General features: G+C 67.5%; 106 protein-coding genes, 3 tRNA genes, 3 rRNA genes and 1 pseudogene (2 of these 113 running past the window's edge). 64 read left to right on the top strand and 49 right to left on the bottom strand.

What is annotated here, in order from left to right:
* Positions 1-451, bottom strand: partial view of a transcription elongation factor GreA gene (gene greA, locus JSQ98_RS07410; RefSeq protein ID WP_090151660.1) — the 5' portion only. 35 nt of this gene lie to the left of the window's left edge; 451 of the gene's 486 nt are visible here — the first part of the coding sequence; it begins with the start codon at positions 449-451; its stop codon lies off the left edge, out of view.
* Positions 452-616: 165 nt separating this feature from the next.
* Positions 617-1,108: a DUF4307 domain-containing protein gene (locus JSQ98_RS07405; RefSeq protein ID WP_346728741.1), complete on the bottom strand. Its 492-nt coding sequence runs from the start codon at positions 1,106-1,108 to the stop codon at positions 617-619.
* An 85-nt stretch (positions 1,109-1,193) separates the two neighbouring features.
* On the opposite strand from JSQ98_RS07405, the gene mca reads away from it, so the two are divergent.
* The 4 genes from mca (at position 1,194) to JSQ98_RS07385 (ending at position 5,152) form a co-directional block, all read left to right on the top strand.
* A complete protein-coding gene (mca, locus tag JSQ98_RS07400; RefSeq protein ID WP_090151658.1) occupies positions 1,194-2,060 on the top strand; it encodes a mycothiol conjugate amidase Mca in 867 nt (288 codons plus the stop codon).
* Positions 2,057-2,395: a hypothetical protein gene (locus JSQ98_RS07395; protein WP_211649028.1), complete on the top strand. Its 339-nt coding sequence runs from the start codon at positions 2,057-2,059 to the stop codon at positions 2,393-2,395. Before mca ends, JSQ98_RS07395 begins: the two co-directional genes overlap by 4 nt.
* Positions 2,396-2,399: 4 nt before the next feature.
* Complete coding sequence (gene recQ / locus JSQ98_RS07390) at positions 2,400-4,427, top strand: DNA helicase RecQ (protein WP_211649027.1); 2,028 nt, start codon at positions 2,400-2,402, stop codon at positions 4,425-4,427.
* Positions 4,428-4,603: 176 nt separating this feature from the next.
* A complete protein-coding gene (locus JSQ98_RS07385; protein WP_249290773.1) occupies positions 4,604-5,152 on the top strand; it encodes a gluconokinase in 549 nt (182 codons plus the stop codon).
* Positions 5,153-5,185: 33 nt separating this feature from the next.
* Here the strand turns inward: JSQ98_RS07385 and trhA are convergent, their stop codons facing one another.
* Positions 5,186-5,932 carry a PAQR family membrane homeostasis protein TrhA gene (gene trhA / locus JSQ98_RS07380; RefSeq protein ID WP_211649025.1) on the bottom strand — a complete coding sequence of 249 codons (747 nt, stop codon included), beginning with the start codon at positions 5,930-5,932 and terminating at the stop codon, positions 5,186-5,188.
* A 72-nt stretch (positions 5,933-6,004) separates the two neighbouring features.
* On the opposite strand from trhA, the gene JSQ98_RS07375 reads away from it, so the two are divergent.
* Genes JSQ98_RS07375 through JSQ98_RS07355 form a run of 5 tightly spaced genes read left to right on the top strand, consistent with a single transcriptional unit; the run spans position 6,005 to position 10,474 of the window.
* Positions 6,005-6,790, top strand: coding sequence for an isoprenyl transferase (locus JSQ98_RS07375; RefSeq protein ID WP_211649024.1), 786 nt, complete (start codon positions 6,005-6,007; stop codon positions 6,788-6,790).
* Between the two features lie 4 nt (positions 6,791-6,794).
* Complete coding sequence (locus tag JSQ98_RS07370) at positions 6,795-7,586, top strand: SDR family NAD(P)-dependent oxidoreductase (protein ID WP_211649023.1); 792 nt, start codon at positions 6,795-6,797, stop codon at positions 7,584-7,586.
* A 38-nt stretch (positions 7,587-7,624) separates the two neighbouring features.
* Positions 7,625-8,959 (top strand): amidohydrolase, encoded by a 1,335-nt coding sequence (locus JSQ98_RS07365; RefSeq protein ID WP_211649022.1) that lies wholly within the window; start codon positions 7,625-7,627, stop codon positions 8,957-8,959.
* 52 nt (positions 8,960-9,011) lie between these two features.
* A complete protein-coding gene (locus JSQ98_RS07360) occupies positions 9,012-9,764 on the top strand; it encodes a nucleoside phosphorylase (protein WP_090151641.1) in 753 nt (250 codons plus the stop codon).
* Positions 9,761-10,474 carry an HAD family hydrolase gene (locus JSQ98_RS07355; protein ID WP_211649021.1) on the top strand — a complete coding sequence of 238 codons (714 nt, stop codon included), beginning with the start codon at positions 9,761-9,763 and terminating at the stop codon, positions 10,472-10,474. The genes JSQ98_RS07360 and JSQ98_RS07355 overlap by 4 nt, the downstream gene beginning before the upstream one ends.
* A 57-nt stretch (positions 10,475-10,531) precedes the next feature.
* On the opposite strand, the gene JSQ98_RS07350 is transcribed toward JSQ98_RS07355, so the two are convergent.
* Together JSQ98_RS07350 and JSQ98_RS07345 are read right to left on the bottom strand one after the other, a co-directional pair.
* Entirely contained in the window at positions 10,532-11,023 is a 492-nt protein-coding gene (locus JSQ98_RS07350; RefSeq protein WP_211649020.1) for an S-ribosylhomocysteine lyase, read from the bottom strand.
* A 150-nt stretch (positions 11,024-11,173) separates the two neighbouring features.
* Positions 11,174-11,479: a hypothetical protein gene (locus JSQ98_RS07345; RefSeq protein ID WP_211649019.1), complete on the bottom strand. Its 306-nt coding sequence runs from the start codon at positions 11,477-11,479 to the stop codon at positions 11,174-11,176.
* Positions 11,480-11,847: 368 nt separating this feature from the next.
* On the opposite strand from JSQ98_RS07345, the gene JSQ98_RS07340 reads away from it, so the two are divergent.
* The 3 genes from JSQ98_RS07340 to JSQ98_RS07330 all read left to right on the top strand — a co-directional run bounded on the left by JSQ98_RS07340 (position 11,848) and on the right by JSQ98_RS07330 (position 13,393).
* The gene (locus tag JSQ98_RS07340; protein WP_211649017.1) at positions 11,848-12,408 is read left to right on the top strand and encodes a phosphorylase family protein; all 561 of its coding nucleotides are present in this window, start codon (positions 11,848-11,850) and stop codon (positions 12,406-12,408) included.
* An 81-nt stretch (positions 12,409-12,489) separates the two neighbouring features.
* Positions 12,490-13,233, top strand: a complete 744-nt coding sequence (locus JSQ98_RS07335) for a DUF981 family protein (RefSeq protein WP_090151832.1) — start codon at positions 12,490-12,492, stop codon at positions 13,231-13,233.
* 69 nt (positions 13,234-13,302) lie between these two features.
* A tRNA-Ser gene (locus JSQ98_RS07330) sits at positions 13,303-13,393 on the top strand.
* An 83-nt stretch (positions 13,394-13,476) separates the two neighbouring features.
* Here JSQ98_RS07330 and JSQ98_RS07325 read toward each other — a convergent pair.
* From JSQ98_RS07325 to JSQ98_RS07290, 8 genes are all read right to left on the bottom strand, one after another.
* On the bottom strand, positions 13,477-14,184 hold the full coding sequence (locus JSQ98_RS07325; protein ID WP_211649015.1) for a response regulator transcription factor: 708 nt from the start codon (positions 14,182-14,184) through the stop codon (positions 13,477-13,479).
* Complete coding sequence (locus tag JSQ98_RS07320) at positions 14,181-15,374, bottom strand: sensor histidine kinase (protein ID WP_211649013.1); 1,194 nt, start codon at positions 15,372-15,374, stop codon at positions 14,181-14,183. Before JSQ98_RS07320 ends, JSQ98_RS07325 begins: the two co-directional genes overlap by 4 nt.
* The gene (locus tag JSQ98_RS07315; protein WP_211649012.1) at positions 15,371-16,213 is read right to left on the bottom strand and encodes an ABC transporter permease; all 843 of its coding nucleotides are present in this window, start codon (positions 16,211-16,213) and stop codon (positions 15,371-15,373) included. Before JSQ98_RS07315 ends, JSQ98_RS07320 begins: the two co-directional genes overlap by 4 nt.
* Complete coding sequence (locus JSQ98_RS07310; protein ID WP_211649011.1) at positions 16,210-17,136, bottom strand: ABC transporter ATP-binding protein; 927 nt, start codon at positions 17,134-17,136, stop codon at positions 16,210-16,212. The genes JSQ98_RS07315 and JSQ98_RS07310 overlap by 4 nt, the downstream gene beginning before the upstream one ends.
* A gap of 112 nt (positions 17,137-17,248) precedes the next feature.
* Positions 17,249-18,652 carry an MFS transporter gene (locus tag JSQ98_RS07305; protein ID WP_211649010.1) on the bottom strand — a complete coding sequence of 468 codons (1,404 nt, stop codon included), beginning with the start codon at positions 18,650-18,652 and terminating at the stop codon, positions 17,249-17,251.
* A 37-nt stretch (positions 18,653-18,689) separates the two neighbouring features.
* The gene (locus JSQ98_RS07300; RefSeq protein WP_211649009.1) at positions 18,690-19,700 is read right to left on the bottom strand and encodes an SRPBCC family protein; all 1,011 of its coding nucleotides are present in this window, start codon (positions 19,698-19,700) and stop codon (positions 18,690-18,692) included.
* Entirely contained in the window at positions 19,697-19,942 is a 246-nt protein-coding gene (locus JSQ98_RS07295) for a hypothetical protein (protein WP_090151554.1), read from the bottom strand. Before JSQ98_RS07295 ends, JSQ98_RS07300 begins: the two co-directional genes overlap by 4 nt.
* Positions 19,943-20,003: 61 nt before the next feature.
* Positions 20,004-20,870, bottom strand: coding sequence for a cation-transporting ATPase (locus JSQ98_RS07290; protein ID WP_211649008.1), 867 nt, complete (start codon positions 20,868-20,870; stop codon positions 20,004-20,006).
* Between the two features lie 450 nt (positions 20,871-21,320).
* Between JSQ98_RS07290 and JSQ98_RS07285 the strand changes: the two genes are divergently transcribed.
* Positions 21,321-21,803, top strand: a complete 483-nt coding sequence (locus JSQ98_RS07285) for a DUF3817 domain-containing protein (protein ID WP_090151549.1) — start codon at positions 21,321-21,323, stop codon at positions 21,801-21,803.
* Positions 21,804-21,887: 84 nt separating this feature from the next.
* Here JSQ98_RS07285 and JSQ98_RS07280 read toward each other — a convergent pair.
* Positions 21,888-21,978: transfer RNA gene (locus JSQ98_RS07280), tRNA-Ser, on the bottom strand.
* 10 nt (positions 21,979-21,988) lie between these two features.
* Positions 21,989-24,493: a helix-turn-helix transcriptional regulator gene (locus JSQ98_RS07275; RefSeq protein ID WP_249290772.1), complete on the bottom strand. Its 2,505-nt coding sequence runs from the start codon at positions 24,491-24,493 to the stop codon at positions 21,989-21,991.
* Between the two features lie 442 nt (positions 24,494-24,935).
* Between JSQ98_RS07275 and JSQ98_RS07270 the strand changes: the two genes are divergently transcribed.
* From JSQ98_RS07270 to JSQ98_RS07260, 3 genes are all read left to right on the top strand, one after another.
* Entirely contained in the window at positions 24,936-28,877 is a 3,942-nt protein-coding gene (locus JSQ98_RS07270; RefSeq protein WP_211649006.1) for a choice-of-anchor G family protein, read from the top strand.
* Positions 28,878-29,024: 147 nt separating this feature from the next.
* Positions 29,025-29,843 (top strand): DUF5819 family protein, encoded by an 819-nt coding sequence (locus tag JSQ98_RS07265; RefSeq protein WP_346728740.1) that lies wholly within the window; start codon positions 29,025-29,027, stop codon positions 29,841-29,843.
* Positions 29,840-31,003 (top strand): HTTM domain-containing protein, encoded by a 1,164-nt coding sequence (locus tag JSQ98_RS07260; RefSeq protein WP_249290771.1) that lies wholly within the window; start codon positions 29,840-29,842, stop codon positions 31,001-31,003. Before JSQ98_RS07265 ends, JSQ98_RS07260 begins: the two co-directional genes overlap by 4 nt.
* A gap of 42 nt (positions 31,004-31,045) precedes the next feature.
* Here JSQ98_RS07260 and JSQ98_RS07255 read toward each other — a convergent pair whose 3' ends face one another.
* A complete protein-coding gene (locus JSQ98_RS07255; protein ID WP_346728739.1) occupies positions 31,046-32,824 on the bottom strand; it encodes a bifunctional 3'-5' exonuclease/DNA polymerase in 1,779 nt (592 codons plus the stop codon).
* Positions 32,825-32,941: 117 nt separating this feature from the next.
* Here JSQ98_RS07255 and radA point away from each other — a divergent pair, with 117 nt between their 5' ends.
* Together radA and mqo are read left to right on the top strand one after the other, a co-directional pair.
* The gene (radA, locus tag JSQ98_RS07250) at positions 32,942-34,264 is read left to right on the top strand and encodes a DNA repair protein RadA (RefSeq protein WP_211649004.1); all 1,323 of its coding nucleotides are present in this window, start codon (positions 32,942-32,944) and stop codon (positions 34,262-34,264) included.
* Between the two features lie 30 nt (positions 34,265-34,294).
* Entirely contained in the window at positions 34,295-35,839 is a 1,545-nt protein-coding gene (gene mqo / locus JSQ98_RS07245; RefSeq protein ID WP_346728738.1) for a malate dehydrogenase (quinone), read from the top strand.
* Positions 35,840-35,933: 94 nt separating this feature from the next.
* Here the strand turns inward: mqo and JSQ98_RS07240 are convergent, their stop codons facing one another.
* The 3 genes from JSQ98_RS07240 to JSQ98_RS07230 form a co-directional block, all read right to left on the bottom strand.
* Positions 35,934-36,698, bottom strand: a complete 765-nt coding sequence (locus JSQ98_RS07240) for an HAD-IIB family hydrolase (protein ID WP_211649002.1) — start codon at positions 36,696-36,698, stop codon at positions 35,934-35,936.
* A 64-nt stretch (positions 36,699-36,762) separates the two neighbouring features.
* Entirely contained in the window at positions 36,763-37,185 is a 423-nt protein-coding gene (locus tag JSQ98_RS07235; RefSeq protein ID WP_090151524.1) for a DUF6941 family protein, read from the bottom strand.
* Between the two features lie 76 nt (positions 37,186-37,261).
* Positions 37,262-37,399 (bottom strand): hypothetical protein, encoded by a 138-nt coding sequence (locus JSQ98_RS07230; RefSeq protein ID WP_176698382.1) that lies wholly within the window; start codon positions 37,397-37,399, stop codon positions 37,262-37,264.
* Positions 37,400-37,534: 135 nt separating this feature from the next.
* On the opposite strand from JSQ98_RS07230, the gene argF reads away from it, so the two are divergent.
* The 5 genes from argF (at position 37,535) to JSQ98_RS07205 (ending at position 42,695) form a co-directional block, all read left to right on the top strand.
* A complete protein-coding gene (gene argF / locus JSQ98_RS07225) occupies positions 37,535-38,458 on the top strand; it encodes an ornithine carbamoyltransferase (protein WP_200332558.1) in 924 nt (307 codons plus the stop codon).
* 17 nt (positions 38,459-38,475) lie between these two features.
* Complete coding sequence (argH, locus tag JSQ98_RS07220; RefSeq protein ID WP_090151515.1) at positions 38,476-39,924, top strand: argininosuccinate lyase; 1,449 nt, start codon at positions 38,476-38,478, stop codon at positions 39,922-39,924.
* Positions 39,925-39,931: 7 nt separating this feature from the next.
* On the top strand, positions 39,932-40,381 hold the full coding sequence (locus JSQ98_RS07215; RefSeq protein ID WP_211649000.1) for a hypothetical protein: 450 nt from the start codon (positions 39,932-39,934) through the stop codon (positions 40,379-40,381).
* A gap of 195 nt (positions 40,382-40,576) precedes the next feature.
* A complete protein-coding gene (tyrS, locus tag JSQ98_RS07210; RefSeq protein WP_346728737.1) occupies positions 40,577-41,893 on the top strand; it encodes a tyrosine--tRNA ligase in 1,317 nt (438 codons plus the stop codon).
* A gap of 7 nt (positions 41,894-41,900) precedes the next feature.
* On the top strand, positions 41,901-42,695 hold the full coding sequence (locus JSQ98_RS07205) for a nitrilase-related carbon-nitrogen hydrolase (RefSeq protein ID WP_211648998.1): 795 nt from the start codon (positions 41,901-41,903) through the stop codon (positions 42,693-42,695).
* Here JSQ98_RS07205 and JSQ98_RS07200 read toward each other — a convergent pair.
* Positions 42,583-43,632: an Lrp/AsnC family transcriptional regulator gene (locus tag JSQ98_RS07200; RefSeq protein ID WP_211648996.1), complete on the bottom strand. Its 1,050-nt coding sequence runs from the start codon at positions 43,630-43,632 to the stop codon at positions 42,583-42,585. The two genes, JSQ98_RS07205 and JSQ98_RS07200, sit on opposite strands and share 113 nt — an antisense overlap.
* 212 nt (positions 43,633-43,844) lie before the next feature.
* On the opposite strand from JSQ98_RS07200, the gene JSQ98_RS07195 reads away from it, so the two are divergent.
* Genes JSQ98_RS07195 through JSQ98_RS07185 form a run of 3 tightly spaced genes read left to right on the top strand, consistent with a single transcriptional unit; the run spans position 43,845 to position 46,641 of the window.
* Positions 43,845-44,015 (top strand): hypothetical protein, encoded by a 171-nt coding sequence (locus tag JSQ98_RS07195; protein WP_211648994.1) that lies wholly within the window; start codon positions 43,845-43,847, stop codon positions 44,013-44,015.
* Positions 44,012-45,520: a purine-cytosine permease family protein gene (locus JSQ98_RS07190; RefSeq protein ID WP_211648992.1), complete on the top strand. Its 1,509-nt coding sequence runs from the start codon at positions 44,012-44,014 to the stop codon at positions 45,518-45,520. The genes JSQ98_RS07195 and JSQ98_RS07190 overlap by 4 nt, the downstream gene beginning before the upstream one ends.
* 2 nt (positions 45,521-45,522) lie before the next feature.
* Positions 45,523-46,641 (top strand): zinc-binding dehydrogenase, encoded by a 1,119-nt coding sequence (locus JSQ98_RS07185; RefSeq protein WP_211648990.1) that lies wholly within the window; start codon positions 45,523-45,525, stop codon positions 46,639-46,641.
* A gap of 219 nt (positions 46,642-46,860) precedes the next feature.
* On the opposite strand, the gene JSQ98_RS07180 is transcribed toward JSQ98_RS07185, so the two are convergent.
* The gene (locus tag JSQ98_RS07180) at positions 46,861-47,442 is read right to left on the bottom strand and encodes a helix-turn-helix domain-containing protein (protein WP_090151495.1); all 582 of its coding nucleotides are present in this window, start codon (positions 47,440-47,442) and stop codon (positions 46,861-46,863) included.
* A gap of 114 nt (positions 47,443-47,556) precedes the next feature.
* Between JSQ98_RS07180 and speB the strand changes: the two genes are divergently transcribed.
* The 7 genes from speB (at position 47,557) to rrf (ending at position 57,037) form a co-directional block, all read left to right on the top strand.
* Positions 47,557-48,504: an agmatinase gene (gene speB, locus JSQ98_RS07175; protein WP_090151492.1), complete on the top strand. Its 948-nt coding sequence runs from the start codon at positions 47,557-47,559 to the stop codon at positions 48,502-48,504.
* 88 nt (positions 48,505-48,592) lie between these two features.
* Positions 48,593-49,051, top strand: coding sequence for a nuclear transport factor 2 family protein (locus tag JSQ98_RS07170; protein ID WP_200332570.1), 459 nt, complete (start codon positions 48,593-48,595; stop codon positions 49,049-49,051).
* A 2-nt stretch (positions 49,052-49,053) separates the two neighbouring features.
* Positions 49,054-50,478 (top strand): purine-cytosine permease family protein, encoded by a 1,425-nt coding sequence (locus JSQ98_RS07165; RefSeq protein WP_211648988.1) that lies wholly within the window; start codon positions 49,054-49,056, stop codon positions 50,476-50,478.
* Between the two features lies 1 nt (position 50,479).
* Positions 50,480-51,130 carry a cyclase family protein gene (locus JSQ98_RS07160; RefSeq protein WP_211648986.1) on the top strand — a complete coding sequence of 217 codons (651 nt, stop codon included), beginning with the start codon at positions 50,480-50,482 and terminating at the stop codon, positions 51,128-51,130.
* A gap of 531 nt (positions 51,131-51,661) precedes the next feature.
* Positions 51,662-53,189, top strand: a 16S ribosomal RNA gene (locus JSQ98_RS07155).
* A 490-nt stretch (positions 53,190-53,679) separates the two neighbouring features.
* Positions 53,680-56,788 (top strand): 23S ribosomal RNA (locus tag JSQ98_RS07150).
* 132 nt (positions 56,789-56,920) lie between these two features.
* Positions 56,921-57,037: ribosomal RNA gene (gene rrf, locus JSQ98_RS07145) — 5S ribosomal RNA — on the top strand.
* The 16S, 23S and 5S rRNA genes sit together here, the layout of an rRNA operon.
* A gap of 5 nt (positions 57,038-57,042) precedes the next feature.
* On the opposite strand, the gene JSQ98_RS07140 is transcribed toward rrf, so the two are convergent.
* The gene (locus tag JSQ98_RS07140; RefSeq protein ID WP_211648985.1) at positions 57,043-58,461 is read right to left on the bottom strand and encodes a hypothetical protein; all 1,419 of its coding nucleotides are present in this window, start codon (positions 58,459-58,461) and stop codon (positions 57,043-57,045) included.
* On the opposite strand from JSQ98_RS07140, the gene JSQ98_RS07135 reads away from it, so the two are divergent.
* The 6 genes from JSQ98_RS07135 to recN are packed head-to-tail and all read left to right on the top strand — an operon-like array spanning position 58,432 to position 64,521.
* Positions 58,432-59,664, top strand: a complete 1,233-nt coding sequence (locus JSQ98_RS07135) for a tetratricopeptide repeat protein (protein WP_346728736.1) — start codon at positions 58,432-58,434, stop codon at positions 59,662-59,664. The two genes, JSQ98_RS07140 and JSQ98_RS07135, sit on opposite strands and share 30 nt — an antisense overlap.
* The gene (locus JSQ98_RS07130) at positions 59,664-60,704 is read left to right on the top strand and encodes an HAD-IIA family hydrolase (RefSeq protein WP_211648984.1); all 1,041 of its coding nucleotides are present in this window, start codon (positions 59,664-59,666) and stop codon (positions 60,702-60,704) included. Before JSQ98_RS07135 ends, JSQ98_RS07130 begins: the two co-directional genes overlap by 1 nt.
* 41 nt (positions 60,705-60,745) lie before the next feature.
* A complete protein-coding gene (locus JSQ98_RS07125; RefSeq protein ID WP_211650564.1) occupies positions 60,746-60,985 on the top strand; it encodes a hypothetical protein in 240 nt (79 codons plus the stop codon).
* A complete protein-coding gene (locus tag JSQ98_RS07120) occupies positions 60,972-61,910 on the top strand; it encodes a TlyA family RNA methyltransferase (protein ID WP_211648983.1) in 939 nt (312 codons plus the stop codon). The genes JSQ98_RS07125 and JSQ98_RS07120 overlap by 14 nt, the downstream gene beginning before the upstream one ends.
* Positions 61,907-62,833 carry an NAD kinase gene (locus JSQ98_RS07115; protein ID WP_211648982.1) on the top strand — a complete coding sequence of 309 codons (927 nt, stop codon included), beginning with the start codon at positions 61,907-61,909 and terminating at the stop codon, positions 62,831-62,833. Before JSQ98_RS07120 ends, JSQ98_RS07115 begins: the two co-directional genes overlap by 4 nt.
* Positions 62,830-64,521 carry a DNA repair protein RecN gene (recN, locus tag JSQ98_RS07110; RefSeq protein WP_211648981.1) on the top strand — a complete coding sequence of 564 codons (1,692 nt, stop codon included), beginning with the start codon at positions 62,830-62,832 and terminating at the stop codon, positions 64,519-64,521. Before JSQ98_RS07115 ends, recN begins: the two co-directional genes overlap by 4 nt.
* Here the strand turns inward: recN and JSQ98_RS07105 are convergent.
* Positions 64,513-65,175, bottom strand: a complete 663-nt coding sequence (locus tag JSQ98_RS07105; protein WP_211648980.1) for a cation efflux transmembrane domain-containing protein — start codon at positions 65,173-65,175, stop codon at positions 64,513-64,515. The two genes, recN and JSQ98_RS07105, sit on opposite strands and share 9 nt — an antisense overlap.
* Positions 65,172-65,540 (bottom strand): Cd(II)/Pb(II)-sensing metalloregulatory transcriptional regulator CmtR, encoded by a 369-nt coding sequence (gene cmtR / locus JSQ98_RS07100; protein WP_090151299.1) that lies wholly within the window; start codon positions 65,538-65,540, stop codon positions 65,172-65,174. Before cmtR ends, JSQ98_RS07105 begins: the two co-directional genes overlap by 4 nt.
* Before the next feature lie 145 nt (positions 65,541-65,685).
* Between cmtR and JSQ98_RS07095 the strand changes: the two genes are divergently transcribed.
* From JSQ98_RS07095 to JSQ98_RS07070, 6 genes are all read left to right on the top strand, one after another.
* Complete coding sequence (locus JSQ98_RS07095) at positions 65,686-66,948, top strand: AI-2E family transporter (protein ID WP_211648979.1); 1,263 nt, start codon at positions 65,686-65,688, stop codon at positions 66,946-66,948.
* Positions 66,949-66,992: 44 nt separating this feature from the next.
* The gene (gene pyrG / locus JSQ98_RS07090; RefSeq protein ID WP_090151293.1) at positions 66,993-68,687 is read left to right on the top strand and encodes a CTP synthase; all 1,695 of its coding nucleotides are present in this window, start codon (positions 66,993-66,995) and stop codon (positions 68,685-68,687) included.
* On the top strand, positions 68,680-69,363 hold the full coding sequence (locus tag JSQ98_RS07085; RefSeq protein ID WP_090151290.1) for an NUDIX domain-containing protein: 684 nt from the start codon (positions 68,680-68,682) through the stop codon (positions 69,361-69,363). The genes pyrG and JSQ98_RS07085 overlap by 8 nt, the downstream gene beginning before the upstream one ends.
* Positions 69,363-70,346, top strand: coding sequence for a site-specific tyrosine recombinase XerD (locus JSQ98_RS07080; RefSeq protein ID WP_090151286.1), 984 nt, complete (start codon positions 69,363-69,365; stop codon positions 70,344-70,346). Before JSQ98_RS07085 ends, JSQ98_RS07080 begins: the two co-directional genes overlap by 1 nt.
* A gap of 153 nt (positions 70,347-70,499) precedes the next feature.
* Complete coding sequence (locus tag JSQ98_RS07075) at positions 70,500-74,381, top strand: Pls/PosA family non-ribosomal peptide synthetase (RefSeq protein ID WP_211648978.1); 3,882 nt, start codon at positions 70,500-70,502, stop codon at positions 74,379-74,381.
* Positions 74,382-74,401: 20 nt separating this feature from the next.
* Positions 74,402-75,694 (top strand): M1 family metallopeptidase, encoded by a 1,293-nt coding sequence (locus JSQ98_RS07070; RefSeq protein WP_211648976.1) that lies wholly within the window; start codon positions 74,402-74,404, stop codon positions 75,692-75,694.
* A gap of 773 nt (positions 75,695-76,467) precedes the next feature.
* On the opposite strand, the gene JSQ98_RS07065 is transcribed toward JSQ98_RS07070, so the two are convergent.
* From JSQ98_RS07065 to JSQ98_RS07055, 3 genes are read right to left on the bottom strand one after another with little or no spacing between them, the layout of a single operon-like run.
* Positions 76,468-77,004 (bottom strand): YbhB/YbcL family Raf kinase inhibitor-like protein, encoded by a 537-nt coding sequence (locus JSQ98_RS07065; protein WP_211650446.1) that lies wholly within the window; start codon positions 77,002-77,004, stop codon positions 76,468-76,470.
* A 47-nt stretch (positions 77,005-77,051) separates the two neighbouring features.
* The gene (locus JSQ98_RS07060) at positions 77,052-77,786 is read right to left on the bottom strand and encodes an SDR family NAD(P)-dependent oxidoreductase (RefSeq protein ID WP_211648975.1); all 735 of its coding nucleotides are present in this window, start codon (positions 77,784-77,786) and stop codon (positions 77,052-77,054) included.
* A complete protein-coding gene (locus JSQ98_RS07055; protein ID WP_211648974.1) occupies positions 77,779-79,206 on the bottom strand; it encodes a sodium:solute symporter family protein in 1,428 nt (475 codons plus the stop codon). Before JSQ98_RS07055 ends, JSQ98_RS07060 begins: the two co-directional genes overlap by 8 nt.
* A gap of 183 nt (positions 79,207-79,389) precedes the next feature.
* On the opposite strand from JSQ98_RS07055, the gene JSQ98_RS15240 reads away from it, so the two are divergent.
* Positions 79,390-79,872 (top strand): Lrp/AsnC family transcriptional regulator, encoded by a 483-nt coding sequence (locus tag JSQ98_RS15240; protein ID WP_211648973.1) that lies wholly within the window; start codon positions 79,390-79,392, stop codon positions 79,870-79,872.
* A gap of 21 nt (positions 79,873-79,893) precedes the next feature.
* Here JSQ98_RS15240 and zapE read toward each other — a convergent pair whose 3' ends face one another.
* Positions 79,894-81,009, bottom strand: coding sequence for an AFG1/ZapE family ATPase (zapE, locus tag JSQ98_RS07045; protein ID WP_211648972.1), 1,116 nt, complete (start codon positions 81,007-81,009; stop codon positions 79,894-79,896).
* A 68-nt stretch (positions 81,010-81,077) separates the two neighbouring features.
* On the opposite strand from zapE, the gene JSQ98_RS07040 reads away from it, so the two are divergent.
* The 8 genes from JSQ98_RS07040 (at position 81,078) to JSQ98_RS07005 (ending at position 89,388) form a co-directional block, all read left to right on the top strand.
* Complete coding sequence (locus JSQ98_RS07040) at positions 81,078-81,929, top strand: ParA family protein (protein WP_176698371.1); 852 nt, start codon at positions 81,078-81,080, stop codon at positions 81,927-81,929.
* Positions 81,930-81,933: 4 nt separating this feature from the next.
* Entirely contained in the window at positions 81,934-82,809 is an 876-nt protein-coding gene (locus JSQ98_RS07035) for a segregation and condensation protein A (RefSeq protein WP_211648971.1), read from the top strand.
* Positions 82,802-83,539, top strand: coding sequence for an SMC-Scp complex subunit ScpB (gene scpB, locus JSQ98_RS07030; RefSeq protein ID WP_211648970.1), 738 nt, complete (start codon positions 82,802-82,804; stop codon positions 83,537-83,539). Before JSQ98_RS07035 ends, scpB begins: the two co-directional genes overlap by 8 nt.
* On the top strand, positions 83,536-84,558 hold the full coding sequence (locus JSQ98_RS07025; protein ID WP_200331177.1) for a pseudouridine synthase: 1,023 nt from the start codon (positions 83,536-83,538) through the stop codon (positions 84,556-84,558). The genes scpB and JSQ98_RS07025 overlap by 4 nt, the downstream gene beginning before the upstream one ends.
* Positions 84,555-85,697, top strand: coding sequence for a prephenate dehydrogenase (locus JSQ98_RS07020; RefSeq protein ID WP_211648969.1), 1,143 nt, complete (start codon positions 84,555-84,557; stop codon positions 85,695-85,697). The genes JSQ98_RS07025 and JSQ98_RS07020 overlap by 4 nt, the downstream gene beginning before the upstream one ends.
* On the top strand, positions 85,694-86,479 hold the full coding sequence (gene cmk, locus JSQ98_RS07015) for a (d)CMP kinase (protein WP_346728735.1): 786 nt from the start codon (positions 85,694-85,696) through the stop codon (positions 86,477-86,479). Before JSQ98_RS07020 ends, cmk begins: the two co-directional genes overlap by 4 nt.
* On the top strand, positions 86,479-88,161 hold the full coding sequence (gene der / locus JSQ98_RS07010; protein ID WP_283242020.1) for a ribosome biogenesis GTPase Der: 1,683 nt from the start codon (positions 86,479-86,481) through the stop codon (positions 88,159-88,161). The genes cmk and der overlap by 1 nt, the downstream gene beginning before the upstream one ends.
* A gap of 324 nt (positions 88,162-88,485) precedes the next feature.
* Positions 88,486-89,388, top strand: a complete 903-nt coding sequence (locus JSQ98_RS07005; protein WP_211648967.1) for a DUF817 domain-containing protein — start codon at positions 88,486-88,488, stop codon at positions 89,386-89,388.
* Positions 89,389-89,478: 90 nt separating this feature from the next.
* Here the strand turns inward: JSQ98_RS07005 and JSQ98_RS07000 are convergent, their stop codons facing one another.
* The 3 genes from JSQ98_RS07000 to JSQ98_RS06990 form a co-directional block, all read right to left on the bottom strand.
* The gene (locus tag JSQ98_RS07000) at positions 89,479-89,886 is read right to left on the bottom strand and encodes a DUF4190 domain-containing protein (RefSeq protein ID WP_249290770.1); all 408 of its coding nucleotides are present in this window, start codon (positions 89,884-89,886) and stop codon (positions 89,479-89,481) included.
* A 218-nt stretch (positions 89,887-90,104) separates the two neighbouring features.
* Positions 90,105-91,649, bottom strand: coding sequence for an MFS transporter (locus JSQ98_RS06995; protein ID WP_200331877.1), 1,545 nt, complete (start codon positions 91,647-91,649; stop codon positions 90,105-90,107).
* Positions 91,650-91,722: 73 nt separating this feature from the next.
* Entirely contained in the window at positions 91,723-92,331 is a 609-nt protein-coding gene (locus JSQ98_RS06990) for a TetR/AcrR family transcriptional regulator (RefSeq protein ID WP_211648966.1), read from the bottom strand.
* Between the two features lie 221 nt (positions 92,332-92,552).
* On the opposite strand from JSQ98_RS06990, the gene rraA reads away from it, so the two are divergent.
* Together rraA and JSQ98_RS06980 are read left to right on the top strand one after the other, a co-directional pair.
* Positions 92,553-93,023, top strand: a complete 471-nt coding sequence (rraA, locus tag JSQ98_RS06985; protein ID WP_090151234.1) for a ribonuclease E activity regulator RraA — start codon at positions 92,553-92,555, stop codon at positions 93,021-93,023.
* A gap of 83 nt (positions 93,024-93,106) precedes the next feature.
* Positions 93,107-93,844 carry a lysoplasmalogenase family protein gene (locus JSQ98_RS06980; RefSeq protein ID WP_211648965.1) on the top strand — a complete coding sequence of 246 codons (738 nt, stop codon included), beginning with the start codon at positions 93,107-93,109 and terminating at the stop codon, positions 93,842-93,844.
* On the opposite strand, the gene JSQ98_RS06975 is transcribed toward JSQ98_RS06980, so the two are convergent.
* Positions 93,810-94,706, bottom strand: a complete 897-nt coding sequence (locus JSQ98_RS06975; protein ID WP_211648964.1) for an NUDIX domain-containing protein — start codon at positions 94,704-94,706, stop codon at positions 93,810-93,812. The genes JSQ98_RS06980 and JSQ98_RS06975 overlap by 35 nt on opposite strands.
* Positions 94,707-94,882: 176 nt before the next feature.
* Between JSQ98_RS06975 and JSQ98_RS06970 the strand changes: the two genes are divergently transcribed.
* Positions 94,883-95,338 carry an aminoacyl-tRNA deacylase gene (locus JSQ98_RS06970; protein WP_211648963.1) on the top strand — a complete coding sequence of 152 codons (456 nt, stop codon included), beginning with the start codon at positions 94,883-94,885 and terminating at the stop codon, positions 95,336-95,338.
* 171 nt (positions 95,339-95,509) lie between these two features.
* Positions 95,510-95,586, top strand: a tRNA-Pro gene (locus tag JSQ98_RS06965).
* Here the strand turns inward: JSQ98_RS06965 and JSQ98_RS06960 are convergent.
* From JSQ98_RS06960 to JSQ98_RS06940, 5 genes are all read right to left on the bottom strand, one after another.
* A complete protein-coding gene (locus JSQ98_RS06960) occupies positions 95,549-96,670 on the bottom strand; it encodes a DDE-type integrase/transposase/recombinase (protein ID WP_211648961.1) in 1,122 nt (373 codons plus the stop codon). The two genes, JSQ98_RS06965 and JSQ98_RS06960, sit on opposite strands and share 38 nt — an antisense overlap.
* A gap of 124 nt (positions 96,671-96,794) precedes the next feature.
* On the bottom strand, positions 96,795-97,019 hold the full coding sequence (locus tag JSQ98_RS06955) for a hypothetical protein (RefSeq protein WP_211648959.1): 225 nt from the start codon (positions 97,017-97,019) through the stop codon (positions 96,795-96,797).
* Between the two features lie 18 nt (positions 97,020-97,037).
* Positions 97,038-97,223 (bottom strand): integrase core domain-containing protein, encoded by a 186-nt coding sequence (locus JSQ98_RS06950; RefSeq protein WP_211648957.1) that lies wholly within the window; start codon positions 97,221-97,223, stop codon positions 97,038-97,040.
* Positions 97,224-97,367: 144 nt separating this feature from the next.
* Complete coding sequence (locus JSQ98_RS06945; RefSeq protein ID WP_211648956.1) at positions 97,368-98,420, bottom strand: hypothetical protein; 1,053 nt, start codon at positions 98,418-98,420, stop codon at positions 97,368-97,370.
* A 243-nt stretch (positions 98,421-98,663) separates the two neighbouring features.
* Positions 98,664-99,557: a hypothetical protein gene (locus JSQ98_RS06940; RefSeq protein WP_211648955.1), complete on the bottom strand. Its 894-nt coding sequence runs from the start codon at positions 99,555-99,557 to the stop codon at positions 98,664-98,666.
* A 667-nt stretch (positions 99,558-100,224) separates the two neighbouring features.
* On the opposite strand from JSQ98_RS06940, the gene JSQ98_RS06935 reads away from it, so the two are divergent.
* Together JSQ98_RS06935 and JSQ98_RS06930 are read left to right on the top strand one after the other, a co-directional pair.
* Entirely contained in the window at positions 100,225-100,572 is a 348-nt protein-coding gene (locus tag JSQ98_RS06935) for a DDE-type integrase/transposase/recombinase (protein ID WP_211648954.1), read from the top strand.
* Positions 100,520-100,855 carry an IS3 family transposase gene (locus tag JSQ98_RS06930; RefSeq protein WP_211648953.1) on the top strand — a complete coding sequence of 112 codons (336 nt, stop codon included), beginning with the start codon at positions 100,520-100,522 and terminating at the stop codon, positions 100,853-100,855. Before JSQ98_RS06935 ends, JSQ98_RS06930 begins: the two co-directional genes overlap by 53 nt.
* A 314-nt stretch (positions 100,856-101,169) precedes the next feature.
* Here JSQ98_RS06930 and JSQ98_RS15370 read toward each other — a convergent pair whose 3' ends face one another.
* Positions 101,170-101,346 (bottom strand): hypothetical protein, encoded by a 177-nt coding sequence (locus JSQ98_RS15370; protein ID WP_346728734.1) that lies wholly within the window; start codon positions 101,344-101,346, stop codon positions 101,170-101,172.
* A gap of 490 nt (positions 101,347-101,836) precedes the next feature.
* On the opposite strand from JSQ98_RS15370, the pseudogene JSQ98_RS06920 reads away from it, so the two are divergent.
* A pseudogene (locus JSQ98_RS06920) lies at positions 101,837-102,145 on the top strand (leucine zipper domain-containing protein); the annotation flags it as partial.
* The gene (locus JSQ98_RS06915) at positions 102,088-103,209 is read left to right on the top strand and encodes an AMP-binding protein (RefSeq protein WP_346728733.1); all 1,122 of its coding nucleotides are present in this window, start codon (positions 102,088-102,090) and stop codon (positions 103,207-103,209) included. The pseudogene JSQ98_RS06920 and the gene JSQ98_RS06915, both read left to right, overlap by 58 nt.
* A gap of 53 nt (positions 103,210-103,262) precedes the next feature.
* Here JSQ98_RS06915 and JSQ98_RS06910 read toward each other — a convergent pair whose 3' ends face one another.
* The 7 genes from JSQ98_RS06910 to JSQ98_RS06880 form a co-directional block, all read right to left on the bottom strand.
* Entirely contained in the window at positions 103,263-104,075 is an 813-nt protein-coding gene (locus JSQ98_RS06910; protein WP_211648951.1) for a DUF2705 family protein, read from the bottom strand.
* Complete coding sequence (locus JSQ98_RS06905; protein ID WP_211648950.1) at positions 104,072-105,037, bottom strand: ABC transporter ATP-binding protein; 966 nt, start codon at positions 105,035-105,037, stop codon at positions 104,072-104,074. Before JSQ98_RS06905 ends, JSQ98_RS06910 begins: the two co-directional genes overlap by 4 nt.
* Positions 105,034-105,354: a PLD nuclease N-terminal domain-containing protein gene (locus JSQ98_RS06900; RefSeq protein ID WP_211648948.1), complete on the bottom strand. Its 321-nt coding sequence runs from the start codon at positions 105,352-105,354 to the stop codon at positions 105,034-105,036. Before JSQ98_RS06900 ends, JSQ98_RS06905 begins: the two co-directional genes overlap by 4 nt.
* Before the next feature lie 290 nt (positions 105,355-105,644).
* The gene (locus tag JSQ98_RS06895; RefSeq protein ID WP_211648947.1) at positions 105,645-106,556 is read right to left on the bottom strand and encodes an ABC transporter substrate-binding protein; all 912 of its coding nucleotides are present in this window, start codon (positions 106,554-106,556) and stop codon (positions 105,645-105,647) included.
* Between the two features lie 46 nt (positions 106,557-106,602).
* Complete coding sequence (locus JSQ98_RS06890; RefSeq protein ID WP_211648946.1) at positions 106,603-107,346, bottom strand: ABC transporter permease; 744 nt, start codon at positions 107,344-107,346, stop codon at positions 106,603-106,605.
* Entirely contained in the window at positions 107,346-107,993 is a 648-nt protein-coding gene (locus tag JSQ98_RS06885) for an ABC transporter permease (RefSeq protein WP_211648945.1), read from the bottom strand. The genes JSQ98_RS06890 and JSQ98_RS06885 overlap by 1 nt, the downstream gene beginning before the upstream one ends.
* Positions 107,990-109,075: an ABC transporter ATP-binding protein gene (locus JSQ98_RS06880; protein WP_211648944.1), complete on the bottom strand. Its 1,086-nt coding sequence runs from the start codon at positions 109,073-109,075 to the stop codon at positions 107,990-107,992. Before JSQ98_RS06880 ends, JSQ98_RS06885 begins: the two co-directional genes overlap by 4 nt.
* Positions 109,076-109,359: 284 nt before the next feature.
* Here JSQ98_RS06880 and JSQ98_RS06875 point away from each other — a divergent pair, with 284 nt between their 5' ends.
* Positions 109,360-110,802 carry an aromatic amino acid lyase gene (locus JSQ98_RS06875; RefSeq protein WP_211648943.1) on the top strand — a complete coding sequence of 481 codons (1,443 nt, stop codon included), beginning with the start codon at positions 109,360-109,362 and terminating at the stop codon, positions 110,800-110,802.
* A 68-nt stretch (positions 110,803-110,870) separates the two neighbouring features.
* Positions 110,871-111,578: an IclR family transcriptional regulator gene (locus tag JSQ98_RS06870; protein WP_283242019.1), complete on the top strand. Its 708-nt coding sequence runs from the start codon at positions 110,871-110,873 to the stop codon at positions 111,576-111,578.
* A gap of 75 nt (positions 111,579-111,653) precedes the next feature.
* Here the strand turns inward: JSQ98_RS06870 and JSQ98_RS06865 are convergent, their stop codons facing one another.
* The 4 genes from JSQ98_RS06865 to JSQ98_RS06850 all read right to left on the bottom strand — a co-directional run.
* A complete protein-coding gene (locus JSQ98_RS06865; protein WP_211648941.1) occupies positions 111,654-112,517 on the bottom strand; it encodes a DUF5808 domain-containing protein in 864 nt (287 codons plus the stop codon).
* Positions 112,514-112,855: a PadR family transcriptional regulator gene (locus JSQ98_RS06860; RefSeq protein ID WP_211648940.1), complete on the bottom strand. Its 342-nt coding sequence runs from the start codon at positions 112,853-112,855 to the stop codon at positions 112,514-112,516. Before JSQ98_RS06860 ends, JSQ98_RS06865 begins: the two co-directional genes overlap by 4 nt.
* A gap of 237 nt (positions 112,856-113,092) precedes the next feature.
* Positions 113,093-113,608, bottom strand: a complete 516-nt coding sequence (locus JSQ98_RS06855; protein ID WP_211648939.1) for a hypothetical protein — start codon at positions 113,606-113,608, stop codon at positions 113,093-113,095.
* A gap of 36 nt (positions 113,609-113,644) precedes the next feature.
* Positions 113,645-113,828: the 3' portion of a hypothetical protein gene (locus JSQ98_RS06850; protein WP_211648937.1), read on the bottom strand. The gene runs 638 nt beyond the window's last position; only the last 184 of its 822 coding nucleotides appear in the window; the start codon falls outside the window, past its right edge; the stop codon is at positions 113,645-113,647.

Raw genomic sequence — 113,828 nt, 5'->3', positions numbered from 1 at the left:
CGGCGATCTCTTTGCCGGAGGGAGCCGAGTAGCTGACCTCTTCGCCGACCTTGCGGCCGAGAATCGCAGCGCCGAGGGGGCTCTCGGCGCTGTACACGTCGAGGTCGGAGCCATTGGCGAGCTCGCGATTGCCGAGCAGGAAGCGCTCTTCATCTCCGAAGATCGTCGCGGTCACGACCGTGCCGACCTCGACGACGCCGCTCGCCTCAGGAGCCTCCCCGACGACGACGTGCTTGAGCAACTCCTCGAGGTCGCGAATCCGGGCCTCCATCTTGCCCTGCTCGTCCTTCGCTGCGTGATAGCCGCCGTTCTCCTTGAGGTCGCCCTCCTCGCGCGCCGCCTCGATGCGCGCGGCGATCTCCTTGCGGCCGGCCACGGAGAGCTGCTCCAGCTCACCCTTGAGCCGGTCGTAAGCTTCCTGGGTCAGCCAGGTCTGGGTGGGCTCGGCCATGACGATCCTCGTTTCAGAATTAATGCGCAAACGCGCCCGAGATACAAGAGAGCGCCCTGAACCATGCAGGGCGCGAACCCCCAGGCTACCAGGGCGCGGTCCGGGTGTCAGATCGGCGCCCAGGGGTTGACTGGGACAGCGATGCACCGCGTTGAGCGCGCGGACTCAGCTCGCCGCCGACTCCTCGATCACCCAGCAGTCGCGCACTGAAGCGGCCGTCGCGGGGTTCGTGACGACGACCCTCGCCGTCACGGTGTGCGACTGCTGGTCCGTCACCGGCAGCTCCACGATCTTCCAGCCGACGGTCGCCTTCGAGGTGTTCAGCGCCTCGACGGCGCAGGCCACCGGCGTGTTCGGTTCAGTCGTCACCTGAAACTTCATATCGAGGCTGGTGTCGCCGTTCTTCGTGTACCCGATGTCTTGGAACGCCACGCGGTTCGGCTGCTGCCAACCGCTGAACACGAGGAAGGCGATGCCGGCGGCGACGAGGAGGGCCGCGGCCGTCCAGGCGAAGCGGCGGTCGAAGCTGGCCCTGCGTCCGGTGCCGTAACGATCCTCGAGCGACTGCCGCGCGTCGGTCGGTCGGGCGAGCGCAGCGGCCGGCGTCGCGACGGGGGCGCCCGAGGTGCCTCCGGAGGAGATATCGGCCTGCGGCACGGCAAGCTCCGATCTGCGCTGGGTAAACTGAATCTTCGTTGCCAGAGTACCGGGAAGCTCCCGGGAAGCATGTGAGAGGACCCTCATGACGCTCAGGTTGATCGCGGTGCACGCGCACCCCGACGACGAGTCCAGCAAGGGCGCCGCAACCTACGCGCATTACGTGGACGCCGGTGCCGAAGTGCTGATCGTGAGCTGCACCGGGGGAGAGCGGGGCGACCTGCTCAACGAACTCGTCTCGCGCGACCCGAAGAGCCGGCGAGACCTGCCCGGCCTGCGCCGTGATGAGATGGCGCGAGCGCGCGAGATCATCGGGTTCGAGCACCGGTGGCTGGGGTATCAGGACTCCGGTCTTCCCGATGAGGGGGAGATCGTGCCGGAGACCTCGTTCGCCGGGATCCCGGCCGATGTCTCGGCGGAAGCGCTCGTGCGCATCGTGCGCGAGTTCCGCCCCCACGTCATGATCACGTACAACGAGCAGGGCGGCTATCCGCACCCCGACCACATCCGCTGCCACGACATCAGCCGCATCGCCTGGGAGCTCTCCGGAGACCCCGACGCGTACCCGGAGGCGGGCGAACCGTGGGAGATGTCGAAGCTCTACTACGAAGAGATCTTCAACGCGAAGCGCGTCGAGACGATCTACCAGTGGCTCACCGACAACGACCCGTCGTCGCCCATGATCGAGCAGTTCACCGAGATCCGCGAGTGGATGACGCGTCGCCCCTACGTCGGCACTGCGAGCGTCGACGTCGGGCGTTTCTTCGAGCGTCGCGACGAGGCCCTGCGCGCCCACGCGAGCCAGGTGCCGCCCGACAGCACCTTCTTCTTCTGGCCCAACGAACTGCAGCGCCAGGCCTGGCCGTTCGAGGACTACCGCCTCGCCGCCTCCCGCGTCGCCACGAGCGAGTTCGAAGCCGACCTGTTCCAGGGAATCGAGGAGGGCGCATGAGCCTGTTGACCACCGCCGTGCGCATTGCCGAGGAGACCGAGTTCGATCCCGACACGGTGAGTCCGGGTGTGGCCGGCTTCATCGCGTTCGCGGCGCTCGGCATCGGCATCATCGCGCTCGGCTTCAACATGGTGCGGCGTCTGCGTCGCAACAGCTACCGGGCCGAGGTGCGGGAGCAGATCGAGCAGGAGCTCGCCGAGCAGAACGGGACGGTCGGCAGCGCGGGCACGGACCAGCAGGGATCGTCCCGGCCGGTCGTCGACCCAGGCGCAGATCCGAGCTCCGAACCCGGCGGCGGCCCCCGTGCCGAGCCGGGCGCCGAGCCGCGAGGCTGAACGCGTGACGGGCGGTTGGGCGTCGGTACCGGACGAGCAGAGCGCCGATTTCGACTTCGGCGACGACGAGCGCTGGCCCGGCGAAGCATGGGGCGCGCCGGCACCTGACGATCTGCGTGCGCCCGCGCCCGGAAGCAGTCGTGTCGGTGCGACCGCTCAATCCGGTGACCAAGCGGCGGGTCCGCAGGTCGGGCGAGATCCGCGCGAGGTCCTCGCCGAGGTGTTCGGGTACGACGCGTTCCGCGGCGAGCAGGAAGACATCATCCGGCAGGTCATCGGCGGCGGTGACGCGGTGGTGCTCATGCCCACCGGCGGCGGCAAGTCGATCTGCTACCAGATTCCGTCGCTCGTGCGCGAGGGCACCGGCATCGTGCTGTCGCCGCTCGTCGCGCTGATGCACGATCAGGTCGCCGCACTGCAGCTCGTCGGCGTGCGCGCGGCCGCACTGAACGCGGCGATGTCGATCGAGGATCGCCGCGCCGTCGAGCAGGCGTATCGCGACGGGCAGCTCGACGTGCTCTACCTCGCACCCGAGCGACTGTCGGCACCCGGAACGGTCGAGCTGCTGGCGCAGGGTCGCATCGCGCTCTTCGCGATCGACGAGGCCCATTGCGTCTCCCAGTGGGGGCACGACTTCAGGCCCGACTACCTGCGGCTCGGAGCGCTCGCCGAGCGCTGGCCGGATGTGCCGCGCATCGCGCTGACCGCCACGGCGACGCCCGAGACGCACCGTGAGATCACCGAACGCCTCCACCTGCAGCGTGCGCGGCACTTCGTGTCGAGCTTCGATCGGCCCAACATCCGCTACCGCATCGAATCGAAGCAGAACGCGCGCGCCCAGCTCATCAACTTCGTGCGCGGGGAGCATGCCGGGGAAGCCGGCATCGTGTACGCCCTCAGCCGCAAGCGCGTCGAGCAGACCGCGGCTGCGCTGCGCGACGCGGGAGTCGACGCCGTCGCGTACCACGCGGGGCTCCCGGCGCACGTGAGACTCGATGCGCAGACGCGCTTTCTCCGGGAGGACGGGGTCGTGGTCGTGGCGACGATCGCGTTCGGCATGGGCATCGACAAGCCCGATGTGCGCTTCGTCGCGCACATCGATCTGCCGAAATCCGTGGAGGGCTACTACCAGGAGACGGGCCGCGCCGGTCGCGATGGTCTCCCGTCAGACACCTGGCTCGCGTACGGGCTCCAGGACGTGGTGCAGCAGCGGCAGATGATCGAGTCCGGCGACGGCGATCAGGCGACGCGGGCGAGCCAGACCCGGCACCTCAACGCGATGCTCGCGCTCTGCGAAGGCGTGCAGTGCCGCCGCGTGTTCCTGCTGCGGTACTTCGGTGAAGAGCGCACGGAGCCGTGCGGCAATTGCGACGTCTGCCTGACGCCGCCCAAGCTCTGGGACGCGACGATCCCCGCGCAGATGCTGCTGTCGACGGTCATCCGCACGCAGAAGGAGCGCAATCGCACCTACGCCGCCGGTCAGCACATCGACGTCTTGCGCGGTGTCACATCGGAGCGAGCCGCGCAGATGCGGCTCGACGAACTCTCGACGTGGGGCATCGGCACCGAGTGGTCGGTGGCGCAGTGGCGCGGTGTCGTGCGCCACCTGCTCGCAGCCGGCTTGCTCGAAGCGCAGGGCGAGTGGGGTGTGCTCGCTCCGACCGAAGCGGCGAAGCCGGTGCTGCGCGGCGAAGAAGCGGTGATGATGCGCGAGGAGGTCGTCACCCGCGCCTCCTCCGGCGGCCGTGGGCGCGCCTCCCGGAGCGGCGGCGGCGAGAAGCGCTCGGCAGCCGCGGCCGACCTGACGCCGGATCAGGCCGAGATCTTCGAACGCCTCCGCGCCTGGCGGGCCGGCGAAGCGCGCACCCAGGGCGTGCCGGGATACGTCGTCTTCGGCGACGCCACCCTCGCCGCCCTGGCCGTGCACGAGCCGAAGACCGACGAAGAACTGCTCGCGATCTCCGGCATCGGGCAGGTCAAGCTCGAGCGGTACGGGGCCGCCGTGCTTGAGACGCTCGCGGCTGGGGGATAGCGGGGCATTCGGGGTGCCGAAGCGGCTCCGGCGGCTACGGTAAGGGATTCAGCGACCGTGAGACCGGATTGGCGATATCCGCCTCACCGAAGCCCCGCTGCTCACCGAAGCCGAGGTCTGTGCCGTTCCGAAACCCCGCACAGAGGTGCAGCACATCGCGTGGCACACTGAAGCGCATGGAACGCACCTCCGCCGACATGGCCGCCGGCCCGCAGCTCGCCGGGCGGGCGCTCGTCGTGATGGGGGTCTCCGGCGCGGGCAAGAGCACCGTCGCCGCCGCGCTCGCCGCCGCACGCGGCGGCCTCTGCATCGACGCCGACGACCTGCACTCGGCGAAAGCGGTCGATCAGATGCGGCGCGGCACACCGCTGACCGACGCGGATCGCTGGCCCTGGCTCGACCGCGTCGGCGCGAGCATCACGCGTGCGGCGGGCGAAGGCCATCCGGTGACCGTGGCATGCTCGGCCCTGCGACGCACGTATCGCGATCGACTGCGCGCCGCGACGGCGGTACCGCTGTGGTTCGTGCAGCTCGATGTGCCCCGTGACCAACTGCTCGCCCGCCTGGAGGTGCGCGTCAGCCACTTCATGCCGGCCGGATTGCTCGATTCGCAGCTCGAGACCCTCGAGCCGCTCGCTCAGGATGAGCCGGGCATCACCGTCGACGCGGCGCTGCCGGTGGAACGGATCGTCGCCGTGGTCGCGGCGCCCCCGCCTCGCCAGTGAAGGGGTGGGGCGGCGGCACTCCGACCGCGAGCGCTACCGCAGGAAGAACGGGTCGAGCGCGAGCAGGAGCGCCGCCGTCCAGTGGCAGAGGAAGGCGACCACGGTGAGCGCGTGGAAGATCTCGTGGAACCCGAAGACGCCGGGAATCGGGTTCGGGCGCTTCGTGCCGTAGATCACGGAGCCGAGCGTGTAGAGCAGACCGCCGACCACCACGAGCACCATCGCCGCGAAGTTCGCGTGCGCGATATCGACGATGTACATCATGGCGGCCCAGCCGAGCAGCACGTACAGGGGCACGTACAGCCATCGCGGCGCGCCGAGCCAGAACACCCGGAATCCGATGCCGAGCAGGGCGCCCACCCAGACCAGCACGAGCAGCAGCACGCCCTTGTCGAGCGGCAGCGCGAGGAGCGCGATCGGCGTGTACGTTCCGGCGATCAGCACGAAGATGTTGGCGTGGTCGAGACGCCGGAACACCTGCCGCGTGCTCGGCTTCCAGTTGCCGCGATGGTAGAGCGCCGAGACCCCGAAGAGGAGCATGCTCGAGAGCGTGTAGACGAGCGACGCCCACTTCGCCAGCGGCCCGTCGGCGACGCTGATGAGCACGATCCCCGCCACGATCGTGAGCGGGAAGGTCCCCGCGTGGATCCAGCCCCGCCACGTCGGCTTCGCCTCGAGCGTGGCACCCGGCTGCTCCTGCGGGTGATCGATGGCGTCTTCGAGGAGCGGGATCGAGAGGCGATCGGGTTCGGGCAGCGGTCGTTCCTCCTGCGACGTCATGACCTCGAGTGTATGGTCCCGGCCTCCTCCTCGCGACGGGCGCGCATCAGGTCGAGCCGGTACACTCGGAACGTGAGTGCCCAGCCGTCGAATCCGCGGGCCGGTCTGCTCTACCGGCTGTACCAGCGGCGCCTGCGCCGCGAGATCGATCGGCGCCAGGTTCCCCAGCACATCGCCGTGATCGTCGACGGGAATCGTCGGTGGGCGAAACAGCGTCTCCAGGAGCGCGCCGCCTTCGGGCATCGCGCCGGAGCCCGCAAGATCCCCGAGTTCCTCGGCTGGTGCGAAGAGGTCGGAGTCGGCACCGTCACGCTGTACCTGCTCTCCGCGGACAACCTGGGCGCGCGGGATCGCCAGGAACTCGACGACCTCTTCGGCATCATCGCGGAACTCGCTGAACTCCTCGCCGAGCACCAGGGGTGGCGCGTGAAGCACGTCGGCACGTGCGACGGGCTGTCGTCGGAACTGACCGACGCCCTGCGTGCGGCCGAGCAGTCGACCGCCGATCGTGACGGCCTGCACATCAACCTCGCCGTCGGCTACGGCGGCCGCAGCGAGATCACCGCGGCGATGCACAGCGTCATCGCCGAGCATCAGGCGGCCGGCGGCACCATCGACACGCTCGCCGAGCGATTGACGCCCGAGCTCATCGGCGAGCATCTCTGGACCCGGGGGCAGGCGGATCCCGATCTCGTGATTCGCACCTCGGGTGAGCAGCGGCTCTCAGACTTCATGATCTGGCAGTCGGCGCACTCCGAGTTCTACTTCGTGGAAGCGCTGTACCCGGACCTGCGCGAGGTGGACCTGCTGCGCGCGCTGCGCGACTACTCGTCTCGGCAACGACGGATGGGGGGCTGAACGGATGACGGGACACGGATTGCCGGATCTCGCAGGTCAGCGGGTGCTGATCACGGGCGCCTCCGGCGGTATCGGGGGCGGCATCGCACGCGCATTCGCGGCTGCCGGCGCGCGCCTCGCCGTGCACTACCGCGGCGCGACCCGGGAATCGAGCGATGCCGTGGGCTCGCTCGTGCGGGAGCTGCGTGAAGCCGGCGCTGAGGTCGAGCCCGTGCGCGCCGACCTCGCCCTCGCGGGTGCCGCATCGTCGCTGGTCGATGACGCCGTGGCGGCCCTCGGCGGTCTCGACGGACTCGTCAACAACGCCGGAGTGCAGCCGCTTGCGATGCTCGCCGATACGACGAGGAGCGAGTGGGACGAGGTGCTCGGCACGAACCTCGGAGCGGTCTTCGAGCTCTCGCAGGCCGCGGCCGCGGTGATGGAGCGCGCGACCGGCGGCGACCGGTGGATCACGCACATCGCCTCGATCGAGGCATCCCGGCCGAGCCCGGCGCACGCGCACTACGCCGCGGCGAAGGCGGGGCTCGTGATGCACGCCCGCGCGGCGGCGCTGGAACTCGGTCCGCTCGGCATCCGCGTCAACTCCGTGTCGCCCGGTCTCGTCGACCGACCCGGTCTCGCGGACGCCTGGCCGGAGGGGGTCGCGAGCTGGACGAGCCGAGCCCCGCTCGGCCGACTCGCCACTGCGGCCGACATCGGCGGCGCGTGCGTGCTGCTCGCGTCACCGGCTGCCGGGTTCATCACCGGGCAGGATCTGGCCGTCGACGGCGGCATGCTGGCCACGCCGGGCTGGTGACCGATGGCCCTCTTCCCGAATCGAGAACGGAGTTGCGGATGAGCGATTACGAGACGGTGCTGCGCGCCGACGCGATGCTGACGCCCGCGGGTGTGGTCGCCGACGCCGAACTCGCCTTCGACGGCTCGGGACGGATCACGTACGCCGGATCCGCGCGCCCGGATGCGGCGTCGGCGAGCGACCGCGTGGTGCACGAACTCGCGGGGCAGGTGCTCATGCCCGGACTCGTGAACGGGCACACGCATTCCGCGATGACGCTCCTGCGCGGCGTCTCCGACGATGAGGGCTTCATGCCGTGGCTGGCGGCGGTGCAAGCGCTCGAGCAGCATCTCACGCACGACGATGTCGCAGTCGGATTGCAGCTCGCGATGGTCGAGATGATCGAGACCGGCACGACCGCGTTCGCCGACATGTACCACTGGGATGCCGAACTCATCGAGCTGGTGCGCACCGCGGGCATGCGCGCCCTCGTCGCGCTCGCATCCTTCGCTCCGGATGCGGTCGGGTTTCCCGGCGTCTCGCCCTGGAACGGCACCGATGCGACCGAGCAGACCGAGACGCTGGCGGCCCAGTACTCCGGCGATGCGCAGGTGCGGATCGCCTACGGCCCCCACGCTCCGTACACGTGCCCGCCCGAGTTCTTGAGCGACATCGCACGGCGGGCCGTCGCCCACGGGATCCCGATTCACACCCACATCTCCGAGTCGGCAGCCGAGGTCGCGCAGATCGAGGAGCGCTACGGGGCGACGCCAGCGGCGCATCTCGCCGCGCTCGGACTCTTCGAGGCCGAGGTGCTCGCCGCGCACTGCGTGCACCTGACCGAAGACGAGATCGCACTGCTCGCGCGCACCGGCACCGCGGTCAGCCACAACCCGGTCTCGAACCTGAAGCTCGGCAACGGCATCGCTCCGCTTCCGGAGTGGCAGACCGCCGGGCTGCGCATCTCGCTCGGCACCGACTCCGTCGCGAGCAACAACACGCTCGACCTCTTCGAGGAGATCAAGATGGGCACCATCCTGCACCGCGGGGCGCGCCAGGACGCCGCGATCGTGCGCGCATCGGACGTGCTCGACATCGCCACGCGGCGCGGCGCTGAAGCGATCGGCTTCCCGGAGACCGGCGCGCTCGAAGCCGGGCGCCTCGCCGACGTGATCGCGCTCGACATCACGGGATCCGCCGCTATTCCGTTCGAGCCGGCAGCGCTCGTCTCGCACCTCGGCTTCTCCGCGACGGGCGGTGACGTGCGTCACGTCTTCATCGGCGGACGGCATGTGTACGCGGAGGGCGAGCACCTGACGCTCGATGCCGACGCGATCCGCCTGCGGGCCGCCGAGGCGCGCGCGCGACTGAGTGCTGCAGCGCGTACCGACTGAGCGCACGCGCGCCCTCAACGCATTCCATCCCCCGACACATCGAAAGGTCCTCATGCCCGTCCGACTCCCCGCCGACGCCGAACTTCCCCTGCTGCGCGCCCGCGTATCCGACCTCGCCGACCGAGCACTCGTGGTCGGCGACCCCGGGCGCGCGGCCCGCGTCGCCGAACGGCTCGACGACATGCGGCAGCTCGCCGTGAACCGCGAGTATCACGTCTACGCAGGCACCTGGAAGGGTGTGCCCGTGACCGTGGCTTCGCACGGCGTCGGGGGAGCCGGAGCCGCGGTGTGCTTCGAAGAGCTCGCACGAGGCGGCGTCACCCGCATCATCCGCTCGGGAACCGCGGGCGGCATGCAGCCGGAGATCGTCGACGGCGCCATTGTCGTGGCGACCGGGGCGGTGCGCGCGGACGGCGTGAGCCACCAGCTGGTGCCGACCGAGTTTCCCGCCATCGCGACCCCGGAACTGACGGTCGCCCTGAAAGCCGGTGCTGCCAGTTCCGGGCTCGACGTGCACAGCGGCGTCGTGCTGACGGGCGACATGTTCTACCCGAGCGACGTGATCACCGGAGTCGACCTGCCGCTGTGGCAGCGCGCCGGCGTCGTCGCCGTCGAGATGGAGGCGGCCACGCTGTTCGTCATCGCCGCACTCCACGGCATCGAGACGGGCGGCGTCTTCGCCATCGACGGGAACCCCCTCGCCGCGGCCGACGTCGCGATGGGGGACTACGACCCGTATCGCGAGATCGTCGTGCAGGCGGTCGACGCCGCGCTCACCGCCGCGCTCGACGTGCTGGTGTCGTGAGCGCATCGGCAGGCAGCGCGCACTCGCCGTTCTCCGCGGTGCTCTTCGACTGCGACGGCGTGCTCGTCGACTCAGAGACGATCACCATCCAGCTGCTCGCCGAAATGCTGCGCGAGCTGGGATGGGAGATCTCGTACGAAGAGACCGTGCGCACCTTCATCGGGCGGGCCCTGGTGGACGAGTGGGAAGTGATTCTCGCGCATACCGGCTTCAGGATCACGGACGCCTGGATCCACGAATTTCATGTACGCCGGGATGACGCCCTGCGCGTCAGCGTGCAACCCGTAGCCGGAGTGGAGGCGATGATCGCGGCGGTCGCCGAGCGCTTCGGCGACCGCATCGCGCTCGCCTCCGGCGCCGATCGCGTCAAGATCGAGATGCAGCTCGACGTCACCGGGCTCGGGCGCTGGTTCGGCGACCGGGTGTTCAGCGGCATGGAGCAGCCCCGCAGCAAGCCGGCTCCCGACGTCTACCTCGCCGCCGCTGCGGCACTCGGCGTCGACCCCGCTTCGGCGCTCGTCGTCGAAGACACGCTCGCCGGTGTGACGGCCGGTATCGCAGCGGGCGCGACGGTGTTCGGATTCTCCCCGGACAGCCCGGTGCGCACCGACCCAGGGATGCTGCGCGGAGCAGGCGCGTCGATCGTGTTCTCAGACATGAGCGAACTGCCCGGTCTGATCAACGAGTGGGCGCCGCGTCCCGCGGCGTAACCCGCCGCGACACGCAGCGTCAGTTGCGGCTCGACGACGAGGGCTCCGACGCACTCCCTACGCGATGCGGGAGCGGTCGAACGCGTCGAGGCTGATGCCCTCGGCGAGCACGATCTTCGCCCACTCACGCGCAGCATGCAGGCTGTGATCGCGGTAATTGCCGCAGCTCACTGCTTCCGTTCCCGGCACGTCGTCCCAGGTGACGCGCTCCGCCAGATCGGTGAGCGAACTCTTGATCGCCTCGGCGACCGTCTCAACGCTCGGCTCGCCCCAGGCGATGAGATGGAATCCGGTGCGGCAGCCGAACGGCGAGATGTCGATGAGCCCGTCGAATCGGGTGCGCAGCAGCGCGGCGAGCGTGTGCTCGATGGTGTGCAGGCCCGCCGTGGGAATCTCCGCCTCATTCGGCTGCACCAGGCGGATGTCGAAGTTCGAGATCGCGTCGCCCTTCGGGCCGCGCTCGACCCCGATGAGGCGCACGTACGGTGCCAGCACTTTCGTGTGATCCAGTGAAAAGCTCTCTACTTCGGCAAGTTCGACGTCGCTCATGCGACCCAGTTTCTCATGGGCACCAGAGTATCGAGCATGGGCACGGCATCTCCGGGCATGACGAAACGTGACTCCTGAACGGCGTCGGGGCCCGGGTACGAGAACGGGCCCGCACCCGGAGGTGCAGGCCCGTTCTTCGTACGCGAGCGTTTACGCTGCGCGCGCGAGCTCCTTGCGGGTCAGCGCGATCTGCGTGCGGTCGCCGGCGAGGCGCTCTGACACGCTTACGTTCCAGCCGGCGCGATCGAGACGCTTGAGGTCGCCGCGCGCCTCGTCGAGACGATCGGTCTCGACGACGTAGAGCGTGCGGCCAGAGCTGCGGTAGACCGAGCGGCGCTGGGCCCAGTCGGGCACGAGCATGTCTTCGGCTCCGCTGAGCGAGTGGTAGGGCGTGCGCAGGGGAGCGGCCGCCGGCCGCACGTCTGCGATATTGGGCATACGAGTATGCGAAGTCATGGTGTTCCTTTCGTGGCGCACCGTCACGGTGCGCGATCCCCGAGCAGTTCTCGGGGGTGGGCTCGCTGGGAGCCTGCGCTGCTTCGCCGGGGCTGCGTCGGTACAGCCCGTTCGATCTCTTGCGATCGATAGCGGAGCGCAACTGCACCGGTCTCATCGGGGGACCAGCCTCGTCTGAAGGCCTTCGGTGCTCGGTGGGTGTCGCGGCTGGTGACGCAGAGTTGAGGTGATCTCGACGTGCCGTTCAACGGCGATCATGCGTACGGCTCGCGAACCCGACTCCTCATATTAGAACACATTTTCGAAAAGCGCTAGTGTGGGTTCGAAGATGTGGATCAATAGGCGCGTGAGCGCCGCTGGGAGCGCCGATGACTGAACCGACCACCCTGCTCGTGTTCGCACACCGCGACGAGGCTTCGGCCTTCTCCGATGTGGCTCACCTCGTGACCGGAGTGGGCAAGGTCAACGCTGCGGTAGCACTCGCCGCGGAGCTCTCCGAGCGTCCCGTCGATCGCGTGGTGGTGCTCGGAACGGCAGGCGTCGTGAGCGACGGCCCCGAGCGCCCATCGCTCGACGCGGTCTACCAGATCACCGGAGTGGTGCAGCACGACTTCTCGCTGCCGTCGCCGGAGCTGCGACCCGCCGGCGACGCGATCCTGACCCGAGAGGCGACCGCCACCATCGCGACCGGCGACGTGTTCGTGCAAGACGATGCCCAGCGCGCGACCATCGCAGGCCTCGGTGCGAGCCTCGTCGACATGGAGGCCTACGCGTACGCCAGCGTGTGCGCGCGCTTCGGGGCCGCGCTGCAGATGTTCAAGATCCCCTCCGACTTCGCCGACTCGACCACCACCGACGAGGAGTGGGACACGATCGTGTTCCGCAAGAGCGAGCAGCTCAGGGAGTTCTGGGACGCCAGGCTGAGGTAGTTCGCGCTGCCGCCGCGTCAAGGCGGTGGCAGGGCTCCTGCTCCTTCGGTACACCTGAAGGCATCGGTGCGTTCGGTGCCGATGGAAAGGGGAGAACCGGTGCTCATGGAAGCCGACGGGCTCATCGTCGATTGGACGCTGATGCCCACGTACAACACCATCATGTCGCTCGCAGCGGGTGCGGGGCTGCTCTGGATACTCGGGCTGGTGCGCGCGCTTCGCAAACCAGGGGAGTTCGCTCCCGAGGGGTGGGCGCTGACCGCCGCCGTGCTCGGAAGCATCCTGACGCTCACCGGCGCGCATATGACCTTGACCTGGCCGCTCGCCGCCTACTTCCCGTTCGACAACATCATCTTCGGAGAGCCGAGTCTCGGATTCGGCGTCCTGCTGCTGGCAGCAGCCTTCCTGCTGTGGCGCCGCTCCGCCGCCATCACGGCGGCTCCAGACCCGGGGGCGCACCTCGCGCGCACCGCCAGACCACTCGGGATCTTCGTCTTCGGACTGGGTCTCGCGATGTTCGGGATCGCCGCCGCTGGAATGGTGTTCCAGCTCTTCGCCGCGCCGCCGGAAGAGCCCATCTCGGGTGCATTCGCCGAGTACCCGTGGGTGGAGGCGACCTTCATGTCGGGGCTCTTCGCGCTCGTCGGAGTGGGCGCCGTGCTCTTCCCCTTCGCCCTCAGGGGCTTCGATTCAGCCGGACCGAAGCTGCGGCCCGTCGCTCTCGTCGCGGGCATCGCCTGGGGGCTCGCCGGGCTGGCGTTCCTGCTCTTCGGGGCACTCAACTACTTCACCCACATCGGCCTGATCATCAATACGACCGCGTAACGGCTCGCGGGCGGGGCCGCACCACGGCCCGATTCGCGCGAGCCGTTCGCATCCCGTAGGATTTTCCGCGGTGACGTGTCCGAGCGGCCGAAGGTGCAACTCTCGAAAAGTTGTGTAGGGTAACCCCCTACCGTGGGTTCAAATCCCACCGTCACCGCCAGATGAGAAGCCCCGGGTCCTTGCAAAAGCGAGGACCCGGGGCTTCGTGTTCACGGCGGCATCGGTTGCATCAGCGACACCGAGCTACGGCTCGACGCGAACCACGCCGAGTTCGTACGCCCGGATCACCGCGAGAACGCGATTCGGCACCTCGAGCTTCATCAGAATGCGCCCGAAGTGAGCTTTCACCGTCGATTCGGTGACGTGGAGGGCCGCCGCGATCTCTCGGTTGGTCAATCCTCGACCGACGAGTGCGAAGACGTCCCGTTCTCGGTCCGAGAGCGCGTCGAGCTCGCGGGCGCGGGCCGGCGCCTCGTCTCTCGCCAGGTGGGGCACCGCGATCTCGATGAGTTTCGCCGTGACGCGCGGGGAAACGACCGCGTCCCCGGTGACGACCGCGCGCACCGCGGCGATCAACTCGTCCGGGCGCGTGTTCTTCAAGAGGAACCCTGCGGCTCCGGCCTGCAGCGCGCCGAAGGCGTACTCGTCCACGTCGTAGGTCGTGAGCATGAGCACGCGCACCCCGGGATGCGTGGCCGTGATCTCGCGGGTCGCCTCGATGCCGTCGGTCCCCGGCATGCGCACATCCATCAGCACGACGTCGGGGGCGAGCCGCCCGGCCGCCCGAACGGCCTCGGCGCCATCTGCGGCCTCGCCGACGACCTCGATGCCGGGGTGCGCGTCCAAGACGAGTCGGAGCCCGTATCTGACGAGATCCTGGTCGTCGGCGATCAGGAGTCGGATGACGTCGGAGTCTGCCCCCGCGTTCGTGCCCGTGTGCGCTTCGCTCATTGCTCCTCCAGCGAGAGACGAACAGAAACCTGCCAGCCGCCGCCGGCCAGCGCGCCGGAGCGCACCGCGCCGTCGTAGAACATCGCGCGCTCCTGAATGCCGACGAGGCCTCGCCCGTGTCCCACAGCGGCCGGAGCTTCTGCGGAGCGGTCGGTCACCACGATGCGCGCCTCGTGCTCGGTGAACTCGAGGCGAACGCGCACGTCGCGCACGTCTCGCGCGTGGCGCAGCACGTTCGTGAGCGATTCCTGCACGATCCGGTAGACCGTCAGCCCGACAGCCGAGTCCGCTTCGGGCGCCCCCGCCTGCTCGAGTCGCAGGGGAAGGCCGGCGGCGCGAAACTCTTCGATGAGTGCCGGAAGGTGGCGCATGGTGGGCGGCTCCGGCAGCGGCTGCCCTGCTCCTGAGTCGTCGCGAACGGCGGTGAGGAGGCGTTTCACCTCGGACAGGGTGCGTCGGCCGGTCTCCGCGACCCGGCCCATCACACGCCTCGATTCGTCGGGACGCGCGGCCGCGGTGGCTTCGGCTCCGTCGGCGAGCGCGATCATCACCGCCAGACTGTGCGCGATGACATCGTGCATCTCCCGGGCGATGCGCTCCCGTTCGCCGGCCGCTGCGATACTGACGTCCTGCTCCGCCCGTTCCATGATCGCGCGAACCTGCCGATTCCGATGCCCGGCATTGATGCCGAGCAGCGAAGCGATGAGCATTGCGGCGGTGAGGACGATGGCGACACTGAGCCAGTCCGTCGGCCAGCTCTCCCAGTCGACCCGAAGCGCGAGTCCGTGCACCGGCGGGCCGAGGCGCACGCGGAATGCGGTGATCAGCGCACCTGCGCAGGCGACGAGCGCTCCGACACCCAGCGCGGCCCAACCACGACGGCTGCCGAGTTCCGCCCCCGCGCGGTACAGCGCGATCAACGCGAGCGCGATCTCCGCTCCGGATCCCGCGGCACAGGTGAGGAGCAGGAGACACAGGACGACAGCGAATGCGACGATCGGTCGGCGGCGCCAGAGGCAGAGCGTCGCGGTGCCGGCCGCGCACAGCAGCACCAGCGGCCCCGCCGGCGATCTCAGCTCGGACTCGAGCGAGAGGTAGCCGAGTACGGCGGAGATACTCAGGTAGACCACCAGGGCGAGCACGTCGCCGCGGGTGAAGACGCGTGGGGGCCGGTTTCGCTGCGCGCTCATGCGTCCCGTCTGCGCAATGCGATCGCCCCCGCAGTCAGGGCGAGCCCGGCGGAGACGGCGGCGATCACCCACCCTGCTGCTGTGCTGATGTGACCCGACCACAGGTCGAGGAATGGACCGGAGCCATCGCTCACCCGGCTCATCGCGTCACCGGCATTGCCGAGCAGCGCGATGCGGATGAGGCGAGAGAGCAGGCCGTATGGGAGCACCGAGCTCAGCACCGGGATGAGCAGCGTGGCCGCGAACACGATGATGGCGCCAGCGGTGGTGGACCGTACGAGAGCTCCGACGCCGAGCCCGAACAGGCTGCAGAAGCCGAGGTACGCGGCCGAACCGACCAGCGCCGGCGTCACCCCGGGGCCCGTGAGGGGAGCGGCGAGCCCGTGCTCGGCGTAGAACGGGTACGTGGCGGCCCACGTGCCGAGCACGGTGATGAATGCGACTCCGGTGACCGCGGAGCCTGCGACGATCGCCTTCGCCCAGAGCACGCGCAGGCGATCGGGAACCGCGACGAGGGTGAGCTGAATCGTGCCGGAGGAGTACTCGGCGCCGATCATCATGACACCGAGGATACCGGCGATGATCTGCCCGCTGATCACCATGGGCATGGTGACGTCGCCCATCGTCCGTTCGAGTGAAGGGACCGACGGCACGCCCGAGGATTCGAGCGTGGCGGCGAGGAAGAGACTGCCGGTCATCCCAATGAAGAAGATGCCCCCGAGGGTGATCAGGGAGGCGGGGATGCTGAGGAGTTTGATCCATTCCGAGCGGAGGACGCAGGCGAATCCGGGGCGGCGGGTGCGCGCATCCGACCGGTGCGCGGGTGCGGTCAATGTCATGAGTTCGCTCCTGAAGGGCTCGTGGTCGCTCGGTACTCGGTCGCCGCGGCGGTGAGCGCCAGGTACGCATCTTCGAGGGACCCCTCGACGGAGGTCACTTCGTGCAGCACGATGCCCGCCGCAGCAGCAGTGCTGGCGACCTGTTCCGCCGACAGGTGCTCGACATCGATCGCACCGTCGGCGCGAATCGACACGGTGACGCCGGGCGCTGTCAGTGCCGCCATGAGACGTTCGACCTCGTGCGTGCGCACGCGCACGGACGACGGGGTCGCGCCGGTGATGACGTCGCGCATCGAGCCGTCGGCAAGGATCGCGCCGCGGCCGATCACGATGAGATGATCCGCCGTCTGCGCCATCTCGCTCATGAGATGCGACGACAGCAGCACGGTCTTCCCCGCTGCGGCGAGCTGCCTCAGCAAGGCTCGAATCCAGAGGATCCCCTCGGGGTCGAGTCCGTTCGTCGGCTCATCCAGGATGACCGTCTGAGGATCCCCGAGCAGCGCCGCGGCGATACCGAGACGCTGGCCCATGCCTAGTGAGAATCCGCCCACCCGTCGCGTTGCGACCGCATCGATGCCCGTGAGCTCCATGACCTCTCCGACGCGGGCCCGACCGATGCCGTGCGTCGCCGCGATCGAGAGCAGATGCTTGTACGCCGTGCGGCGCCTGTGCGCGGCGCGCGCATCGAGCAGCACGCCGACCTCTCGCAGGGGTGCTGGCAGGTCGCGATACGCGCGGCCGTTGACCTCGGCGATCCCGGCGCTCGGCTGATCCAGCCCCACGATCATGCGCATCGTCGTCGACTTTCCCGCGCCGTTCGGGCCGAGAAAGCCGGTGACCTTTCCCGGTCGCACCGTGAAATCGATCCCGTCGACGGCTGTCTTGTCGCCGTACCGTTTCGTGAGCGTCTGAACTCGAATCATGATGCACCTTTCGCTTGCATCCGACGCTACGGAGAGCCGGGCGCAGGCGCATCGCCCTGGAGTCTGCACATCGCTCCGGCGACCAGTACCTGGGTCTACACGGAATCGGCGGTCAGGAGCGCTGCGCTGCCTCGCTCTCCGCGGCGCTCTCCCGCGGCGGGTTGCGGATGCCGAGGAATGAGACGATCGCTCCGGCGAAGAACAGCACGCCCGTGACGATCGCCGCCGAGTGGAAGCCGCGCAGGTCGAGCTGCCCGCCGACGATCGTCGCGAGGAGTGCGATGACGATGAGTCCGGCGACCCGGGAGATCGCATTGTTGACGGCGGATGCGATGCCGCTGCGCTCGGGGCCGATGGCGCCGAGGATCGCGGCCGTGAGCGGTGCGACCATGATGGAGAGCCCCAAGCCCATGACGACCATCGAGGGCAGCACCTGCCACCAGTAGGAGAAGGGATCCCCGACGAGCAGGAGCAGCAGGGCGCCGGCGCCGAGCAGCAATGGGCCGACGGTCATGAAGAGGCGCGGGCCGTACGTGCCGGCGAGGGCTCCGATCTTGGAGCTCAGGAGCACCATGAGGATGGTGATGGGCAGGCTCGCCAGCCCGGCGAGGGTGGCGGTGAGCGCCGGCCCGTTCGGGTTCTGCAGATACACGCCGATGACGAAGCCGTTGAGCGAGAGCGCCGCGTAGATGAAGAGCGTGGCGAGATTGCCGGTCCAGAAGTTGCGCACGCGGAAGAGCGACAGCGGCAGGATCGGTGAGCTCACCCGCGTCTGCCACCACAGGAAGGCGAGAAGGAGTGCTGTGCCGGCCGAAAGCGGAACCCAGATCACGGGGCTCTCCCAGCCGTGCGCGGGCTCTTCGATGAGGGCCCAGACGGCGAGCCCGAGTCCGATGGCGGCCGCCGCGCCGCCGAGCCAGTCGATGCGCACCCCGCGCTGACGGTCGTCGGTATCGGGCAGCTTCTTCAGCATCCAGAGGGTCAGGCCGATGGGAACGACGTTGATGAGGAATACGAGGCGCCAGGAGAGGTAGTCCGTGAATACGCCGCCGAGGAGAGGCCCCACGATCATCGCGCCCGTCGTGACCGCGGTCCAGGCGCCGATCGCCTGCCCCTGCGCGGCGCCGGAGATGCGGGAGGTGATGAGCGCGAGCGAGCTCGGGAGCAGGAATGCGCCGGCCGCTCCCTGCAGGGCGCGCGCGATGATCATCATCTCGGGGGAGACGGCCAGCCCGACAGCGAGCGAAGCGATACCGAAGCCGATGAGCCCGATGCGCATGATGAAGACGCGTCCGTACGCGTCGGCGATCGATCCGGCGAGGAGCATCAGCGCGCTCAGCGTCACGAGGTACGCGTCGACCACCCACTGCTGCGTGCTGAGACCTCCCCCGAGCTCTTCGGAGATGCGGGGGAGCGCCACGTTGGTGACCGACATGTCGAGCGAGGTCACGAACGAGGCGAGAATCGCGATCGTCGTGACGAGTCGCTGCGGTGCGCTCAGGCGCGTATCGGTCATGTGAGCAGGATACGTCGACCGGGGGTGGTCCGGTGACTCAGCGGAAGACGCGGCTGATGCCGCTGACGAGCTGCGACAGCTGCACCCAGATGATGACGCGGTATGCCGGGCGCAGCACGAACCCGAGCACGCGGTGTCGTCGCGGCCGATCGCCCGCGCGATCCCAGGCGAACGCGATCCTGATTCGTGTTCCGTCAGCCTCCGGTTCGAGGGTGATGTCGATGGTTCTGGAGTTCGCGCGCGGAGCGTCGGGGAACGCCAGGTTCCAGACGACGCGCCGCTCGGGTTCGCGCGCGAGCAGCCCGAGGCGCACTCGTCGGAACGCGGGGGCGACCTTGAGCTCCGTCCCATCGGGGCGGGTGGTGGTCGCGCGAGCGCGCCAGGTTCCGCCCAGGTCATCCGTCGCGCCCTCGGGGCTCGCGGCGACGCTTGCGATCGACGGCTCCCACTCGGGTATGCGGGCAGGATCGGCGAGCAGCGACCACACCTCGGCGGTCGGGGCGGGGATGAAGCCCTCGGTGGTGCCGGCCAGGGGGCTCGATGAGCGCGGACGGCTCTCGGCGTGCTCGTCGATCGATGCCGCGCTGCCGGAGGAAACGAGGTCGTGCTCGATCGCCGCCCGGTTCGCACCGACCTCCTGGACCACCGCCTCGATGAGGCCGCTGGGTTCCGCGAGCAGCTCGGTGAGCACCGCGACCGCGTCCCCGGCATTGCCGCGGGCATTCGCAGCCGTGAAGATGCGCCCCGCGCGGTCGCTCCACGTGTATCCGTCGGTCTCGTGGAAGACGATGCGGCCGGAGTCTGGCTCACCGACGCTCACGCCGAGGCCGGCGAGCTGCGCAGAGTGCTGCGCGGCGACGCCGGCACGAGCGGCTTCGAGGGTGAGGCCGTGACGGCGCAGGACCCGGCCCGCCCGATCTCGGTCGATGGTGAGCGCGAGGAGCAGATGCTCGATGTCGGCGGTGCGCAGTCCGACGCGGGAGGCCTCCTCCATCGCGGCGAGCGAGAGGCGGTGAGAGGTGTCGGCTGACCGAGTGAACTTGCTCATGCGTGCCTCCGGGGGATGACGATTGCGGGATCGATGCGCTTGGCGTATTTCTTGTGCACGGCCTGGCGGGTCACTCCGAGCGCGTCGGCGATCTGCTGCCAGCTCATGCCGGCGAGTAGCCCTGCCTCCACCTGCCGGAGTTCGAGCGTGTCGGCGAGGGCGCGGAGCGAGGTGACCGCGCGCAGTCCTGCGCGCGGATCGCTGAGGTCGGCGGCGCGCGCCGCGATCTGCGAGGATTCCATGGCGTCAACTTACGTTGCTTGTGCGACTCGTGTCAACCCCGGTTGCTTGCCGGTCCCAGGTTCAGCGGTCGAAGAACCCGCGCACGTCAAACCCCGAGATCGCCTCGCCCAGTGATCCGAGCCCGCCCTGCGCAGCGTCGAGTGCGGAGCCTGCCGTATCGCCAGCGCCGGCTACGACATCCTCCACCCCGGGCACCGCATCGCCGAGTCCCGAAAGCGCATCGCCCGCCGCGAAGTCACCCATCATCGCCTCGGGGTCGAGCCCTCCGGCCAGGGCGTCGAAGTCGATGCCAGCACCGGCGGCCTCAGCGAGGAGCGAACCGCCGATCGACGTCGCGATCGCGCCGCCCGCCACGAGTCCGAGCAGGCCGGCAGCACCGGCGCCGGCAGCGAGCGCCCCGCGACCACCGCCGCCGCGTGCGGCGCCCGACGCACCCGAGAGCAAGCGGCGCAGTGATCCCGGGTTGCGTGCTTCGCTCCTCGTCGCGGCACGAGCGAGATCGGCGGGCGCCGTCGAGACGGGGCGCTCGCCTGGCGCGAGGCTGCGGTTGAGGTCCTCCTGCAGCAGTGCTCGCTGCGACGGAGTGAGCTTGGCGAAGGCCTCCGCGTGCACCTGCTCGAGCTGCCCGGGCTCAGCCGTCTCCAGCAGATAGTTGTACCGAGCGATTGCCGCGCGGTCTTGCGGGCTCACCGCAGGCGGTGCAGTGCGGGGCCGGTGCGGATCCGGTCGAACGTCTGCCCCAGGAGCCGTGGGTCGGCTCTGCTGATGGCGCGGTTCTCCCGTCACCGCGTCTGCAGCCCGGTGCACCATCGCGCGCCAATCGGTCGCACCGCGGGACGAACCGCCCTGCTGCGCACCGCGTTCGCCCGCGCCGCGCGAGTCGATCGCCTTCTTCGCCAGGTTGAACATCTTCTTCATATTGCTCATGAGTGGTCCTTTGCCGTGCAGATCGAATGGAGGGGAGGAGCGGGGGAGGCAGGCTTCGCGCTCGCCGCAGCATGCGACGGGGTCACCGGATCCCGCCGACGCGTCGAGGCGCGCACCGAGGGCCGGCCATTGCCGGCGGGGGTGCGGCGAAGATGGGCGCGGCGTGGTGTGCGGCGTTGCCGAAGGCGGCAGATTGCATGAGAGCGCTCCAAGGGGTGACGTGGGACATCGTCAAGGTCTCCTCCACTGCAAGCAGCTGGCGGTCCGGGATGACACTGATCATCCGTATTGACGAACCCACCACGCGGGAGTACTCCCCTTGGTGCTCACCAACATAGCCGCTGCAGGCCCAGCCCGGCTGGGAAGTGCACCGATCGGGCTCCCGTATGCTCGATGCAGCGCATGGAAAGCCCCGCATCTGCGTGGGCGGAATGATGGAGGCCCAGCCACATGAGTAGTCACACGCACGCACTGCGCGCCAGTCCTCGAGGGCTCTTCCGGGCATTCGCGATCGCTGAGGCCTTCACGTGGGCGGGGCTGATCGCGGCACTCATTCTGCGTGCAACGGACACCGCCGATATCGTCTCCGTTGCGGGCGGCCTCCACGGTTTCGTGTTCCTGTGCTACGGCGTGACGACGGTCTTCGTGTGGGTGAATCAACGATGGCGTTTCGCCCTGGGTGCGACGGGACTGCTGCTCGCGATCGTGCCGTTCGCGACCGTACCGTTCGAAATGATGATCGATCGGAAGGGCCTGCTGAACGGCACCTGGCGGCTCGCGCCCGGCGGCGAGAATCCGCGGAGTTTTCCTGAGCATGTGCAGGCTTGGATTCTGCGCCATGTGATGCTCTCGATCGTCGTGCTGGTCGTGCTCGTCGCGGTGCTGTTCATCACCCTGCTCTGGCTCGGCCCGCCGATTCCGAAGGGCGAGTGACGTCAGCTCCGGTCAGTGCGGACGTCGTCCCGACGCGGAATCGGTCCCAACGAAAAGACCCCCTCACGCAGGAGGGGGTCTTACTGGCGGTGACGGTGGGATTTGAACCCACGGTAGGGGGTTACCCTACACAACTTTTCGAGAGTTGCACCTTCGGCCGCTCGGACACGTCACCGCTAACGAGATTAGCGCATGGAATCGATGAGACGCGAATCGAGGCGCTGCCTCCGCAGGTCTGGCCGTTCTCGCTCCTCGCCGGGCACCTGCGCCTGGCGCACGAGTGCGGCGAGTTCGCCCCGGTCCCCGGCACTGAGCTTCGCCCGGGCGTGGGCGATGTGCGACTCCACGGTCCGCACGCTGCACCGCAGCCGTGACGCGATCGCCTTGTTGCTGAGACCCTCTGCGACGAGGCGTGCCGTCGCCGACTCGCGAGGTGTGAGTCGCACGTGCTCGCTCGCCGGGAGCAGGTCGACTCGGAACCAGGGATCGACGCGTCGGGCCGCCGCCTCGAGTTCCGCGAGCTTCGTGTCGCATCGGTTGACGCTTCCGGTCGCCCGCCGACGCATGAAGATGCGCTTGGCGGCGCGAAGCGCGAAGGCGGCCGGGGCCCAGAAGCCGGCTTCCGTCAGCGCATCCGCGCACTGCAGCAGCGCCACGGGGTGCTGCTCGTTCGCCGCCTGGACGTGGGCACGGGCCAGTTTCGCGATGTCGAGGGCACGTGATGCGTCGAGCGGCGATTCGTGCAGATGGTCGTAGCGGCGAACGCGGGAGCCGATGCGATCCAGGCGCCCGCTGAAATAGGCGAGCACCTGCGTGGGGAAGTCATCCACGATGTCCTCGCCGTTCCCGTCGAGGTCGACGTGACCGGTCGCTGTGCGGAGGATGGCGCTCCCGGTATCGCGGATCAGTGCTGTGAGGCGCACCGGGAGGAATCGCGGGAGTCGAGCCTCGAAGAGTTCCCATTCGCGCAGCGCTCGAGCCATATCGCCCGACGCGATCGCCTGCCCGACAGCGCCGAGGTGGCCGAGCCAGACCCGGTGCCGCGTCGACGCCGGCAGCGATTCCGTCAACGAGTAGAGTGCGACGTCGCTCCCGTCGGTGTCGCCGAGGTAGAGCGCGAGCATCGCCTCGGTGACGATCGCGGCGGAGAGCAGATCGCGCAGCTCTGGCGGGCTCGATACGGCGATGTCGGTGACTCGGGCGATGCGCTCAGTGCATGTTGCAGGATCACTCGGGCGCCTGCCGCGCTTGATGTTCTCCAGATCAATGAGCTGACCGGCGAGGAGTGCCACTTCTCGCGCCGGATGCGTCGTCGCGATGCGGTGCAGCGCTTCGGTGTCGGACCCGACGGGGCCGGTCTCGTTCCATCGAGCGAAGACGAATCGCGCGTCGCGTTCTGACGCTCCGGTGTCGGCGCCGAGGAGCGTCTCGGTGCGCGCCTGCTGCGGAATGGGCGATTCCGCCGAGATCTGGCTCGTCAGGGCGATGGCGGCGATGCGCTGCGATGCCGTGCCGGAAGCGTGTTCGGGAACCGCATTGAGGCTTCGCAGGCCGGCCAGAGCGCCGTGCATGACCGTGGCGGCTCTCGCGCGGTCGAGCGGGTCGAGCGTGGCGCCGAAGCCCGCGCCGCGCACGAGCAGGTCCCGGCACTCGGTTCCTGCGCCGAAGCTCAGGGCGTCGAGCGCGACTCGGCGGAACAGGTCTGCTCGCGCCGGGTCGAGCTGCTGATGGATCTCGCCTCCGTCGGTGATCGTCGTGCAGAAATGCGCTTCGCGATCGGAGAGCGGGACACCGAGGGACTCCTGCAGCAACAGGGTGCGAGCCGCGCGCTGCTCGGCGGAGGCCACGATGTCGGCTTTCGTGCGCACTCGCATGCCCGCCGCGAAAAGCTCGGGGACGCCGTACGTGGTCGGGTCGGTCGGGGTCTGAATCAGAACGCCGTGCGCCACGAGGGATGCGACGGCAGCGCTGCCGACGAGGTCTTCATGACCGAAGAGGGTGCGCGGCTCGAGCTGCGCGAGCGTGGTCGCTGCAGCGATTTCCGCGTCGGTGAGTGATCTCTGGGCCAGTGCGTGGGCGAACTCGAGCGTCGGGATACCCGATTCGCTGATCTGGGTCGGTGCCAACCGAGGCCAGGGTGTGGCGATCACCGCGCCCTGCGCAGCGAGTCGGATCACCTCGATGAGCCACGCAGGGCGACCCCAGGACATGCTGTGCAGCGCGGCGAGCACGCTGGAGTCGAGCGGAGTCGTCGCCACCTCGACCGCGATCTGCAGCGTTTCAGGCAGCGTGAGCGGGTTCAGGTGCACGTAGCGGGTGACGGGCGCGTCATCGTGCTCGGGGGTCAGCAGCTTCGCCCATTCTGCCGCACGGTGCTCGTCGTCAGTCGAGAGGTCGGCGGCCACCGCGCAGAGCACGGGGGCGCCGTTTCGGATCCGGTCGATGAGCGAAAGGATGAGCTCTGGTGCGGCGTGCTCTGCATCATCGACGAGCACGACGTGACCCGGGGCCTCGTGCTCGACGCTCTCGCGTGCTTGCGTCTCGCGTGCGCTGCACCTGAGTACCGGTCGTCCTGCGGCCTGCAGCGCGCTCGCAACGGCGCGCATGATGTGCGAACGTCCGCTCCCGTGCCCGCCGGCCAGCACGACGGTGCCCGGGGTGCTGAGCTCGTCGACGAGGTGCGCGACCATGACGCTTCGCACCTTGCCTCGTTGCACGTGACGCATCACATTGTCCCCCTGAAAGACGAGCCACCCCCGTGGGCGCCGAGTATTCGCTCAGCACAAACATCTTCTGGGAACACCATAGCCGATGAATAGTCCTGTGGTGAGGGGCTGACATCATGCGAACCGGGCATGCGTCTCAGTAGTGATCAACTGCATCTCAGTATCAAGCGAAGACGCTCTCAGGGACGTCCACATCCCGTTACAGCGCCACGCGAAGTCGTAGCTTCAGGGAATACACATAAATAGCCTCGGCGGAGGGGGACGGACTCTGTCCGCTCCCGGATCTCGCAGTGACGCGGAACATACGTCAGAACGGAAGAGGGGGCCTCCCGTGGGGTACAGAGAAGATCAGCGGAGGAGAAGGTTCGGCAGAGCCACTCGTCCCATAGCAGTGGGTTTGGCGGCGGTGACTGCGCTCGCCTCGGCTTCGGCCTTCGGTATGACCGCCGCGGCGGCAGACGTGCAGGCGCCGAGCGCAGAGGCAGAATCGGCCGGCCACGGGCACGGTCTGTGGATCGACGGGCTCGGGCTGGACGTCGCGAGCACCGCCTCGACCTCGACGGAGTTCCCCGACGTGCCGGGACCGGCCACGAACGGTCTGGATCTCGATCTCCTCCAGTCGGCGACGGTGAACGCGAATGGCATCAATCTCCCGCTGCTGAGCGATGGCACCAACGGCGGCCTCCTCGCACTGGGTGATCTCGGGGCGCTCTCGAGCTTCTCGACCTCGCCCTCGGCGACCTCCTCCATCGCATCCTCGGGCATCATCACCGAAGAGGGCGCGATCGATCTCGGGCCGGTGAACGACCCCGATAGTTTTGCTCCGGCCCAGCTCGACGCGAGCGCGCTCGTGCGCCAGGTGCTCGGCGATGCCGTCGCCGACGAACTGCTCAACGAGGCCACCCTGAGCGTCGGCGCACTCGCATCCCGAGTCGAAGCTGAGAACGGCGCGGCGACATCGGAGTACTCACTCTCCGGCCTCGATCTCGAGCTCTCGAGCCCGGCCGTCGGCGGACTCGTCGACGATGTCGACGCACTCGCCGGGGGCCTGCTCGTTGACGTCGAAGCTCTGCTCGCCGAGGGCGGGACGGTGAACACCCTGGTCTCCGATCTGGTCGACACCATCGACGCCCTGCCTCTCGCAAGCGCATCGCTCAACGGGCTCGGCCTCGACACCACGGAGCTGACCACTGAGCTTCGGGCGCAGCTTCTGCAGACGCCGCTCGAGAACTCCGAGGGCAGTGTGTCGGTCGACCTCAGCGACGGCACGATCACCGTCGCTCTCGACGAGCTCGCGGTGAGCGGGCAGCCGGGCGAGAGCTTGAGCAGCCTCGCGCCGAACACGGATGTGCTCAGCGGGCCGACGGTCAATGCGATTCTCGACGGCGTGAGCGATGCACTGCTCGGCGACGGTCCGAACTCGCTGGTGACGAAGGCCGTGACACTGATCACTGAGGGCGTGTACGGCGTCGGCGTCACCGCTGATCTCGAGATCGGACTGGGCCTGGACCTGGGCCTGACTACGATCGATGTCGCAGGTGGGTCGGTTCTCATCGAAGGAACGCTCGGCGGCATCTTGGGCCAGGAGGGGTACGATCCGTTGGCGATCAACGCCTCTGACGTGACCTTGCTGCCCGGGCTCCCCGTACCGGTCGATCTCGGCGACGTGCTCCAGCCGGTCTTGGACCTGATCACGCCGGTGGTTTCGAGCATCGGCGCGGCGATCCTCCCCGTCGTAACGACGGCGGTCGCAGACATCCAGCCGTCGCTCGTCGAACTCCTCAACCCGATCGTGACCGAGCTGCTCGACGATGCGCTCGAGCCGGTGCTCACCGAGGTGCTGGCGATCACGATCAACCAGCAGCCGGAGACGAGCGATCTGGGAGCGGACGGTCTCACCGTGCGCGCCCTCAGTCTCACGCTGCTCCCGCTGCTCGGCGACAATTCCGTGAACGTGCAGCTCGGCTCCGCCTCCGCGTTCGCGGAAGCGGCAGCCGCGACGCTCGCCGCATCACCGAATCCGGTCGTGCAGGGCGGCGTCGTCACGCTGACCGGCACCGGCTTCACCGAAGATGAGGATGTCACTGTGACGTTCCCCGACGGGACCACTGAAGTCGTCGTCGCTGGTGCCGGTGGATCGGTCACCGCGACGTGGGATGTGCCCGAAGATTACGCCCCCGGAACCGTGAACTTCTCGGCTGCGGGCGGCACGAGCGGGCTGACCGCGACGGCGTCCACTCAAGTCGTCGCGGCCTCCGCAGCGACCCTCGATGCGGCCCCCGATCCGGTCGAGCAGGGCGGCACCGTGACCCTCACCGGCGGAGGCTACGAAGACGGCGAAGACGTCTCGATCACGCTTCCCGACGGCGTCATCACGACGGTCACCGCTGAAGACGATGGAACCTTTACGACCACGTGGGCAGTTCCCGCGAACTTCCCGGTGGGCGCTGCGAACTTCTCCGCCACGGGTGTCACGAGCGAACTGACCGCCGCGGCGAGCGTTCAGGTCGAGGCAGCAGCAGCGGCGTTGCTCGAAGCGTCACCCAACCCGGTGGCGCAGGGAGGCACCGTGACCCTCGCGGGAGGCGGCTTCGAAGGCTCGGAAGGCGTGCTCATCGAACTTCCCGACGGAACGACGACCACGGTGACCGCGAATGAAGACGGCGCGTTCTCCACGACCTGGGTCGTGCCGGACGACTTCGCCGAGGGCGACGCGACCTTCACCGCGACCGGCCTGCTGAGCGAACGAACGGCTACTGCGACGACAGAGGTTGTTGCGGCGGTCGAGGCCACACTCGATGCCAGCCCGAACCCTGTGCTGCAGGGCGGCACGGTCACGCTGACGGGCGGCGGATTCGCCTCCGGCGAAGACGTCACGGTGACCCTGCCCGACGGCACGACGCGAGTGGTACCGGCCGAGCTGGACGGTTCGATCAGCACGACGTGGGAGGTGCCGTCCGATTTCGCGACGGGCACCGCGACGTTCACCGCTCTGGGTGAGGAGAGCGGAGCCACGGCGACCGCGACGACGGAGGTCGAGGCGGCTCCGGTGGCGACGCTCGAAGCGACACCGAACCCGGTGGAGCAGGGCGGCACGGTCACGCTGACCGGAGGTGGGTTCACCGACGGTGAGAATGTGACCGTGGTGTTCCCCGATGGCACCGAGGAGATCGTCGTGGCCGGTGAAGACGGCTCGATCACCACGACCTGGGAGGTCCCGGCGGACTTCGAGCCGGGCGAAGCGACCTTCACCGCAACGGGTGAGACCAGCGAGCTGACCGCGACCGCGACCACGGTCGTCGAGGCGGCGGCGGATGCCGATGTGAATGCGAACGCTTCGGCCTCGGCTTCGGCTTCGGCTGATGCGGCGGCTGACGACGATGCCTCGGCATCGGCTCAGGCGGCGGCACAGGCTGCGGCGAACGCCGATAACACGAGCGACGCTTCGGCGGCTGCTGATGTGACGGCGAACGCGGCGGCTGAGGTTGCGGCGACGGCGGATGCGTCGTCGGAGGCGTCGGCTGAGACGAACGCGGCGGCTTCGGCTGCGGCGACGGCGAGTGCCGATTCGACGGCGGATTCCGCGTCGGATGCTGATGCGTCGGCGGCGGCTTCGGCTGCGGCGAACGCTGATGCGTCGTCGGCTGCTGATGCGGCTTCTGAGGCGGCTGCTGAGGCGACGTCCTCGGCGGATGCATCGTCCGCGGCATCGGCCGACGCGAACGGCGATGCCGACGGTGCTGAGCTGACGCTCTCCGACCCGGCCGACCGCACGGTGACGGAGGGTGAGGACGCGGTATTCACCGTCGAGGTGCTCTCCGGCACAGCGACCTCGATCGTCTGGGAGGAGTACACCCCGGTGACGCCGTCCGACGCGGCGACGGAGGGCCTCCAGCCCCTCGCGGTGGGAGCCTGGTCCCCGACGGACGAGGTGGTGTCGCAGGACGGCAGCACCCTCACCGTGGAAGACGCCGAGCTCGTGGAGAACGGCACGCTCTTCCGGGCGGTCGCCACGGATGGCACGACGACGGTCACGAGTGACGCTGCAGAGCTGACGGTGCTCGCGGCCGGAGCCGCCGACGCCGATAGCAGCGCGGGCGGAGCGGCCGACGCCGGTGGAGCGGCCGACGCCGGTGGCACGTCCACGGCGAGCGGGTCCTCCAGCGCGAGCGGGTCATCCTCCGCCAGCGCCTCGGGTTCGAGCAACGCCTCAGGTGGTGCGAAGTACCTGAGCAACACGGGCGGTGAGAGCCAGTTCGGTCTCGGCATCGCCGGGCTGCTGCTGGTGCTGGCCGGTGCCGGTATCGCGGTGACGGTTCGCCGTCGCAACGCGGCACGACACACCTAAGCGGTACTCATGAAGGCGTGCGGTCGGGGAAGCCCGGCCGCACGCCTTCGTCATTGACACGCGCGACCCGCGGGTGCCGCGGCGGTTCTCTCAGTGATAGGTTCGCCAAGACTGCCCGCACTCCCTTCCGGCAAGACAGGAGCAGGTGTGATCCCTGAATCGACGCAACCGAGCGCGCGACCCGCGGTGAAGCTGTGGGTCCGGCTCGTGGCCTGGGCGGCAGTGCTGCTCGCCGCCTGGCACATCCTCGCATCGTTCTTATGGATCGCGCCGTACTCGGCGAACGCTCGAGAGGTGATCCCGGGGAACGCGCTGAGCTCGTACATGCTGCCCATGTTCGGTCAATCCTGGAGCGTCTTCGCGCCCGAACCGGTGAACGGCGACTATCACTTCAACGTGCGCGCCACGGTGGAGAACGACTCGGGAGAGCGCACCGAGACGGGCTGGGTCAGCGCGACAGACGTGGAGCTCTCGATGATCCGCTACAACCTCACTCCGCCGCGGGCGGGCATTCAGTCGACGGAAGTCGCGTCGAGCTTCAAGAAGTCGTTCGACGCGCTCACTGAAGTGCAGCGCACCACCGCCGCGGGCGACTTCATGACCGCGGAATGGGAGGTCGGGTTGCGTGCCGCGCTCGAGAACGGAGCGAAGAACTCCGGGCTCGATCCTGCAGCGATCGAGAAGAATGCTGGAGCAGTCGATCAGTTCATGGCCGACGAGCGTCGCTCGACCGCCTACGCGACGCAGGTGGCGAAAGCCGTCTGGGGCGACGAGGTCGTGTCGGTGCAGTACCGCGTGAGTCGCCAGAACATCATCCCGTTCGCCGAACGCCACAACCCCGAGGCGAAGCGTCCCGAACCCTCGGTCGTGCTGCCCGGATGGCGACCGCTGGTCGTGGAAGAGGGACAGAACGAGGGCAACTTCGCCGACGTGTTCCGGCCGCAGTTCGAGAGGATCTCAGAATGACCGACCAGCGCCCCGCTCCCGCCGGCCGGTTCGGCGCATTCCTCGGCAGCCTGATCGCTGCGGTCTGGTCGGCCGTCGCACTGACCGTCGGTCGCGCCTTCGACTTCGTCGAGCACTGGTTGTTCACGGGCAAGAAGTCGCTCTACGGGCTCGCCGTCACGCGCATCGTCTTCGGATGCACCGCGCTCGGCCTGCTCGCCGCGAACTTCGGCACGCGCCTCTACACATTCGGCTCCGGATCGGCATGGAACGGAGAACTCGCGCAGCCGGTCAGCGATTTCCCGAAGGTATGGATCTTCAGCGCGTTCCACGCCGTCGCCGGCAGCGACGTCGCGTTCACGCTCCTGTACCTCTTCCTCGGGGCGCTCGCCGTGCTCTTCCTGCTCGGCTGGCGATTCCGGATCGTGCTGCCCCTGTTCTTCGTACTGTGGATCAGCTTCATCGAGATGAACGACATGGTGGGCGATCAGGGCGACAACATGTTCCGCATCGCGCTCATCCTCATGTTCTTCGCGGATCCCGCGGCCCGGTGGTCGCTCGACGCCCGACGGCGCGCGAAGCAGGAGTGGTTCCCCGCTGGATCTTCGGGAAATCAGATCGGCACGGTGCTCCACAATCTCTCACTCGTCGCGCTCACCGCCCAGGTCACGTTCGTGTACGCGTCAGGCGGGCTGTACAAGGCCCAGGGCGCGCCGTGGGCCGAGGGATACGCGGTCTACAACCCGCTGCAGACCATGCGGTTCGGCACGTGGCCGATTCTGAGCGACATCGTGACGGCGTGGGGGCCGGCCGTCGCGATCGGCACCTGGGGATCGATTCTGCTGCAGGTCGCATTCCTGTTGATGCTGCTGTCGCGGCCGACGCGCTTGTTCGCCCTCTTCGGGATCCTGAGCTTCCACATCGCGATCGGGGTGCTGATGGGCCTGCCGTGGTTCTCGCTCACGATGATCGCGATCGATTCGATCTTCATCCGCGATCGGAGCTGGAAGCACCTCAGCGATGCGGTGTCGCGGCGCTGGAGACAGCACATGCGCGGTGATGCGGGGTCGTCGACTCGGGAAGCTGGGCGGTCGGCCGCTTCCGATCGAGCTGAGTCCGCGGAGAGCTCCGAGCTGCCCCCGCAGAAGCGGGCCGGCCGGAAGGTGGCCGCGCCGGGATAGGTCGGTGCGGTGGCGACGGCGCGTCTGCAAGCGGGAGCGGTGCTACTCCTTCGCGGCTCGCTCGGCGATGCGCAGATCAAGCGGAAACTCGACGGCGCTATCGCCGAACAGCAGCAGACCCGCTGCACGCGCCGATTCGCGCACGGCCGCTGCGACGGCGTCGGCGTGGGCGACGGGCGCGTGCACGATCACCTCGTCGTGCAGGAAGAACGCGAGGTGGGGGCGTCGACTGAAGATCGGCCCCGAAGCCCGAGCGGCCTGAGACACCTCAACGGGCGCGAAGGCGGCGAGCCTCTGTCGAAGATCGGCGATCCAGCACAGCGCCCACTCAGCGGCTGTTCCCTGGACGACGAAGTTGCGGGTGAACCGACCGCGATCCCGTGCGGCGCGGCGGGCAGCGGCCTCGTCCCGCCCGGTCGCATCCGGCATGCTCGCGCTCGACTGCACGTGCTCCCACTCCTGGCCTGGCGCCTGGGTGCTGCGGCCGAGCCACGTCGACACCCGCCCTCCGCGCGCGCCCTCCGCAGCAGCCTCGTCGACCAGATCCATCGCGGCCGGGTAGGCGCGGCGCAGTCGCGGAACCAGGCGTCCGCTCTCTCCGGTCGTCGCCCCGTACATGGCGCCGAGCATCGCGAGTTTCGCCTCCTGCCGCGTCGCTACGGCGCCGCTCTCGACGATTCCGGCGTAGAGATCCTTCCCCGCGCCGGCCTCGGTCATGGCGCGATCTCCTGCCATGGCGGCGAGTACCCGAGGCTCCAGCTGAGCGACGTCTGCGGAGACGAGGGTCCACCCCGGGTCGGCGCGGAGCGCCGGACGCAACTGGCGCGGGATCTGCAGGGCGCCGCCCCCGCTCGACGCCCAGCGGCCGGTCACCACGCCTCCGGGAACGTAGACGGGCCGGTACCGGCCATCACGCACCCACTCGTCGAGCCAGGCCCATCCGTTGGCGGTCAGCAGTCGCGCGAGCTTCTTGTAGTGGAGCAGCGGTGCGATCGCAGGGTGCTCGTGCTGCGCGAGCTCCCACTGGGAGGTTGAGTCGACCTCGATTCCCGCCGCCCGGAGCACCCGCAGCAGTCGAGGGGGCGAGTCGAGCGGGGCGTCGGGGCTCCCGAGTTCGCGTCGCACCATCGCTCCCACCTCGAGCATGCGCGCCGGTTTCGCATCGGGAGCGGGCCGGGGGCCGAGCGCCTCGGAGAGGACTCGGTCGTGCTCGTCGACGTCCCAGGGGACACCGGCCGCCGACAGCTCTGCGGCGATGAGGGCCCCCGCCGATTCTGCGGCGAGGAGCAGGCCGAGCCGCCCGGGCTCGCGCGCGCTGGCGAGCGCCGACCGCTGTCGGTCGAATTCGTCGAGCGCCTCCGCCAGGCCGTCGGGCACCCCGCGGGACCGTCGTGGTTCGGCGACCACGTCGAACAGGGTCGGTGGCGCATCGGCCGGCGGCGCGACCGGGGCGGTCTCGGCCTCGGGCGGCGCGTTCCACTCCGGTGCGCCCCGCAGCTGCGCCGGCTCTCCCACGGAGCCTGCGTGACGCAGAATCTGATGGCAGAGTCGGAGATCGTGGCATCGTTCGACGCGCACTCCGGCAGCGAGGAGCGGCGCGTACTGGCGAGCCGTGTCGTGCCAGACCCAGCGCAGCGACGCCGCCCGTTCGCGCTGCTCGACGAAGTCGGCGAGCCGATCCAATGCGATCGAGACCGCGGCCGAACGGGCGCCATCGGGCGCGAGCTCGACCGCGCCCCAGCCACCGCGCGCGTCGCGACCGATGACGCACCAGCGGGCGGCGGTGCCATCGGCGGAGGATGCAGTGGCGAGTTCGGGCACGTTCTCACCGTAGTGCCGACCGCCGACAGTCGCCCCGGATGCTCTCGGGGCCGGCCCAGCGACTCGGCGCGGGAGTCCCGCTGCCGCGATGTCCGTGGCCGCCAGTAGGCTCGCAGCATGGCGAAATCAAGCGGCGGATACACCTGCACCGAGTGCGGGTGGCAGACCTCGAAGTGGGTCGGGCGGTGCGGTGAATGCCAGCAGTGGGGCACCGTTGCCGAACAAGCTCGCGCCGGAGCATCGCTCGCGCGCACCACGCGTGCGGCCGCGCCCGCGGCCGGCCGGGAAGCGCGTCCCATCACCGAGCTGCAGGGCGATGCCGTGCGGCACCGGCAGACGGGAATCGGCGAACTCGACCGCGTGCTCGGCGGCGGGGTCGTGCCGGGCGCGGCGATTCTCTTCTCGGGGGAGCCGGGGGTCGGCAAGTCGACGTTGCTGCTCGATGCCGCGGCGCGCGCCGCATCGTCTGGAGCGCGCGTGCTCTACGCGAGCGGGGAGGAATCGACGGGGCAGATCCGCATGCGCGCCGAGCGCACCGGGGCGATGCACGACACGCTGTACCTCGCGAGCGAGACGGATCTCGCGACCGTGCTCGGCCACATCGAGACCGTGGATCCCGCGCTCGTCATCGTCGACTCCGTGCAGACGATGGCGAGCGATCAGGTCGACGGCGGGGCCGGCGGCCCGGCTCAGGTGCGCGAGGTCGCGGCCGCGCTCATCAGAACGGCGAAAGAACGCGGAACACCGGTGATCCTCGTCGGGCACGTGACCAAGGACGGGTCGGTGGCCGGCCCGCGCCTGCTCGAGCACCTCGTCGACGTGGTGTGCCATTTCGAGGGTGACCGGCACACGTCATTGCGGTTTCTGCGCACGCTGAAGAACCGCTACGGTCCGACCGACGAGGTCGGCTGCTTCGAGATGACGGATCGCGGCATCTCCGAGGTGCCAGACCCGAGCGGCCTGTTCCTGAGCCGCCCGGGGGCTCCGGTGAGCGGCACATGCGCGACCGTCGCGATGGAGGGTCGACGCGCGCTGCCGGTCGAGGTGCAGGCGCTCGTCGCCAAGAGCGCGACCCCCAACCCCCGCCGAGTGACGAGCGGCGTCGATCAGTCGCGCGTCGCCATGATCCTCGCGGTGCTCGAGCGGAGATTCGGTGCGCGTCTGCACGACCAGGACGTCTACGTATCGACGGTCGGCGGGGTGAAGCTCGCCGAGCCCGCAGCCGATCTCGCGATCGCGCTCGCGGTGCTCTCTGCGATCGCCGACCACCCGCTCCCGCATGATCTGGCGGCTTTCGGCGAGATCAGCCTCGCCGGCGAGGTGCGGCCCGTCGCGAGCGGAGCACAGCGCTCGTCGGAGGCCGCCCGGCTGGGGTACGTGCGGGTCGTCGACGCGTCAGTGGAAACCCTGGATCGCGCGAGGCGCAAAGCTGGGTTCTAGGGTCATCAGAGGGAGCTAGACTTGCACATCGTGAGCAACAACACCGTAGACGTCGTCCTCATCGGTGGCGGCGTAATGAGCGCCACGCTGGGTACGCTGATCAAGCAGGTCCAGCCCGATTGGTCTATCGAGATCTTCGAGTCCCGCACCGAGGTCGCGACCGAGAGCAGCAACGCGTGGAACAACGCGGGCACCGGTCACGCCGCCCTCTGCGAGCTCAACTACATGCCGGAGGGCAAGGACGGGAGCCTGTCGGCGGCGAAGGCCATCGACATCAACGAGCAGTTCCAGCTCTCCCGTCAGTTCTGGTCGTCACTCGTGGAGCGCGGGATCCTCGGAGAACCCTCCTCGTTCATCAATGCGACCCCGCACATGACGTTCGTGCGCGGGGCCGAGAACGTCGACTACCTCCGACGCCGCTGGGAGCTGCTGCGCACCGAGCCGCTCTTCTCCGACATGGAGTTCAGCGAGGACCCGGAGCAGATCGCGGAGTGGACGCCCCTGCTGGTCGACCGCCGTTCGAAGGACGAGGTCTTCGCTGCGACGCGTTCTGAGAGCGGAACCGATGTCGACTTCGGCGCTGTAACCCGGCAGCTCATCTCGCACCTCGTCTCAGAGGGGGCCGGGCTGAGCCTCGGGGCAGAAGTGCGCAAGCTCCGCCGGCTCGACGACGGCACCTGGGACGTGTACGTGCGCAACCGCTCCGGCTATACCACGACGATCGTGAACGCGAAGTTCGTCTTCGTCGGAGCCGGCGGCGGGGCGCTCTCGCTGCTGCAGTCCTCCGGCATCCCCGAGATCAAGGGCTTCGGCGGCTTCCCGATCAGCGGCAAGTTCCTGAAGACCAGCAACCCCGAGATCGTGCGCGCGCATCAGGCCAAGGTCTACGGGAAAGCCGCGGTCGGCGCACCGCCCATGTCGGTTCCGCACCTCGACACGCGCGTCGTGGACGGCGAGGAGAGCCTGCTCTTCGGGCCGTACGCCGGGTTCAGCCCGAACTTCCTCAAGAAGGGCTCGTGGTGGGATCTCCCCGGATCCATCCGGCCGCACAATCTCGGACCGATGCTCAAGGTCGGACTCACCGAATTCGCTCTCGAGAAGTACCTGCTCGGCGAGCTCCTCGCGAGCCGTGAGAAGCAGATGGAGACGCTTCGGGAGTACATGCCGACCGCGCGCACCGAGGACTGGGAGATGATCGAGGCCGGTCAGCGCGTCCAGGTCATGAAGAACGACCCCGAGAAGGGTGGCATCCTGCAATTCGGCACGGAGGTGATCACCGGCGGCGACGGAACGATCTCCGGCCTGCTCGGCGCATCGCCCGGCGCATCGACGGCGGTCTACGCGATGCTCGGCGTGCTGCGCAAGTGCTTCCCCGAGCAGTTCACGAGCACCTGGGAGTCCGTGTTCACCGAGCACATCCCGGCGCTCAAGACGGGCGGCCTGAACCACGACCCCGAGATCGCTGCGGCATCGCTCGCTCACACCTCTCAGGTCTTGGGCCTCGTGCCGGCGCCCGCAGAGCACGTGACCGAGCAGGAAGCGGCCTCGACCGAGCAGGCGGCAGTGCGGTCCTGACCGTCCCGTCAGCGGTGCAGAGCGTCGCCCAGCTCGGCGTCGCCCAGCTCGGCGTCGCCCAGCTCGGCGTCGCCCAGCTCGGCGTCGCCCAGTGCTAATCGGCGATGAGAGCTTCGACGAACTCCGCCGTCTCGGCCCAGCCCGTGACCGCATGGCATGAGACGCCGAGCGCGAGCACCGGGTAGTCGTTGCCGTCCTCGTCGAGCCGATCGCCGACGAACAGCATGTCGCTGAGCGGGACCCCCGTGTATTCGACGAGCCTCTGCATGCCGTAGGCCTTATCGATCCCGCGACGCGTGATGTCGACCGAGGTGGAGCCACCGCTGCGCACCTCGAGGCCGGGCAGGCGGACCGCGACTGCGGCGCGGAGGGCGCTCTTCTTCACCCCCGTCGGGTCCCAGGCGTGCTTGACCTCCACCGGGGCGCGCTGGCCCAGAGCGGAGAAGGTGATCTGGGATCCGCGATCCTCCAAGACGTCCCCCCACGATTCCCGCTCCCAGAGGCCCAGACGCTCGGCCTCCTCGCGGAGGGCGGTCAACGCGTCGTTGCGCTCCTGCTCAGTGAGCTCCTCCTGATACACCGTCACCCACTGACCGCGCTCGCGCCGCTCATACCTCGTGCCGCAGGTCGGAAGCAGGTGCAGCCGCCCGAGCATCTCCTCGGTCACGCTCGCCACCCCGTCGAGTTGCGTCACCAGCTGAGACTCGAACTGCTGGAAGTTGCCCCCCGAGATCACCGCGACGCTCGTGCGTTCGAGCAGCCGGGCGAACACCGCGAGCATGCGGGGGTCGAGCGGGGACTTCGACGGTGCGAGGGTGTCGTCGAGATCGAAGGCGATGATGCGCGGGAGTTGAGTCACGTGAAGATTCTTCCACGTCGCGCCGCGCAGACGGCTCACCGGAAGCTCACGGCTCAGGAGACGGCTATTCGTCGTCCAGCGACGGCAGCGACGTCGCGTTCGCGTAGAAGCGCACGTCCACGCGTTCGAGCCCGGTGCCCTCGAACACGATGCGGTAGCTGCCAGGCGACGGCACCCGCGCCTCGTTCAGCGGGAAGACCATCGGGATGTACCCGAAACTGTCATTGCCGCCCCCGAGGCTGAACGTGCCCTCCACGTTGAAGAGTTCAGCACCGCCGACAGCGGGCTCGCATCGGGCGCGGAAAGAGCGATCCGGATCCCCGCGACGCGCCTCGTTCTCGTCGTACTCGACGACCACGACGAGGGTCGCCCCGAGCATCGCCGGGTACTCCTCGCGGTTGATCGTGTTGATGAAGCCGGAGAGAACGCCGAGGGTTCCCTCACGAACGTTCGCCGCATCCGCGAGAAAGGCCGCTGCGACACGCATATGCGTCTCCTCTTCTACCTCGCGCTCACCGCGCGAAGTTGCTCAGCGCGGACCGCCCAGCGCGATCGGCGCGATGCTAGTGCTGCCCGGAGAAATCGATCGGCGACTCTCCGGTCACCGCGGAGACGACGACGAGCGCCAGTGTCGCCGCAGCCGTACCGACGAACACGACGCAGTAGAACAGTGCGACGGCGTCGAAGATCTTGTTGAACATCGTGGGCCTCTCTGGGTGGCAGCAGGTCGGATTCAGCCTACCGTGGACGGAGACGCGAGGAGACCCCCGCCCGGAGCGAATCGGCGTCGAGCGGCTCGTCTCGCGCAGCGCCGGTGCGCGTCTAGACTGAACCGGGTGACCCGACATTTTCTCCGAGACGACGATCTGAGCCCCGCCGAGCAGCGCGAAGTCCTCGAACTCGCCGCGCGACTCAAGCGAGAGCCGTTCTCGGAGCGTCCGCTGGAGGGACCGCGGTCCGTGTCCGTCTTCTTCGACAAGACGTCCACGCGCACCCGCTTCAGCTTCGCGGCGGGCATCGCCGAGCTCGGCGGATCGCCCATCATCGTGAACCCGGGTGAGGCGCAGCTCGGCGTGAAGGAATCGATCGGCGACACCGCGAAGGTGCTCTCGCGGATGGTGTCGCTCATCGTGTGGCGCACATTCGACCACCGCGGACTGGAGGAGATGGCGGCCGACGCGAGCGTTCCGGTCATCAACTCGCTCTCCGACGACTTCCACCCGTGCCAGATCCTCGCCGATCTGCAGACCATTCAGGAGCGGAAGGGCGACCTCGCCGGTCTCACCGCGACGTACCTCGGGGATGCCGCGAACAATATGGGGCACTCCTATCTGCTCGGATTCGCGACCGCGGGCATGCATATCCGGATCGCGGGGCCGGAGGGTCACCATCCGCGTCCCGACATCGTCGCCGACGCCGAACGGATCGCCGCTCAGACAGGCGGAAGCGTGGAGATCTTCACCGACCCGGCGCGTGCCGTCTCGGGCGCTGACGCCGTGATCACCGACACGTGGGTGTCGATGGGCCAAGAAGCCGAGAAGGCCGAGCGCATCGAGACCTTCGGCCCGTATCGCGTCACCCCCGAACTCATGGCGGATGCCGCGAGCGATGCGATCTTCTTGCACTGCCTTCCCGCCTACCGGGAGTACGAGGTCGCGCCCGAAGTGATCGACGGAGGGCAGAGCGTGGTCTGGGATGAAGCGGAGAATCGTCTACACGCCCAGAAGGCACTCATGACCTGGTTGCTGGCGCAGGCGTAAGACGGAGAGAAGCAGAGATGACGAACGAACACGAGCAGTCCGCCCCGACCGAGACCGCAGGCAATCGCGCCGGTGAGAGCGGCGCCCTCTGGGGCGGGCGCTTCGCGAGCGGCCCCGCGCCGGCGCTCGCAGCCCTGTCGAAGTCGACGCAGTTCGACTGGATCCTCGCTCCCTACGACATCCGCGGTTCGAAGGCGCACGCGACTGCGCTCGCCGCAGCCGGGTATTTGAGCGAAGACGAGCTCGCCGAGATGCGAGCCGCGCTCGACGAGCTCGCAGCTCGCGTCGCGGACGGCCGCGCCGTTCCCGCCGCAGACGACGAAGACGTGCACTCCGCGCTTGAGCGACTGCTCATCGAGATCACGGGCGTGCAGCTCGGAGGCAAGCTCCGCGCCGGACGCAGCCGCAACGACCAGATCGCGACCCTGGTGCGTCTGTACCTCCTCGATCATGCCGCTGTGATCCGCGGCATGCTGCTCGACCTGCTCGACGCCATCGCAGACCAGGCGGCGGCGCACCCCGACGCGATCCTGCCCGGCCGCACCCATCTGCAGCACGCTCAGCCAGTACTGCTGGCCCACCAGCTCGCGGCGCACGCCTGGCCGATCGTCCGCAACCTGGAGCGTCTCCGGGACTGGGCGTCCCGCGCCAGCGCCTCGCCCTACGGCGGCGGCGCCCTCGCCGGCTCCTCGCTCGGCCTCGACCCGCGGCTCGTCGCGACCGAACTCGGACTCGGCGATCCGCTCGAGAACTCGATCGACGGCACCGCGGCTCGCGACGTGGTCGCCGAGTTCGCCTTCATCACCGCGCAGATCGGCATCGACCTCTCCAGGCTCTCCGAAGAGATCATCCTCTGGAACACCAAGGAGTTCGGGTTCGTTCGCCTGCACGACGGCTATTCGACCGGCTCCAGCATCATGCCGCAGAAGAAGAACCCCGACATCGCCGAGCTGGCTCGCGGAAAGTCCGGGCGTCTGATCGGAAACCTGACCGGCCTCCTCGCGACGCTGAAGGGGCTGCCGCTCGCGTACAACCGCGATCTGCAGGAGGACAAGGAACCGGTCTTCGACTCGATCGGCCAGCTCGAGGTACTGCTCCCCGCGTTCACCGGCATGGTGGCGACGCTCACGTTCGACACGAAGCGGATGGCCGAGCTCGCCCCGCAGGGGTTCTCATTGGCCACCGACGTCGCCGAGTGGCTCGTGAAGCAAGGCGTGATCTTCCGTGACGCGCACGAGATCTCCGGTGAACTCGTGCGTCACTGCGAGGAGCGGGGCATCGAGCTCCACGAACCGAGCGATGCCGAACTCGCGTCGATCTCGGCGCACCTCACTCCGGCAGTGCGGGAGGTGCTCACCATCGAGGGCTCTGTGAACTCGCGCGTGGGGGCCGGCGGCACCGCTCGCGTTCGCGTCGACGAGCAGCTCGCCCGGCTCGCCGAGCGGATCGCTGAGTTCCGGGCCTGAGCGTCCGATGAGTGCGAGAGCGCCGCGCAACCCGCTAGCGGTCGTCGGTCTCTCGGTCGCATTCTTCGGCGTGCTCGCGATCGTGATGGCCGCCGTGGCGATCTCGAGCGACGATCCAACGGGGTGGGGGTTTGCCGCGGTGAGCGCGGGCTTCGCGATCATGGGCGGCGCGGTCTTCACAATGGGTCCCGCCGATGCGCGAGGCAAGCGCTCCCCGGGCCCGGCGGGTTGGGTGCTGCTCCTCGTCGGGGCCGCCGTCATGTCGGTGGGGCCCGTGGCGCTGCACGCCGCCGGAACCGGCTGGGGCGAAGCGCTCGGCAGCGGCCGCAGGTCGGGATCCCTGTGGGTTCTGGCGATCCTGATCTGGGGTGGTGCGCTCACGATTGTCGCAGCCGCTGTGCGCAGCGCAGTCCGCGCTGTGCAGAGCAGGCGCGGTCGAGGCCGCCGTCACGAGTGATTCCCGCGCGCTCTCCCCGGGAGGAATAACGGCTTCGGTGAGGCGAATGAGCATGTTCAGCCCTCACGGACGTCGGATCTGTCACGGACGCGCGCTCCACGAAGGTCAGGTCGCGCGCTCCACGAAGGTCAGGTCGCGCGCTGCACGAAGGTCAGGACGCGCGCTCCATGAGGGTCAGGCGGTACGATGACAGGCGTGTCTGAACTGAACGATCGCACCGAAATACTGGCCGCCCAGCGCAACGACGACAGCTTCGCCACCCTGTGGGAAGAGCTGGAGTGGCGCGGGCTGATCCATGTGTCGACCGACGCGGAAGCGCTGTCGACGCTGCTCGAGGGCGAACCGTTCGCGTATTACTGCGGATTCGACCCGACGGCATCCAGCCTGCACCTCGGGCATCTCGTGCAGCTGCTGCTCATGCGCCGCCTGCAGCTGCGCGGGCACCGGCCGTTGGGTCTGGTCGGCGGGTCGACGGGGCTCATCGGCGATCCGCGCCCCACTGCGGAGCGGGTGCTCAATTCGCGTGAGACCGTCGCCGAGTGGGTCGACTCGCTCGGCCAGCAGGTCTCCCGATACCTGAGCTTCGAAGGCGAGAACGCCGCCAGGCTCGTCAACAACCTCGACTGGACCGCGCCGCTCTCCGCGATCGATTTCCTCCGCGAGATCGGCAAGCACTTCCGCGTCGGCACGATGATCAAGAAGGACATCGTCGCGAAGCGGCTGAACTCCGACGAGGGCATCAGCTACACCGAGTTCAGCTACCAGATCCTGCAGGGCCTCGACTTCCTCGAACTGTACCGGCAGTACGACTGCAGGCTGCAGTCGGGCGGCAGCGATCAGTGGGGCAACCTGACGAGCGGCACGGAGCTCATCCGCAAGGTCGAGGGCGCCTCGGCGCACGCCATCGGAACGCCGCTGATCACCAACGCCGACGGCACGAAGTTCGGCAAGAGCGAGGGCAACGCGATCTGGTTGAACCCGGAGATGTGCTCGCCCTACACCTTCTACCAGTTCTGGTTGAACCAGGCCGACGCCGACGTCGTCGATCGTCTCAAGGTCTTCACCTTCCTGTCGCGTGACGAGATCGAAGACTACGCACGCCAGGTCGAAACCGAGCCGTTCAAGCGCGCCGCTCAGAAGCGTCTCGCGCTCGAAGTGACGACGCTCGTGCACGGGGCTGCGGCGGTGCAGGGTGCGATCGACGCATCCGAGGCGCTGTTCGGCCGCGGAGACCTCTCCGCGCTCGACGAGCCCTCATTGCGCGGCGCCGTCTCCGAGCTGTCCCAGGCGACCGGATCGATCGGCACGCCGGTCGCGCAACTCCTCGTCGACACGGAACTCGTGAAGAGCCTCGGCGAGGCTCGACGCGCGATCTCGCAGGGCGGAGTGTACGTGAACAACGCTGCGGTGGAGTCCGAGGATCGCGTGCTCGAGAGCGACGATCTGCTGCACGGCGCGATCGCGGTCCTGCGCCGAGGCAAGAAGACGCTCGCCGGCGTCGTGGTGGGGTAGGGTTCCGATGCGCATCGCTCTGCTGCAGGCGTCCGCGACGCCCCTCGACCCCGAGGCCAACCTCGCCGCCATTCGCACGGCCGCGACCGACGCCCGGAGGGCCGGTGCCGAGCTGCTGCTCACACCTGAGCTCTTCGTGACGGGGTACGCGCCTGCCGAGCTCGCCGAATGGCTGAGTGCCGAACGCGTCGACGGCATCCCGAGCGCACTCGCTTCCATCGCGCGCGAGACCGGGGTCGCGATCGCCGCCGGGTTCCCGCTCGCCCGCGAGGACGGCACGTTCGCCATCGCCGCGGGTCTCTGGGACGCCGCCGGCGACGAAGTGCTGCGCTACGAGAAGGTGCACCTGTGGGGCGCCGACGAACGATTGGCCTTCACCCCGGCTGCCGATCCTCCCCGCATCGCCGACTGGAACGGGCGGCGCGTCGCCTTCCAGATCTGCTACGACATCGAGTTCCCCGAGCCCGCCCGTTTCGCGGCGGAGAACGGCGCCGATCTGCTCTTGGTGCCAACGGCGATCGACGGCGACTCGGCGTACGTGCCCGAGCTGCTCGTGCGCGCTCGCGCCGCCGAGAACCGCATCGTCGTCGCCTACGCCGATCACGCCGGAGGGATCTTCGCGGGCCTGAGCGTGGTCGCCGGATTCGAGGGCGCGGTGCTCGGAGCGTCCGGCGCCGATCCCGAACTGCTCATCGTTGATGTGCCGGATCCCGAGGCCTCCGACCCGGGTCGGCCGTCGGTGGGTGCTGGCGCGCTGTATCTGCAGGATCGTCGGCCAGAGGTGTACGCGGGCTGGCGCTGAGCCGATCGCCCTCGCCGTACTGCTCCTTCACGATCCTGAGGTTCGCCCACGTTTCGATGCGCTCGACCTCGGGGAGTGTGCGCAACCGGTCGGCCTGATCGAGGAGCTCCTCGTAGCTGTCGGCGGAGAGCGTCACGATGAGGTCGTAGTCTCCGATGGTGGTCGCGATGAACTCGGGGTCGAGGGAACGCACACTCGAGAGTGCGGCCGAGATCCTGCCCCGGATCTTCACACCGACCCCGATGGACGGGGTCTCCACGCGATCGACGGCCCCGGCTCCATCGGGCGACGCGAGCGCGCCGCGCACCGGAATGCCGACGACCTTCACCGCTCCGTCGCGCGTCAGACGCTCGAAGCGGAGACGCGCACCGCTGGGGGAGATGCCCGCCGCCTCTCCGAGCTCGCGGAACGAAGCGCGACCGTTGCGCTGCAGGTGACTCACGAGCGCACGGTCGGCCTCGTCGACGACGAACGACGTCCGTCCGGTGCGGAGCGGGGAGTACCGATTGACCTCGATGCTCTCGTACAGATGCGTGCGCACCTCCTGCACCCCGGGCAGCTCCCGCACCCGGTCGACGGTGGAGCGCAGGTGCGGGTCCGCGCCGACGCGCACTTCGACGTCGATCGAGTAGTGGCCGCTGATGTCGGCGACGAAGGTCGACTCTGGCATCGCCGCGAGGGCCGATCTGACCGGAGTGATGGGCCCGGAAACGGAGAGCTGCAGGTAGGCGAAGCGCTCGAGCCCCAGCAGATCGGGGCTGATCGACACGGTCAACCGCAGCTCGCCGCGCGTGATCGCGCTCTGCACGATCTGGGTCACCTGCCGGCGACTCACACCGAGCTCAGCTGCGATCCGCGAATAGCTCGCGCGTCCGTTCTCTCGCAGACCGCGGAGCACGCGCCGGCGCAGTTCAGCAGATTCGACCGGATGTTCCATCGCTGACTCCCTAGCCGCCTCGATCGGGCTGCGCAGATGCGCAGCCCAGAAGCGCCATTCTACGGGTCTCGCGCACATTCTGTCCGTTCTCTGGCCGTTTGCGCATCGGTGCGACCGGACGACGAACGAAATGCCACGAAGTCACCTAGGCTGGCTCCGTTCTCCGCGTGAGCGGAAGCGGGATCACACGGATACACAAGGAGGTCTGTCCCATGAACACGGATACTCGGCTCGCTGAAGAGCTCGAGCGTCGACTGACGCACATCGAAACGGTCGAGGCGGACGACCCGGTGCACGCCAGGCTCGGCGGCGGAAGCCTCGCGCTCTTCCTGAGCGTCGTCGGCGTCATCGCACTCGGCTCGTGGATCGCGGGTGTGCTGTGAGCGGCGCCGCAGACGAGCGTCCCAGCGCGACAACCTCCGAGCTCACCGAGACGCAGGCGCTGCGCGTCGAAGCGGCTGTCGCCGAGGAGGCGACCTTCGGATCGCTACCGCTGACGAAGAGCGAACGCACCTGGCGCGCCACCGACTTCAGCTGGGTGACGCTCAGCCTGGCCATCGCCACGTGGGCGTTTCTCACGGGCGGTTCGACGGTGCTGCTCGTCGGATTCGGCGACGGCATCGCGGCGATGCTCCTCGGCAATACGCTCGGACTCGCCATCATGGTGCTCGGCAGCGTACTGCTCAGCCAGCGTCTCGGCGTGGAGCAGTATCGCGCACTGAAGTCGGTCTTCGGCGCCGTCGGCGTCGCCATCGTCGTGTTCACGGTCGTACTCGTCACCGAGATGGGGTGGAGTTCGCTGCTCGGCATCATGTTCGGCCGCGCGTTCACCGAGATCTCGAACCAGGCGTTCGGCACGGAGTTCAACGTCGAAGGTCCCGTCGTCACGATCTTCGCGCTCGCGGCCATCCTGGGCGGCTGGTTCTTGCTCTCACGCGGCCCGGTCGCCATCAGCAAGCTCAACCGCTTCGTCGCACCCGGCCTCCTCATCATCGTGGCACTCATGATGGTGCTCCTCATGTCGCAGCACTCCTGGGCCGACCTGTTCGCGGCCGAGCCGTTGGCCCCGTTCGAAGACGAAACCCTGAACTTCGCGATGGCCGTTGAATTCAATCTCGGCGCGGGACTGTCGTGGTGGCCCGTGATGGGGACGCTCGCCCGACTGACGCGCGGCCCGAAGGCGGCGCTGTGGCCCGCGTACGGAGGGATCTTCATCGGGACAGTAGTCGCTCAGCTGGTCGGCATGGCCGCAGCGCTCATGCTCGGGGCCGCAGACCCGACCGCCTGGATGGTGCCGCTCGGCGGCCCCGTGCTCGGCATCCTCACGCTGCTGTTCGTCGGGTTCGCGAACGTCACCAGCATGGCGTCGATCGCGTATTCGACCGTCCTCGCGATCAAGCAGTCGAGCGGACGGGCGCTCTCCCGACTCCGATGGCCGGCGCTGTGCGCCGTCTTCCTGTTCTTCCCGGCGGTGCTCGCACTGTTCCCGAGCTTCATGTACGGGCAGTTCATGACGTTCGTCGTGATATCGGGAGCGTTCATCGCCGCGATCTGCGGGGTGATCATCGCCGACTACCTGATCCTCCGCCGTCAGAACGTTCCCGTGCGGGCGCTCTACGCGACCGGGGTCGAAGATCCGCTGCGCTTCACCGGCGGTGTGAACCTCGCCGCGATGATCGCAGTCGCGACCGCTTCGATCTTCTACCTCTGGGTGTACAACCCCATCACCCTCGAGACGCTGCCGATCTTCCGATACGCGACGGCGACCGTGCCGACCATCGGCATCGCGATCGCGGTCTACCTCCTCCTCAACTGGCTGCTCTACGTGCGCCGCGGCCGCGGCGCGTACGGCCAGACCGATCCGTTCGCGGCCGCCGGAAGGAAGTAACGATGACTGAGCTGAAGCAGGTGCGCGCCGCCGTCTACCGCGGCACCGAGGGTGACCGGCTGTCGGTCGAGACGATGACCCTGGCGGGTCCCGAGCACGGCGAGGTGCGCGTCACGGTGCGCGCGGCCGGCGTCTGCGGATCCGATCGGCACGTGCTCGACGGCGAATGGCAGGTGCCGCTGCCGGCAGTCATGGGGCACGAGGCCGCCGGAGTCGTGGAAGCCGTGGGCGCCGGAGTGCGCGGGCTCGAGATCGGAGACCACGTGGTCATCGCGTGGCACCAGGCCTGCCAGCGGTGCGGGGAATGCGCGGGGGGCAAGCCCTGGGCGTGCACGCGGGCCAAATCGAACGACTCGCTGCTGCCCGACGGCACGACCCGGTGGAGCGACGGATCCGACGGCGCCGCGGCCTACCCGTACCTGGCGACCGGTGCCATGGCCGAGGCGATCGTCGTGCCGGAGTTCGCGGCGATCAAGATCGACGAGCGCGTGCCGTTCGACGTGGCCAGCCTGATCGGATGCTCGGTCGGCACCGGCTACGGCGCTGTGGCCAACAACGCCCGCGTGGTCGCGGGTGAGTCCGCGGTGGTCGTGGGCGCCGGCGGCGTGGGGCTGTCCATCATCTCGGCGCTGCGTCTCGCGGGAGCCAACCCGATCGTGGCGGTCGACGTGTCGGAGGCAAAGCTCGCCGAGGCCACGCGAGCCGGGGCGACACGCACCGTGCTGAGCGGCGACGATCTCGCAGAGCAGGTGCGCGAAGCCACGGGTGGCGGGGCCGACGTGGCCTTCGAGGCGATCGGCCGCGTGCAGACGATGCAGCAACTGCCGGAACTGATCCGGCCCGGCGGCCGCGCCGTATTCGTCGGCCTGCCGCCGGAAGGGCAGAGCGTCGAGATCGACGGTCTGCTGCTCGCGTATGAGGGGAAGACGATCATCGGCTCGAACTACGGCGGACTCGTTCCCGCGCGCGACTTCCCGCGCGTGGCCGGAGCCTACCTCTCCGGTGCGCTGCCGATCGACGACCTCATCAGCGCGCGCGTCGGACTCGACGAGGTCAACGAAGCCTTCGACGCCATGCGGCGCGGGGAGCGCACGCGCAGCGTGATCCTCTTCGGGGAGTAGCCGGGCCGGGCGACTCGCCGCCGCGACTGCTCGCTTCGCCCCTGCTCGCTGCGACTGCTCGACTGCTCGCTGCGACTGCTCGACTGCTCGAAAGCGCGATTCGGCACCGTTCCCCACTTGGGAAGGTGCTGAATCGCGCTTTCGGCGCGGGGGCGCGGGCCGCGGGAGCGCGGGGCGCGGGGCAGCCGCCGAGGATCCGCCGGAACTCGCCCGAACGGATCAGGCGGAGCCGCTCCAGGCGGCCGGCACGAGTACCCATACGGCTTCGGCGCCAGCGGATCCGGCGCTCCAGGTGTGCGGCGCGCGACCGGGAAAGGTCAGCGTGTCCCCGGCCTGCAGCGCGACCTGGCGATCGGCGAACGTGATCTCGAGGTCGCCAGAGATGACGTGCAGCGACTCGAGGCTGCAGTTGACGGTGTAGAGCTGGTCGCCCCCGCTCGCCTCGGGCGCGAGGGTGGATCGCAGCACCTGGACGCGGTCCTCCGAGCGCGGCGTGACGAGGCGCTCGTCGGCACCGGTGCCGCCCATGTTGATGGCGGGTGCGGTGTCGAGCGGAATGAGCTGCAGCTCGGGCTCTTCGAAGAGGTTGCCGATCGGCATCGAGAGCGCTTGGCAGAGCTGCACGAGGGTTGGCACACTCGGCATGGTGTCGTCGCGCTCGACGCGGCTGATGAACCCCTTGGTGAGGCCGGTGGCCCGCGCGAGCTGTTCGAGGGTGAGGCCCTGGGCGAGACGGGACGATCGGAGCTTGGCGCCGATGCGAATCGCCTCGACCGCTGCGGTCGGGTGGATCGGTCGCATGCGGTGCCGCCTTCCCGTTGACCTCTCTGCGAACTCCAGCCTATAGTGAATGCGAGTTCACCCATAGAACTCACTTGTTTACTTATACGCAACTTTGGAAGGACGAGTCGCATCGTGACCTCTCACACGCCTCAGGGCCCCGTCGACGCGAGCCAGACCCCCCGGTACGCAGGCATCGCCACGTTCGCGAAGCTGCCCCGCATCGAAGACGTTCCGTCCGCCGACATCGCCGTCGTGGGCGTGCCCTTCGACTCGGGCGTGAGCTTCCGCCCGGGCGCGCGTTTCGGCCCGTCGCACGTGCGCGAAGCGTCGCGCCTGCTCCGTCCGTACAACCCTGCGCAAGACGTCTCGCCGTTCAACGTCAAGCAGGTGGTCGACGCCGGTGACATCGTGGCGAACCCGTTCAGCCTTGATGAGGCCGTGCGTCAGGTCGAAGAGGCGGCGACCGAGCTCGGCGAGCGCGTGGACAAGATCGTCACCATCGGCGGCGACCACACCATCGCACTGCCCCTGCTGCGCGCGATCAACAAGAAGCACGGCCCCGTCGCCGTGCTGCACTTCGATGCGCATCTCGACACCTGGGATACCTATTTCGGCGCTCCCACCACGCACGGCACCCCCTTCCGCCGGGCGTCCGAGGAGGGTCTCATCGACCTCACCGCCTCCATGCACGGCGGCACCCGCGGGCCGCTCTACGGCAAGAGCGACCTCGAAGACGACGTGAAGCTCGGCTTCCAGATCGTCACCAGCGAGTTCGTCGAAGAGCACGGCATTCCCGCGACGCTCGAGAAGATTCGCGAGCGCGTCGGCGACAAGCCGCTCTACATCTCCATCGACATCGACGTGCTGGATCCGGCTCACGCCCCGGGCACCGGCACGCCCGAGGCCGGCGGACTCACCAGCCGCGAGATGCTCCGTCTCATCCGCGGGCTCGCCGACCTCCACATCGTCGGCGCCGACGTCGTCGAGGTCGCCCCGGCGTACGACCACGCGCAGATCACCGCGGTGGCCGCGAGCCACGTCGTCTACGAACTCGTGAGCGCCATGGCAGCGCGCGGCTGATCCCACATCCGCTCCCCAGCAGGCGGGGCGGGTCGCCGTGACGCGCCCCGCCTGCTCCACCCAGTCAGTCACGCCAATGGAGGCACCCATGCACACCCCGGACCAGGCAGCGGTCATCGCCGCGGCCGACGCCATCATCGAGGCGTTCGCCGCGACCGATACTGAGGCGTACTTCGCCGGCTTCGCGGCCGACGCGAGCTTCATCTTCCATCCCGAGGCCGCGCGGCTCGACTCGCGTGCCGAGTACGAAGCGCTCTGGGGCGGCTGGGTCGCCTCCGGGTGGCGCGTCACCTCGTGCACCTCCACCGACCGGCTGGTGCAGACGTTCCCCGGCGGTGCCGTGTTCAGCCACACCGTCGCGACCAGCATCGACTCCGATGAGGGCCCCGATTCGTACGTCGAGCGCGAGAGCATCATCTTCCGCGCCGACGGCGCTCAGCCCGACGGGCTCATCGCGATCCACGAACATCTCTCCACGGTGCCGTCTGCCATCGCAGCGGGAACGCCCGAGTCCGCTGCAGCCGCCGCGATCGATACGGCGCTCTGATCATGACCAGTCCCGAGACCATGGCCGTCACCCTCGACGGCCAGCATGAGTCCGCCGGCCCGGTGCGCGGCACCCAGTCCTTGCTGCACATCGGCATGATCTGGCTGGCCGCGAACCTCGTGGTCACCACCCTCCTGACCGGTACGCTCTTCACGCCATCCGTGTCGTTCGGCACCGCGAGCGCCATGATCGTGGTCGGCACGCTCATCGGCGTCGTCGTGCTCGTGCTCATCGGCAACATGGGGACCCGCACCGGGCTTCCGACGATGGCCCTGACACGCGGATCCTTCGGCATTCGCGGGAGCATCCTCCCCGCGGTCGCGAATCTCATCATCCTGATGGGCTGGAGCTGGGTGCAGGCGATGCTCGCCGGTGTGACGGTGAACTACCTCGTGCACGAGGCGACCGGCTTCTCGAACCCGATGCTCTTCTCCGCACTCTGCCAGGCGATCGTCGTCGTGCTGGCGATCTTCGGGCATACGGGCATTTCGCGCGTCGAGCCCTGGCTCGCCCTCGCGATCCTCATCGTGATGGGCTTCGTATTCACTGCAGCTTTCAGCGCTTTCAGCCTGGGCGAATTCGCGGCGCTGCCCGTGGACGCGTCTCTCGGCGGCACTCCGTTCATCACGCTCGACATGGTCATCGCGACGGCGATCTCCTGGACCGTGCTCTCGGCCGACATGAATCGGCATGCGAAGAGCAGCACCGCGGGCATCGTCGGCTCGGGGATCGGATACACGCTGTCGACGACCATTGCCATGTTCCTGGGGCTCGTCGCCTTCAGCACCGTGCTCCTGCGCGGCGACGAAGCGACGCCGTTCGACCCGTCGGTGATCGTCGCGGAATTCGGTTGGCCGCTCGGCATCGCCATCTTCCTCTCCGTCATGGCCACCAATACGATGGTGGTCTTCGGAATGGTGACCTCGGTGGTGAACGCGCAGTCCAGATGGCACCTCCGCTTCCTCCCGACGGCCATCGTGCTCGGCATCATCTCGATCGTCGGCTCGACATTTCTCGGCCTGCTGAACCAGTTCACCGACTTCCTCTTCATCATCAGCGCCTTCTTCGTGCCGGTATTCGCGATCATGATCGCGGACTACTACCTGTTGAAGCGGCGGGGCTACTCCCGCCAGATCCTGCATGAGCGCCCCGAGAGCCGCTACTGGTACCGCGGCGGCGTCAATTGGATCGCTGTGATCGTGTGGGTGATCGGAGCCGCGCTCTCCTACGTGCTGGCGTACGTCGCCCCAAGCCCCATCGGCGCGAACATTCCCGCATTCGTCATCAGCTTCGGCCTCTATCTCGGACTGATGCTCGGGATCGGCCGTCGCGCCGGCCTCGGCCTCATCGATCCGCGCGACTCCCAGCCGACCGGGCACCTGCTCGACGGCGCCGACGAGACCGCAGCGCTCCGGCTCGGAGACTGACATGGCCGTCGTCGACCTGAGCCACCCGGTCAGCACCGGCATGCCCGTGTACCCCGGTGACCCCGAGGTGAGGATCGCGCCGGCGCTCACGGTCGGCGCTGACGGGGTGGCGGTGGCGCGACTCGACATGGGGTCGCACACCGGCACGCATCTCGATGCACCGGCGCACTCCGTCGTGGGCGGGCGCACGGTCGACGAGATCCCGCTCGAACTGGTGACGGGCCCCGCGCGGGTGCTGCGTGTGGGCCCGTCGCCGGCAGCCGCGGGGGAGTCGATCACGGCGGATCGCCTCGCCGATCCGGTTCCGGATCACGTGCCGCCGATCGTGTGCATCGCCACCGGGTGGGACGTGCACTTCGGGGGAGAGGCAGCGGGCGCCCACCCGTCGGTGTCGCTGGATCTCGCGCGGACGCTCTGGGCGCGCGGCGCGCGCGTGCTCGGCGTCGACTGCTTCAGCCCCGATCCGACTGACGCAGCGTCGCCCGAGGCCGGTATGCCGGTGCACGAGTTCTGGCTGGGGAATGACGGCGTCATCGTCGAGAACCTCGCGCGTCTGACGTCGCTGCCCGAGGTCGTCGAGATGTCGCTCATCCCGCTGCGGATCGCCGCGGGCGACGGTTCTCCCATCCGCGCCCTCGCCATCGTGGAGTGAGAACGCGCGAGCCGGGCGACCGGCCGGCCGCGACGCGCCCGGAAAACGGGCATTCCGACGGGTTTGGCGAGCTTTTGCCCCATTCCAGCCCGGTGTCGGTTGGGGTGTCGGTGGGGTGTCGTGTGGGTGAATTGGCGGATTCATGCGGGGACACGCCCGGGATGCTGCGTGGTGTTGCTGGTCGGGGGTCGGGGGCCGTAATGTATTCCCTTGTCAGCGCGACGCAGCCGGACTGAAACGGTCCGGCTCATTTACATGCGTTTCTCGCCACGTTCTTGTGGTAAGTTAGACAGGTTGCTGTTCGGAGCTTCCCTTGGTTGGGTGTGACGGGTGGTGTCTGGTCTTTGAGAACTCAATAGTGTGCACTTAAATTGTCATATGCCAATTTAATTTATAATCCCCGACATCCAGGTTTCTGGGTGTGGGAGATTCCTTTTTTGGATAACAAGAATCGTCAGTATTGATGGTTCTGTTGCCAGATTGAACTCGTTGCATGTTCCGGTTTTTCCCCGGGGCGTGTGGCAATCGTTTTTTACGGAGAGTTTGATCCTGGCTCAGGACGAACGCTGGCGGCGTGCTTAACACATGCAAGTCGAACGCTGAAGCTCCCAGCTTGCTGGGGGTGGATGAGTGGCGAACGGGTGAGTAACACGTGAGTAACCTGCCCCGAACTCTGGGATAAGCGCTGGAAACGGCGTCTAATACTGGATATGTCCTATCACCGCATGGTGTGTAGGTGGAAAGAATTTTGGTTCGGGATGGACTCGCGGCCTATCAGCTAGATGGTGAGGTAATGGCTCACCATGGCGACGACGGGTAGCCGGCCTGAGAGGGTGACCGGCCACACTGGGACTGAGACACGGCCCAGACTCCTACGGGAGGCAGCAGTGGGGAATATTGCACAATGGGCGCAAGCCTGATGCAGCAACGCCGCGTGAGGGATGACGGCCTTCGGGTTGTAAACCTCTTTTAGTAGGGAAGAAGCGAAAGTGACGGTACCTGCAGAAAAAGCACCGGCTAACTACGTGCCAGCAGCCGCGGTAATACGTAGGGTGCAAGCGTTGTCCGGAATTATTGGGCGTAAAGAGCTCGTAGGCGGCTTGTCGCGTCTGCTGTGAAAACCAGAGGCTCAACCTCTGGCCTGCAGTGGGTACGGGCAAGCTAGAGTGCGGTAGGGGAGATTGGAATTCCTGGTGTAGCGGTGGAATGCGCAGATATCAGGAGGAACACCGATGGCGAAGGCAGATCTCTGGGCCGTAACTGACGCTGAGGAGCGAAAGCATGGGGAGCGAACAGGATTAGATACCCTGGTAGTCCATGCCGTAAACGTTGGGAACTAGATGTAGGGCCTGTTCCACGGGTTCTGTGTCGTAGCTAACGCATTAAGTTCCCCGCCTGGGGAGTACGGCCGCAAGGCTAAAACTCAAAGGAATTGACGGGGGCCCGCACAAGCGGCGGAGCATGCGGATTAATTCGATGCAACGCGAAGAACCTTACCAAGGCTTGACATATACGAGAACACTGTAGAGATACAGGACTCTTTGGACACTCGTAAACAGGTGGTGCATGGTTGTCGTCAGCTCGTGTCGTGAGATGTTCGGTTAAGTCCGGCAACGAGCGCAACCCTCGTCCTATGTTGCCAGCACGTAATGGTGGGAACTCATGGGATACTGCCGTGGTCAACACGGAGGAAGGTGGGGATGACGTCAAATCATCATGCCCCTTATGTCTTGGGCTTCACGCATGCTACAATGGCCGATACAAAGGGCTGCGATACCGCGAGGTGGAGCGAATCCCAAAAAGTCGGTCTCAGTTCGGATTGGGGTCTGCAACTCGACCCCATGAAGTCGGAGTCGCTAGTAATCGCAGATCAGCAACGCTGCGGTGAATACGTTCCCGGGCCTTGTACACACCGCCCGTCAAGTCATGAAAGTCGGTAACACCCGAAGCCGGTGGCCTAACCCCTTGTGGGAGGGAGCTGTCGAAGGTGGGACTGGTGATTAGGACTAAGTCGTAACAAGGTAGCCGTACCGGAAGGTGCGGCTGGATCACCTCCTTTCTAAGGAGCACTCGACACCTTTCGGGGTGTCGCAGAATGGCTCGATCAGTGGCATACGTTCACTGCGAGCCGCTCATGGGTGGAACATATGACAAGCAAGCTTGCTGGCTCGCCTGTGTGAGTACGTCATGTCCGTTTCGGCGGGGGTGATTGGAAATCCTGGGTGGGTGTGGTGAGTGGGCAGAAAGTGCATACTATTGGGTCCTGGGAGACCAGCCGGTCGCATCCTTTTAGGGGTGTGGGTGACTGATTCCTTGACCTGCTGTCACGAGACGTGTTGCTCGTGGGGGTGGGATCGACCGTACGTTGAGAACTACACAGTGGACGCGAGCATCTTGCAGTGTCATATCTTTCCGTGTCTGGATCGCCTTTGGGTGTGATGGGTGTGGGCGGGTGTGGTGCTGCTGATACTAATTAATTTCATTGGTCACACACCTGGCGGATCCCTTTGGGGGTTTGGGTGGGTGTGTGTTTCTGAATACTTATGTGATTTCAAGTTTCTAAGAGCAAACGGTGGATGCCTTGGCATCTGGAGCCGAAGAAGGACGTAGTAATCTGCGATAAGCCTCGGGGAGCCGATAAACGGGCTATGATTCGAGGATTTCCGAATGGGGAAACCCCGCCAGGGCGCGTGCGTACCTGGTGACTCCCGCCTGAATATATAGGGCGGGTAGAGGGAACGTGGGGAAGTGAAACATCTCAGTACCCACAGGAAGAGAAAACAACAGTGATTCCGGGAGTAGTGGCGAGCGAAACCGGATGAGGCTAAACCGGTCATGTGTGATACCTAGCAGGGGTTGCATGGTCGGGGTTGCGGGACGTGCCGTGAAGGGCTGCTGACCTTCGAACGTGAGAGTGAAGCTATAGGAGAACGCCTTGGAATGGGCGACCGGAGTGGGTGAGAGTCCCGTATCCGAAATGGTTTTACCGCGTGGTGTGTATCCCAAGTAGCACGGGGCCCGAGAAATCCCGTGTGAATCTGTCAGGACCACCTGATAAGCCTAAATACTTCCAGATGACCGATAGCGGACTAGTACCGTGAGGGAAAGGTGAAAAGTACCCCGGGAGGGGAGTGAAATAGTACCTGAAACCGTTTGCTTACAATCCGTCGGAGCAGGCTTTGTATCTGTGACGGCGTGCCTTTTGAAGAATGAGCCTGCGAGTTAGCGATATGTGGCGAGGTTAACCCGTGAGGGGCAGCCGTAGCGAAAGCGAGTCTGAATAGGGCGATTCAGTCGCATGTCCTAGACCCGAAGCGAAGTGATCTATCCATGGCCAGGTTGAAGCGACGGTAAGACGTCGTGGAGGACCGAACCCACTTAGGTTGAAAACTGAGGGGATGAGCTGTGGATAGGGGTGAAAGGCCAATCAAACTTCGTGATAGCTGGTTCTCTCCGAAATGCATTTAGGTGCAGCGTTGCGTGTTTCTTGCCGGAGGTAGAGCTACTGGATGGCCGATGGGCCCTACAAGGTTACTGACGTCAGCTAAACTCCGAATGCCGGTAAGTGAGAGCGCAGCAGTGAGACTGTGGGGGATAAGCTTCATAGTCGAGAGGGAAACAACCCAGATCACCAACTAAGGTCCCAAAGCGCGTGCTAAGTGGAAAAGGATGTGGAGTTGCTGTGACAACCAGGAGGTTGGCTTAGAAGCAGCCACCCTTGAAAGAGTGCGTAATAGCTCACTGGTCAAGTGATTCCGCGCCGACAATGTAACGGGGCTCAAGCACGCCACCGAAGTTGTGGCATTCATATTTATAGGTAGGCCTTCGTGGTCCAGCCGTATGGATGGGTAGGAGAGCGTCGTGTGGCGAGTGAAGCGGCGGTGTGAACCAGTCGTGGATGCCACACGAGTGAGAATGCAGGCATGAGTAGCGAAAGACGGGTGAGAAACCCGTCCTCCGGAAGACCAAGGGTTCCAGGGTCAAGCTAATCTTCCCTGGGTAAGTCGGGACCTAAGGCGAGGCCGACAGGCGTAGTCGATGGACAACGGGTTGATATTCCCGTACCGGCGGTAAACCGTCAAAGACCTAACCAGTAGTGCTCAGCTATCCAAAGCCTGTTACGGATCCTTCGGGTGATGTGCGGGTGGAGGTTGCGAACCCGATACTGGGGTGGTGAGCGTGAGGTGTGACGCAGGAAGGTAGCCTGTGCCGGGCGATGGTTGTCCCGGTGTAAATGTGTAGCCCGTCGATTATGAAGAGTTTTCGGCTTTGGGTGAGACATGATGCGGACCCGTATGGGGAAGCAGGTGATCCTATGCTGCCAAGAAAAGCATCGACGTGAGGTTTGCTGTTGCCCGTACCCCAAACCGACTCAGGTGGTCAGGTAGAGAATACTCAGGAGATCGAGATAATCATGGTGAAGGAACTCGGCAAAATGCCCCCGTAACTTCGGGAGAAGGGGGGCCATCCACTTATACCAACTTGCTTGGGAAAGGGTGTGGTGGCCGCAGAGACCAGTGGGAAGCGACTGTTTACTAAAAACACAGGTCCGTGCTAACACGCAAGTGGATGTATACGGACTGACGCCTGCCCGGTGCTGGAAGGTTAAGAGGAGAGGTTAGACCTTTGGGTCGAAGCTTTGAATTTAAGCCCCAGTAAACGGCGGTGGTAACTATAACCATCCTAAGGTAGCGAAATTCCTTGTCGGGTAAGTTCCGACCTGCACGAATGGCGTAACGACTTCCCAGCTGTCTCCACCGTGAACTCGGCGAAATTGCAGTACGAGTAAAGATGCTCGTTACGCGCAGAAGGACGGAAAGACCCCGTGACCTTTACTACAGCTTGGTATTGGTGTTCGGTGTGGCTTGTGTAGGATAGGTGGGAGACTGTGAAGCTCAGACGCTAGTTTGGGTGGAGTCGTTGTTGAAATACCACTCTGGTCATATTGGATATCTAACTACGGACCCTGATCGGGTTCTGGGACAGTGCCTGGTGGGTAGTTTAACTGGGGCGGTTGCCTCCCAAAAAGTAACGGAGGCGCCCAAAGGTTCCCTCAACCTGGTTGGCAATCAGGTGGCGAGTGTAAGTGCACAAGGGAGCTTGACTGTGAGACTGACAGGTCGAGCAGGGACGAAAGTCGGGACTAGTGATCCGGCAGTGGCTTGTGGAAGCGCTGTCGCTCAACGGATAAAAGGTACCTCGGGGATAACAGGCTGATCTTGCCCAAGAGTCCATATCGACGGCATGGTTTGGCACCTCGATGTCGGCTCGTCGCATCCTGGGGCTGGAGTTGGTCCCAAGGGTTGGGCTGTTCGCCCATTAAAGCGGTACGCGAGCTGGGTTTAGAACGTCGTGAGACAGTTCGGTCCCTATCCTCTGCGCGCGTTGGAGATTTGAGAGGATCTGACCCTAGTACGAGAGGACCGGGTTGGACGGACCTCTGGTGTGCCAGTTGTTCTGCCAAGGGCATGGCTGGTTGGCTACGTTCGGGATGGATAACCGCTGAAAGCATCTAAGCGGGAAGCCGGCCTCGAGATGAGATCTCCGTCACCCTTGTGGTGGTGAGGCTCCCAGTAGATTACTGGGTTGATAGGCCAGATGTGGAAGCACTGTAAGGTGTGGAGCTGACTGGTACTAATAAGCCGATGACTTGATTTCTTCCTCCCCTTGAGTGTGGGAGGGCATGAGTATCTTCAGTAACGATTGTTTCGCGTCCACTTTGTGGTTCTAGACGTACGGCCACACACGTCCACCTGTTTGGGGTGGGGTGTGGTCATATGTGAATAGAGTTACGGCGGCCATAGCGTCAGGGAAACGCCCGGTCACATTCCGAACCCGGAAGCTAAGACTGATTGCGCCGATGGTACTGCAAGGGGGACCTTGTGGGAGAGTAGGACACCGCCGGACACCTTTTACAGAAAGGGTCGTACAGTGTAAGCCAGAGACGGCACACACTGTACGACCCTTTCGCTTTTTATAGACATCTCAACAGCGCTGATTCTCGGAGGCACCTTATGAATGAACGACCCGATCGGAACGACTCCTCGGATCGCGGCCCCCGTAATCAGCGTGGTGAAGGTCGCCGTGATTCCGGTGATCGCCGCCCGCAGCGCGACGGCGATCGTCAGCGCCCGCAGTACGGGAACCGTGACGATCGGGGTTCGCAGCGCCCGCAGCGTGATGGCGATCGGCAGCGGCCTCAATACGGCAATCGTGATGATCGTGCTCCTCGCCGCGATTTCGGTGATCGGGACGATCGCCGCCCGCAGCGCGATGGGGATCGTCAGCGTCCGCAGTACGGGAACCGCGATGATCGTGGTTCGCAGCGGCCGCAGTACGGGAACCGCGATGACCGTGGTTCGCAGCGGCCCCAGCGTGATGGGGATCGTCAGCGCCCGCAGTACGGCAATCGTGATGATCGTACTCCTCGCCGCGATTTCGGTGATCGGGACGATCGCCGCCCGCAGCGCGACGGCGATCGTCAGCGTCCGCAGTACGGCAACCGCGATGACCGTGGTTCGCAGCGTCCGCAGTACGGGAACCGCGATGATCGTGGTTCGCAGCGTCCGCAGCGTGATGGCGATCGGCAGCGTCCGCAGTACGGCAATCGTGACGACCGTGCGCCCCGCCGCGATTTCGGTGACCGGGACGATCGCCGCCCGCAGCGTGATGGGGATCGGCAGCGTCCGCAGTTCGGGAACCGCGATGATCGCGGTTCGCAGCGGCCGCAGCGTGATGGCGATCGGCAGCGTCCGCAGTACGGCAATCGTGACGACCGTGCGCCCCGTCGCGATTTCGGTGATCGGGACGATCGCCGCCCGCAGCGCGATGGGGATCGTCAGCGTCCGCAGTACGGGAACCGTGACGATCGTGGTTCGCAGCGGCCGCAGTACGGCAACCGCGATGATCGGGCACCCCGCCGCGACGATCGGGGGGATCGTGCTCCTCGCCGTGACTTCGGGAATCGGGACGACCGTCGCCCGCAGCGCGATGATCGGGGGGATCGCGCACCGCGCCGCGAGTTCGGTGACCGCGACGACCGTGCGCCCCGCCGTGACTTCGGTGATCGCAACGACCGCGGGGACCGCGGAGATCGTCGTCCGCAGCGCGATGACCGCGCTCCGCGGCGCGATTTCGGAGAACGTGATGCACGCCGCCCTCAGCGGGACGACCGGAGCGATCGCGCTCCGCGGCGCGATTTCGGCGGACGCGATGAGCGTGCGCAGCGCGATGAGGCCCCCGGGTACGGACGCGGCGGAACCCGAGGCGCCGGCCGCAGTGACCGCGGCGGTCGCGAGCGTGTGTTCACCGAGGCCGAGCGCCTGCAGCATGAACTCCGGCCGGTCCGGTCCGATCACCGGGACCCGGTGCTTCCCGACGAGGTCGAGCCGAAGGACTTGCACCCGTCGGCGCGCAATGAGCTGAAGACGCTGCAGGCGGACGTGCAGGAGCGTGTGGCCCGTCACCTCGCCATGGTGGCCTTCCTCATCGACGATGACGCGGAGCTCGCGCACCAGCACGCTCTCTCGGCGAACCGCCGAGCCGGCCGCATCCCCGTAGCTCGCGAAACCTTGGCGATCACGGCCTACCGAACGGGCGACTATGCGCTCGCACTGCGGGAGCTGCGAACGTATCGGCGGTTGAGCGGCCTGGATGGCCACGTCGCACTGATGGTCGATTGCGAGCGTGGCTTGGGACGCCCCGATAAGGCGATCGAAACCGGACTCGAAGCGGATACCTCGCGCCTGGACACCGAGCAGCGGGTGCACCTCGCGATCGCGATGTCGGGTGCTCGCCTGGACCTCGGGCAGACGCAGCAGGCGCTGTTCGAGCTCGAGATTCCTGAGCTGAACCCGGCGAAGGCGTTCTCGTGGAGCCCCGATCTCTTCGCCGCATACTCCGCGGTGCTCGAGGATCTCGGTCGTTCTGCTGAGGCCGCGAAATGGTTGGAGCGAGCGGAGCAGGCAGCACGAGCGCTGCAGGCGCACCATGGATCGCTCGACGAGCTCGAGGTCTTCGAGGTCTATGAGGATGCCATCGAAGAGGAGCGTGACGCCGAGCTCGAGAACGAGGCGGCCGAAGAAGTGATTGGCGAGTTCTCAGGCGTGGACGAGGCAGCCGACGAGTCCGACCCTTCGGACGATGCGGATCGCTCCGATGAGACCGATGCCGATATCGAGGCGGATCGCGAGATCGTGGAGTCGGTCGAAGAGGAGCCGGCCGAAGAGGAGCCGGCCGAAGAGGAGCCGGCCGAAGAAGAGCCGGCCGAAGAAGAGCCGGCCGAAGAGGAGCCGGCTGGTCAGATCGGAGACGAGCGGACCGAATCTGAAGCGCCCGAGGCGGCGTTGCCCGAGGCGGAGATGTCGATCGAGGACGAGGTGGACGAGTTGCTCGCTGCCGCGGGGATCACCGGCCTCGATTCTGGCGCCGGCACGGCGTCCGAGCCCGACGACGGTTCGGAGTCGCCCGCCGAGTCGGACGACCCGACCGACGTCGGCGACGAAGCCGAAGAGCGGACGGAGCAGCGCGACTGATGGGGCTGTTCGGGAAACGTGCCACTGCGCTCGGCGCAGCCCCGATCGAGGGCCGCGAGCTGTTGCTCGCGGATCTCGACGGGGTGATCTACCGCGGGCCCGAGGCGATCCCGCACGCGGTCGAGCAGCTCAATCGGGCTGCGCGCGCCGTACGCATCGGATACGTGACGAACAATGCCTCCCGCACCGATGCGTCGGTGGCGGAGCACCTCCGCGAGCTGGGACTCGACACCGAAGCCGCAGAGATCGTCACGTCCCCGCAAGCGGCCGTCTCGTTGCTCCGACAGACGGTCGCCACCGGTTCCCGCGTGCTGGTCGTCGGCGGCGACGGGCTGGTCGACGAGCTCGGGAAAGCGGGCTTCGAGGTGACTCGCAGCGCCGAGGACGATCCCGCTGCCGTCGTGCAGGGCTTCGCGCCCGATGTCGGATGGGCGCACCTCGCGGAGGCCGCATTCGCGCTCGCGGAGGAGCCGGGGCGAGATCCGCTCCCGTGGATCGCGACGAACACCGACTGGACGATCCCGGTGGCACGCGGTCTGGCTCCGGGCAATGGAACACTCGTTTCAGCGGTGCATACGGCGGTGCAGCGGCTCCCGGTGTTCGCGGGGAAGCCCGAGACACCGATCTTCGAGGCCGCGTTCGCGCGCTTCGGCACACGCAATGCGCTGATGATCGGCGACCGACTCGACACCGATATCAAAGGCGCGCTCGCTGCGGGGATCCCCTCACTGCACGTGCTGACCGGTGTCGATCGACCGAAGCAGCTCGTCGCGGCGTCTCAAGACATGCGTCCGGACTACATCGTGGCGACGCTCGCCGAACTCCACGAGCCGTACCCGACGACGGAACGCCTGAAAGACGGCACCGTCCAGGTGGGCACGGCGAAGGTGCGCATGGACGGCCACATCGCGTCGGTCGTCGCCGAAGGCGATTCGGCGATCAACCTGCTGCGGGCGGGATGCGCGGCCATCTGGGCCTCGGGTCTCGCCATCTACGGGCTGAAGGTGCCGGAGATTCTGTACGAGGATCACTGGCGCTGAGCCCACGGGTGCGTGTCCGACGTCCTCGCTAGTCTTGACGTATGAGCGAAACCGAGAATCGCGAGGAGCGGACGAGCCCTGAGGCGGGTGGCGCCGCGGAGGGCGGCCTCCCGTCGGCGGCCGGCTCCTTCGACCTCGGCACGGGCGAGGCCGACGACGGCCTGCTCAGCCGGATCGAACTCATCGAGTCCCAGCCGCTCTCGCACCGTGCGCAGAAATTCGAGCAGGTGCACGACGAACTGCTCGCCGAGTTGCAGCGAGGCGATCATGGCGCCGTCTGAGGGCGGCGAGCCGGAGACGCATCGTGATGAGACGCGGGATGGCGCGGCGACCGTGAGCGCGGAGCTCCAGGCGACTTGGGGCGGCACCGCCGAGCGCCTCGATCGGGTGGTGCCGCTACTCGGCCTCGCCCGCTCGCGCAGCCGTGCGACAGAACTCATCGGCGCCGGTCAGGTCGTGGTCAACGGGGCCGTCGCCGTAAAGCCGGGCGCGAAGGTCGTCGCGGGCGATCTGGTGACGGTGGACGGGGCCGACCACTACGTGGGCCGTGCAGCGCACAAGCTGCTCGCGGCGCTCGAGGCCTTCGCCATCGATCCTTCGGGGCGCGTCGCCCTGGATCTCGGAGCCTCGACGGGCGGCTTCACGCAGGTCCTCCTCGAGCGCGGCGCGCGCATCGTGCAGGCGATCGATGTCGGCCACGATCAGCTCGCCCAGCAACTGCGGGATGACGATCGCGTGAAGCTCGTCGAGGGGCGCAATGCGCGAGCACTCACGCCGGCCAATCTCGCCGCCGATACCGGGGTCGCCGACGCCCCGACGCTGGTCGTCGCCGATCTGTCGTTCATCTCGCTCCGGCTCGTCTTTCCGGCGATCGCGGCGTGCGCGGCACCTGCAGCTGAGCTCGTGCTGCTCATCAAGCCGCAGTTCGAAGTCGGTCGCGTGAAAGACGGCGTGGTCACCTCGCCCGCGCAGTGGGGCGACGCGGTCCGCACCGTGCTCCAGGCCGCTGCCGAGCACGGGTTCGCACTGCGCGACCTCGCAGCTTCGCCGGTGATCGGGGCGCACGGAAACCGGGAGTTCCTCGGGTATTTCGTGCGCGCTGCAGATGCGCTTCCGACAGAATGGGAGGCGCGCATCGTCGAGCTCACAGGGGCTCCCGAAGCGCGGCAGAGCATCGATACAGCACGAGCGGACGAAGGGCGATGAGCATGCAGGTCGACGGACCACGGCGGATCCTGATCGTGTCGCACACGCATCGCGATGAGGCGGTCGCCGCGACAGTCGAAGCCGTGACCGCGCTGCTCGCCGCCGACGTGGTTCCCGTGCTCGACGCGCAAGACCGGGACGACTTCTCTCCGCACCTCGAAGTCGAGCGCATCGCACTGCTCGGCGCGGACGTGGCGGTGACGGAGCTCGAAGCCGCCATCGTGCTCGGCGGCGACGGCACGATCCTACGGGCGGCCGAGCTGCTCCGAGGCTCGGAGTGCCCCATCGTGGGAGTGAATCTCGGCCATGTCGGATTCTTGGCCGAGATGGAGAGCTTCGATCTCACGACGACCATCGATCGGGTGCTGCAGCGCGATTACACGGTCGAGGAACGCCTGACCGTCGATGTTCGCGCGAGCCTGGACGGACGGCTGATCGCAGACACCTGGGCGCTCAACGAGGCCAGCGTCGAGAAGCAGCGGCGCATGCTCGAGGTCGAGATCGGGGTCGACGGTCGGCCGATCTCGACGTTCGCGTGCGACGGCGTCGTGCTCGCGACCCCCACTGGCTCGACCGCCTATGCCTTCTCCGCGGGCGGACCGATCGTCTGGCCGACGGTGCAGGCGATGCTCATCGTTCCGATCGCCGCTCACGCGTTGTTCAACCGTCCGCTGGTCACCGGCACCGACTCTGAGCTGCGCGTGCGCATTCTCCCCGAGAACATCGGGCCGGGGGTCCTGTGGTGCGACGGGCGCAGACGCACGGAGCTCCCGGCTGGATCCATCGTGACGGTCAGCCGATCCGCGCAGTCGGTGCGGCTCGCTCGGTTGAACGCCGGGGTCTTCTCGGATCGACTGGTGCGTAAATTCCACCTGCCGACCTCAGGATGGCGCGGCAGTCGTCGCGGAGGTGAGGTCGCATGATCGAAGAGCTCAGGATCAGGGATCTCGGGGTCATCGTCGACTCGACCGTGCCGCTCGGCGCGGGGTTCACGGCCATCACCGGCGAGACCGGCGCCGGCAAGACCATGGTCGTCAGCGCGCTCGGGCTCCTCATGGGGGAGCGCAGTGACGCCGGTGCCGTGCGCGCCGGCGCAACTCAGGCGCGCGTGCACGGCATCGTGCGCACCTCCGATCCGATCGTCGCCGACATCGTCGACGAGCTGGGCGGCGAGATCGAAGACGATGAGCTCGTGCTCAGCCGAACCGTGAGCGCGGAAGGACGCAGTCGCGCGGGTGTCGGCGGAGCCAGCGCCCCCGTGGGAAGTCTCGGGAGGCTCGCAGATCGCCTGTTCGCGGTGCACGGGCAGTCGGAGCAGTTGCGCCTGAAATCGACCGCAGCGCAGCGCGAGACGCTCGATCGCTTCGGGGGAGAGGAGCTTTCTCGCACGCTCGCCGAGTATCGGGTCAGCCACCAGGAGCGTCAGCAGCTGAGCGCGCGCGTGCAGGAGTTGACGGAAACACGCGACGAACGAACCGCGGAAGCCGAGCGCCTGCGCGCCGAGTTGGAGGAGATCGCCGCCGTCGACCCGCAGGCGGGCGAGGAGATCGAGCTCGCCGGCCGCATCGAGCTGCTGAGCAACGTCGAGGCACTGCGCGCCGCGACGTCGGCCGCGCACGAGGCGTTGGCGAGCGAATCCGACGAACCGCTCGTGAGAGACGCTGGCGGACTGGTCGACGACGCTGTGCGCGAGCTCGAGCGGGTCGCCGAGTTCGACCCTCGGCTCGCGGCCGTGCTCGAAACGCTGCGGGGCGTCAGCTTCCAGATCGCGGATGCGGCAACCGAGCTCGCCGCCTACGCCGGCGATCTCGACGAGGAAGGCCCCGGCGAGCTCGCGCGCGCGAACGATCGCCTTGCGGCGCTGAACGGGCTCTTCCGGCTCTACGGGGCCGACAGTACCGCGGTGATCGCCACCGCCGAGACCGCTGCCGAGCGTCTGTCGGAGCTCGACGGCGACGGCGGCCTGGTCGACGAGCTGTCGGAGCGCTTGGAAGCCGAGACGGAGCGCGAGCGCGACCTTGCTGCGCGGTTGACAGAGCAGCGGGCAGCGGCGGCCGTGCGGTTGTCAGAGCTCGTCACGGCAGAGCTGCGGCAGCTCGCGCTCCCCGACGCCGAGTTCGTCGTCGAGGTCTCGCCGGCGGCGACGCTCGGCGGATCAGGGGGCGACGACGTGCAGCTGCTGCTGAGTCCGCATCCCGGCGCGGCCCCCCGGCCGGTCGCGAAGACCGCCTCCGGGGGAGAGCTGTCGCGCGTGATGCTCGCGCTCGAGGTCGTCGTCGCCGGGGTCGATCCGGTGCCGACCTTCGTGTTCGACGAGGTCGACGCGGGCGTCGGAGGTGCCGCAGCGATCGAGATCGGTCGGCGTCTCGCGCGCCTCGCGCGCACGTCTCAGGTCATCGTGGTGACGCACCTGGCGCAGGTCGCGGCCTTCGCGTCGAACCATCTGCAGGTCGTCAAAGACTCGGCGGGTGGGTTCACAGAGAGCAGCTGCCGGCGTCTGGACGGCGACGCCCGACTCGCCGAGATGGCGCGTCTGCTCTCCGGCCTCAGCGACTCCGGGAGCGCACTCGAGCACGCCGCCGAACTCCTGGCATTGCGCGAATCAATTTGAGTGCGCGCAGCACGCGTCACCGCGCCAGGCTTGAACGCCTTCGCGCACCGCGAGAGCCGCGATGACCAGGGCGGCGATCGAGTCCGCCCACGCCCACCCGAGCGTGCTGTTCAGCACCAAACCGAGCAGGAGCGCTGCCGAAAGGTAGCTGCAGATCAGGGTCTGCCGCGAATCGGCGACGGCGGATGCCGAACCGAGCTCTCTGCCGGTGCGGCGTTCGAACCAGCTCAGCGCCGGCATCACGGCGAGGCTGACCGCTGCGAGCACGATTCCCACGGTCGAGTGCTCGGGCTCGCGGAAACCGGTGAGTGACAGCACCGCATCGACCGACACGTAGGCGGCGAGAGCGAAGAACGAGACGGCGATGATGCGCAGGGCGGTGCGTTCGCGGCGCTCGGGATCGCTCCCCGAGAACTGCCACGCCACCGCCGCAGCCGAGAGCACCTCGACGATCGAGTCGAGGCCGAAGCCGATGAGTGCGGCCGAGGAGGCAATGCCTCCCGCGATGAGCGCGATCACGGCTTCGACGATGTTCCACGCGATCGTGCACGCCACCACGATGCGGATGCGGCGCCGGAGCACACTGGCTCTGGCCGGGGCTGGCGGTGCCGGTCGCGCTGCGACGGCCACCGGCGCTTCGGAGCCGGTGGTCATGAGCTCGTCTCCGCACCGACGGCGCCGCAGCATCCCGCGACGGTACAGGCGGCGTCGCCGCAGGGTGCGCCGCCGTCGACGGCGAGTGTGACCTGCAGGAGTTCGGCCAGCGCCGCGGTCAGATGGGGATCGGCGATCTCGTAACGGGTGCGTCGCCCTTCCGGTTCTGCGACGACGAGTCCGCACCCCCGCAGACACGCGAGATGGTTCGACACGTTGGTGCGGGAAAGCCCCAACGAGTCTGCGAGCGAAGCGGGATAGTCGGGCGACTCGAGCAGTGCCAGCAGTATTCGCGCCCGCGACGGGTCCGACATCGCGCGCCCCAGTCGCGACATGGCGTCGAGGCGAGAAGTAGTGTTCAGCATGCACTGACTATACATCGGATGCTGACCAATGGGCAGGGTGGCCCGAGCTCGGAAGCCGAGGCCCGCCCGGGCGAGCTCGGCGGGCCTCGCGCGGCGTCCGCGCTCGCGGCGCAGCGATGTCCGCGGTGACTGCTACGCTCCCCACATGGTGAAGTTGTTCGGCCGGTTCGGCGCTCAGGGCCCGAGGAAACCGGATATCAGCGACGATGCGGCTACGAAGGCTGCGTATCTGGATTCGCATCCAGACGTGAAGCACGCCGACATGGAGCAGATGGACTCCGACACGCGTGAGATGTACCGCGACGCCCGTGAGGCCGCGGTCGACGCCCGTGAAGAACGGGCGAAAGCTCACACGCGGGAGTTCGTGATCCGGGGGCCGTTCCAGCTCGGCTTCACCATCACACTCGGCGTGCTCGTGGCACTGGTGTTCGGCGGGATGGTCGAGCAGGTCACGACGATCCTCATGTACGTCGCCTCTGCGCTGTTCGTCGCGCTCAGCCTGGATCCGCTGGTGCGCGCGTTGCACCGGCGCGGAGTGAAGCGTCCCATCGGCATCGGCATCGTATTCAGCGGCTTCGTGCTGATCATCGCGGGGCTGCTCGCCATCATCATCCCGATGATCGCGAACCAGATCACCCTGCTGGTGCGCAGCGCTCCGTGGCTCGTCCGAGACGTGATGCGGCAACCGTGGTTCCTCGATCTCAACGAGCGCTTCGGTCAATTCATCGATTTCGACAAGCTGCTCGGGATCGGTCAGGATTTCGTCAGCAATCCTGAGAACTGGGCGCAGGTCGCCGGCGGTGTGTGGCAAGCCGGCATCGGCATCGCCAACGGGGTGACCGCCGGGCTCATCGTACTGATTCTGTCGCTGTACTTCCTCGCCTCGCTGCAATCGATGAAGCGCGCCTTCTACTCGCTGGTGCCGAGATCGGGCCGCGCGAAGGTGATAGACATCACCGAGCAGGTGACCAAGTCCGTCGGCGGGTACGTCAACGGAATGGTCATCCTGGCGTTCATCAATGCAGTGCTCGGATTCGTGATGATGTCCATCGTCGGCGTGCCCTTCCCCGGCCTCGTCGCTGTCGGCGTGTTCCTCCTCGCCCTCATCCCGCTGATCGGATCGGTCGTCGCCACCGTGCTGGTCACGATCGTCGCGCTGTTCGACGAGCCGACGACCGCAATCATCGCCGCGATCTACTACCTGATCTACATGCAGATCGAGTCGTATCTGCTGACGCCGCGCGTCATGAACCGCGTCGTCTCAGTGCCGGGGGCCCTCGTGGTCATCGGTGCGCTCGCCGGCGGCACGCTTCTCGGCCTGCTGGGCGCCCTCATCGCCATCCCCGTCACGGCGGCGGTGCTGATGATCGTCAAGCAGGTCTGGGTGCCGCGGCAAGAGCTGCGCTAGATCCGTCGCCATTTGTCCGAGTTGAACTGATAAGATTGAAGCCCGTGGGAACAGAGCAGAGCGCGGACCAGGCCGGAATCACCAAACACATCTTCGTGACCGGAGGTGTCGTCTCCTCACTGGGAAAGGGCCTTACGGCTGCGAGTCTCGGAAATCTGTTGACGGCGCGCGGATTGCACGTCGTCATGCAGAAGCTCGATCCATATCTGAATGTGGATCCGGGCACGATGAACCCCTTCCAGCACGGCGAAGTCTTCGTGACTGACGACGGCGCGGAAACGGACCTCGACATCGGTCACTACGAGCGGTTCCTGGGAATCAATCTCTCCCAGGCCGCCAACGTCACGACGGGTCAGATCTACTCGACCGTCATCGCCAAGGAGCGTCGCGGCGAGTACCTGGGCGATACGGTCCAGGTCATCCCGCACATCACCAACGAGATCAAGCGCCGCATGCGGCTGCAGGCCTCCGAGACGCCGCGGCCCGACGTGATCATCACTGAGGTCGGCGGCACGGTCGGCGACATCGAATCGCAGCCGTTCCTCGAAGCCGCGCGCCAGGTGCGGCACGAGCTCGGCCGCAAGAACGTGTTCTTCGTGCACGTCTCGCTCGTGCCGTTCATGGGCGCCTCAGGCGAGCAGAAGACGAAGCCCACGCAGCACTCCGTCGCCGCACTGCGCTCCATCGGAATCCAGCCCGACGCGCTCGTGCTCCGCAGCGACCGCCCGGTCACCGATGACAACCTGCGCAAGATCGCGCTCATGTGCGATGTCGACGAGGAAGCCGTCGTGAACGCCATCGACGTTCCGAGCATCTACGATCTGCCGCAGCTGCTCAACGATCAGAGCCTCGACAGCATCATCGTCGAGAACCTGGGCCTCTCCGATCGGTCGAACGACGTCGACTGGTCGGGCTGGCAGCCGGTGCTCGACGCCGTGCACCACCCGAAGGGCGAAGTCACGCTCGCGCTCGTCGGCAAGTACATCGACCTCCCCGACGCCTACCTCTCGGTCACCGAGGCGCTGCGCGCTGGCGGGTTCGCGCACTCGACCAAGGTCAACATCCGCTGGGTGCCCTCCGACAGCTGCCAGACCCCCGAGGGCGCACTCGAGGCGCTCGGCGACGTCGACGGCATCTGCGTTCCCGGAGGCTTCGGCATTCGCGGCATCGAGGGCAAGCTCGGGGCACTGCGCTTCGCCCGCGAGAACCACATTCCGACGCTCGGCCTGTGCCTCGGCCTCCAGTGCATGGTGATCGAGTACGCGCGCAACGTGACCGGACTCGAAGGCGCATCGTCCACGGAGTTCGATCCCGAGACGCCGGTTCCCGTGATCGCGACGATGGCCGAACAGGTCGACATCATCGACGGGGGCGACCTCGGAGGCACGATGCGCCTCGGACTCTACGAGGCTGCGCTCGCCGAGGGCTCCCTCGCGGCGTCGCTCTACGGGGCGCCGACGGCCACGGAGCGTCACCGCCACCGCTACGAGGTGAGCAACCGGTACCGCGACGAGATCGGCGCATCCGGTCTCTCGTTCTCCGGGACGAGCCCGGACGGTGCGCTCGTCGAATACGTCGAGCTGCCGACCGACGTGCACCCGTACTACATCGCCACTCAGGCGCACCCCGAGCTGCGCTCCCGCCCGGGGACGCCCCACCCGCTGTTCGCCGGGCTTGTCGAAGCGGCGATCCATCGCCGGGACGCCGCGCAGCTCTTCGAGGTCGACAACGGTGAGTGACGCCGTCGGCGCGGCCGCGAGCGAAGGGCCCGACGCGTTCGGTCCCCTCGCAGACGAGCGCGCCGACGATGTCCGCGTCGGCGAGAGCACCGTGCTCGCGCACGGAGCGGTGTGGGACATGCGGCGCGATCGCGTCGCGTTCGGGGGAGCCGAACTGGCGCGGGAGTACCTCGACCACACAGGCGCCGTCTCCGTGCTGGCCATGGACGACGAGGATCGCGTGCTCCTCATCAAGCAGTACCGGCACTCGACGGGGCACCGGCTCTGGGAGATTCCAGCCGGACTCATGGACGTCCCCGGCGAATCCGCCCTCACGGGAGCCCGACGCGAGCTGGCCGAGGAGGTGGACCTTCAGGCCGAGAGCTGGCATCTGCTGCTCGACCTGTTCCTGGCGCCCGGCAGCTCCACAGAGGCGATGCGCGTCTTCCTCGCACGCGGACTCTCGCCTGTTGCGCACGACTACGTGCGCTCGGAGGAGGAGGCCGAACTGCGCCCGCAGTGGGTGCCGCTCGACGACGTGGTGGACGCGGTGCTCGACGGTCGCGTGCAGAACACGGTCACCGCGAATGCCGTGCTCGCCGCCGCTGCCGCTCGCGCACGGGGTTGGCGTCCGCTGCGCGACCCCGAGCTCCCCTGGACGGGGCGCGACGCCGTGCGGGGAGAGCGTTCGCGCTGATGCCGCTCAGCGTGGAAGAAGGTGCGGAGCGGTACCTGCGACACGTTGCGCTCGAGCTCGGACTCTCCGCGAACAGTCGCTCGGCGTATCGACGCGACCTCGTCGCGTACGGAGCGTGGCTCGCCGAGCGAGGCGTGCCCGATCTGACGCGCGTGACCCCGGAGACCCTGTCGGAGTACGTGGCCGACCTTGCGAGTCCGCACGGGACACCCGACGGCGAGATCCGGCCGCCGCTCGCGGCAGCATCGATCACGCGGCGGCTCTCGACGGTGCGCGGCATGCATCGGTTTCTCTTCGAGGAAGGCCTGCTCGACGCTCACGCGGGCAGCGGCGTGCGCACACCGAAGCGCGCCCAGCGATTGCCGAAGGCGCTGCCCCTCGCAGACATCGAGGCACTGCTGCAGGCCGCGGGCGGCGACGACCCGGTGGGCCTGCGAGATCGTGCCCTGCTCGAACTGCTCTACGCGAGCGGGGCACGGGTGAGCGAGGTCACGGCGCTCGACGTCGACGACCTGCTGGCCGCGCCCGGCACGGCCGACGCAGTGGAGGATCCCGACACCGCTCTGGGGTCCGGCGGGTTCGTGCAGGTGACGGGCAAGGGATCGAAGCAGCGGATCGTGCCCTACGGCAGCTACGCCGGCCGAGCGCTCGCCGCCTACCTCGTGCGCGCACGCCCCGCGATGGCGGCGCGCGGTGCGGGCACGCCGGCGCTGTTCGTCGGGCCCCGGGGAGCGCGGCTCTCGCGGCAGAGCGCGTGGCTCGTGATCAAGGCCGCCGCCGAACGCGCAGAGCTCAGCCAAGAGGTCTCCCCGCACACGCTGCGCCACTCCTTCGCCACGCACCTGCTGGCGGGCGGCGCCGATGTGCGCACGGTGCAGGAGCTGCTCGGGCACGCCTCGGTGACGACGACGCAGATCTACACGCAGGTGACCGCCGATACCCTCCGCGAGCACTACCTGCTGGCGCACCCGCGCGCGAAATAGGAGCGCTCGCGAATGAACGGCAGATGGCCGGACGGGAAAGGTTCGGTGCTCGGCGCCGAAATCTCCGTATTCGGGTAACGCGCCGCGGGTCTCAGGTGACATATTCGAAGCAGACCGTCCGCGCTGCCCGAGCATCGGCACCCTGCGGCCCCGATGCGACCAGCGAAAAGATACCGTCTCTTGAATGCCCCGCCGAGCGAGCACCCACAGGTTCCGCTGACCCGCGCGATCCACGCCGCACCCGAGCGCACGCTCATCGACATCCTCAGGGCGACCGCCGTGACGCATCCCAACGCGTCCGCGATCGACGCGGGGGCGGGGGCACTCAGCTACCGTGAGCTCGTCGTCGCGGTCGAGGCTCGCGCCGCGGGGCTGCGCGCATCGGGTGTCGGCCGCGGCGACCGCGTCGGTGTGCGCATCGATTCCGGATCGCAGGAGCTGTACATCGCGATTCTCGCCATCATGATGGCGGGCGCCGCGTATGTTCCCGTCGACGCCGACGACACCGACGAACGAGCGCGCCTCGTGTTCGGAGAGGCTCAGGTCGTCGGGATCGTCGGAAACGATGGGTTCGTGCACCGCGCAGGGCCCGAACCACGAGAACCCGAACCACGAGAACCCGAACCACGAGAACCCGAACCACGAGAACCCGATCCACGAGCTCCGGAGCCGGAGCAGGTCGCCGTCGACCCGACCCCCGATGACGACGCCTGGATCATCTTCACGTCTGGCTCGACGGGGGTGCCGAAGGGCGTCGCCGTGTCCCACCGCTCGGCCGCCGCGTTCGTCGACGCCGAGGCGCGCATGTTCCTGCAGCAGGATCCGCTGGGCCCCGGCGATCGGGTGCTCGCCGGCCTCTCCGTCGCTTTCGACGCCTCGTGCGAGGAGATGTGGCTCGCCTGGAGGCACGGGGCCTGCCTCGTGCCCGCGCCGCGAGCGATCGTGCGAGCCGGAGAGGACCTCGCCCAGTGGTTGGTGCGCCAGAACATCAGCGTGATCTCCACCGTGCCGACGCTCGCCGCGATGTGGCCGCGCGAGTCGATCGAACACGTGCGGCTGCTGATCTTCGGCGGCGAGGCGTGCCCGCCCGAACTCGCGGCCGGGCTCGTCGAGGCCGGGCGCGAGGTGTGGAACACGTACGGTCCGACCGAGGCCACCGTCGTCGCCTGCGGGTGCCCGCTCGACGGCGCCTCGCCGATCAGCATCGGGCTGCCCCTCGACGGCTGGGACCTCGCGGTGGTCGACGCTGCGGGGCGCCGGGTCGCGCCGGGGGAGTCCGGCGAGCTCATCATCGGGGGCGTCGGCCTGGCGCGGTACCTCGACCCCGCGAAGGACGCCGAGAAGTACGCGCCGATGCCCGAGCTCGGCTGGGAGCGCGCCTACCGCTCGGGGGATCTCGTGCGCTACGAGCCGACCGGGCTCGTATTCCTCGGACGCGCCGATGATCAGGTCAAGGTCGGCGGCCGCCGCATCGAGCTCGGCGAGGTCGAGAACGCCCTGCAAGAGCTGCCCGGGGTCACCGCAGCTGCTGCCGCGGTGCGTTCGAGCGAAGCGGGCGTTCCGGTACTCGTCGGGTACCTCGTGGTCGAGGGCGACGAACCGCTCGACCGGGCGCTCGCCCGGGAGCATCTGTCGGAGCGGCTCGCCGCCGGGGTGATGCCGCTGCTCGCCGTCGTCGACTCGCTGCCCATGCGCACCTCCGGCAAGGTCGACCGGGCGGCCCTGCCCTGGCCGCTGCCCGGCGTGCACGCTCCGGCGGCGACGGGTCTGACCGAGAGCGAGCAGTGGCTGGCGGCGCAGTGGCAGGCTGTGCTCGGGGTGGCCGTGCCCGGTTCGGATGTCGACTTCTTCGACCTCGGCGGCGGCTCGCTCGCGGCGGCGCAGCTCGTGTCCCGCATCCGGGCCCGCGTGCCGGAATTCACGGTCGCCGACATCTACGACGTGCCGCGGCTCGGGGCGATGGCGAAAGCGATCTCGGCAGTCGCGGAGGCGCACGACGACGGCGGGTTCCACGAGCCGGCGCCCACGCCGCGCCGCACGCAGTGGCTGCAGACCCTCGCAGGGGCGCCGCTCTTCATCGCGAGCGGCCTGCGGTGGCTCGTGATTCTGCTCACGGCCGGAACCGCCCTCAACCTCACGACCGGGTTCGACGTGCTGCCGAGCGCGCCGATCTGGGTGGTACTGCTGGCGATCCTCGTGCTCACGACACCCTTCGGCAAGATGGCGATCGCGGCGGCGGTCGCGCGCGTAGACGGTGATCCCGCGCGCGCCCTGGGCGCGAAGATCGCCGCAGACGTGAGCCTGCACACCCTGCCCCCGATCACCGGCATGCTCGCGGTCGGGGCCCGCGCGGCGATCGAACCGGAGGTCGATCTGACCGGGTACTGGATCGACGGCGATCTGCTGCGCATCGGGGCGGTCAGGATCGGCAGCGACGTGACTGTGGGTGCGCGCAGCACGCTCGCACCGGGCACCCGCATCGATGACGGGGCCGAGATCGCCCCCGGATCCGCCGTCTTCGGCCGGGTGAAGGCGCAGCAGACCTGGGCGGGGTCGCCGGCGGTGCGCATCGGCGCGAGTCGCGCTGATCAGTGGCCGGAGAGCCGCCCACCGCATCGGCCAGCGTGGCGCGCAGCCTACGGGCTCTCGTCGGTGGTGCTCGCGCTGCTGCCGTTCGCCGCGTTCGCCGCAGGCGGGCTCGTCATCGCGGCGGGCTTGCGCGGGGCCGACAGTCTCGGGGGCGCCCTCGTCGCCGCGTTCGCGTGGCTCGTGCCCGCGGCGCTCGTCACGGGGGCGGTCTACGCGGGTGCCGTGCTGCTGTTCGTGCGTCTGCTCGCGATCGGACTCGTCGAGGGAACCTTCCCCGTGCACAGCCGCGTCGGGTGGCAGAGCTGGAGCACCGAGCGGCTGCTCGACGCGGCCCGCGGTTTCCTGTTCCCGATCTACTCGAGCCTCATCACCCCCGTGTGGCTGCGGCTGCTCGGCGCACGCGTCGGGCGCAACGTCGAGGCGTCGACCGTGCTGCTGATCCCCGCGATGACTCGGATCGACGACGGGGCCTTCCTCGCAGACGACACGATGGTCGCCTCGTACCAACTGCATCGCGGATGGATGCGGATCGGGCCGGTGCGCATCGGCAAACGCGCGTTCCTCGGCAACTCGGGTATGGCGGGTCCGGGTCACCGCGTGCCGAAGGACTCGCTCGTCGCCGTGCTCTCAGTCGCGCCCAGCAAGGCGAAAGCCGGCTCATCCTGGCTCGGGTCACCGCCGGTGCGACTGCGACGCCTCGCCCAGGGCGGCGACGACAGTCGCACGTACCATCCGGGCGCCGGCCTCCGCGTCGCCCGCGCGCTCTGGGAGCTCGGGCGCATGGCCGCGGTCTTCGTCACGGTCGCCCTCGGCATCGCGGTGCTGTTCGCATTCGCCTGGCTCTGGGCAGCGGTGGGGCCGGTCTGGACGATCTTGCTCTCGGGGATCGTGATGCTCGCCGCCGGGGCGGTGGCCGCCGGAGTGACGACGCTGGCGAAGTGGACGATCGTCGGGCCGATTCGTGCAGGCGAGGCGCCGCTCTGGTCGAGCTTCGTCTGGCGCACCGAGGTGAGCGACACCTTCACGGAGATGCTCGCCGCCCCCTGGTTCGCGCGCGCCGCGACCGGCACCCCGGCGCTCGCCGTTTGGTTGCGCTCGCTCGGAGCGAAGGTCGGCTCCGGGGTCTGGTGCGAATCGTATTGGCTGCCCGAGCCCGATCTCGTCACTTTGGGCGACGGATCCACGGTCAACCGGGGCTGCGTCGTGCAGACGCACCTGTTCCATGATCGAATCATGAGCATGGATACCGTCGAACTCGCCGCGGGGGCCACGCTCGGCCCGCACAGCGTCATTCTGCCCGCAGCCGTGATCGGCGCGCACGCCACCGTCGGCCCAGCGTCGCTGGTGATGCGGGGCGAGAGCGTGCCGGTCGGATCCCGCTGGAGCGGCAATCCCATCGGCCCGTGGCGGGCGCTCAAACTGCGCGCCTACCAGTCGACGAAGTGACCGTGCGGTTCCGAACGACGATGAGCGACCCCTATACGCCGACGAGCGGCGACCCCGGCTATTCCGTGGCCCACTACGACCTCGCGCTCCAGTACACGCCCCGCACCAACCGGCTCGCCGGCCGCGCGCGGCTCGATGTGCGGGTGCTGGTCGAGACGGATCAGCTGAGAGTCGACCTCATCGGCTTGAGCGCAGACAACGTGCGCGTCGACGGCGCGCTGCAGCGGCACGTCAAGCAGTCGGCGCACGCGATCACGATCCGCCTCGCCGAGCGGGTCGCCGCCGGCTCGCTCCTGCAGCTCGACATCGACTACTCCGGCCGCCCGGGGCCGCGCCGCTCGCGCTGGGGTCAGCTCGGCTGGGAGGAGCTCGAGCACGGCGCACTCGTCGCCTCCCAGCCCACCGGGGCTCCGACGTGGTTCCCGTGCAACGATCGGGTCGACGATCGGGCCACGTACGCCATCTCGTTCACCACCGACCGAGGCTTCTTCGTGGCCGTGACCGGCGTGCCCGGCAGGGCGGCCACCCGATCCGGCAAGACGACCCGGACCTTCACGAGCTCGGTGCCGACCGCGACCTACCTCGTCGCGGCGCACGTCGGCGAGTACGCCGAGTACCGGCTCGGCCCGCGCGCGCGACTCGTCGCACCGCCCGCCCGCGCCCGCCTCGCGCAGCGCGCCTTCGCACCGGTGCCCCGCATCATCGAGACGTTCGAGGAGTGGTTCGGCCCGTACCCGCAGGAGGATCTCACCATCGTCGTGACCGAGGAAGAGCTCGAGATCCCCCTCGAAGCGCAGGGCATGGCGACCTTCGGCCGCAACCACGAGGCCCCGAGCGAGCAGCGGCTCATCGCCCACGAACTCGCCCATCAGTGGTTCGGCAACAGCGTGGGAGTCGCCCGATGGCACGACATCTGGCTCAACGAGGGCTTCGCCTGCTATTCCGAGTGGATCTGGTCGGAGGCATCGGGCGGCCCGACGATCGCCGCGCTCGCCGCGGAGCACCACGCGCTCCTCGCGGCGCTGCCGCAAGACCTGCTCCTCGCCGATCCCGGCCCCACCGACATGTTCGACGACCGCGTGTACAAGCGCGGGGCCCTGCTGCTCGAGGCGCTGCGGCGCGTCATGGGGGAGGGGCCGTTCCGTACGCTGCTGCTCGCCTGGGCGAGCACGTATCGACATCGGCTCGTGGCGACGGCCGACTTCATCGCGCTGGCGCAGTCGCTGAGCCCGGTGCGCGTCGACGCGGTCTTCGAATCATGGATCTACGCGGAGGCCCTGCCCGAGCTGCCGGTGGTCGGGCTGGCCGACTGAGCACTCGGGCGTCGGGGAGCGCAAGCGAGGCTGAGGATCGCAGAAGCGCCGTTCGGCGTCGGCGTGATGCGCCGGTCGGCACCGTGGAGCGTGAGAGCCTGTGCCGGCTCGTCGGCGCCGGCAGGTGGCGAGTCTGCGCGCCAGGTGCCGTCGCCGAGCATCGTGAACGACACGTTTGCGAAGGCGCCGCGGAGCCCCGCGCGACGAGCCTTGGCGACCGCCTCGAGCCGGGTCCAGGCGGCGACGGCGCCCTCATCTCGCGGGATCGGGGCGGGCGGGCGCTCCCGAGCGCCTCAGCGACGCGCGCTCGCGTGCTCGGCGAGTCGAGTTCGACGTCGATGCCGAGTGCGAGGGCGCCGGCGGGGGCGACGCCGACGGCGACGAGGCCCGGCGCATAGCTGATGCTGATGAGCGGGTCGGGCGGGCTGGTGGCGTCGGCGGTGCTGGTGCTGGTGCTGGCAGTGGCGCTCAGCAGCCGGGCGACCGGAGCGCCATGGGCGCTGCTGCCGCAGGCGGGGCACTGGCGGGTGACGCGCACCGAGCCCGGGTCGGCAGGCGCGAGCATCGAGGCGAGCAGCGCGTGGGCGACGTCTCGGCGATCCTCATCCGCCGCGAGTGCCCGCCAGGCCAGGCGAACGCCGAACGGCGCGGGCTCGACGTGCGTCTCGGCTCGCTGCGGAGGGTCGGGGAGGGCACGCGACGAGCGTACCCCGGCTGCGGGGCTCGCGCTGATCGGAATGCACCGCCACCGACCAGCGCGAGCCCCTGGCAGCTCAGTGGCCGTAGGTGCCGGTGATGCGGGCGCGGCCGAGCGTCGTGCCGAAGAGCTGGAACCCGAGGAGCGCCGGCGACGCGAGCTCGTCGAGCTCGAGCGATTCGACGCTCAGCGCGTGCACGACGAACATGTAGCGGTGGTCGCCGTGCCCGGGGGGCGGGGCGGCGCCCACGAAGCCGGCGACGCCGCCGTCGTTGCGCAGCACTCGAGCCGCAGCCGGGAAGGCGTTGGTCACGGTGTCGAGCTGCACGGCGCCGGCTTCGAGCTCGGTCACCGAGGCGGGGATGTTGTAGGCGGCGAAATGCCAGAATCCGCTGGCCGTCGGGGCGTCGGGGTCGAAGCAGGTCAGCGCGTAGCTGCGCACGCCCTCGGGCGCCCCGCTCCAGGTGAGCTGCGGCAGGCGGTCCTCGCCGCCCGAGCCGAGCATCCCGCCCACCTGCGCGAGGGGAAGCCGGTCACCGTCGGCGAATGAGGCGGAGGTCAGGTCGAACGCGGCGACCTCGGGAAGCGCGTCGTAGGGATCGTAGGTCACGATGTTCCTTTCTTGTTGCGGATTGGGGGAGGTGCGGGATCGGCATGGGGTCAGGCGGTCCAGCCGCCGTCGACCGTCATCACCGTGCCGAAGCAGTACGAACTCTCGGGGCCGAGCAGATAGGCGGCTGCGCTGGCGACCTCGTCACCCGTGCCGGGTCGACCCACGGGAATCTCGGCGCGCATGCGTTCCGCGTGATCGGGTGCGACCCATCCCGCCTCGGTCATGGGTGTGCGGATCGAGCCCGGCGCGATGGCGTTCACCCGGACGCCGAGCGGGGCGAGCTCGCGCGCCGCCGAGCGCACGAGCGCCGTCACCGCCGCTTTCGACGCGTTGTACGCGACCTGATGCTCGACGCGACGATCCACGGTCGCCGACGACAGCACGACCACCGCGAACTCCTGGTTGTGAAACTGCGACGGATCGAGACGGGCAGCCCATCGGAGTGCGAGGAAGGTGCCGGTGGCGTTGACGTCGAGCACGCGCCGGAAGTCGTCGAGCGATGTCTCTGCCAAGGGGCTCCGGGCGCGGATGCCGGCTGCATGCACGAGGCCGGTGATCGACCGGCCGGTCGCGGGGGATCGCGCGAGCTCCGCCCACTGCTGCTCATCGGCGACGTCGAAGTGCTGCACGCGCGGCGCGGCCGCAGTGTCGAGGCCGACGACCTCGGCCCCGTCGGCGCGGAGCCGCGCCGAGATCGCGGCCCCGATCCCCGATGCTGCGCCGGTCACCGCGATGACGCGCTGCACCGCGCTGCCCCGCGAAGACTCGCCCCGCTCAGGCATGCGCCACCGCGCGATCCTGCTGGGCGGGAAGCCGCGATGGGGTCTCCCGGGCGAGCGCTGCGACGATGACGTAGGTGATGAGGGAGACGCCGACCGCGGTGACGATGGTCGGCACCGCTCCGATGACCAGGACGCCGGTGAGCCCGAGCAGGCCGGTGACGGCGCCCGTGACCATCGAGGCGAGCGCGGCGTAGCGCCCGCCGAAGCGGGTGAAGAGGCCGAACATGAAGGCCACGAAGACGCCCGAGCCGTACATGGTGAAGGCCATCGTGAGTACCTGGATGATGCCGGGCACGAGCAGCGAGACGCCGAGCGCGATCACGCCGAGGGCGACGGTGACGATGCGAGACCAGCGGAGCTGGCTCTGCTGGCTGTCGCGGAAGTGGCGGAAGCGCTGCAGGAAATCGTTGGAGATGTTGCTGACCGCCGCGAGCAGCAGCGCGTCCGCGGTCGAGATGACTGCGGAGATGATCTCCGCGAGCAGAATGCCGGCTGCCCAGACGGGAAGCACGTTCTCGATGAGTGCCGGCATCACGCCGACACTTGGGTCGAGCTCGGGAAAGAGGGCGCGCGCGGCCATGCCCGCGAGTGCCGGGACGACGGCGAAGCCAGCGGTGAGCAGCCCGGCGATGCCGGCTCCGGTCGCGGCGGCGCGGGCCGACTTCGCCGAGAAGACGCGCTGCATCACGTCTTGCCCGACGAGTTTGTGGACGACGACGGGAAGCGCGGCGCCCAGCATGAACGACCAGCCCTGGTTCAGCGGGTTGAAGGGCTCTGCGACGCCCGACGCCTCGAAGGTCGACGTGATCGTCGCGAAGCCGCCGGCAGCATTCACCGCGATGACGGCGACGAGGATCATGCCGGCGACGATCACCACGAACTGAATCGCATCGGTGATCGCGACACCCCACATGCCCGAGAGCACGGTGAACGCGATGATGAGCACGACGCCGACGATAGCGCCCCACACTTGACTCAGGCCGAGCGCGGTCAGCGCCGATCCTGCTGCCCCGACCTGCCCCGCCAGAATGCCGGTCAGCGCGAGCACCGAGAGCGTCGACGCGAGCAGCCGCACCGGCTGGCTGCCGAAGCGGGCGTGCAGGAAGTCTGGCACGGTGACGAAGCTGCCGGCGCGCACGCGTTTCGCGACGAAGACTGCGAGGAAGACCAGCCCGACGAAGATGCCGATGGCGAAGGAGATCGCGGCGAAGCCCACCGAATAGGCGTCTTGACTGGTGCCGAGCACGAACGCGCCACCGAAGTTCGTGGCGAGCAGCATGACGGCGATCAGGCCCGCACCCATCTTGCGTCCGGCGAGCAGGTAGTCGGTGTCGGTGTGCACGCGTTTCTTCAGCCAGGCGGCGATGAGGAACATGACGAGCAGATAGGCGATGATCATGAGGGTGATGCCGAGATTCAAGGTATCTCCAGAATGAGAAGCCGAATACATCTTTGGTTTCGGATTGCACACCAATTTAGCCTTGCGGCCGCTTTTCTGCAAGCAGAGGAGTGGAATGAGCCCGATTTTGGGCGCGAGCTCGCATCGGTGGGTAAACTGCTCGCGAGACGGCGCTTCCCGCTGATCGAAGAGAAAGAGGGCCAGGTGAGTCGAGTTCCCGAGCAGATCATCGATGATCTCGATCGCCGCGTGCTCCGCACCCTGCGCGACATGCCTCGCGCGACCCTCGGGGAGATGGCCGAGCACGTCGGCGTCTCCCGAACGACGTTCAAAGCGCGACTCGACCGGCTGTGGGAGAGCGGCATCATCATCGGCCACGAGACGCAGCTCGACCTGGCGTCGATGGGTCTGGAGGTGCAGGCCTGGGTGCAGCTCAACGTGCAGCAGGGGGAGCTCGAACCCATCACCGAGATGCTCGACGGCCTGCCGCACGTCATCGAAGCGTTCGTCACCACCGGCGGGGCCGACGTGCAGTGCCGCATGGTGGCGAGAAGCACGGCGCACCTGCAGGAGCTGCTGCTCGAGCTGTCGCGGCACCCGGCCGTCACCCGCACGAAGAGCTCGGTGATCCTGTCGAGCCTCGTCAGTCACCGAAAAGTGCAAGCGCTCGACCTGCTCGATCTCTGACGCGCGAGGCGATCGCGCCGGTCATCCGTCCCCGTCGGGATCGCCGTCGCGCAACAGCGCCAGCCGACTGATGGTGCGGAAGAGATCGACCGGCGGATCGGAGATGTCGACGAGCCCGGCGAGATCCGTGCGGGAGAGCACGGTCAGCGGCAGGTCGGCATGCACGAGCACGTCGAGCAGCGAGACGAACCGCTGCCGCGCCTCGCGACTCGCCTGCGACAACGGCGGCACGTCGACGAGCACCCACTGATCGAACTCGGCGGCGAGATCGAGGTAGTCCTCGGCGATCGACGGCGACTCCAGCAGATCGGCGAAGTCGAACCAGACAACCGTCGAAGCCGTGAGCTCGCCGCTCGCCTCGCCGCGGCGCACCGCGAGCGCCCGCAGCGCACGATGTCCGCCCAGCACAGTGGTCGACTCGTGCGGGTGCGGGGGTTCGAGCCCGGAGGATCGTGCTGCGCTCGCCGCGGAGCCGGACGCACCGAACGCGATCCAGCGCCCCGAAGCGAAGCCGCTCTCGGCGGGGGCCGCAGGCGACGCGGAGCGGTAGTCACTGCCGCCGTCGAGCGTGCGCACCGCGAAGTGCTCGCGGATGAGACGCACGCTCGGCTCGACCACGTGGTGGAACACGGGGTTCGCGAGCAGACCCTCCGGTTCGTAGTTGGAGGTGAAGAGTGTCGGGATACGGCGGGCGACCAGCTCCGCCACGAGACGATTCAGCAGGCTCGCGCCGCCCGGATCGTGCACGTGCAGCTCATCGAAGAAGAAGACCCGTGCGCCGTCGAGCAACTCGGCGACGGTCGCTTCGATCGCGTCTCGGGCCGTCATCTGCGCTCCGAAACGGCGCTGCAGCTCCTGGAAGAAGGTGTGGAAGTGCACGCGGCGCTTTGCGGCCGCCGGCACATTGATCGCGTCGAAGATCTCAGATGCGAGCCAGGTCTTGCCGCGCCCTGCCGGCCCGTGGATGAAGACCCCGCTGGGAGAGTGCGAACCGCCCCACCGGCCGGCCAGCACGGCGATCTCATCGAGCAACTGCTGCTGAGCCCGGTCGAGCACAATGCCCTTCGCTCCCGCCGAGTGCTCCACTGCGTCGCTGAGCCGCGAAGCGGCGCGGGGTGTCGCTCGCGGATCCGTCACGTTCCCCGATCCTAGCGAGGCGTGCTCCAGGCTAGGATGGAATGTCAGTGAGCGGGAGGAGACCGGGTATGGCGAAACAGGTCGAACTGGGGCCGACCGGGCGACCCGATCGCATCATTCCGGCACCCAAGAAGCTCGACCGCCACGGGCCGGCGCGCATCATCGCCATGTGCAACCAGAAGGGTGGCGTCGGCAAGACGACCAGCACCATCAATCTCGCTGCAGCGCTCGCGCGCTACGGGCGCCGCGTGCTCGCCGTCGACTTCGACCCCCAGGGCGCGCTCTCGGCGGGCCTCGGAGTACCGGCCCACGACGTCCCCACCATCTACGACCTGATGCTCGGCAAGCTGAAGGATCCGCGCGACGCGATCCAGAAGACCGGCACCGCCGGGCTCGACGTCATCCCAGCCAACATCGACCTCTCGGCCGCCGAGGTGCACCTCGTCACGGAGGTCGCGCGCGAGCAGATTCTCGGCAGCGTGCTGCGCAAGGTCGTCGACGATTACGACGTCATCTTGATCGACTGCCAGCCGTCGCTCGGTCTCTTGACCGTGAACGCGCTCACCGCGAGCCACGGCGTGCTGATTCCCCTCGCCTGCGAGTACTTCGCGCTCCGCGGCGTCGCCCTGCTGGTCGAGACGGTCGACAAGGTGCGCGATCGCCTGAACCCCGCGCTCGAACTCGACGGCATTCTCGCGACCATGTACGACGCGCGCACGCTCCACGCCCGCGAGGTGCTCGAGCGCGTCATCGACACGTTCGGCGACACAGTCTTCGACACCGTCATCGGCCGCACCGTGAAGCTGCCCGACGCGCAGATCGCCGCGAAGCCGATTCTCGACTACGCCCCATCGAACGCCGCCTCAGAGGCGTACCTCAAGCTGGCCCGCGAGCTCGTGCAACGCGGCGCCGTCGCCTAGCGCCATGGTGGTGGACACGGATCCTGGAGCCGCAGCGGCCGGCACGGATCCGGTGCCTGCCGACGATCGCTTCCGCGTCAGCCTCTCGGTCTTCGACGGGCCGTTCGATTTGCTGCTCAACCTGATCGGCAAGCACGAGCTCGACATCACCGAGGTCGCCCTGAGCCTGGTCACCGACGAGTTCATCGCCTACCTCGCGTCCATCGAGGGGCAGGGCATCGTCGAGCTCGACCGCGCCTCCGAGTTTCTCGTGGTCGCCGCGACGCTGCTCGATATGAAGATCGCGAGCCTCTTGCCGCAGGGCGAGGTCGTCGACGCCGAAGACATCGCACTGCTCGAAGCCCGCGATCTGCTGTTCGCCCGGCTGCTGCAGTACCGCGCCTTCAAACAGGCCAGTGCCTGGTTTCGAGATCGCCTGGAGGCGGAGAGCGCTCGTCACGCCCGGCAGGTGCCGCTCGAAGCGAAGTACCGCTCTCGCGGGCCGGAACTCGTCTGGACGCTGAGCCCGGGCGACTTCGCCGCGATCGCCACGCTCGCCTTCGCGCCGCGCGAGATTCCGACGGTCGGCCTCGACCACCTGCACGCGCCACTCGTATCGATCCGCGAGCAGGCCGCGATCGTCGTCGCGCTGCTGCGCGGCGGTGTCGGCGCTGACGGCAGCACTGATGGGCGCGGCGGGTCGCGCTCCTTCCGCGAACTGGTCGCCGGGGTCGCGGAACGGGGCGTGGTGGTCGCACGGTTCCTCGCGATCCTCGAGCTGTATCGTCGTGCAGCGGTCACCTTCGAGCAGGCCGAGCCGCTCGGCGAGCTGCAGGTGCAGTGGGTCGGTGAGAGCTGGTCCGACGACGAGCTTGCTACGTTAGGAAACGACTATGACTGACAACGACAGCGCCGCTCCGATCCTCGCCGAGGGAGCGGGGTCACTTTCGGTGGGTGTCGCGTCGCAACACGCACCAGAAGCGACCCCGCTCGCAGAAACGGGTGCGGCGGCAGCGGACGCGGCCGGCGCCGACGGGGAGCTGGACGCCGCCCGCAGCGCCCACTCGTTGTCGCAGCAGCTGGAGGCGCTGCTCATCGTCGCCGACGAGCCGCTCAGCGCGGTCGCCCTGGCCACCGCGACCGATCGCCCGGTGCGCGAGGTGCGCGCGGTGCTCGACGCCCTCGTCGCCGAGTTCGACGGCGAGCGCGCCGGCGGCGGTGCAGTGAGCAGTGGTGCCGGATCGCCGCGCGGCTTCGAGCTGCGCGAGGTCGCCGGCGGATACCGCTTCTACGCCCGCGCGAGCCTCGACCCGATCGTGGCCGACTTCGTGCACCAGCAGTCGCCGGCGCGCCTCTCGCAGGCGGCGCTCGAAACGCTCGCCGTCATCGCGTACCGCCAGCCCATCTCCCGCGGAGCGATCGCCTCGATCCGCGCGGTCAACGTCGACTCGGTGGTGCGCACCCTGCTCGGCCGGGGGCTCGTCGCAGAGACCGGCAACGATCCGGAGACCGGCGCGATCCTCTACGGCACCTCCGACGCCCTGCTCGGCTATCTCGGCATCGGCGACATCTCGGAGCTGCCCCCCATCTCCCCACTGCTCGAAGAACCCACGGAAGGATTCGACGAATGAATCGCTCGGAAGAGAATCTCGGCGGCTCGTACTCCGTCGACGGCGAGAACATCGAGATCGACCTCGCGGAGTTCGGGTGGGACCGTCCGCAGACGGCGCCGACCGAAGCCGCGCACGACGACGACGGCCGCATCCGCCTGCAGAAGGCGCTCGCGCACGCGGGCGTCGCATCGCGCCGGGCCTGCGAGTCGCTGATCTCCAGCGGACGCGTGACGGTCAACGGCGAGATTCAGCGCGAGCTGGGTTCGCGCATCGACCCCGAGACCGACGACGTGCGCGTCGACGGGGTGGTCGTGCAGCTCGACGTGTCGAAGCGCTACTTCGTGCTGAACAAGCCGCGCGGCGTCGTGTCGACCATGAACGACGAGAACGGCCGCCCCGATCTCCGCGAGTTCGCCGACGAGGTCGAGGATCGGCTGTACAACGTCGGGCGTCTCGACACCGACACGAGCGGTCTGCTCATCCTCACGAACGACGGCGAGCTCGCGCACCGTCTCGCGCACCCGAGCTTCGGCGTGCAGAAGACGTACATCGCCAAGGTGCGCGGGAGGGTGACGGCTGCCGTGATCCAGCAGCTCAAAGACGGGGTGGAGCTCGCCGACGGGCCGATCCACGCCGATCGCGCGAAGCTGCTGCCGGGCGGATCGGGCGACGCCCACTCGCTCGTCGAGATCACGCTGCACTCCGGCCGCAACCGCATCGTGCGCCGCATGCTCGCCGAGGTCGGGCACCCGGTGGTCGAACTCGTGCGCCGCCAGTTCGGCCCGCTCCACCTCGGCACGCTGCGCGTCGGCGAGCTGCGCGAACTGTCGTCGGGGGAGCGCGGGGCGCTGCTCTCCGCGGTCGAAGACGAGGGATCGGGCGACGGGTCCGGATCCGGAGGCGCGCAGCAGGCCGGGCGCCGGGGCGAGATCACCGCCGGCCGGCCCGGCGACGGCAAGGGCGCCCGCGGGATGCGCGGCATGGCGGCGCGCGGAAACCCGCACGGACGCGGCGGACGGAAGCAGGGCGGTCGATGAGCGCCCCTGAAGCTGCGCCGAGCGGCGAGCATCTGCGCGCGGCCGGGGAGCGCCCGGCGCTGGTCGCTCGCACCCGTGGCCCGGTGCACGTCATCGGCGCTGGCCTGCTCGGGGCGAGCGTCGGTCTCGGCCTGCGCGAGCGCGGCGTCGACGTGACGCTCGAAGACCTGTCGCCGACGACCGTCGCGCTCGCCGCCGACTACGGCGCGGGGCGGGTGCGCACCGCCTCCGACGAGTCCCCGGTGCTCGTCGTCATCGCGACGCCGCCCGACGTGACGGCAGATGTGGTCGAGCGCGCGCTCCGCACCTACCCCGATGCCGTGGTGACGGACGTCGCGAGCGTGAAGCTCGCGCCGTTCACCGAGCTCAAGCGACGCGGCATCGACCTGGCGAAGTACGTGGGCTCGCACCCGATGGCGGGACGCGAGCGCGGCGGCGCGATCATGGCGCGCGCCGACCTGTTCGTTGGCAGGCCCTGGGTGATCTGCCGCGACGGCGAGACCCCGGCCGACGCGCTCGCACTCGTCGAAGCCGTGGCGCTCGACCTCGGAGGCGTGCTGATGGAGATGACGCCCGAAGAGCACGACCGGTCGGTCGGGCTGGTCTCCCACCTGCCGCAGGTCGTGTCGAGCCTGCTCGCCGCGCGACTCGTACCGGCATCCGAGCAGGCGATCGGCCTCGCGGGCGGCGGTCTGCGCGACACCACGCGCGTCGCCTCCAGCGATCCGGAGCTCTGGGTGCAGATCCTCGGCGCGAACAGCGCGCCCGTCGTGGAGCTGCTCGACGCGTTCTCGGCGGATGTCGCCGCGTTCGCCGATGCGCTGCGCGATCCGGCACGCACCGGTGCGCGTCGCCGCATCGCTGACCTGCTGTCGGCGGGCAACAACGGAGTGTCGCGCATTCCCGGCAAGCACGGTTCGTCCGAGCGATTCACCCAGATCACGGTGCTCATCGACGACTCTCCCGGGCAGTTGGCGAAGTTGCTCACCGAACTCGGAGAACTGGGCATTAATATGGAAGACTTGCGCCTCGAGCACTCGCCGGGCGCCCAGATCGGTTTCGCGGAGATCGCGGTACTGCCGGAGGTCGCCGAACGAGCGGTCGCCGATCTCGTCGAACGCGGATGGAGGACGCTGTGACTGATGCTGCATCAGCTGCCGCTGCGCTGACCGTGATAACGGGCGCGGCGCAGGCGGAGCGCGCCCAGCAGGCCGAGGCGCCGAACGCGGCCCCCCTGCTCGTCGCGATCGACGGGCCGGCGGGGAGCGGCAAGTCGAGCGTCTCGCGTGCCGCCGCGGAGCGGCTCGGATTCGGGATCCTCGACACCGGCGCGGCCTACCGGTCGCTCGCGTGGGCGGCCGTCGAGACCTCCGCCGACCTGGACGACTCGGCCGCGGTCGCCGCGATCCTCGACGTGTGGACGTACGCGATCACCCTGCGCGGTCAGCAACGAGTCACGGTCGAACTCGGCGACGGCGTCGTCCACGATGTGACGACCGCGATCCGCGCCCACGACGTGAGCGGGCTCGTGAGTCGAGTCTCGAAGCACCCGGAGGTGCGCGAGCGCTTGAACGAGATGTTCCGGCGGATCGTCGCGGAGTCGGGGCTGCCCGGCGTCGTGATCGAGGGTCGCGACATCACGACCGTGGTGGCGCCTGACGCGCCGGTGCGCGTGCTGATGACCGCCTCGCCCGAGGTGCGCGCGCAGCGTCGCGCCGGCGAGCTCGACGGGCTCACCCACGCACAGGTGCTCGCCGACATCGAAGCGCGTGACGCCAAGGACGCGCAGGTCGTCGACTTCTTCACCCCAGCCCCCGGGGTGACGCTCGTCGACACGAGCAACTTGAACTTTGCACAGTCCGTGGAGGCTGTGGTTGAAATCGTACGAGCGGCGCAGGGCGTCGCGGAAGAGAGCGAATGATGAGCGAGCAGAATCCCGGAACGGGCGCCGAGCACGAAGGCGCGTCGCGGCCGGAGTCCGAGTTTGACGGAGCCGAGCTCGACGGACCCGAGGTCATGCAGGTGAACCCCGACGGCAGTCAGGTCGCCGCGGCCCCCGAGTACGACGAGGCCGAGACCTACGCCGCAACGGTGAACGATGCCCCCGTGCACGCCGCCGGTGACGGTGAGGTCGTCTTCGGCGAGGGCTTCGACGCGAGCGTCAGCGACGAGGAGCGCCTGCGCGCCATGCGCTCGAACCTCGAAGGCTTCGACCTCGAAGACGACGACGTCGCGATCATCAGCGATGACGGCGAGTTCCTCGGCTTCCGCGAGCCCGTCTCCGAGGCACTGCCGGTCGTCGCGATCGTCGGCCGCCCCAACGTCGGCAAGTCGGCGCTCGTGAACCGCATCCTCGGCCGCCGCGAGGCCGTCGTCGAGGACGTGCCGGGCGTCACCCGCGACCGCGTCACCTACCAGGCCGAGTGGGGCGGCACCCGCTTCAGTCTCGTCGACACCGGCGGCTGGGAGCCCGACGCGAAGGGCATCGACGCGTCGGTCGCGCTCCAGGCCGAGGTCGCGATCGAGCTCTGCGACGTCGTCATGTTCGTCGTCGACTCCCGCGTCGGACCGACGGCCACGGACGAGCGCGTCGTGCAGCTGCTGCGCCGCACGCACAAGCCCGTCTTCCTCGTCGCCAACAAGGTCGACGACGCCGTGCTCGAGGCCGAGGCCGCCCAGCTGTGGTCGCTCGGACTGGGTGAGCCCAACGCCGTCTCGGCACTGCACGGCCGTGGCGTCGCCGACCTGCTCGACGCGGTCGTCGAAGCACTGCCCGAAGAGTCGGCCGTCGCACAGCCGAAGATGCTCGGGCCGCGCCGCGTCGCACTGCTCGGTCGCCCCAACGTCGGCAAGTCGAGCCTGCTCAACAAGGCGGCCGGCGAGGAGCGCGCAGTCGTCAGCGACATCGCGGGCACCACGCGCGACCCGGTCGACGAGCAGGTCGAGATCGCCGGTCGGGTGTGGACGTTCGTCGACACCGCCGGCATCCGCCGCCGCGTGCACCTGCAGAAGGGCGCCGACTTCTACGCATCCCTGCGCACCGCCGCAGCGCTCGAGAAGGCCGAGGTCGCGGTCGTGCTCATCGACGTGACGCAGGAGATCTCCGACCAGGATCTGCGCATCATCGACCTCGTGCTCGAGTCGGGGCGCGCACTCGTGCTCGCCTTCAACAAGTGGGACATGCTCGACGACGACCGTCGCCGGTACCTCGAACGCGAGATCGAGCAGGATCTCGCGCACGTCGACTGGGCGCCGCGCGTCAACATCTCGGCGCGCACCGGGCGTCACCTCGAGAAGCTCGTGCCGGCGCTCGAGACGGCGCTCGAGTCGTGGGACACGCGCATTCCGACGGGCAAGTTCAACGCCTTCGTCGCCGAGCTCGTGCAGGAGCACCCGCACCCGCTCCGCAGCGGCAAGCAGCCGCGCATCCTGTTCGGCACGCAGGTGCAGAATCGCCCGCCGACATTCGTGCTCTTCACGTCGGGCTTCCTCGACCCGCAGTACCGCCGCTTCATCCAGCGCCGCCTGCGCGAGCGCTACGGCTTCGACGGCAGCCCCATCGTGATCAACATGCGCATCCGCGAAAGGCGCCCGCGCCCGTAGGGCGTGAGCGCCGTAGGGACGGCGATTTCTCGCCGTTCCGCGGATGCGCCGCGGTGGTCTCCACCGCGGTGAGTATGGCCTGCTATAGCCGGCCATTCCATATTGGTTCCGCGAAAGGCGCCCGCGCCCGTAGGGCGTCGGCGCCGCAGCGCCTTCGGTTGGTGGTGATGGTGCCAGGGTGAGAAATACGGCTTCCGTGAGATCACCACGCCGGGTGTGCGTCTCACGGAAGCCGCATCTCGCACCGAAGCGAAGCGACGTCTCGCACCGGAGCGAAGCGGCGGTGAGCAGCAACGCTCAGGTGCGGCGGGGTAGCCTCTGAGCATGTCGGCACCAGGGCACTCCGGAGAGGATTTCGGCGACGCTTCACCGCAGCGCCGGCTGACCCCGCTCGAGCGCACGATCGACCGCGCGGCGCACCGCCTCCTCGCAGGCAAACCCGCGACGGGCGCCCGGGCGGTGCTCATCGAGGCCGCAGTGTTCCTGCTCAAGCAGGCGTGGGCGTGCGTCTTCGGCGCGCTGATGCTCGTGGTGATCGTCGCCGCGCGCCTCTGGTACCCCGACGACGCCGGCCTCGCCCGGAATGACGCGATGACGATCGCGGCCGTGGCGATCCAGATCGGCATGCTGGTGTTCCGCCTCGAGAGCGGCCGCGAACTCTGGGTGATCGTGCTGTTCCACATCACGGGAACGGTGATGGAGCTGTTCAAGACCGATGTCGGATCATGGGCGTACGCCGCCGACGGGGTGCTGAGGATCGGCGCCGTGCCGCTGTTCAGTGGGTTCATGTACGCGGCCGTCGGCTCGTACATGGTGCGCGTGTACCGGCTGCACGACCTGCGCTTCACGCGGTATCCGCCGATCTGGGCGACCACCGTCGTCGCGGTCGCGATCTACGCGAACTTCTTCACGCACCACTACATCTTCGACGCCCGATGGATCCTGCTCGCCAGCGTCGTGCTGCTCTGGGCCCCGACCGTGATGCACTTCCGCATCTGGCGAGCGACGCTCAAGGTGCCGCTCCTGCTGATCTTCGTCGGGGTCGCGCTGTTCATCTGGATCGCCGAGAACATCGCCACCCTCTCGGGTGCCTGGCTGTACCCGAGTCAGACCGACGGGTGGGAGCTCGTTTCCGGCCAGAAGATCGTCTCATGGTTCCTGCTGATGATCATCTCGGTGGTCATGGTCACCTGGGTGTACCGCCCGAAGCGGCCTGAGGTCGCGTAGCCGGCGTCACCCGGTAAGTCTCTCGCGAACGGCTTCTGGCGAACGCTTCTGGCGGCCGGTCTCTCGCGACCGCGCCTCGCAGCCGGTCGCTTACGCCGCGAAGACGAGCGCGAGTGCACCGAATCCGAAGACCGCGACTGCGACGATGCCGGCGAGCACCCAGAGTGCGAGCATGACCGCGTTCAGCCAGACGCCCCAGAGTGCGAGGGCGCGATCCTGCGTGCCGCGGCGCAGCGCGAGGATGCCGAAGACGAGGCCGGTGATGGGGGCGAAGAACGTCCAGCCGCTGACCACCGAGGCGATGCCGAGCACGAAGCTCGTGATCGAGAAGGCGCGGGAGTGCTCGTTGATGTTCACCGGGCCGCTCGGGAACGGCTCGGATCCGTTCGACGCCGCGCTGCTCGCCGCGAGGGGTGTCGTGTCGGTGACGAGCGGGTACGTCGGTGCCGTGCCGGACTCGGAGGCGACGGTGGTCTCGGGGGTGATGGTGGCGCTCATGGCGGCTCCTCTCATGGGCGGCGAACCGGGTGTTCGTCCGTGATACCTCAACGGTAGGTCGGAGCGGGGTACCGCCACATCCGCCCGGAGTATCGCGCGCGTAAGACCCCGGTACCGTGTCGAGCGGCACCGGGGTCAGGGGCGGGTCAGGGTCGGGTCAGGGGTCGCACCGGGGTTCTCCCCGGGTTGCACTCCGGGGGAGCGCTCAGGGATCGAACTCAGTGCGAGGCCTGCGACACGTCGGTGCCCTTGGGGGTCATCACGAACACGGCCACCGCGACGGCGAACATGACGAGGCCGCCGGCGATCCCGGTGGTCTGCATCGAGTGGGTGAAGGCGACGCCGGCCTGCTGCGCGAGCTCGGGGAGGCGCAGCTCGTCGGCGATGGAGACCGCGGCGCCGAGCGATTCCTCGGCCTGGCCTGCGAGTGCGCGATCCACGCCCTGCAGCGCACCCGATGCGATGAACTCGGCCCGGTAGAGGAGTGCCGAGACGCTGCCCAGAATCGCGACGCCGAGCACGGCGCCCAGCTCGTACGAGGTCTCCTCGATGGCGCCGGCGTTGCCGGCCTTCTCCTCGGGGGATCCGTGCATGATCATCGCCGAGGCGATCGCGAGCGAGCCGGTGCCGGCGCCCACGAAGCAGAGCGCGATGATGACGGTGAGCGTGGTGAGCGTTCCCGGCTGCAGGCCGATGATGAGCATGCCGACGCCCGCGAAGCCGAGGCCGCCGGCGAGCACGGAGCGCGCCCCGATGCGGCGTGCCAGCGCCGGGGCCGCGAGCGAGGCGAGCGCGCCGGTGATCGCGATCGGGAAGAGGCGAATGCCCGCTTCGACCGGGGACGCGCCGTCGACGAGCTGCAGCCACTGGGCGATGAGCAGGAGTGCGGCGATCATCGCGAACGTCGAGCCGAGGGCCGCGATGGCGCCCGCCGAGAAGACGCGGTTGCGGAAGAGGCTGAGGTCGAGGAGCGGCGACGCACTGCGCAGGCAGCGCACCACGAACCAGGCGAGCAGGGCCGCGCCCGCGGCGAACGCGACGAGCGCCTCGGGCACGAGCAGGCTCGCCTCCTTGCCGAACGTCTTGATCGCCCAAACGAGGAGCGTCATGCCGACGAGGGAGAGCGCTGCGGCGAGGAAGTCCCAGCGGCCCGTATGCGCGACGCGCGACTCGGGGAGGATCGCGATGCCCGCGATCACGCCGACGAGCATGAGCGGCACGTTCACGAGGAACGCCGCGTGCCACGAGAAGTACTCGAGCAGCAGCCCGCCGAGCAGCGGGCCGACCGCGGCGCCGAGGCCGGAGACGGCGGCCCAGATCGCGAGGGCGGTCGCGCGCTCGCGGGGGTCGGTGAAGATGACGCGGATGAGCGAGAGGGTGATCGGCATGATCATCGCGCCGCCGATGCCGAGGATCGCGCGGATCGCGATGACCGACTCGGCGTTGGTGGCGAACAGCACGAGCAGCGACGCCGCCCCGAAGATCGAGTAGCCGAGCAGCAGCATGCGCTTGCGGCCCCAGCGGTCGGCGATGGCCGCGAACGAGACGAGCAGGCCTGCGAGGACGAGTGAGTAGACGTCGATGATCCAGAGCTGCTGGTCGGAGGTCGGGTGCAGCTCGGCCGCCATTTCGGGCAGCGCGATGTTGAGGATCGTCATATCCATCGTGATGACGAGCAGGCTCGCGGTGAGCACGCTGAGTGCAGCCCAGCGGCGGGCCTTGCTGAGCGGGGCGAACTTCGGTGCGGTGCGCTGGTCGGACATGGTGGTCACGGTCTTTCCTTGGGTCTGTGTTCGGTGTTGCGTGCGGTGCGGTGCGGGGGAGTGGAGAGCGGAGCTACGAGTTCGCGGATCCAGGCACCGGCATCGTCATGAGCGCTCGCATGATGCGCGTGAGCTCGTCGCGGCCGAGCGGGGTGCCGGTGAGCCCGGCGTGCATCGTGGCCCCGTCCATGAGCACTGCGAGGGCGACGGCCCGCTCTTCGCCGATCTGCGGCGAGAGGCGCTCGACGAGGCGCTCAGGCCAGCGCAGTGCGAGCGCGCGCAGTCGGGCGTCGGTCATGCCGCTCGTCATGAGCGCGATGTCGGCGTGCACCGTGCGCGGGTCTTCGAGGTAGGCGAGCATCTCGTCGATGATCGGCTCGGGGCGCTCGACCATCGTCGCGACGAACGGTTCGAGCCGCGCGATCGATTCGTCGATCTCTTCGGCGAGTTGCTGCAGGGCGCACTCGCGCAGGTCGTCGATCGAGCTGAAGTACTGGGTGGTCGAGCCGAGCGGCACCGAGGCGCGCTTCGCGACGGCGCGGTGCGTGAGTGCGGAGTGCCCCTGTTCCACGATGATCTCGGTCGCGGCCGCGAGGATCGCGAGGCGTCGCCCCTCCGGATCCCGACGGCGGGGAGCGGGTGGGCCAGCGGGTTCGACTGCAGGTTCGTGCGAGTGCGACATGGCGGCTCCTTTCGTGGACGCGGGGACGGCAGGTACCGGCTGTGGGCGCCGCAGAACCTTACTGTACATGTGTACATGTACGTTTGTACAGTAGTGATTTCGAGGGCGGATTGCGAACCATTGCCAACCCCCTGCCAATGTCGCAGGTTGCAGGTAACGTGAATGATGCAGGTCGGCACGCTGCCGACCGGCCCGGAGACGGGCACGAGGGGAGTAACGAGATGGCGCAGATCAGTACGGCCGACCTCTACGACGAACGCGGCAGCGAGCTGCGGTCGGTGTCGCTGCAGTTTCAGAACATCGGCGGCATGACCGGCTTCACCGGGCCGGTGCGCACCGTGCAGTGCTTCCAAGACAACTCGCTCATCAGGCAGACGCTCTCGAGCGACGGGCACGGCGCAGTGCTCGTCATCGACGGGGCGGGGTCGCTCGAGACCGCACTCGTCGGCGACCAGATCGCCGAGCTCGCCTGCGACAACGGCTGGGCGGGGCTCATCGTGAACGGCGCCATCCGCGACCGCGTGGCGATCGGCACGCTGCCGTTCGGCGTGAAGGCGCTCGGGTCGAACCCGGCGAAGTCGACCAAGACCGGTGCTGGCGAGGTCGACGTGCCCGTCGAGATCGCTGGTGTGACGTTCCGCCCCGGCGCCACGGTGTGGTGCGACGACGACGGGATCCTGGTCGAGCCCTGACCGAACCCCGTGGCTGACCGGTCGCTGCCCGGCACGCTCACACCTGCCGGGCGGCGAACCCGGTTGAGCAATAAGATGCGAGTATGACCGAGCGCTTCCGAGCACTGCTCCCGTTCGTGCCGTACCTCGCGGTGTCGCTCGCGCACGTCATCGCCTGCTTCGGGCAGTACGCGTTCGAGGGATGGACGAAGCTGCTGCTCATGCCAGCGCTCGCCGCCGGAGTGATCGCGTCGGCCGTGCTCGTGCCCGAGCTGCGCCTGCGCCCCACACCCGTCGGCGCGCTCGCGCTGCTGCTCGCAGCGATCACGTTCTCGTGGCTCGGCGACGGCGCGGCAACGTTCTTCCCGATGTTCGAGAGCGAGATCCCAATGATGCTCGCGTGCTTCGGCGTCGCGCACCTCGCGTACATCGTGCTGCTGTGGCGCACGCGCGGCATCGCCAAGCGGCGCCTTCCCGCATGGAGCCTCGTCTACGTGCTCGCGTACCTCGTGCTCCTCGCGCTGCTGCTGCCGCACACGAAGTCACTGTCGATCCCGGTGATGGCCTACGGGCTCGTACTCGTCGCCACCGCGGCACTTGCGACCCGGTGCGGCGCGGTCATCGCGTGGGGCGGCGCGTTCTTCCTGCTCTCCGACGCGATCCTCGCCTTCCGGCTCTTCGTGCCCGGCAGCACCACGTGGACGAGCGGCGTCGTGATGCTCACCTACACCCTCGGCCAGGGGCTGCTCGCCTACGGCATCGTCGCGGCACTGCGCAAACGCGCGGATCGGGGCGAGGCGGGACCCGCTACTCCTCAGGCAGGATCTTCAGCAGCTTCTTGACCCCGCGAATCGTCGTCGCGCCCGCGGCACCCACGCGCACCCGCAGCTCGGCGTCGCTCGTGACGACGGTGGTGATCGATCCGCTCGCGCTCAGCGCTTCGACCGCGCTCACGATCGTGTCGTCGCCGGTCTCGGGAGCGCTCAGCACGCGGATCCGGTCGGTGCTGTCGATGCCGCGCGCGTTGCCCTCGACCACGACGATCCAGTCGGGGTAGACGCGGTCGAGGCCCGGCACGCGGGGCTCGGCGAGGTCGAGGAACCCGGCGCGCACCCCGTTCGACGTTTCGAGGTAGGTGTGCAGCCGGTCGCGGAGGCGCTCTGCGGCGCCGCGGCGATCCTTCCACCACCCGTTGGGCACGCTGCCGATGACGTTCGCGGCGTCGACGATGACGGTCGGGGGCGGCCCGAGCAGCGGGCGCAGCAGCGGCCAGCTCGCGGCGAAGGCGGGGTGCAGGGGGAGTGCTTCGACGTGGTCGAGCGGCACCCAGGCGAGGGCGTGGCTCTCGGGGTCCGTGATCTCTGGCTCGAACTGGGTGACGACGTCGGCGACGAGCGTCGTGTACGTCCAGCCGCCGCGGTCGAGCACGTGGGTGTAGCGCGGGCGCACCGAGTGGTCGGGAACGCCCGCCTCCTCCTGCGCCTCGCGGATCGCTCCGTCGTTCGCCGATTCCCCCTCGTGACGCGCGCCGCCCGGGATGCCCCAGGTGTCGCCGTGGTCGCTCCAGGTGACGCGGTGCTGCAGCAGGATCGCGTCGCGGGCGTGGTCGAAGGCGAGTAGCCCGGCGGCGCCGAAGCGGCCCCAGTAGCGCCCGCCATCGCCCGCCTCGATCCAGGCGTCACCGGTGTCTCGCAGGTCGCTCATGGTCTCAGCGTATCTGCCGCGGGGCCTCGTGTGCGCGTTTGTGAAGCCTCCTGGCGCGGGAATGCGGGGGTGGTGTATCGGTGTTGTGCTGGGTGACGGGCGGTTTGTCGCCGCACCGTGCTGCGTGTTCTTGTGCGCGCGCTGTTTCGCCTGTTCTGGGTTTCCAAGGAGGATTCATGTCGACCGATGTCGAGCCCTACGCCGCTGCTGCTGCCGATGCTGCCTCCCGTGGGCTTGCTGTTTCGTTCGTCGCGCGCACCCCCGGGCAGCGGCCCGCGCCCGTCGAGGGCGTCGAGCTCGTGAAGACGATCGTGGTGCAGACGAAGGATCGCTTCGTGCTCGTGCTCACCCCCGTCGACGCGCAGTTCTCGTGGGCGAAGCTGCGGGCGCATCTCGGTGTGAACAAGCTGTCGCTGCCCGATGCGGATGGGGCGTTTGCCGCGACGGGGTACGTGCGGGGCACCATTACTCCTTTGGGTGCCGCGGGATCGTGGCCTGTTGTCGTCGATGCGCGATTGGCCGGGCGGCGGATCGCGATCGGGTCCGGGAGTGCCGAGTTCGGGGCGCTGGTTTCGGCAGATGAGCTGGTGCGTGCTTATTCTGCCGCGGTAGTGGACCTCGCTGCTGAGTGAGGGATGGGTTTTTCGCCTTTCGGCTCGCTCGGGCTTGGTGGCGCGCCCGGGTTTCTGCGGCACCGCCGCGATTTCCGGCCGTTGGTTCGATACACCCTCCGAGTGTGGGTAATATAGAGGGGTTGCCTCGGCAGCGCAGGCCAGATTCTGGCCGGCGAAGCTGAAGAACAACGGGCTGTGGCGCAGCTTGGTAGCGCACTTGACTGGGGGTCAAGGGGTCGCAGGTTCAAATCCTGTCAGCCCGACCATTGTGATGTCTGAGGACATCACGGCACCCGAACCCACGCTGTGTGGGTTCGGGTGTTTTTCGTTGGTAGTCCTTTTCTGGGTCGATGATGTATTCGCCGAGGACGTCGCCGGTGTGGGTGATTCGGTTGCGTGGTGTGCGTGGACGAGGCAGATGATCTCGGTTCGTGCGTTTTCGCGGCCGATGCCGAGGTGGCGTAGGCGGCCTGCGTGGTGCAGTGAGATCGTTCCAGTGGTGCCCACGATGTCGTACCTCACCTGCCACGAATCAGGAGCATCTGGTCGGGTGGGGGCGGCTTTCGGGATCAGCGTGTACGCGTGCTGGGGTGTGTTTCTCGCGATCGCCCGGTGTGGTCGGATGGTGTTGTAGTACTCGCTGAAACGGTCGAGGCTGGTCTGAAGTTCCGTGATCGATGCCGCGTTGTGCTGGGCGAGGTACTTCTTCAAGGTCTGCCAGAAGCGTTCGATTATGTAGACCATGCCGTTGTCGGTGAGCGTTGCCGCCGGGAATCCGTGTGCGTGGGCGGCCTGTGTGAAGGTATCGACGACGATGCGGCCCGTGACGCGCGGGTGGGCGGAGAGGTGCAGCAGAAAGCGGGAGTGGTCATCGAGCCAGCCGATGATCTCGATCTCGTGCCCGGTCGTGAGCCTGTGGTGGGTGAAGTCGGATTGCCACATCTCGTTGGGTTGTGATGCTTGGAATCGTTGCCAAGACGAGCGGGGTCGTTTCTGGGGCTGCGGGGTGATGGCGCCTGAGCGTTGCAGGATGCGCCAGATCGTGGTGCGTGACACTGTGACGTGTTCGCGGGCGAGGTAGGTGCGGATCGTGTCGGCGCCGGCGTCACTGCCGTGCTGAAGCAACGTGTCTCGGAGTTCAAGGATGCGTTCGCGTATGTGTTTCGGGGTTTGGCCCGGGCAGGTGTGTGGTGCTCGGGAACGGGGCAGGATGCCGACCTCGCCTTCGGCGAGGTATCTCTGGTACAGGGTGTGGACGAGCGATTTGGAGACTCCGTAGAGTCTGGCGGCTTCCCGGTAGGTGAGGCCTTGGGTGGTGATCGCGATGATCAGGAGCTGGTTCCGGTGCACTGTCCATGATGTCGCGAGACATTAGGGCGTGGGAGGGGTGGTTGTCCGGTATGTCGTGGGACAGGTGTCCACTATGTGCTGAAACCAGACACTGTCAGCCCGACCGATGTGATGTCCCAGGACATCACGGACACCCGGACCCACGCTGAGTGGGTTCGGGTGTTTTTCGTTGATAGTCCTTTTCTGGGTCGATGGTGTATTCGCCGAGGACGTCGCCGGTGTGCGTGATCACGGTTGCGTGGTGTGCGTGGACGAGGCAGATGATCTCGGTGCGTGCGTGTTCGCGGCCAATGCCGAGGTGGCGCAAGCGTCCCGCGTGGCGCAGCGAGATCGTTCCCTTGGTGCCCACGATGTCGTACCTCACCTGTCACGAATCAGGAGCATCTGGTCGGGTGGGGGCGGCTTTCGGGATCAGCGTGTACGCGTGCTGGGGCGTGTTTCTCGCGATTGCCCGGTGCGGTCGAATGGTGTTGTAGTACTCGCGAAAACGGTCGAGGCTGGTCTGAAGTTCCAGGATGTTCACGGCGTTGTGCTGGGCGAGGTACTTCTTCAAGGTTTGCTAAAGCGTTCAATCTTGCCTTGCGTGGTGGGTTTGCAGCGGCGCCCGTTTTTCTGCGTGATTCCTTCGAGTTTGAGGAGCGTATCGAACGCGTTCGTGCCGGCCTGCTGCCCGCCTCTGGCGAGGCGGGTAGTGTAGTTAATCTGACATGAATGGCGTCACTTGATTACGCGCAGGCTCTCCGTCGATCCACGCTTGGCGAAGACGCCGGTACTCCTCGGTCTCTCCTTGCCTCCAAGTTTGATCTTCATAGCGCTTTCTATAACCAAGTGCAGTGAAAATCGTTTCCATAACGTCATGGTCAACGCCTAGCCGCTTTGCAGCCTCGAATGTAGTCCAAGACTCCCGACTTTCCGCCCAGGCACGAACTTCCGCCGTGTGACGCACTCCTCGCGCCGAAAAATCTTCTGCAACTCTTCGGGCCCTCTTTGTTAGTTGATAGGTCTTCAACCAGGCTTTGGGGGAGGGGAGTGCATCTGATGCCACCCATGACGCCCCGAAGAAGAACAGTTCTGTGAAGAACTGGAGAAGCAAGTCTCCGGCGCTGCCAAGCCCTTGGAGTGGGACAACATAAACCACTCGAGGTAAAGAATGGACATACCTGGCTTCATGAGATCGGATTATGTCGGCTACTGAAAGGTGCCCAGTAACTAAACCTAGGGGTGGAAAATGCACACGACCGTCTGCGGCATCCCACATTGTGATCCGTTCGAGCTCCCGCAAGCGGGATGCCGGACCCTCGTCCTCGGTCACATACAACGCAAACGGGCGCATATTGTTTGGTTCCGGCGCACGATGAAAAGGGTCATCAGGGAGTACATCAGGGAATAGCTCTTCAACTAGAACCATGATTGAGGTCTTTGACGTTTCGTCAACCGTACGTTCGCCTATGGTAATGAACTCATCGTTCCCAGGAGTCATCGCATTTTGCGTACCTGCGAAGGCCGTCAAACGTAACTGGATGGACATACTCGACCTTCGGAAGTGGTTCGCGCCGGCCCCAGAATAGCCCGGGGACAAGACAAAAGAAAGCACTGATTCATGCCCGAAAATTGTTAATAAACCGCCCGCACCTAAACTGCCCATGGGTCGCAGCTTTAGCGAAGAGCATTCTTCAGTTAAGTGCACATCATGAGACAACTTCTTCGTCTCGAAGTCAGATGCTGGCCGAACCCGGCGGTAGATGACCATGATTCCTAGTCGACAAGTTCAAGTAGAATTCGCTACGCTTCTCATCGTCCATCATGATGGATGACGCAGTCCCGAGCAGACGAGGTGCTTCAGGGGACGACCGACTTGTAAAGCATGACCACGTTCATAAGAACATTTGTAACGCTTACCTTATCCTGCGCGGGGAAGGTACAGCCATGTTCTCCACAGGAGAACGACCCCCGTGGGTGCAAGCAGCTGCACTCACTTTTGCTGCCCTCAGAGCTACTGAATAAGGCCATGATTCTCGAAGAGATCAGAAACCATATTGATGTCTTTGACATCAAAACCCGCCGGCACCCGCACGACTTTGCGTATCGACCCCGTTGAACGTCGCACCGGAGTGGACGGGACGAACATCGACCGAGACGGAACTTTGATGCCCAGCGCTAGCAGCAGAGCGTCGTCGTGTACTTCGCCCCTGGTTGGCCAGCCCTGATGCGGTTGCACTTCTGGCCAAGTGAGAGCCACTCCGCTGGAAAGAACATGCGCAGCCCGTTGGACGAGCCAGGCGAACTTGCCTGCGCCCACCGCCACGACAATTTCTTTTAAGAAGATCAGCCCAAGCGCGCTCTCTTCGGGCCCTTCGATATCAGAAATATAGGTTGAACCGACAGCTACGCCCGAGAACAGAGCTCGGCTGTTGGCAAGCGAGAACACGGCGACCTGAGCCTCCACAGCTTGGATACCATGCTCCCGGAACGCACGCATGAAATCGCTCGCGAGACGCTGTATCGCGACATCGACGGTCGACCGTATCAGCATTGCCGCCAACGCCCATGTCGCCACCGCGTGAGCTTGCTCATCAGTCACGGTCGTCTGCTCAGACATGCAGATCATCTTTGCAAGAAGTGGCCCGGTGATATCTTCATACTTCGTCATCCACGCGTTGTTGCACGTCCCGCAAAGAACCCTTGGCTGCGTGTCGAAAGGTCCGCGCCCGTGCGCCTTTTCAGTGAGTTCGAGCACCGGCCCCGGTGAGCTGGTCGCAGCTTCGCCCATCACCGAAAATGAACGCGACTGATTCGGCAGCATTTCCCGTATAGCTCGGGGCACGAAATGCGCCCTGGTGAGACCAGTGCCGCCGCAGAGGATGCACACCGATGTAACTGCGCCCACAGGTCAGCCTCCTTTTCACAACTGCAGCATGAGAGCCCATATCATAACTACCTTGTCAGACATCGCTGTGGACACGTCATCACGTGCTCGATAGGGCTGGTTCTGGCTGGCTTGGAAAGATGATCACTATGCCCTCTCGTTTCTAAAAGGAGTTCTGCGATGGTATCGTTTCGCATTGCTTCCGACCGTGGACACAAAGTCACGTTCGTGCAGATCGCGTAAGCCTTCGGAATCGACGTCGGAACCCTCGAGAAATGGCTCCGGCAAGAACGCGTCGAGACCGGGGAGAAGCCCGGTATCACCCGTGCGGAGAACGAAGATCTTCGAGAGTTGGGCCGCCGGAATGAACTCCTCGAGCAAGAAGTCGAGGTGCTGCGCCGCGCGGCCGCGTATCTCTCGCAGGCGCATCTCCCGGGAAAAGGCTCTACCCGCTCATGAGAGAGCTCGCCATCGACGGGGTTCCCGTGGTGGTGTCGTGCCGGATATTGAAGCTCTCACGCCAGCCCTACTATCGGTGGCTACGCTCCCCGCTCATTGCACGAGACCGCGTGCAGGCGTATCGCGCGAACGCTCTCTGTGGCGCCCATCTTGAGGACCCCGAGTTCGGGTGCCGGTTCCTTGCCGGTGAAGCGAGGCACCTCGGGGAACTCATGACTGATCGCATCGCGTGGAAACTGTGCCGAGATCGCGGCTGGTGGTCCGTGTTCGGGAAGAAGAAAGCGAGTGGGAAGAGCGTAGGCCGGGCCCGCCGGTGCATGACGATCTCGTGCAGCGCGAGTTCATCGCGGCTGCTCCGAACGAGGTGTGGCTCGCGGACATCACGGAACATTGGACCGGGGAAGGCAAGCTCTACCTGTGCGCGGTGAATGAGGTGTTCTCGAACCGGATCGTGGGGTACTCGATTGACTCGCGGATGCAGTCATCGCTCGCGGTCAGGGCATTGAATAATGCGGTGCTGCGGCGTGGGAACGTTGCTGGTTGTGTGTTGCACACAGATCGTGGATCGCAATTTTGAAGCCGGAAACTTCGCCGCGCTCTTGATCAGCACGCCATGGTCGGGTCGATGGGCAGAGTCGGTGCTGCGGGGTGATAACGCGGCAATGGAATCGTTCTTCAGTCTGTTGCAGAAGAACGTCCTGAATCGTCGCACCTGGGCCACCTGTGACGAGCTGCGGATCGCGATCATGACCTGGATCGAGCGGACCTATCATCGGCGTCGCAGGCAGGCTCGTCTGGGGCGTTGGGCGCCGATCGAGTACGAGGCCATCATGAACGAGCAGGTCGCACTCGCTGCCTGACTAATCTGTCACCTAAACGTGCAGCAGACTCTAGTCAGGGAGTCGGGCCCGTTATGTACAGCCAGACCATCAACAGTGCAGATTGTTGTTACTGCGGGATTCATGACGAGCCCGATGCCTGCAAGTCCGAGTGTCGGCGCCACAAAGGCTGAGGCGAGGGCTCCAATGGCGAGCTTCTTCAACATCGAATGCTCCTAGCGGAGTGGGTTATCTAGCTGCGAAAGTCGCAGCAGGTAGCAAGGATCGCCGTCGAGGGGGCAGGCCATGAACAGCGTGAATGCGACCGGTACTGAGAGCGTTTCTGCGGTGTTGTTTCAGACACCGGCGCGGTGACGAATGCCATTGACCGTGTACGCAATCGCACCGGGCGGGAGCTGCCCCGGTTTCGCTTGCGCGGCCGCGGCTGCCCAGGCGTTGGGCACAATAATGGTGTCGATCTCGATCGACTGAGTGGTCGCGTACTCGCGCAGTTTCACCCGTGCGTCACGCATGGGCATGTAGCCTGCAATGTCTGCGGCGAGCCCCGCTTGCTCGTGGCCGGATGGGTCACCAACGTCTGGGATCGCCGATGTGTAATTGAGCGGCAGCAGCCCGGCCCCGGTGTCTCAGGTGAACAATGCAACTGCGACACGACGAGCGAACAGCTCGGGGTCATTAGTGGGAGCGATCCGTGGTGCGGCTGGATAAGAGGTACCCGGTGGAGATGGCGCAGTGAGAGCCACCGGAGACGAAGCTGGAGGCTCTGAGTGCGGTGCGTCGCGGGAACCGGTGAGAAGTCCGTATCCACCAACTGCGACCAGAGTAATGAGGATTGCGCCACTGACGGACAGAGCGATGAGCTTTCGGCGGGTGCGCGAGTCGGGTGAAGTCTTCATGCCCACTAGGTGTAGTTCCTCGGGACGTTGTGAACACGTAGCTCGATAAGGAAGACCTCCGGCAGGATGTGGGTTACCACACACACTTCCTCAACCGGAGGCCTTCATGTCTCACGCTAATGCACCTCTCACACCCGTTGGACGTTCCCGTCTTGCGTCGTTGATCGTCGATCAGGGATGGCCGATTCGTCGCGCGGCCGAACGCTTTCAAGTATTGCCAGCGACAGCCACGAAATGGGCGGCAAGATATCGGGCCGGTGAATCACTCCATGATCGTTCGTCACGTCCTCACCGATCTCCAAACCGGCTCTCTCGCAAGCGCGAACACCGCATCCTCTCGCTCCGCTGTACCCGGCAGTGGGGTCCGCACCGGATCAGCTATCACCTCCGCATCCCTCGTTCCACGATCGAGCGTCGGGCACGACCGGTCGGCCGAAGGGCGTCGTGTACAGCCATCGCGGTGCGTACCTGAATGCGCTTGGGGAGTTGTTGCACAGCCGACACGACTCGGAATCGGTCTATCTCTGGACGTTGCCGATGTTCCATTGCAATGGCTGGTGCACGGCGTGGGCCGTAACCGCAATCGGGGGCACTCACGTGTGTCTGCCGGAAGTGCGACCCGATGCGATCTGGTCCGCGATCGATGAGCACCAGGTTACCCACCTCAATGCGGCACCAACTGTACTGACGATGGCCCTGAATGCGCCCGAGGCTCATGTGCTCGAGCGACCGATTCGTGTCACGATGGCCGGCGCTGCGCCGAGCCCCACGCTCATCGCGCAGCTCGAAGAAGGGGGATTCACCTTCGTGCACGTGTATGGGCTCACCGAAGTCTACGGACCGTATGCGGTCTGCGAGTTCCGGCTCGAGTGGAGCGCGCTATCTCCCGCCGAGCGAGCGCGCCTCCAAGCGCGACAGGGAGTCGGCATGGTGCAGACCGACGAACTTCGTGTCGTCGACGACGAGATGCGCGATGTTCCGCGAGACGGGCAGACTCTCGGCGAGATCGTAATGCGCGGCAACAACGTGATGCTCGGCTATTACAACGACGACGAGGCGACGGCCGAGGCGTTCCGTGGCGGGTGGTTCCACTCTGGTGACCTGGGTGTTCGGCATCCTGACGGGTACGTCGAGCTGCGCGACCGCGCAAAAGACATCATCATCTCCGGAGGGGAGAACATCTCAACCATCGAGATCGAGCAGGCACTCATGTCGCACCCGGCTGTGCTCGAAACGGCAGTCGTGGCGGTTCCCCACGATCATTGGGGGGAGACGCCCAAAGCATTCGTGGTTCTCAAAGACGGCGCGGTTGCGGACGCAGAATCGTTGATCATGCACGTGCGAAGCCGCATCGCCGCTTACAAGGCGCCTCGATATATCGAACTCGTGGGCGCCTTGCCCAAGACCTCAACGGGAAAGATCCAGAAGTTCGCCCTCCGGTCTCTCGCTCACGAGGACACCGTGCCCAGCGACGCGTGAACGTGCTGAGCAGGAGCAAGTCCTGGTCGTGCGTCACACACGGTCACCCCGCATCACCGCAGCTCCCGCCGTCGAAACACCACCACAGCCGCCACGACGAGCACCACGCACAACCCAAGCCCGGTAGCGACCGGCCACCAGATCGCGGACGCATCCGGAGGAGTGCCCGTGGCCACTGCCATCGCGGCCGGGAGGAGGCCCGCGGGAGTGAACTCCGCGAGACGGGGCGCTACGCCCGCGAGCGCGAGCAGGAAGAACGTGCCGACGCCAATGCCCGCTGCAGCAGCCATCGCGTCGAAAGTCGCTGATGCCAGCAGCGACACCGTGATGAGCACGGTGGCGAGCACGACCCAGAGCCCGGTCGCCCCGAGCACCGCCCCGAGAGTACTGGCGCCAGCACCGTCACCACCAGTGCCGTCACCAGCGCTACCGAACACGAGCCCGGTCACGCCCCAAGACACCAACGCCCCGACGAACGCCGCCACCGCGACGAACCCCACAAGCACCACCGCGTGGCTCACCACATACGCGGCCCGCGAGGCGGGCTTCACAAGCAGCAGCGACGCGACGCCCGAGCGCACCTCGGTGTTGATCGCACCGGCGGCCATGATCACCACCACGAAAACGGCGAGCTGTGAGAGGTCGGTGATCCAGCGCGCTGCCGCGTCAGCGGCTGTGGGTTCGGGCAGCGCGAGCGCGGTGAGCTCGCCACCGCCGAGCGCACCGGCGAGAATCTCGTTGGTGAAGCGCGCGATGAGGGGGCCGCTCGCTGCGAGGAAGAGCAGCACGACGGGCAGCACCCAGATGCGCCACGTGCGCACGACCTCGCGAGCGCGCAGTCGCAGGAGCGGAAGCATCGCGTTCATCGGGCGCCCTCCACGAGATCGACGAACACGTCTTCGAGGCTGGCGGCGCGCGGCTCGAGCCGGTACAGGCGACCGCCGAGCGAGCTGACCAGAGCGGCAACGCGGGCGGCGCCGTCCTCCACGTCGTCGACGGTGACCACGAGTGCGCGCGACCCGGGGGCCTCCTCGGCCACGTCGAGCACCCAGCCGGATCCGGCACCGGCCCGAGAAGCAGCGCAAAGCGCCTCGCGCAGCCGCTCGGTCTGGTCGGTTTCCACGACGAGCCGACTGCGCGATCCGCCGAGCCTCGCCCGCACATCGCTGAGCGGGCCCTCGGCGGCGACGCACCCATCGCTGAGAATCGCGACGTCGTCGCAGACGCGCTCGACATCGGGCAGCAGGTGCGTGGAGAAGAACACGGTCGTCTTTCCCTTGAGTTCGGTGATGAGTTCGAGCACGGCCCGCCGGCCCATCGGGTCGAGTGCGGAGGTCGGTTCGTCGAGCACGAGCAGTTGCGGGCTGTTGATGAGGGCCTGCGCGAGGCCGAGTCGCTGGCGCATGCCGCGCGAGTATCCGCCGACGCGTGCTCGGCTGTCGGCCAGACCCGTGAGGTCGAGCAGCTCGGGCACGCGGCGCCGGGTCGTGCTCTTCGGCAGCTGGAATAGCGTCGCGGCCTGTTCGAGCACTTCGCGCCCCGTCATCCACGACGGAAACCCGGGCACGTCGGGGCAATACCCGATGAGGGGCCGCACCTCGGCGCTGCCGGGCGCGTGGCCGAGCAGGCGGGCGCTGCCGCTGGTCGCGCGGGCGAGCGCGAGCAGGATCCGGATCGCCGTCGTCTTCCCCGCGCCGTTCGCGCCGAGAAAGCCGAACACCGACCCCCGCTCGACCCGCAGGTTCAGGCCATCGAGTGCGAGGCGCGATCCGTAGTGCTTCGTGAGCGAACGGGTTTCGATCGCGGGGGAGTCGTGGGCGCCGCTCATCGCTGCGCGCCGGTCTGCGCACCGGGCTCGGAGCCGTACAGGCCCTGGACGGTGCTCGCCACGTTCGCCGGAGCCTGCGCGGCAGTATCCGAGGCGGGCGCTGGTCGCCGGCCGACCGCGAGGAACAGGATCGTGCCGATCGTGTTGACGAGCAGAATGATGAGCACCCACGGCCACTTGCGACCGAACTGCACCCGCTCGGTGGGCGTGTTGACGAGCACGAGCAGGCCGACCGCGGCGAGCAGTGCCTGCAGCGACAGGGCGATCACGATGACGAGCCCGGTGGTCGTGGCCAGGGAGGGGAAGTCGAGATTCATGCGCGGTCTTCTTTCTCGGCACCGAACGCCGGCGAGTGGGTATTGCCTACATCCTTGCAATACAAAGTACCCGCGTCAAATCGCTGCACATTGGGTGCCGGATCGCGCGAGGTGCCTCCGGCTCAGCCGAAGATGGCCCGTGCCGCCTACGGACGCTTCGTCGCGCCGGCCGCGCGCCAGGCGCGGCGCAGCCGAGCGGAACAGCCGCGGGAGCACCAGTGTTTCCGCGACTGTTCCGACTCGGAGCGGGATTCGGCCTCGGGAACTCGGCCGAGCTTGCGAGCTCCGGCTCAGATGCCGTTCACCTCGAGCCAGTCCGTGGCGATCTGGTTGATGTCGTCGCCGTTCGCGATCCGATCGTTCATCTCCATCAGGTTCTCCGTGGTGAGCGCGGCCGAGATTGCGTTGAGCACCTCAGTTACCTCGTCGCTCGCGACGTTCTCACTGATCACCGGAAGGATGTTCGCGGGCGGAAACAGCCCTTTGTCATCCTCGAGCGCGACGAGCCCGTTCGCCTCGATCGCCGGGTCCGAGCTGAACATGTCGCCGACCTGAGCCTGCCCGTTCTGCAGTGCAGTCAGCGTCAGAGGTCCGCCCGCATCGAGTACCTTGAACTCCTTGAAGGCGAGCCCGTAGACCTCTTCGAGCCCGGGCACGCCCTCGAAGCGAGACTTCCACTCGGCGGGCCCGGCGAGCACGAGCTCGCCCGCGACCGGCTCGAGATCCGAGATGGTCTTGAGGTCATGCTCGGCGGCCACGTCCGGGGTGACGACGAGCGTGTCGGCGTTCTCGGCTTCCGATGCGTCGAGCACGATGAGCTCGTCGGGTGCGAGCAGCTCGTCGAGTTGAGCCGCCAGGCCCTCGGGATCGCCGGACTCGATTTCGCCGCCGAGCTCTGCGAGCAGTGAGCCGTTGTATTCGGGCAGCAGATTGATCGAACCGTCGCGCAAAGCTTCAAGATAGATCTCGCGGCTGCCGATGTTGAGCTTCTCCTCGACTTCCACTCCGGCGTTCTGCAACGCCTGCGAGTAGATCGTCGCGAGCAGTTGGCTCTCGGCGAAATCGGCGGAGCCAACGATGACGGTGTCGGAGGCGCCCTCGCCTCCGCCGGAATCAGAACTGAGCGGATCTCCGCCGCCGCAGGCAGTGAGGGTGAGCGCCGCGGTTGCGACAATCCCGGCCAGGATGAGTTTCTTTCGCATGGGGTGTCCTTTCACAGGGTGGGGTGGGAAGAGCGGGGGTCGGTGATCAGGTGCGACCCAGGGTGAGCAGGGCGGTCTCGGTGTCGAGCGTGGGAGAGAGTTTCTGCTTCTGGCGCGTCCGGCGGGTGAGTCCGGGGGACACCAAAATACGGCCGAGGAGGGCGAACGCGATTTCGAGCAGGATCGCGAGCGCCGCGAGCACGATGGCGCCGCCGGCCATCTCGGCGTAGTTGTTTCCGGCGCGGCCGTCGAGAATGAAACGGCCGAGCCCGTCCAATGAAACGTAAGCAGCGACGGTCGCCGTCGAGATGATTTGCAATGTCGCTCCACGAATGCCCGAGAGCGTGAGCGGCAATGCGCATGGGATCTCGACCTTCAGGACGACTTCGCCGGTCGAGAAGCCCATACCGCGGGCGGCGTCGATCACGGAGCGGTCGATGGCGCGAATACCACTCGCGACGCCGCTGAGAATCGGGGGAACGGCGAGCAGAACCAGCACGATCAGCGACGGAATGATGAATGCCATGCTGCTCGCGAATGCGGGCGAGATCACGAGCACGAGCAGGATGAGTAGTCCGAGCGTCGGCAGTGCGCGCATCGCGTTCACCGACCCCATAATGAGACTCTCTCCCTTTCCGGTGTGCCCGACATAGATGCCGAGCGGCACCGCGATGACCGCCGCGACGAAGAGCGCGACGAGGGAGTAGACCAGGTGCATCAATGACTGATACGGGATCGATCCGGGTCCGCTCCAATTCGCCGGGTCGGTGAGCCATTCGATGACATCCATTACATGGCTCCCTTCTGGCTCCACGGAGTGAGCCTGTTGCTGAGGAGCACGAGCAGCCGGTCGAGTACGAGCGCGAGCAGCAGGCAGACCACCAGGCCCACGAGAATCGGCACGAACAGGCGCCGGGTGAAGCCCATGGTGAACAGCGTTCCGAGCTGGGCGACCCCGATGACCGCGGCCATGGTGACGATGGAGATATTCGCGACTACCACTACGCGGAGGCCCGAGAGGATCGTCGGCACCGAGATGGGGAGCTGGATCTTGAAGAAGGTTTGCAGGCGCGTGTAGCCGATGCCTTCAGCGGCTTTCACGACGTCGGGGGAGACGGAGTCGAGGCCGTCGGCGACGACGCGGACCAAGAGGGCGATCGTGTAGATCACGAGGGCGACCACGATGTTCATCGGATCGAGAATCTTTGTCCCGAGAATCTGCGGCATGAGGATGAAGAGCGCGAGAGACGGGATCGTATAGAAGAGGCTCGTGCCGCCCACGATGAAGGTGTGCAACCGGCGGTAGCTGAAAGCGAGGTAGCCCAGTGGAATCGACACGAGGAGGCCGATGAGGGTCGGCAGAAGCGTGAGCCAGAGGTGTGACAGCGTGAGCTGTCCGATCTGCTCCAGGTTGTTGGTGATCCAGTCGAGTCTCATGCGGAGCGTTCCGCTTCCAGTGACGTGACGGCACCTCGCACCACGACCTCTGATCCGAGGGTGCCGAGGTAGCGCCCCCGATCGTCGACCAGGATCGCCTGGCCGTTGGGGCTGGCGAGGGCGGCGTCGAGGAGCTCACGATAATTGCCCTGCCCATGCGAGACGGTCGTCGCGAGAACGAGCCGCTCGCCCGAGGCGGCACCTGCCGTCACTCGCGTCCAGCCGAGCGGCGAACCGAGTTCGTCGCAGGCGACGATCCACGCGCCCTCTGCGGCTGCGACAGACTCTCCGATCTGCGCAACGGGCGTCTGCTGGGGTGCGAGCGATGCGATGTGCTCAAAGCTGAGTGCGTGATACCCGCGCGATTCGCCGAGGAAGTCGGCGACGAATCGATCCGCAGGGTTGGCCAGGATCTCGGCGGGGGAGCCGATCTGGGCGAGGATGCCACCCTCTTTGAGTACGACGATTTGATCACCGAGTCTGAGTGCCTCGTCGATGTCGTGCGTGACCATGATGATGGTCTTTGCGAGATCGGCCTGAATGCGCAGAAACTCGGATTGCAGCTGTTTGCGCACAATCGGGTCGACGGCGCTGAACGGCTCGTCCATGAGCATGAAGGGTGGATCTGCGGCGAGCGCGCGCGCAACGCCGACCCGCTGTTGCTGCCCGCCCGAAAGCTGCCATGGGTAGCGGCTCGCATATTCGCGGTCGAGACCGACGAGCTCAAGGAGGTCGGCGGCGCGGATGCGTGCGGTCTGCTTGTCGGTGCCGATCAGGTAGGGGACGGCGCAGACGTTGTCGAGTACGGTCTGGTGCGGGAACAGGCCCGCGTTCTGGATGACGTACCCGATCTTGCGGCGCATTCGAATTGTGTCCATCTTCGCGTTGTCTTCGTCGCCGAGCAGGATCGCTCCCGACGACTGCTCGATGAGGCGATTCACCATGCGCAGCGTGGTGGTCTTGCCGCAGCCCGAAGGGCCGACAAGCACCGTGATCTTGCCGGTCGGCGCCGTGAACGAGAGATCGGCGACGGCGGTGGTGCCGTTGTCGTACGTCTTGACGACGTTCGTGAACCTGATCACGCGCAATCCCCTTTCGAGACGTGACGCATGCTTCGGCGACGCGCGGTGGCTTGGTCAGAGGAGGGAGCGCTGAGTGTGGCGTGTGGCGACATCATTGTCTTTCCGTATCGGTGGGTCTGCCCCGCGGTTCACGGAGCATTTGTGGTGAGAAAGTCGGACCGTAGGTGACCTACGCTCACCTACGTCGCCCTAGATTTTCATCTGCTAGAAGTGTAGTTTTTCATATCGTAATAATCTAGCGATTCAGCTCATCAATTTCGTCAAGCTGCGACAGGGTGCCCACCATGACCTTCACACTTCCCGCCGAACTCACTGTCCACGACATCGCACAGATCGCGCGCGGTGCTCAGATCCGCGTTTCGGCGTCGGCGCGGAGCGTCATCGCGGACCACTACCAAGCGGCGAATGCGATCGCCGAGACGACGCCCGTCTACGGCAGATCCACCGGTGTGGGAGCGAATCGCCTGACCTCCGCGGACACGGACCCCGCCACCCACGGCATGCGGTTGCTGCGCAGCCACGCCGTCGACGCGGGCCCGGCCTGGGACGAGGAGACGACGCGCGCGATGCTCGCGGTGCGTCTCAACCAACTCTTGCAGCCGGGGTCGGGCATCGACCCGGCCCTCATCGACGGTCTCGAACGCATGCTCATCGGCAACCATCTCCCAGAGGTGCGCCGTTTCGGCGGCATCGGCACCGCCGACCTACCCGCACTCGCTGGTACCGCACTCGCACTCGCCGGCGAGCGCCCCACCAGCAGGGAGGGATTCCAGCCGATCGGACCGATCCGAGCCGACAGTGCGCTCCCGTTCATGAGTTCGAGCGCCCTCACCCTTGCCGGCTCGGCGCTCGCAGCAGACCGCCTCAATATCCTGATCCGCGCGGGGCTCTCAGCGTTCGCGCTCTCGGCTCTGGCGGCTCGGGCGAACCCCGAGGCCTTCTCTCCGGAGGCCGCGTTGGCGATCGGCAGCCCGACCTCAGACGCGAACGCCGAAACGGTGACTGCGATCCTCGGTGCGACGCGATGGGAGCCCGCCCGAATTCAGGACCCCTTCGCCTACCGCGGATTCCTGCCAGCGGTGAGCGTGACCGCGAGTGCAGCGCAGCGGTTGAGCGATGCCGTCGCCACGCTGTGCAGCCGTGCCCAGGAGAACCCGCGCTTCTTCGCCGATCAGGGTCGGGTGGTGCACCATGGTGCCTTCCTCGAGAACTGGCTCGCACACGAGCTCGATGCGACGGCGCTCGCGCTCGCGCAGTCGGCACCGCTGATCGTCGGGCGACTGCGTTTCATCAACGACGATGCATTCTCCGGGCTTCCCCGCTTCCTTGCCCGCGCTGAGAGCGGCGACTCGGGGATCATGATTGTGGAGTACGTCGCCGCCAGTGCGCTCGGCGAGATCTTCTCGAACTCGGCGCCCGTGTCTGCGCAGAGCGTTGTTCTCTCGTGCGGAGTCGAAGACGACGCGACGTTCGCGACCACCGCCTTGGGCAAGCTGGAAGGGTCGGCCGCAGCGCTCGAGACGCTGCTTGCGTGCGAAATTCTTGCCTCGGTGCGCGCCTTGCGACTCGGCGACCTCCGCACTGATCAGCTTTCGCCGGCGGTGCTCCGGCTGTTGGAGCTCGCTCGTGCCCTCCCTGATGATGTTTCCGACCGGGACCTGCGCCACGACGTCGAGATCGCCCAGGGATTGATCAGTGGTTTCGCCGAGGTTGCGGCGACATTCTGACCCGGCGACCGCGGTTAGACTACGTCCGGGGCCATCGACGCGGGCACCGGAGGACTTGGGGAGCTCAGATGGCAGCGAAATCGACGCCAGCGAACGGGCAGGAAGTCGATGCGGCGAATGGGCCGCAGGCGGTACACCGTGCTCTTGAAGTCTTGACCCTCGTGGTAGACAGCGGCCCGTTGACCTTGAGCGACATCGCGCGAACGAGCGGGCTCCCGACGAGCACGACGATGAGGATGCTGCGCGCCCTCGAAACCTGGGGGTACGTCTTCCGTTCTGCGGACGGCCGCTATGCGACCGGAAGCCGATTCGTCCAGTCCCGCGTCGCCGGCGGAGGTGCGCGCCCCGAGGATCTCATCGACCTCTCCGCATCGGTGATGCGGCGCCTGACAGAGGAGACATCGGAATCGACGTATCTCGCGGTGCCTGGTCCCGCGAACACGTGCACCTTCCTGCGCGAGGTGCAGAGCCCACTGCCAATCCGGCACGTGCGCTTCGACGGCTGGGAAGGCCGCACCGTTCCCATGGCGGGTTCTGTCGTCGAAGAGGTGCTCCTCGGCAGGATTCCAGAGAGTGGGTTTGTGATGAGCGCGGCCGTCGCCGACCCCGATTCGATCGTGCTGGGCGCTCCGATCCACTCTGCCGAGGGCGCTCGTATCGCGGTGCTCGAGGTCACCGGTCCGCGGTTCAGAATGCCGGCTGAGGTGGTTTCCGCGCACGGCGAGGCGCTCAAGTCCGCCGCCGCCGAGCTCTCGAATCTGCTCGCGGAAACGTGACGCAGGGGCCGCCTCCGATAAGACTCAACGGGAACGCGCGAACCTCAGCGCCCGAGCGCCCGAGCGTCTGGGTATCTATGCCGTTCCGCCAGCGCCCGCACCGGCCGCGCGCCAGGCGCGGCGCAGCCCCGCCCGCAACGGCAGCACGATCACGGCGAGCGCTGCGGCGATCCCGAGGGGGAGGGTCGCGGGGACGAGCAGCCCCCAGCGTCCGCGCCGGCGCCGCGCGTCGAGTATCGATGCGGCGATCACGGAAGCCGACATCGCGGTGAGCGTCGTCGCGCTCGCGGTGCGCACGAGCTGGTCCTCGGTCGACGTCTGCTCCCGCGCGGCCCACAGTGCCGCGCCGACGCCGAGCGCAGCGGTAGCGGCGAGTGCGCGCTTCGACCCGGTGCGATTGCGTCGCCCGGTGAGGCTGAAGCCGGAGGCGACGCGGGCGGGGAGTCGCTTCCAGGTCAGCGCCAGCGCGCCGGACGATGCCGCCGCGATCACGAAGGGAGTGAGCTGGGCCGTGCGCACCGCGCGCTCGGGAATCTGATCGAGCACTTCGCTCGTTGCGTCATCGGGGCGGATGAGCCGCATCCGCACCGCGAGCGCGCCGAGGTTGACCGTCCACCCGGCGCCGAGCAACCGCGGCACGAAGAGCTGCGGGCTCTCGGGATTCCAGGTGCGCGACCGCACCTCCGCGCTCAGCGGTCCCCGCAGCTCGACGGGCACGCCCAGCACGCGGAGGTTGGGATTCTCGGCAGGGGAGTCGCTCGTCAGTGCGTCGAGCAGATCCGCCGCATAATCCTGAGCCGGCCCCAGCGCCTCCACCGGATCGATGCCGGCCTCGGCGAGCTCGTCGAGCTGGGCTGCGAGCGCTTCGAGCGCGAGCACCCGATCCTCCCGTGAGAGTGCGCCGAGGTGCGCGTCGACCTCCCGCAGATACATCTTCATGCGTCGCCCTCCAGCTGCAAGATGCGGTGCATCGCCCCGCTGAGGGCGCTCCATGCGGCCGCTCCTTCCGTGAGTGCGGCGCGGCCCTCGTCGGTGAGGCGGTAGTACTTGCGCGGCGGGCCGCCCGCGGCCTCCACCCAGCGCGTCTCCACCTTGTCAGCCTTGTCGAGCCGCGCGAGCAGCGGGTAGACCGTGCCCGGGGTCGCGGTCAGCGCCGGGTACTCGCCGAGCTGCTCGATGATCTCGATCGAGTAGCACTCCTCGCGGTCGAGCACGGCGAGAATCGCCAGTTCGAGCACTCCCTTGCGCAGCTGCGCGGTGCGATCACTGGTCGGCATGCTGAACAGCCTTGCAATACCTAGGTGGGTTGTCAACGCGGGAGCACTCGAGCTGCGGCGGATGGCCGCGACGCCGCACGCCGACACCGACCCGATCGGGGCGGGGCTTCTTCGAGAAGCTTGACGGATCACGCAGCAGGTGCGCGCTGTCGGCTTCTCGTGTCATCTCCACCTCCGAGTGCCTTCCTCCGGGCACTCCGGAGGGCCCCTCCCCGGCGTGAGTGCTGCTCGGTTGGGTCAGTGGCCGATGGCGGTGCCGAACAGCACCCGATCGACGACGTGGTCGCGTCGCGGTGGCGACTCGACGATGTACTCCAGCAGATCCTCAAAACGGGAGCATACGACGCTCGCGTCTTCGAACTCCGGCTCGGCTCCGTGGACGACAGCTCCATCCTCTCGCACGGCCAAATACTCGTAGCCATCACGAACCGAGAGCAGGATGGGAACGTGGCGACTCCAGAAGCGGGAAACCGCGGCCGCCTCATCATTCGTGATCACCGCCTGGATGCTCAGCTGTTCGAGCTCGTTCCACGCGAACACGCTCTCCGGCCCGGAGGAGTACTCCTCTCGAGACCAGAACCACGTCGTCTCGTCTGCGCTCGACAGCAGTGAGAACGAGGACACCCAGCGGATCGCCGCTCCAGGGGCCGCGCGCAACGCGGAAGGAACACCGCCGTCGGGAGACAGGGGCGGCTCGTACGCCCATCCGGCTGCGTGCAGCGATTCGGCCGCTGACCTGCAGAGATCCGTCATGGTGTCAACTCCCGCGCAATCCCTTCGGGCGGCCGGTCACGTGGTCGCGCCGGTGTTTGCCCACTCCAATGTCGACAGTTTCGCCTCGATCGTCTTGAGGCCGATGTTGCCGCAACCGACCAGGGTGGCCCTGCGGAGGGCCGGGAGGTCGTTGATGGCCGCGATGCCGGTGATCTTCTTGCAGTACTGGATGTTCACGACCTCGAGTCGCTGCAGAGTG

The organism is Leucobacter manosquensis, assembly GCF_018304845.1.
Classification (GTDB): domain Bacteria; phylum Actinomycetota; class Actinomycetes; order Actinomycetales; family Microbacteriaceae; genus Leucobacter; species Leucobacter alluvii.
The sequence above is the reverse complement of the archived record's forward strand: the minus strand, read 5'-3'. Positions and strand labels throughout refer to the sequence as shown.

Coding starts and splice junctions, on each gene's coding strand:
- mca (WP_090151658.1), top strand. CDS start 1,194: ATGACGCTCAGGTTGATCGCGGTGCACGCGCACCCCGACGACGAGTCC.
- JSQ98_RS07395 (WP_211649028.1), top strand. CDS start 2,057: ATGAGCCTGTTGACCACCGCCGTGCGCATTGCCGAGGAGACCGAGTTC.
- JSQ98_RS07385 (WP_249290773.1), top strand. CDS start 4,604: ATGGAACGCACCTCCGCCGACATGGCCGCCGGCCCGCAGCTCGCCGGG.
- trhA (WP_211649025.1), bottom strand. CDS start 5,932: ATGACGTCGCAGGAGGAACGACCGCTGCCCGAACCCGATCGCCTCTCG.
- JSQ98_RS07370 (WP_211649023.1), top strand. CDS start 6,795: ATGACGGGACACGGATTGCCGGATCTCGCAGGTCAGCGGGTGCTGATC.
- JSQ98_RS07365 (WP_211649022.1), top strand. CDS start 7,625: ATGAGCGATTACGAGACGGTGCTGCGCGCCGACGCGATGCTGACGCCC.
- JSQ98_RS07360 (WP_090151641.1), top strand. CDS start 9,012: ATGCCCGTCCGACTCCCCGCCGACGCCGAACTTCCCCTGCTGCGCGCC.
- JSQ98_RS07350 (WP_211649020.1), bottom strand. CDS start 11,023: ATGAGCGACGTCGAACTTGCCGAAGTAGAGAGCTTTTCACTGGATCAC.
- JSQ98_RS07345 (WP_211649019.1), bottom strand. CDS start 11,479: ATGACTTCGCATACTCGTATGCCCAATATCGCAGACGTGCGGCCGGCG.
- JSQ98_RS07340 (WP_211649017.1), top strand. CDS start 11,848: ATGACTGAACCGACCACCCTGCTCGTGTTCGCACACCGCGACGAGGCT.
- JSQ98_RS07335 (WP_090151832.1), top strand. CDS start 12,490: ATGGAAAGGGGAGAACCGGTGCTCATGGAAGCCGACGGGCTCATCGTC.
- JSQ98_RS07325 (WP_211649015.1), bottom strand. CDS start 14,184: ATGAGCGAAGCGCACACGGGCACGAACGCGGGGGCAGACTCCGACGTC.
- JSQ98_RS07320 (WP_211649013.1), bottom strand. CDS start 15,374: ATGAGCGCGCAGCGAAACCGGCCCCCACGCGTCTTCACCCGCGGCGAC.
- JSQ98_RS07315 (WP_211649012.1), bottom strand. CDS start 16,213: ATGACATTGACCGCACCCGCGCACCGGTCGGATGCGCGCACCCGCCGC.
- JSQ98_RS07310 (WP_211649011.1), bottom strand. CDS start 17,136: ATGATTCGAGTTCAGACGCTCACGAAACGGTACGGCGACAAGACAGCC.
- JSQ98_RS07305 (WP_211649010.1), bottom strand. CDS start 18,652: ATGACCGATACGCGCCTGAGCGCACCGCAGCGACTCGTCACGACGATC.
- JSQ98_RS07300 (WP_211649009.1), bottom strand. CDS start 19,700: ATGAGCAAGTTCACTCGGTCAGCCGACACCTCTCACCGCCTCTCGCTC.
- JSQ98_RS07295 (WP_090151554.1), bottom strand. CDS start 19,942: ATGGAATCCTCGCAGATCGCGGCGCGCGCCGCCGACCTCAGCGATCCG.
- JSQ98_RS07290 (WP_211649008.1), bottom strand. CDS start 20,870: ATGAGCAATATGAAGAAGATGTTCAACCTGGCGAAGAAGGCGATCGAC.
- JSQ98_RS07285 (WP_090151549.1), top strand. CDS start 21,321: ATGAGTAGTCACACGCACGCACTGCGCGCCAGTCCTCGAGGGCTCTTC.
- JSQ98_RS07275 (WP_249290772.1), bottom strand. CDS start 24,493: ATGGTCGCGCACCTCGTCGACGAGCTCAGCACCCCGGGCACCGTCGTG.
- JSQ98_RS07260 (WP_249290771.1), top strand. CDS start 29,840: ATGACCGACCAGCGCCCCGCTCCCGCCGGCCGGTTCGGCGCATTCCTC.
- radA (WP_211649004.1), top strand. CDS start 32,942: ATGGCGAAATCAAGCGGCGGATACACCTGCACCGAGTGCGGGTGGCAG.
- JSQ98_RS07235 (WP_090151524.1), bottom strand. CDS start 37,185: ATGCGTGTCGCAGCGGCCTTTCTCGCGGATGCGGCGAACGTTCGTGAG.
- JSQ98_RS07230 (WP_176698382.1), bottom strand. CDS start 37,399: ATGTTCAACAAGATCTTCGACGCCGTCGCACTGTTCTACTGCGTCGTG.
- argH (WP_090151515.1), top strand. CDS start 38,476: ATGACGAACGAACACGAGCAGTCCGCCCCGACCGAGACCGCAGGCAAT.
- JSQ98_RS07215 (WP_211649000.1), top strand. CDS start 39,932: ATGAGTGCGAGAGCGCCGCGCAACCCGCTAGCGGTCGTCGGTCTCTCG.
- JSQ98_RS07205 (WP_211648998.1), top strand. CDS start 41,901: ATGCGCATCGCTCTGCTGCAGGCGTCCGCGACGCCCCTCGACCCCGAG.
- JSQ98_RS07200 (WP_211648996.1), bottom strand. CDS start 43,632: ATGGAACATCCGGTCGAATCTGCTGAACTGCGCCGGCGCGTGCTCCGC.
- JSQ98_RS07195 (WP_211648994.1), top strand. CDS start 43,845: ATGAACACGGATACTCGGCTCGCTGAAGAGCTCGAGCGTCGACTGACG.
- JSQ98_RS07185 (WP_211648990.1), top strand. CDS start 45,523: ATGACTGAGCTGAAGCAGGTGCGCGCCGCCGTCTACCGCGGCACCGAG.
- JSQ98_RS07180 (WP_090151495.1), bottom strand. CDS start 47,442: ATGCGACCGATCCACCCGACCGCAGCGGTCGAGGCGATTCGCATCGGC.
- JSQ98_RS07170 (WP_200332570.1), top strand. CDS start 48,593: ATGCACACCCCGGACCAGGCAGCGGTCATCGCCGCGGCCGACGCCATC.
- JSQ98_RS07165 (WP_211648988.1), top strand. CDS start 49,054: ATGACCAGTCCCGAGACCATGGCCGTCACCCTCGACGGCCAGCATGAG.
- JSQ98_RS07160 (WP_211648986.1), top strand. CDS start 50,480: ATGGCCGTCGTCGACCTGAGCCACCCGGTCAGCACCGGCATGCCCGTG.
- JSQ98_RS07140 (WP_211648985.1), bottom strand. CDS start 58,461: ATGCTGCAGGCGCTCGGCCTCGGTGAACACACGCTCGCGACCGCCGCG.
- JSQ98_RS07130 (WP_211648984.1), top strand. CDS start 59,664: ATGGGGCTGTTCGGGAAACGTGCCACTGCGCTCGGCGCAGCCCCGATC.
- JSQ98_RS07125 (WP_211650564.1), top strand. CDS start 60,746: ATGAGCGAAACCGAGAATCGCGAGGAGCGGACGAGCCCTGAGGCGGGT.
- JSQ98_RS07120 (WP_211648983.1), top strand. CDS start 60,972: ATGGCGCCGTCTGAGGGCGGCGAGCCGGAGACGCATCGTGATGAGACG.
- JSQ98_RS07115 (WP_211648982.1), top strand. CDS start 61,907: ATGAGCATGCAGGTCGACGGACCACGGCGGATCCTGATCGTGTCGCAC.
- recN (WP_211648981.1), top strand. CDS start 62,830: ATGATCGAAGAGCTCAGGATCAGGGATCTCGGGGTCATCGTCGACTCG.
- JSQ98_RS07105 (WP_211648980.1), bottom strand. CDS start 65,175: ATGACCACCGGCTCCGAAGCGCCGGTGGCCGTCGCAGCGCGACCGGCA.
- cmtR (WP_090151299.1), bottom strand. CDS start 65,540: ATGCTGAACACTACTTCTCGCCTCGACGCCATGTCGCGACTGGGGCGC.
- JSQ98_RS07095 (WP_211648979.1), top strand. CDS start 65,686: ATGGTGAAGTTGTTCGGCCGGTTCGGCGCTCAGGGCCCGAGGAAACCG.
- JSQ98_RS07080 (WP_090151286.1), top strand. CDS start 69,363: ATGCCGCTCAGCGTGGAAGAAGGTGCGGAGCGGTACCTGCGACACGTT.
- JSQ98_RS07075 (WP_211648978.1), top strand. CDS start 70,500: ATGCGACCAGCGAAAAGATACCGTCTCTTGAATGCCCCGCCGAGCGAG.
- JSQ98_RS07070 (WP_211648976.1), top strand. CDS start 74,402: ATGAGCGACCCCTATACGCCGACGAGCGGCGACCCCGGCTATTCCGTG.
- JSQ98_RS07060 (WP_211648975.1), bottom strand. CDS start 77,786: ATGCCTGAGCGGGGCGAGTCTTCGCGGGGCAGCGCGGTGCAGCGCGTC.
- JSQ98_RS07040 (WP_176698371.1), top strand. CDS start 81,078: ATGGCGAAACAGGTCGAACTGGGGCCGACCGGGCGACCCGATCGCATC.
- JSQ98_RS07035 (WP_211648971.1), top strand. CDS start 81,934: ATGGTGGTGGACACGGATCCTGGAGCCGCAGCGGCCGGCACGGATCCG.
- scpB (WP_211648970.1), top strand. CDS start 82,802: ATGACTGACAACGACAGCGCCGCTCCGATCCTCGCCGAGGGAGCGGGG.
- JSQ98_RS07025 (WP_200331177.1), top strand. CDS start 83,536: ATGAATCGCTCGGAAGAGAATCTCGGCGGCTCGTACTCCGTCGACGGC.
- JSQ98_RS07020 (WP_211648969.1), top strand. CDS start 84,555: ATGAGCGCCCCTGAAGCTGCGCCGAGCGGCGAGCATCTGCGCGCGGCC.
- der (WP_283242020.1), top strand. CDS start 86,479: ATGAGCGAGCAGAATCCCGGAACGGGCGCCGAGCACGAAGGCGCGTCG.
- JSQ98_RS07005 (WP_211648967.1), top strand. CDS start 88,486: ATGTCGGCACCAGGGCACTCCGGAGAGGATTTCGGCGACGCTTCACCG.
- JSQ98_RS07000 (WP_249290770.1), bottom strand. CDS start 89,886: ATGAGCGCCACCATCACCCCCGAGACCACCGTCGCCTCCGAGTCCGGC.
- JSQ98_RS06995 (WP_200331877.1), bottom strand. CDS start 91,649: ATGTCCGACCAGCGCACCGCACCGAAGTTCGCCCCGCTCAGCAAGGCC.
- JSQ98_RS06990 (WP_211648966.1), bottom strand. CDS start 92,331: ATGTCGCACTCGCACGAACCTGCAGTCGAACCCGCTGGCCCACCCGCT.
- rraA (WP_090151234.1), top strand. CDS start 92,553: ATGGCGCAGATCAGTACGGCCGACCTCTACGACGAACGCGGCAGCGAG.
- JSQ98_RS06980 (WP_211648965.1), top strand. CDS start 93,107: ATGACCGAGCGCTTCCGAGCACTGCTCCCGTTCGTGCCGTACCTCGCG.
- JSQ98_RS06975 (WP_211648964.1), bottom strand. CDS start 94,706: ATGAGCGACCTGCGAGACACCGGTGACGCCTGGATCGAGGCGGGCGAT.
- JSQ98_RS06970 (WP_211648963.1), top strand. CDS start 94,883: ATGTCGACCGATGTCGAGCCCTACGCCGCTGCTGCTGCCGATGCTGCC.
- JSQ98_RS06945 (WP_211648956.1), bottom strand. CDS start 98,420: ATGGTCATCTACCGCCGGGTTCGGCCAGCATCTGACTTCGAGACGAAG.
- JSQ98_RS15370 (WP_346728734.1), bottom strand. CDS start 101,346: ATGCGTGACGCACGGGTGAAACTGCGCGAGTACGCGACCACTCAGTCG.
- JSQ98_RS06910 (WP_211648951.1), bottom strand. CDS start 104,075: ATGAACGCGATGCTTCCGCTCCTGCGACTGCGCGCTCGCGAGGTCGTG.
- JSQ98_RS06905 (WP_211648950.1), bottom strand. CDS start 105,037: ATGAGCGGCGCCCACGACTCCCCCGCGATCGAAACCCGTTCGCTCACG.
- JSQ98_RS06900 (WP_211648948.1), bottom strand. CDS start 105,354: ATGAATCTCGACTTCCCCTCCCTGGCCACGACCACCGGGCTCGTCATC.
- JSQ98_RS06895 (WP_211648947.1), bottom strand. CDS start 106,556: ATGCGAAAGAAACTCATCCTGGCCGGGATTGTCGCAACCGCGGCGCTC.
- JSQ98_RS06890 (WP_211648946.1), bottom strand. CDS start 107,346: ATGGATGTCATCGAATGGCTCACCGACCCGGCGAATTGGAGCGGACCC.
- JSQ98_RS06885 (WP_211648945.1), bottom strand. CDS start 107,993: ATGAGACTCGACTGGATCACCAACAACCTGGAGCAGATCGGACAGCTC.
- JSQ98_RS06875 (WP_211648943.1), top strand. CDS start 109,360: ATGACCTTCACACTTCCCGCCGAACTCACTGTCCACGACATCGCACAG.
- JSQ98_RS06870 (WP_283242019.1), top strand. CDS start 110,871: ATGGCAGCGAAATCGACGCCAGCGAACGGGCAGGAAGTCGATGCGGCG.
- JSQ98_RS06865 (WP_211648941.1), bottom strand. CDS start 112,517: ATGAAGATGTATCTGCGGGAGGTCGACGCGCACCTCGGCGCACTCTCA.
- JSQ98_RS06860 (WP_211648940.1), bottom strand. CDS start 112,855: ATGCCGACCAGTGATCGCACCGCGCAGCTGCGCAAGGGAGTGCTCGAA.
- JSQ98_RS06855 (WP_211648939.1), bottom strand. CDS start 113,608: ATGACGGATCTCTGCAGGTCAGCGGCCGAATCGCTGCACGCAGCCGGA.